This is a genomic window from Arthrobacter sp. AL12, assembly GCF_029960645.1.
Taxonomy (GTDB): domain Bacteria; phylum Actinomycetota; class Actinomycetes; order Actinomycetales; family Micrococcaceae; genus Arthrobacter.
In genome coordinates this window covers 47,067-162,409 of the sequence record NZ_JASBQY010000007.1, presented here as the reverse complement: position 1 = coordinate 162,409, position 115,343 = coordinate 47,067, and the positions used below count along the sequence as shown (strand labels likewise).

At 68.4% G+C, this 115,343-nt stretch carries 91 protein-coding genes, 2 tRNA genes and 1 pseudogene; 27 read left to right on the top strand and 67 right to left on the bottom strand.

Annotated features, from left to right (window positions below; genetic code table 11):
* Window positions 1-9 precede the first annotated feature (9 nt).
* The 10 genes from QK291_RS10350 to QK291_RS10305 form a co-directional block, all read right to left on the bottom strand.
* Window positions 10-1,323 (bottom strand): SufS family cysteine desulfurase, encoded by a 1,314-nt coding sequence (locus tag QK291_RS10350; RefSeq protein ID WP_282381424.1) that lies wholly within the window; start codon window positions 1,321-1,323, stop codon window positions 10-12.
* Window positions 1,324-1,496: 173 nt separating this feature from the next.
* Window positions 1,497-4,295, bottom strand: coding sequence for a LuxR C-terminal-related transcriptional regulator (locus tag QK291_RS10345; RefSeq protein ID WP_282381422.1), 2,799 nt, complete (start codon window positions 4,293-4,295; stop codon window positions 1,497-1,499).
* 99 nt (window positions 4,296-4,394) lie between these two features.
* Window positions 4,395-7,130, bottom strand: a complete 2,736-nt coding sequence (locus QK291_RS10340; protein ID WP_282381420.1) for a LuxR C-terminal-related transcriptional regulator — start codon at window positions 7,128-7,130, stop codon at window positions 4,395-4,397.
* A gap of 894 nt (window positions 7,131-8,024) precedes the next feature.
* Window positions 8,025-10,739, bottom strand: a complete 2,715-nt coding sequence (locus tag QK291_RS10335; RefSeq protein WP_282381418.1) for a LuxR family transcriptional regulator — start codon at window positions 10,737-10,739, stop codon at window positions 8,025-8,027.
* Entirely contained in the window at window positions 10,726-13,470 is a 2,745-nt protein-coding gene (locus QK291_RS10330) for a LuxR C-terminal-related transcriptional regulator (RefSeq protein ID WP_282381416.1), read from the bottom strand. The genes QK291_RS10335 and QK291_RS10330 overlap by 14 nt, the downstream gene beginning before the upstream one ends.
* Before the next feature lie 177 nt (window positions 13,471-13,647).
* Window positions 13,648-14,241 (bottom strand): aminoacyl-tRNA hydrolase, encoded by a 594-nt coding sequence (gene pth, locus QK291_RS10325; RefSeq protein WP_282381414.1) that lies wholly within the window; start codon window positions 14,239-14,241, stop codon window positions 13,648-13,650.
* 107 nt (window positions 14,242-14,348) lie between these two features.
* Window positions 14,349-14,954 (bottom strand): 50S ribosomal protein L25/general stress protein Ctc, encoded by a 606-nt coding sequence (locus QK291_RS10320; RefSeq protein WP_282381412.1) that lies wholly within the window; start codon window positions 14,952-14,954, stop codon window positions 14,349-14,351.
* Window positions 14,955-15,215: 261 nt separating this feature from the next.
* Entirely contained in the window at window positions 15,216-16,196 is a 981-nt protein-coding gene (locus tag QK291_RS10315; RefSeq protein WP_282381411.1) for a ribose-phosphate diphosphokinase, read from the bottom strand.
* A gap of 5 nt (window positions 16,197-16,201) precedes the next feature.
* On the bottom strand, window positions 16,202-17,692 hold the full coding sequence (gene glmU, locus QK291_RS10310; RefSeq protein WP_282381409.1) for a bifunctional UDP-N-acetylglucosamine diphosphorylase/glucosamine-1-phosphate N-acetyltransferase GlmU: 1,491 nt from the start codon (window positions 17,690-17,692) through the stop codon (window positions 16,202-16,204).
* Between the two features lie 208 nt (window positions 17,693-17,900).
* A tRNA-Gln gene (locus QK291_RS10305) sits at window positions 17,901-17,972 on the bottom strand.
* 282 nt (window positions 17,973-18,254) lie between these two features.
* On the opposite strand from QK291_RS10305, the gene QK291_RS10300 reads away from it, so the two are divergent.
* Window positions 18,255-18,854, top strand: a complete 600-nt coding sequence (locus QK291_RS10300) for a TetR/AcrR family transcriptional regulator (RefSeq protein WP_282381508.1) — start codon at window positions 18,255-18,257, stop codon at window positions 18,852-18,854.
* A gap of 559 nt (window positions 18,855-19,413) precedes the next feature.
* On the opposite strand, the gene QK291_RS10295 is transcribed toward QK291_RS10300, so the two are convergent.
* The 5 genes from QK291_RS10295 to QK291_RS10275 all read right to left on the bottom strand — a co-directional run bounded on the left by QK291_RS10295 (window position 19,414) and on the right by QK291_RS10275 (window position 25,841).
* Window positions 19,414-21,243, bottom strand: coding sequence for an ABC-F family ATP-binding cassette domain-containing protein (locus tag QK291_RS10295; RefSeq protein ID WP_282381407.1), 1,830 nt, complete (start codon window positions 21,241-21,243; stop codon window positions 19,414-19,416).
* Window positions 21,244-21,341: 98 nt separating this feature from the next.
* A complete protein-coding gene (locus QK291_RS10290) occupies window positions 21,342-22,304 on the bottom strand; it encodes a 4-(cytidine 5'-diphospho)-2-C-methyl-D-erythritol kinase (RefSeq protein WP_282381405.1) in 963 nt (320 codons plus the stop codon).
* A gap of 81 nt (window positions 22,305-22,385) precedes the next feature.
* Window positions 22,386-23,297, bottom strand: a complete 912-nt coding sequence (rsmA, locus tag QK291_RS10285) for a 16S rRNA (adenine(1518)-N(6)/adenine(1519)-N(6))-dimethyltransferase RsmA (protein ID WP_282381404.1) — start codon at window positions 23,295-23,297, stop codon at window positions 22,386-22,388.
* Window positions 23,298-23,466: 169 nt separating this feature from the next.
* Window positions 23,467-24,672: a resuscitation-promoting factor gene (locus QK291_RS10280; RefSeq protein ID WP_282381403.1), complete on the bottom strand. Its 1,206-nt coding sequence runs from the start codon at window positions 24,670-24,672 to the stop codon at window positions 23,467-23,469.
* 281 nt (window positions 24,673-24,953) lie between these two features.
* Window positions 24,954-25,841, bottom strand: coding sequence for a TatD family hydrolase (locus QK291_RS10275; RefSeq protein ID WP_282381402.1), 888 nt, complete (start codon window positions 25,839-25,841; stop codon window positions 24,954-24,956).
* Window positions 25,842-26,141: 300 nt separating this feature from the next.
* Between QK291_RS10275 and QK291_RS10270 the strand changes: the two genes are divergently transcribed.
* The 3 genes from QK291_RS10270 to QK291_RS10260 are packed head-to-tail and all read left to right on the top strand — an operon-like array spanning window position 26,142 to window position 31,349.
* Window positions 26,142-27,239: an AAA family ATPase gene (locus tag QK291_RS10270; protein WP_282381401.1), complete on the top strand. Its 1,098-nt coding sequence runs from the start codon at window positions 26,142-26,144 to the stop codon at window positions 27,237-27,239.
* Window positions 27,240-27,252: 13 nt separating this feature from the next.
* Window positions 27,253-28,764, top strand: coding sequence for a DUF58 domain-containing protein (locus tag QK291_RS10265; RefSeq protein ID WP_282381400.1), 1,512 nt, complete (start codon window positions 27,253-27,255; stop codon window positions 28,762-28,764).
* Complete coding sequence (locus tag QK291_RS10260) at window positions 28,761-31,349, top strand: DUF3488 and transglutaminase-like domain-containing protein (RefSeq protein WP_282381399.1); 2,589 nt, start codon at window positions 28,761-28,763, stop codon at window positions 31,347-31,349. Before QK291_RS10265 ends, QK291_RS10260 begins: the two co-directional genes overlap by 4 nt.
* A 27-nt stretch (window positions 31,350-31,376) precedes the next feature.
* On the opposite strand, the gene QK291_RS10255 is transcribed toward QK291_RS10260, so the two are convergent.
* Complete coding sequence (locus QK291_RS10255) at window positions 31,377-32,876, bottom strand: NAD-dependent succinate-semialdehyde dehydrogenase (protein WP_282381398.1); 1,500 nt, start codon at window positions 32,874-32,876, stop codon at window positions 31,377-31,379.
* A 202-nt stretch (window positions 32,877-33,078) separates the two neighbouring features.
* Window positions 33,079-33,900 (bottom strand): 16S rRNA (cytidine(1402)-2'-O)-methyltransferase, encoded by an 822-nt coding sequence (gene rsmI / locus QK291_RS10250; RefSeq protein WP_282381506.1) that lies wholly within the window; start codon window positions 33,898-33,900, stop codon window positions 33,079-33,081.
* Between the two features lie 265 nt (window positions 33,901-34,165).
* On the opposite strand from rsmI, the gene QK291_RS10245 reads away from it, so the two are divergent.
* Together QK291_RS10245 and QK291_RS10240 are read left to right on the top strand one after the other, a co-directional pair.
* The gene (locus QK291_RS10245) at window positions 34,166-35,878 is read left to right on the top strand and encodes a phospholipid carrier-dependent glycosyltransferase (protein ID WP_282381397.1); all 1,713 of its coding nucleotides are present in this window, start codon (window positions 34,166-34,168) and stop codon (window positions 35,876-35,878) included.
* 58 nt (window positions 35,879-35,936) lie between these two features.
* The gene (locus tag QK291_RS10240; RefSeq protein WP_282381395.1) at window positions 35,937-37,766 is read left to right on the top strand and encodes an AMP-dependent synthetase/ligase; all 1,830 of its coding nucleotides are present in this window, start codon (window positions 35,937-35,939) and stop codon (window positions 37,764-37,766) included.
* Window positions 37,767-38,246: 480 nt separating this feature from the next.
* Here the strand turns inward: QK291_RS10240 and QK291_RS10235 are convergent.
* The 5 genes and pseudogenes from QK291_RS10235 to QK291_RS10215 all read right to left on the bottom strand — a co-directional run.
* A pseudogene (locus QK291_RS10235) lies at window positions 38,247-39,320 on the bottom strand (TIGR01906 family membrane protein); the annotation flags it as partial.
* A 207-nt stretch (window positions 39,321-39,527) separates the two neighbouring features.
* Window positions 39,528-40,790, bottom strand: a complete 1,263-nt coding sequence (locus QK291_RS10230) for an Ig-like domain-containing protein (RefSeq protein WP_282381393.1) — start codon at window positions 40,788-40,790, stop codon at window positions 39,528-39,530.
* 227 nt (window positions 40,791-41,017) lie between these two features.
* Window positions 41,018-42,505, bottom strand: a complete 1,488-nt coding sequence (ahcY, locus tag QK291_RS10225) for an adenosylhomocysteinase (RefSeq protein ID WP_282381391.1) — start codon at window positions 42,503-42,505, stop codon at window positions 41,018-41,020.
* 120 nt (window positions 42,506-42,625) lie between these two features.
* Entirely contained in the window at window positions 42,626-42,898 is a 273-nt protein-coding gene (locus QK291_RS10220) for a Trm112 family protein (RefSeq protein WP_282381389.1), read from the bottom strand.
* A gap of 82 nt (window positions 42,899-42,980) precedes the next feature.
* Window positions 42,981-43,370, bottom strand: coding sequence for a DUF3499 domain-containing protein (locus QK291_RS10215; RefSeq protein WP_282381505.1), 390 nt, complete (start codon window positions 43,368-43,370; stop codon window positions 42,981-42,983).
* 106 nt (window positions 43,371-43,476) lie between these two features.
* Between QK291_RS10215 and QK291_RS10210 the strand changes: the two genes are divergently transcribed.
* Entirely contained in the window at window positions 43,477-44,013 is a 537-nt protein-coding gene (locus QK291_RS10210; protein WP_282381387.1) for a metallopeptidase family protein, read from the top strand.
* A gap of 117 nt (window positions 44,014-44,130) precedes the next feature.
* Here the strand turns inward: QK291_RS10210 and QK291_RS10205 are convergent, their stop codons facing one another.
* Genes QK291_RS10205 through QK291_RS10195 form a run of 3 tightly spaced genes read right to left on the bottom strand, consistent with a single transcriptional unit; the run spans window position 44,131 to window position 49,728 of the window.
* The gene (locus tag QK291_RS10205) at window positions 44,131-45,813 is read right to left on the bottom strand and encodes a DUF5719 family protein (protein ID WP_282381385.1); all 1,683 of its coding nucleotides are present in this window, start codon (window positions 45,811-45,813) and stop codon (window positions 44,131-44,133) included.
* Window positions 45,806-49,186 (bottom strand): glycosyltransferase, encoded by a 3,381-nt coding sequence (locus tag QK291_RS10200; protein ID WP_348994568.1) that lies wholly within the window; start codon window positions 49,184-49,186, stop codon window positions 45,806-45,808. The genes QK291_RS10205 and QK291_RS10200 overlap by 8 nt, the downstream gene beginning before the upstream one ends.
* Window positions 49,186-49,728: a WhiB family transcriptional regulator gene (locus QK291_RS10195; protein WP_282381381.1), complete on the bottom strand. Its 543-nt coding sequence runs from the start codon at window positions 49,726-49,728 to the stop codon at window positions 49,186-49,188. Before QK291_RS10195 ends, QK291_RS10200 begins: the two co-directional genes overlap by 1 nt.
* Before the next feature lie 346 nt (window positions 49,729-50,074).
* Between QK291_RS10195 and QK291_RS10190 the strand changes: the two genes are divergently transcribed.
* Complete coding sequence (locus QK291_RS10190; RefSeq protein WP_282381379.1) at window positions 50,075-50,779, top strand: TIGR03089 family protein; 705 nt, start codon at window positions 50,075-50,077, stop codon at window positions 50,777-50,779.
* A 42-nt stretch (window positions 50,780-50,821) separates the two neighbouring features.
* Here the strand turns inward: QK291_RS10190 and QK291_RS10185 are convergent, their stop codons facing one another.
* Window positions 50,822-51,412, bottom strand: a complete 591-nt coding sequence (locus QK291_RS10185; RefSeq protein WP_282381377.1) for a GtrA family protein — start codon at window positions 51,410-51,412, stop codon at window positions 50,822-50,824.
* Window positions 51,413-51,723: 311 nt separating this feature from the next.
* Here QK291_RS10185 and QK291_RS10180 point away from each other — a divergent pair, with 311 nt between their 5' ends.
* The 5 genes from QK291_RS10180 (at window position 51,724) to QK291_RS10160 (ending at window position 57,511) form a co-directional block, all read left to right on the top strand.
* Window positions 51,724-52,872: a 5-(carboxyamino)imidazole ribonucleotide synthase gene (locus QK291_RS10180; RefSeq protein WP_282381503.1), complete on the top strand. Its 1,149-nt coding sequence runs from the start codon at window positions 51,724-51,726 to the stop codon at window positions 52,870-52,872.
* A 92-nt stretch (window positions 52,873-52,964) separates the two neighbouring features.
* Window positions 52,965-53,489, top strand: a complete 525-nt coding sequence (gene purE / locus QK291_RS10175; RefSeq protein WP_282381501.1) for a 5-(carboxyamino)imidazole ribonucleotide mutase — start codon at window positions 52,965-52,967, stop codon at window positions 53,487-53,489.
* A 10-nt stretch (window positions 53,490-53,499) separates the two neighbouring features.
* On the top strand, window positions 53,500-55,155 hold the full coding sequence (locus QK291_RS10170; RefSeq protein ID WP_282381374.1) for an LCP family protein: 1,656 nt from the start codon (window positions 53,500-53,502) through the stop codon (window positions 55,153-55,155).
* Window positions 55,156-55,221: 66 nt separating this feature from the next.
* Window positions 55,222-56,514, top strand: coding sequence for a mannose-6-phosphate isomerase, class I (manA, locus tag QK291_RS10165; RefSeq protein ID WP_282381372.1), 1,293 nt, complete (start codon window positions 55,222-55,224; stop codon window positions 56,512-56,514).
* Window positions 56,515-56,518: 4 nt separating this feature from the next.
* Complete coding sequence (locus QK291_RS10160) at window positions 56,519-57,511, top strand: peptidoglycan bridge formation glycyltransferase FemA/FemB family protein (RefSeq protein WP_282381369.1); 993 nt, start codon at window positions 56,519-56,521, stop codon at window positions 57,509-57,511.
* 411 nt (window positions 57,512-57,922) lie between these two features.
* Here the strand turns inward: QK291_RS10160 and galE are convergent, their stop codons facing one another.
* On the bottom strand, window positions 57,923-58,897 hold the full coding sequence (galE, locus tag QK291_RS10155; RefSeq protein WP_282381368.1) for a UDP-glucose 4-epimerase GalE: 975 nt from the start codon (window positions 58,895-58,897) through the stop codon (window positions 57,923-57,925).
* A gap of 105 nt (window positions 58,898-59,002) precedes the next feature.
* Entirely contained in the window at window positions 59,003-60,025 is a 1,023-nt protein-coding gene (gene glpX, locus QK291_RS10150; RefSeq protein ID WP_282381499.1) for a class II fructose-bisphosphatase, read from the bottom strand.
* Window positions 60,026-60,231: 206 nt separating this feature from the next.
* Here glpX and QK291_RS10145 point away from each other — a divergent pair, with 206 nt between their 5' ends.
* From QK291_RS10145 to QK291_RS10135, 3 genes are all read left to right on the top strand, one after another.
* Window positions 60,232-60,978, top strand: coding sequence for a DUF4245 domain-containing protein (locus tag QK291_RS10145; protein ID WP_282381366.1), 747 nt, complete (start codon window positions 60,232-60,234; stop codon window positions 60,976-60,978).
* Between the two features lie 9 nt (window positions 60,979-60,987).
* Complete coding sequence (locus QK291_RS10140) at window positions 60,988-61,602, top strand: carbonic anhydrase (RefSeq protein WP_282381364.1); 615 nt, start codon at window positions 60,988-60,990, stop codon at window positions 61,600-61,602.
* Window positions 61,603-61,674: 72 nt separating this feature from the next.
* Window positions 61,675-63,111, top strand: coding sequence for a class II fumarate hydratase (locus QK291_RS10135; RefSeq protein WP_282381362.1), 1,437 nt, complete (start codon window positions 61,675-61,677; stop codon window positions 63,109-63,111).
* Between the two features lie 108 nt (window positions 63,112-63,219).
* Here QK291_RS10135 and QK291_RS10130 read toward each other — a convergent pair whose 3' ends face one another.
* On the bottom strand, window positions 63,220-63,888 hold the full coding sequence (locus QK291_RS10130) for a vWA domain-containing protein (RefSeq protein ID WP_282381360.1): 669 nt from the start codon (window positions 63,886-63,888) through the stop codon (window positions 63,220-63,222).
* Between the two features lie 149 nt (window positions 63,889-64,037).
* Window positions 64,038-64,598 carry an A24 family peptidase gene (locus QK291_RS10125; protein ID WP_282381358.1) on the bottom strand — a complete coding sequence of 187 codons (561 nt, stop codon included), beginning with the start codon at window positions 64,596-64,598 and terminating at the stop codon, window positions 64,038-64,040.
* Window positions 64,599-64,657: 59 nt separating this feature from the next.
* Between QK291_RS10125 and QK291_RS10120 the strand changes: the two genes are divergently transcribed.
* Both QK291_RS10120 and QK291_RS10115 read left to right on the top strand, forming a co-directional pair.
* On the top strand, window positions 64,658-65,569 hold the full coding sequence (locus QK291_RS10120; RefSeq protein WP_282381357.1) for a hypothetical protein: 912 nt from the start codon (window positions 64,658-64,660) through the stop codon (window positions 65,567-65,569).
* Window positions 65,570-65,617: 48 nt separating this feature from the next.
* Window positions 65,618-66,295, top strand: coding sequence for a GNAT family protein (locus tag QK291_RS10115; RefSeq protein ID WP_282381355.1), 678 nt, complete (start codon window positions 65,618-65,620; stop codon window positions 66,293-66,295).
* A gap of 270 nt (window positions 66,296-66,565) precedes the next feature.
* Here QK291_RS10115 and QK291_RS10110 read toward each other — a convergent pair whose 3' ends face one another.
* Together QK291_RS10110 and QK291_RS10105 are read right to left on the bottom strand one after the other, a co-directional pair.
* Window positions 66,566-68,008 carry a PhoH family protein gene (locus QK291_RS10110; protein ID WP_282381353.1) on the bottom strand — a complete coding sequence of 481 codons (1,443 nt, stop codon included), beginning with the start codon at window positions 68,006-68,008 and terminating at the stop codon, window positions 66,566-66,568.
* Between the two features lie 233 nt (window positions 68,009-68,241).
* Window positions 68,242-69,003 (bottom strand): isoprenyl transferase, encoded by a 762-nt coding sequence (locus QK291_RS10105; RefSeq protein ID WP_282381497.1) that lies wholly within the window; start codon window positions 69,001-69,003, stop codon window positions 68,242-68,244.
* Between the two features lie 210 nt (window positions 69,004-69,213).
* On the opposite strand from QK291_RS10105, the gene QK291_RS10100 reads away from it, so the two are divergent.
* Complete coding sequence (locus QK291_RS10100; RefSeq protein ID WP_282381495.1) at window positions 69,214-69,876, top strand: hemolysin III family protein; 663 nt, start codon at window positions 69,214-69,216, stop codon at window positions 69,874-69,876.
* A gap of 22 nt (window positions 69,877-69,898) precedes the next feature.
* On the opposite strand, the gene QK291_RS10095 is transcribed toward QK291_RS10100, so the two are convergent.
* From QK291_RS10095 to mca, 4 genes are all read right to left on the bottom strand, one after another.
* Complete coding sequence (locus QK291_RS10095) at window positions 69,899-70,558, bottom strand: HAD family hydrolase (protein ID WP_282381351.1); 660 nt, start codon at window positions 70,556-70,558, stop codon at window positions 69,899-69,901.
* A complete protein-coding gene (locus QK291_RS10090) occupies window positions 70,555-72,972 on the bottom strand; it encodes a DUF255 domain-containing protein (RefSeq protein ID WP_282381349.1) in 2,418 nt (805 codons plus the stop codon). Before QK291_RS10090 ends, QK291_RS10095 begins: the two co-directional genes overlap by 4 nt.
* Window positions 72,950-73,297 (bottom strand): hypothetical protein, encoded by a 348-nt coding sequence (locus tag QK291_RS10085; RefSeq protein ID WP_282381348.1) that lies wholly within the window; start codon window positions 73,295-73,297, stop codon window positions 72,950-72,952. The genes QK291_RS10090 and QK291_RS10085 overlap by 23 nt, the downstream gene beginning before the upstream one ends.
* A 112-nt stretch (window positions 73,298-73,409) precedes the next feature.
* Window positions 73,410-74,315, bottom strand: coding sequence for a mycothiol conjugate amidase Mca (gene mca / locus QK291_RS10080; RefSeq protein ID WP_282381346.1), 906 nt, complete (start codon window positions 74,313-74,315; stop codon window positions 73,410-73,412).
* 126 nt (window positions 74,316-74,441) lie between these two features.
* Between mca and QK291_RS10075 the strand changes: the two genes are divergently transcribed.
* Window positions 74,442-74,900: a DUF4307 domain-containing protein gene (locus QK291_RS10075; RefSeq protein ID WP_282381344.1), complete on the top strand. Its 459-nt coding sequence runs from the start codon at window positions 74,442-74,444 to the stop codon at window positions 74,898-74,900.
* Window positions 74,901-75,118: 218 nt separating this feature from the next.
* Window positions 75,119-75,613 (top strand): transcription elongation factor GreA, encoded by a 495-nt coding sequence (gene greA, locus QK291_RS10070; RefSeq protein ID WP_282381342.1) that lies wholly within the window; start codon window positions 75,119-75,121, stop codon window positions 75,611-75,613.
* 92 nt (window positions 75,614-75,705) lie between these two features.
* On the opposite strand, the gene QK291_RS10065 is transcribed toward greA, so the two are convergent.
* From QK291_RS10065 to QK291_RS10050, 4 genes are read right to left on the bottom strand one after another with little or no spacing between them, the layout of a single operon-like run.
* A complete protein-coding gene (locus QK291_RS10065) occupies window positions 75,706-76,329 on the bottom strand; it encodes a rhomboid family intramembrane serine protease (RefSeq protein WP_282381339.1) in 624 nt (207 codons plus the stop codon).
* A 9-nt stretch (window positions 76,330-76,338) separates the two neighbouring features.
* Window positions 76,339-77,577, bottom strand: coding sequence for a threonine ammonia-lyase (gene ilvA / locus QK291_RS10060; RefSeq protein ID WP_282381337.1), 1,239 nt, complete (start codon window positions 77,575-77,577; stop codon window positions 76,339-76,341).
* A 4-nt stretch (window positions 77,578-77,581) separates the two neighbouring features.
* Window positions 77,582-78,817 (bottom strand): AI-2E family transporter, encoded by a 1,236-nt coding sequence (locus QK291_RS10055; RefSeq protein WP_282381335.1) that lies wholly within the window; start codon window positions 78,815-78,817, stop codon window positions 77,582-77,584.
* Window positions 78,818-78,865: 48 nt separating this feature from the next.
* Complete coding sequence (locus QK291_RS10050; protein ID WP_282381333.1) at window positions 78,866-79,855, bottom strand: aldose 1-epimerase family protein; 990 nt, start codon at window positions 79,853-79,855, stop codon at window positions 78,866-78,868.
* 88 nt (window positions 79,856-79,943) lie between these two features.
* Here QK291_RS10050 and galK point away from each other — a divergent pair, with 88 nt between their 5' ends.
* Window positions 79,944-81,104 carry a galactokinase gene (gene galK / locus QK291_RS10045; RefSeq protein ID WP_282381332.1) on the top strand — a complete coding sequence of 387 codons (1,161 nt, stop codon included), beginning with the start codon at window positions 79,944-79,946 and terminating at the stop codon, window positions 81,102-81,104.
* Between the two features lie 20 nt (window positions 81,105-81,124).
* Entirely contained in the window at window positions 81,125-82,363 is a 1,239-nt protein-coding gene (locus QK291_RS10040; RefSeq protein WP_282381330.1) for an acetyl-CoA C-acetyltransferase, read from the top strand.
* 127 nt (window positions 82,364-82,490) lie between these two features.
* Here the strand turns inward: QK291_RS10040 and QK291_RS10035 are convergent, their stop codons facing one another.
* Window positions 82,491-83,414: a Bax inhibitor-1/YccA family protein gene (locus QK291_RS10035; RefSeq protein ID WP_282381328.1), complete on the bottom strand. Its 924-nt coding sequence runs from the start codon at window positions 83,412-83,414 to the stop codon at window positions 82,491-82,493.
* 519 nt (window positions 83,415-83,933) lie between these two features.
* Between QK291_RS10035 and QK291_RS10030 the strand changes: the two genes are divergently transcribed.
* The 4 genes from QK291_RS10030 to QK291_RS10015 all read left to right on the top strand — a co-directional run bounded on the left by QK291_RS10030 (window position 83,934) and on the right by QK291_RS10015 (window position 88,092).
* Window positions 83,934-85,217: a branched-chain amino acid ABC transporter permease gene (locus tag QK291_RS10030; protein ID WP_282381327.1), complete on the top strand. Its 1,284-nt coding sequence runs from the start codon at window positions 83,934-83,936 to the stop codon at window positions 85,215-85,217.
* A 9-nt stretch (window positions 85,218-85,226) separates the two neighbouring features.
* A complete protein-coding gene (locus QK291_RS10025; protein WP_282381326.1) occupies window positions 85,227-86,195 on the top strand; it encodes a branched-chain amino acid ABC transporter permease in 969 nt (322 codons plus the stop codon).
* A gap of 80 nt (window positions 86,196-86,275) precedes the next feature.
* A complete protein-coding gene (locus tag QK291_RS10020; RefSeq protein ID WP_282381493.1) occupies window positions 86,276-87,322 on the top strand; it encodes an ABC transporter ATP-binding protein in 1,047 nt (348 codons plus the stop codon).
* A complete protein-coding gene (locus tag QK291_RS10015; protein ID WP_282381324.1) occupies window positions 87,319-88,092 on the top strand; it encodes an ABC transporter ATP-binding protein in 774 nt (257 codons plus the stop codon). Before QK291_RS10020 ends, QK291_RS10015 begins: the two co-directional genes overlap by 4 nt.
* Before the next feature lie 102 nt (window positions 88,093-88,194).
* Here the strand turns inward: QK291_RS10015 and QK291_RS10010 are convergent, their stop codons facing one another.
* From QK291_RS10010 to QK291_RS09885, 26 genes are all read right to left on the bottom strand, one after another.
* Window positions 88,195-89,211, bottom strand: coding sequence for a HAMP domain-containing sensor histidine kinase (locus QK291_RS10010; protein WP_282381322.1), 1,017 nt, complete (start codon window positions 89,209-89,211; stop codon window positions 88,195-88,197).
* Complete coding sequence (locus QK291_RS10005) at window positions 89,208-89,882, bottom strand: response regulator transcription factor (RefSeq protein WP_282381320.1); 675 nt, start codon at window positions 89,880-89,882, stop codon at window positions 89,208-89,210. The genes QK291_RS10010 and QK291_RS10005 overlap by 4 nt, the downstream gene beginning before the upstream one ends.
* A gap of 1 nt (window position 89,883) precedes the next feature.
* A complete protein-coding gene (locus QK291_RS10000) occupies window positions 89,884-90,612 on the bottom strand; it encodes a VTT domain-containing protein (protein WP_282381318.1) in 729 nt (242 codons plus the stop codon).
* A 10-nt stretch (window positions 90,613-90,622) separates the two neighbouring features.
* Window positions 90,623-91,423 (bottom strand): phosphatase PAP2 family protein, encoded by an 801-nt coding sequence (locus tag QK291_RS09995; RefSeq protein ID WP_282381316.1) that lies wholly within the window; start codon window positions 91,421-91,423, stop codon window positions 90,623-90,625.
* 170 nt (window positions 91,424-91,593) lie between these two features.
* The gene (locus QK291_RS09990; protein WP_282381314.1) at window positions 91,594-92,952 is read right to left on the bottom strand and encodes an ABC transporter substrate-binding protein; all 1,359 of its coding nucleotides are present in this window, start codon (window positions 92,950-92,952) and stop codon (window positions 91,594-91,596) included.
* 176 nt (window positions 92,953-93,128) lie between these two features.
* Window positions 93,129-93,202: transfer RNA gene (locus tag QK291_RS09985), tRNA-Leu, on the bottom strand.
* Window positions 93,203-93,235: 33 nt separating this feature from the next.
* Window positions 93,236-94,183, bottom strand: coding sequence for an N-acetyltransferase (locus QK291_RS09980; RefSeq protein ID WP_282381312.1), 948 nt, complete (start codon window positions 94,181-94,183; stop codon window positions 93,236-93,238).
* A 121-nt stretch (window positions 94,184-94,304) separates the two neighbouring features.
* Entirely contained in the window at window positions 94,305-95,774 is a 1,470-nt protein-coding gene (locus QK291_RS09975; RefSeq protein WP_282381311.1) for an FAD-dependent oxidoreductase, read from the bottom strand.
* A 38-nt stretch (window positions 95,775-95,812) separates the two neighbouring features.
* Window positions 95,813-97,228 carry a S8 family serine peptidase gene (locus tag QK291_RS09970; protein WP_282381309.1) on the bottom strand — a complete coding sequence of 472 codons (1,416 nt, stop codon included), beginning with the start codon at window positions 97,226-97,228 and terminating at the stop codon, window positions 95,813-95,815.
* Between the two features lie 144 nt (window positions 97,229-97,372).
* Window positions 97,373-98,320, bottom strand: coding sequence for a Ppx/GppA phosphatase family protein (locus QK291_RS09965; protein WP_282381307.1), 948 nt, complete (start codon window positions 98,318-98,320; stop codon window positions 97,373-97,375).
* Window positions 98,317-99,030 (bottom strand): DUF501 domain-containing protein, encoded by a 714-nt coding sequence (locus QK291_RS09960; RefSeq protein ID WP_282381491.1) that lies wholly within the window; start codon window positions 99,028-99,030, stop codon window positions 98,317-98,319. Before QK291_RS09960 ends, QK291_RS09965 begins: the two co-directional genes overlap by 4 nt.
* 148 nt (window positions 99,031-99,178) lie before the next feature.
* Window positions 99,179-99,928 (bottom strand): septum formation initiator family protein, encoded by a 750-nt coding sequence (locus QK291_RS09955; RefSeq protein ID WP_282381306.1) that lies wholly within the window; start codon window positions 99,926-99,928, stop codon window positions 99,179-99,181.
* 191 nt (window positions 99,929-100,119) lie between these two features.
* Window positions 100,120-101,400, bottom strand: coding sequence for a phosphopyruvate hydratase (gene eno / locus QK291_RS09950; RefSeq protein WP_282381304.1), 1,281 nt, complete (start codon window positions 101,398-101,400; stop codon window positions 100,120-100,122).
* 169 nt (window positions 101,401-101,569) lie between these two features.
* Window positions 101,570-102,205: a MazG nucleotide pyrophosphohydrolase domain-containing protein gene (locus tag QK291_RS09945; protein WP_282381489.1), complete on the bottom strand. Its 636-nt coding sequence runs from the start codon at window positions 102,203-102,205 to the stop codon at window positions 101,570-101,572.
* Between the two features lie 79 nt (window positions 102,206-102,284).
* Window positions 102,285-103,436 carry an adenosine deaminase gene (locus QK291_RS09940; RefSeq protein WP_282381303.1) on the bottom strand — a complete coding sequence of 384 codons (1,152 nt, stop codon included), beginning with the start codon at window positions 103,434-103,436 and terminating at the stop codon, window positions 102,285-102,287.
* Between the two features lie 117 nt (window positions 103,437-103,553).
* Window positions 103,554-104,372: a DedA family protein gene (locus QK291_RS09935; protein WP_282381302.1), complete on the bottom strand. Its 819-nt coding sequence runs from the start codon at window positions 104,370-104,372 to the stop codon at window positions 103,554-103,556.
* Between the two features lie 111 nt (window positions 104,373-104,483).
* Window positions 104,484-105,122, bottom strand: a complete 639-nt coding sequence (locus QK291_RS09930) for a VTT domain-containing protein (protein WP_282381301.1) — start codon at window positions 105,120-105,122, stop codon at window positions 104,484-104,486.
* A gap of 128 nt (window positions 105,123-105,250) precedes the next feature.
* Entirely contained in the window at window positions 105,251-106,582 is a 1,332-nt protein-coding gene (locus QK291_RS09925; RefSeq protein WP_282381300.1) for a thymidine phosphorylase, read from the bottom strand.
* Complete coding sequence (locus tag QK291_RS09920) at window positions 106,579-106,983, bottom strand: cytidine deaminase (RefSeq protein WP_282381299.1); 405 nt, start codon at window positions 106,981-106,983, stop codon at window positions 106,579-106,581. The genes QK291_RS09925 and QK291_RS09920 overlap by 4 nt, the downstream gene beginning before the upstream one ends.
* Window positions 106,984-106,985: 2 nt before the next feature.
* A complete protein-coding gene (locus QK291_RS09915) occupies window positions 106,986-108,323 on the bottom strand; it encodes an ABC transporter permease (protein ID WP_282381298.1) in 1,338 nt (445 codons plus the stop codon).
* Window positions 108,320-109,780, bottom strand: coding sequence for an ABC transporter permease (locus QK291_RS09910; RefSeq protein WP_282381296.1), 1,461 nt, complete (start codon window positions 109,778-109,780; stop codon window positions 108,320-108,322). The genes QK291_RS09915 and QK291_RS09910 overlap by 4 nt, the downstream gene beginning before the upstream one ends.
* Window positions 109,773-111,440 carry an ABC transporter ATP-binding protein gene (locus QK291_RS09905; RefSeq protein ID WP_282381294.1) on the bottom strand — a complete coding sequence of 556 codons (1,668 nt, stop codon included), beginning with the start codon at window positions 111,438-111,440 and terminating at the stop codon, window positions 109,773-109,775. The genes QK291_RS09910 and QK291_RS09905 overlap by 8 nt, the downstream gene beginning before the upstream one ends.
* Before the next feature lie 167 nt (window positions 111,441-111,607).
* Window positions 111,608-112,678: a BMP family ABC transporter substrate-binding protein gene (locus QK291_RS09900; protein ID WP_282381487.1), complete on the bottom strand. Its 1,071-nt coding sequence runs from the start codon at window positions 112,676-112,678 to the stop codon at window positions 111,608-111,610.
* Window positions 112,679-113,094: 416 nt separating this feature from the next.
* Window positions 113,095-114,126, bottom strand: coding sequence for an NADP-dependent oxidoreductase (locus tag QK291_RS09895; RefSeq protein WP_282381290.1), 1,032 nt, complete (start codon window positions 114,124-114,126; stop codon window positions 113,095-113,097).
* Entirely contained in the window at window positions 114,123-114,554 is a 432-nt protein-coding gene (locus QK291_RS09890) for an organic hydroperoxide resistance protein (RefSeq protein ID WP_282381288.1), read from the bottom strand. The genes QK291_RS09895 and QK291_RS09890 overlap by 4 nt, the downstream gene beginning before the upstream one ends.
* 152 nt (window positions 114,555-114,706) lie before the next feature.
* A complete protein-coding gene (locus QK291_RS09885) occupies window positions 114,707-115,153 on the bottom strand; it encodes a MarR family transcriptional regulator (RefSeq protein ID WP_282381287.1) in 447 nt (148 codons plus the stop codon).
* Between the last annotated feature and the right edge of the window lie 190 nt (window positions 115,154-115,343).

Here is a 115,343-nt window from a genome sequence, read left to right as displayed (position 1 = left end):
GAAAAGTCCTTAGGCTCCAAAGTAGGCTCGGACCCCGGCGACAGCCGCGAGGAACGTGTCGACGTCGGACGTTGTGTTGTACAGGTAGGTGCTGGCCCTGGTGCTTGCCGTCAGGCCGAGGCGCCGGTGGAGCGGCTGCGCGCAGTGGTGGCCCACGCGGACGGCGATTCCCTTGCTATCGAGGAACTGTCCGACGTCGTGGGCGTGCACGCCGGCGACATCGAAGGAGGCGAGGCCGATCCGCTCCTCGCCGGGGGCCGGCCCGAGGACGCGGATGCCGGGAATCGATGAGAGGCCTTCGACGAGGCGCTGCCCGAGCAGGGATTCCCAGGCGTGGACGCGGCCCATGCCCGTCTCGGTGAGGTAGTTCGCCGCTGCGGCGAGTGCGATGGCCTGGGAGACCTTCTGGGTCCCTGCTTCGAAGCGCTGCGGGGCAGGCAGGAAGGCGGCACGCTCCATCGTCACCGTGGTGATCATCGATCCCCCGGTCAGGAACGGCGGCAACGCGTTCAACAGCTCGGACCGGCCGTACAGCACGCCGATGCCGGTGGGTCCCAGCATCTTGTGGCCCGAGAGGACCGCGAAGTCGACATCCAGGTCCTTCACGTCCAGGGGAAGGTGGGGCGCGGACTGGCAGGCGTCCAGCACGGTCAGGGCACCCACCCGGCGGGCCATCGCCACCAGGGTCTTGACCGGGTTGATGGTCCCCAGGACATTCGAGGCGTGGCTGAAGGCGAGGACCCGGGTGGCCGGGCTGATAATCCCGGCAGCAGCGTCGAGGTCCAGCGCACCGGCATCATCGACGGGGACGAACCGAAGGGTCGCACCGGTACGCTCCGCGAGCTGCTGCCACGGGATAAGGTTCGCGTGGTGTTCCATCTCGGTGACGACAATCTCGTCGCCGGCTCCCAGGGCGAAGCGTGCCGCCGGCCCGGCGGCCCCCGGCAGGGACGAGTTCAGGAACGCGTAGCTGAGGAGGTTCAGTCCCTCGGTGGCGTTGGAGGTCCAGATGATCTCGTCGGCGTCTGCGCCCACAAAGGCGGCCAGGGTCTCGCGGGCGTCCTCGAACGACTCCGTGGCTTCCACGGCCAGCAGGTGCGCGCCGCGGTGAACGGCGGCGTTCCGCTGCTCATAGAACTCCTGCTCGGCCTCGATGACGCTGATCGGGTTCTGCGAGGTCGCCCCGGAATCGAGATAGATCAGGGGGTGACCGCCCATGGGCCGGGCGAGGATGGGGAAATCATTGCGGATCCGCAACACCTCATCGTCGGTCAGGGCTGGCGAGAGCAGGGCCCGGGACTCTGACGTCGGCACAAAAGCCACGCTGGCCTCCTCGGATCGGGTGAAATGGACTACTTTCCATCATCCCACGGAACGGCGCACCCGATTCTGCAGGTAATACCGGGGTCCTCAGTTGTCCCCCCGGGCTGTCCCCCCGGGCTGTCCCCCCGGGTTGTCCCTCCGGGTTGTCCCTCCGGGTTGTCCCTCTGGGGGCCTCAGGGCCTGTGTGAATGGCCGCCGGTGTCGATCAGGTCAACCCGCCGGCTGACGCCGAGTTTGGCGAACACCCGGTAGAGGTGTCCTTCCACGGTCCGCTGGGACACGCAGAGCCGCTTGGCTATCTCGGAGTTGGTGGCCCCGGCGGACACCAGGTCCAGGATTTCGGTTTCCCGGGCGGTAAGTTCGGCATCCTGTTCCGGACGGACCAGGTCAATATGGGCAGCCATGCCGGCAGCAGTCATCCTGTTCTGGATCTTGCGCTGGACAGCCAGCAGTTTCCGTTTGTCCGTGGTTTCGGCGAGGCAGCGTTCCGCTTGCTGCGCCGCTTCGAGCGCCAGCAACACATAGCCGGCGCGCAGCGCCTTGTCACTGATCCTGACGAGTTCGGCGTCGTCCGCATGAAGCACCGCGAGCGCGTAGTCGTGGAGCATGCCGGCCTCCCGCCCCTCCACCGCGAGGCTGCTCCGGGCAAGACCGTCAGCTGCCGCCGTGTCCCCGCGGCGCACGGCCAATCGCCTGATGTCCGTCTCAACCCCCCGCAGACCCTGCCGCCGGGCCTCCTCCGCCAGGCCGCCGAGCCTCTTGCTGACGTCGGCAGCGCCCCCGGGCGCTCCGCCAGCGGCGGTCGAGTACGCTTCGGCGAGAAGCGGGAGTGCCCCCGGACCGCGGTACCGGGACAGCCGGAAAGCTGTCGCGTGCTCCTCGGCCTCCCGTGGGTGACCCACCACGGAGGCGGCGTATGCTGCGACCGCATGGGCGAACGGCAGCAATTCCCAGGGATCGGCAATCGTGAGATCCTCGACGCCAAGAACCAGCTCGGCAATCCCCTCGGGCATGCGCCCCTGACGGACACGGGCGAGGCCCCTCATCAAGTGCAGGATGCCGCCGCTGAGCAGCAGCCGCGACGGAAAGTCGGCCTCGTATTCATCGAGGGCTGCGGCGAGCGCTTCCCATTCCCCCGCCCAATTAAGGCTCAGGCTGTAGCGCACCAGGAGGTCCTCATACATGAGGGGCAATGCCAGGCTGGCGCTCCGGGCCCCTTGCCAGGCCTCGCGGGCCAGCCCCAGGCCGTCCACCACCCGGCCTTTGGCACAGAGCAATTCGGCGAGCAGCGACTCGGCCGGGATCTTAATCTCCGGCCGCTCCCCGGCGGCCACGATCAGCCGGCTCAGCCCGCCCTCACGGTCCTCCTGGCCGCCGTTCAACTGGTTCCTGTTCGGCCGGCTGCCGGCGGACCGCGCCGCCTGTGCCACCGCGGCCAAATCCAGCCATGACGGCCCCGACCCGGCGTCGCTGGGGAAGGCCCCTTGGCCGGTGGGGGGAAGCCCGACGTCGGCCGGCACGGCGGGGATAGCGGCGGCGGGAGTTCCGGCACTTCCACCCCCCTGGGCGCCCGTTCCTGCTGTGCCGGCTCCGGCGGTGTCTGGTCCTGCGGCGGTGGCACGGCTGCGGTCGATTGCTACCCGGTTCCCCGGCGTCGTTGTTCGTGCCGTCAGCCTGGCGGACAGCAGAGCCGCCAGATAGCGGGCGTTTTCGTTTGGCATGGGCTCAGCGAGCCGCAGGAAGTTCGCGGACTGCTGGCGGTCGCCCAGCAGGTACCGCGCGTAGGCCATCTGCAACCGGGCCTCGGGCAGCTTCGCATCATCGGAAATTGCCTCGGCGGTCCGCAACGCGGACCGGGCGTCGAGGGCGGCGTTGGCAGTGCACGCCGCCTTGAGAAGCTCCTCCGGCGGCACCGCGGCTCCACAGTCCAGCGCCCATCGAACCCGGTTCAGGAATGCGTCCGGGGGTACTGGCCCTCCCGGATGAAGTGAGACAAAGCTGGCACGCAAACCGGCGCTTTTTCCCGCCGGAACCCACCGGCGCATGATCTCCCCGATGAGGGGACTCGCGGGGCGGACCGTCCGGTCAGCGCCTCGTGAGACGGTGATGATGCCGGCCCGTTCCAGGGCGTCGACAGCCTTCGGGCCGCCAAACCCCAACAGCTGGCCCAGTGGCAGCGGTCCCGCCAGGGCAACTATCGCTGCGGCTGTCCTTTCTTCGGGTGACATCGACCGCAGTTCGTGGCCGATCAGGTCGGCGACGGGAATGTCGGCCAGGCCGGGAGTTGAGATGAGGAACCAGGTGCCGTGGCGCAGTGCCAGGGCACCTGTGGTCCGGGCGTGTTCGATCAGGGACAGCAGCATGTACGGGTTTCCGGCAGAAGCCTCGGCGAACAGCGCACTGGCCCACGGCGAGACATCGGCGCGGAGAACCTGCTCGCAAAGCTGGTGCACCTCGGTCCGGGTGAGCGGCTCGAGGTCAAACTTGGCAACGAGTCCGTCATCCCAGAGGGCCAGGAATTCCTCGGGGATCAGCAATCCCGGGCGGCTGAAGGCGAGGATGCTGGCAGCACCGGTCGCTACCGCCTGCGCAACGAGCTGCGTCGTCCCGTGGTCCAGGCACTGGGCGTCATCGATCACGAAGAGCGGCTTGCTGGGCTGGGACTTGATGCTGTCTGTCATGGCCTTGACGACGGCGGAAAAGGAATCCAGGTCGTGGGCGGGCAGCTCGCCGAGGTAGGGCGATAGCGCGCCGAACGGCACGGCAGACAGTGCTGGTGTTGCCGAGAGCCGGATCACGGCCGTGTGGGGACGCAGTTCCCGGATGACAGCCCGGGAGACTGCGGTTTTCCCCGTGCCCGGGTTGCCGACGATGAGGGCACCGGCAGTCCCGCCGTCGCGCAGGCATTTGACGATGTCCTTGACGACGCCGGACCGGCCCACCAGGGTTGCGGACTCAGTCAGGCTTTCCACCTGCGGCCCTCCCCGCGGCAACACGTCGGCGCCCGGACCGCCCGGGAACGTGGGCGCCGGCTCCGCCCCGACCGACTGGAGGCCCGGGCCCCGGGTCGGTCAGCCCAGGCGGGCGTGTTCCACCGGTCCGGAGATGACATCTTTAAGTTCCGACCTGCTCGCGACGTGGAGTTTGGCATATACCTGGTAGAGATGCCCCTCAACGGTGCGGACAGAAACGTGCATCTCATCCGCGATCTTCCGGTTGGACGTACCCGCCGCCGCTCTGACCGCCACCTCCGATTCCCGGGCTGTCAACGTGGAGGTCAGCAGCGAGAGCACTCCGTTCCTGGGGTTGCCGAACCGGTCCTCCAGGGACTGCTGCGTGCGCTGGGCCATCCGGAGGGAGATCCGGTTCCCGGCGTCGTTCGCGCAGCTGACCGCCTTTCTGGTCACATCCCTGGCGAAGACCGCATGGCCTGCCGCGTCGGCGTCCTTGGATGTAGCCAGCAGTTCCTCGCTGTCTGCATCCGCCAGCCCATCCGCGAGACGCGAGCACAGGGCGGCGAAGTGCCCGCTGACCTGGTCCGCAAGGTCACTGAGTTTCTGGCTGGCCTGGCGGTCTCCCAGCCGGGCTACCGCCGAGAGGAACTGCAGGCCGGTGGCAAGGGCAGAGGCGTCCGTATCAATGTCGGCTTCCAGCTTCAGTGCGCGCAGAGCCTCGGTCTTCTGCCCAATTTCCGCTTTGGCGGACAGCTCAAAGTACCGGGTGAGGCGGTTCACGAGCCACGTTGCCCGGGGCTGCTGCTCCTCGATTTCCACCAGCAGGGCGCATGCTTTGTCCTCATCGCCCTGGAGCGCGTAAGCGTACGCACAGGCTGCGGCAGCGAGGCCGGCAACAGCGTCCGGATCGTGCACGCTGAGCTGCCAGACCCCGGACTGCAGCCGCTGGATTGCCCCCGTGAGATGACCGCGATGGAGGTCAACGATCCCTTGGCCGATCTCGAACATGCCGCCCAGCCTGGCTTGCTGGTCGCAGGATTCCGAGGTGTCGGCGATGAAGTCTGCCGCCTCCCGGAATCTGGCCGACAACAGCAGGAGCAACAGGAACCGCCCGCGGATTTCGCGGATCGATGCATCGGAAAGGTCGAGGGTGCCAGCGGAAAGGATGACCTGCCTGCTGAGCCCTACGGCGCCCAGGACGTCGCCGGTGACAGCTTTCGCCTCGCACAGCAGGCTCGCGGCGATGACCTTTGCTTCGTTGCCGAGGTCGGCAGTATCCGCGTCCTCGAACATTTGCAGGACGTCACCGTACCGGCCTTCGAAGGCGGCCAGCTCGGCATAGGCCAGGCGCAACCGCTCAGCGACCGAATCCGGCTCCGCACCGGCTTCCCCGGAGACCGTGAGCCGCAGTTCAATCTCCTGCAGCCTGGCCAGTGCGCTGGCCGATGCTGCAGGGCCGCGCCGGTCCAGTTCGGCCCACAGGAGCTGCAGTGAGGCCCACTCACCCAGCGCAAGTCCGTCACCTGCCCGCTGTTCAACGTCGCTCAGGATTCGGCGGGCGGCGTCGTCGTTGTGCAGGGCGATATGCGCCCGGGCAGATTCGACGGCCACTTCCGCCAGTTTCTCGCCGCCCGCGATTTCCCGGGCAAACCTCAGGGCGGACTGCGGGTCGGATGCCTTGTTCGCGAGGCGCGCCGCCGCCAAGGCCATTCGGGGGCCCACCTCTTCCCCGCAGTCCAGAGCCCACGCTACCGCCGTGGACCCCGTGAATTCGTCGACGTCCTGGTCCTGGAGAACAGCCCCCAGCCGGCGCCGAAGCTCCGCACTGCGGCCCGGCGGCACCACGCTGGCAACGATTCCGGCAGTGACCGGGTTGGCGATACTCACCATGGGCGGGTGGTCATGGCTGACGACGATCAGTGCCCGTTCCTGCAGCGTGTCTATGTCCTGCGCCCGGGACACGCTCATCAGGGTCTGCAGGGGCAGGGCTCCGGCGAGCGCCAAGAGCTCGAACACGTCGCGCTGGCCGGGGCTTAGCCGGTTCAGGCGGGCTTTAAGAACATCCCGTATCTCTCCGGCCAGAGCGACCGTTTTGTCCCCCAAAACCCAGAAGTCCTCGTGGCGGACAATGGTTCCGAGCTTGATCTGCTCCCGTGCCAGGGAGTGCAGGAAGAGAGCGTTGCCGCCGCTTGCGTTCCAGAGGGCGCGAGCCGCGCTGTGGGAGAAGTGTCCGCCGTACTCCTGGGCAAGGCTGTCGGCCGTTTCACGGAAATCGAAGGGGCCAAGGTCGATCCGGCGCAACAGATCGTCCTTCCAGAGTCCCATGATGTCGCTGCCCAGATTCGGCAGGTCAACGCACGCTGCGAGCAGCAGTACGTGTCCGCCTGCACAGAGCTGTGCAACCATCATGGTGGAGAGCTCATCAAGGTCATGGGCGTTGTCGACAAAGAGCACGACGCCGCGGCCCTGGGCCCGGGCATGAAGGAGCTGGGTCAAGCCCCGGAGCACCATCAGCGGGTGCTCAAGGTGGGAAGCATCGAGTTCATTGAGCAGCACGCTCAGGGCACCGTACGGGAGTTTGGACGAGATGGAACTGCCCCGGACCTGGACGACCAGGTAGTCGTCCCCCAAGTGTTCCAGGGCCCGCTGGGCAATGAATGATTTTCCAGCCCCGTGCTCCCCGACGAGGACTGCCCCGCAGCCGGATCCCGATGTCAGCGCCGCTACCACGTCCTCAACGGTTTTGTGCCGGGTGTAGTGCTTCTCGGGCCGCCCCTTCCCCGAATGTTGGATAGTAGAGATCAAATCTGTTCTGCCGCTGCCCGCAGGCAGGCCGACTTCCTGCTGAAACATGAGAGAGACCTTCGCAATCAAAGTATGACTACCGATGAGTCCAAACTATTGACAGCAGGGATTTTTCGGATGCGTAAGCGCTACTCGATTACCAGCGCGGGGGAGGTCCCTGGACTACGTGGATGTACTCAGGGTCGCCAGGCCGGAATGTCATCCAAACCAAGTAGTCGGTCCCGATCCGAAAGCCGGGTGGTGCGGGCTTCGCCACGCGGGTGTCCGTGGTGCCTGGATTTGGGAGGGCTGCCGCGCCCCGGCGTGGTACGGCTTTGCGCCGTCACAGTTCTGGCACGGCCGCCCGGCGTGCGGGCGGCCGAGCCAGGACTGGGGCCACTGAAAACTTAGGGAGCCGACGGCGGCTGGGGGGAGGAACCTCGGTCTCAGAAGGTTCCGACGCCGTCGGCTCCGTCAAAGGGGTTCACGCACGTGGCGGGAACCATTCGAGAGACCATTTCGGAGCGGTTTAACATCTGTTGCACCAGTGTGGACCATCGTCCCCACGCCGGCGGTCCTGGCAACTTCCTCGTTCTGCCCGGGCCGCTTCTGCGTTGATGGCTCCACGTTCAAAGTCCTTCGTCGGGTGGATTTGTCGGGTGGTTCCTGGTGCTTGAATACAATCTAGCGAATCGGACACCAACGGCGCACCGGTAGTGCGTACTCGAATTCGTGGCGGGTTCCGATCGAAGCTGTGGTCCAGGGTACTTGCCATGGCGGCCGGCTCGCATGGCTTGCGCGGTTCGGCTACGCGGTCCCCGTACCCGGGCCGCCGGGTGCCTACTTGCCGGCCCCCCGGGGTTACGCGCGGCGATCGGGAAATCAGTGACGACTGTTGCCCGGCCGCCGGTAACGGGGTTGGGGAAACCGCAAACGGCCGGGCCGGAGAATGCCCGGAGCCAGTCAGGACGGAGATACTCCCGGCAACTGGTCCCGGCCTTTGACGTTGAGCTTGGCATAGCTGCGGTAAAGGTGGCCTTCGACGGTTCGGATGGACACCTGCAGCTCGGCGGCTATCTGGCGGTCGCTCAGGCCGCGCACCGCCAGCGCCACGATGTCGCGCTCCCGGCGCGTCAGCACGCCAAGGGGGTCGGCTGCGGCGTCCATTTCCTGGCCGGCGATTCGGTCTGCCCTGTCCAGGCAGTGCTTCCGCCGGGACATCGCCATGCGTTCCCGCAGGGTGTCACCGGCTGCCCGGTACCCGGCCGCGGCGGCATCGTAGGCGAGCGTCGCGAAGCCCCACAGCCCGGCCTCTTCGCAAATGGTCCCCGCTTCCAGATAATCAGCGGCCAGACCTGTGCTGACCGCCGCCGCATAGCGGCAGATCGCGGCGGGCCGGGGGCCTTCCAGCTCGGGTTGCAGGTCGAGCAGCCGCGCGGCCGCGGCCCGGTCTCCGAGGGCCAGGCAGAAGACCAGCGATTCGAACTCCAGCCCTGCCGTGGAATCGTCGCCGTGGGGGCGTCCCAGCGCCCTCAACTCGTCGACGGCGCCCGGGTAGTTGCCCAGGTGGGCCTTTCCGTAGGTGACTGCCATCTGCGAGAGGATGCGCAGGTAGCGTGACACCGTCCGCGGGGCTGCGTCGTAGTCGGCGAGGAATGCTGCTGCTTTGTCTTTGGCGCCCGCGTCGGCGGCGGCGGCGGCGGCCATCGCGGCGGTCAGGGCGAAGAGTTGCTGGGGATCCGCGACCCGCAGTGATTCCAGCGCCGCGCTGAGCGTGTTCACGGCCTCGGCGGCCTTGCCCTGGTACAGCAGGATGATGCCGTGTGCGGCGTGGACTCCGCCGCCGAACGAGGCGAGGTTGGGGCCCTGTCCGGCGGCCACACCGGCCAGGAGGTTTCCGGCGGCTTCCCAGTCGCCACCGTGGATCACGGCTGCCGCTGCCCGTGCCACGAGGAATTCGGCGAGGAAATGCAGTTCGCCGTCTCCGGAACCCGCGCTCTCCAGGGCCTGTGACACCGCAGCGAACGACTGCACCGCTTTGCCCTGCACAAGGAGCCGTTCCGACGTCAGCGCCAGACTAAACGCAGCCTCCAGGGCGTTTGTGGGAGGAGGCTCTGCGCCGGCCTCCGCTTCGGCTTCCATGCCGGCACCGTCCGGGTACTCCCCCGCCAGCGCAAACACCATGGCGTGAATGGTCGCATACCGTTCCCGGGTGGCCGCGAGGATTCCCTCGGCATCTTCCGGGTTGTCCCGGGCCAGCTTCTCCCCTGCCTCCAGGAGGGCTGCGGCGCGGTCCATGATGTCCGCCGGCGCGTGGCCCAGCGCTGCCTGCACCGCAGCCCACATCAGCGTTCCCGTGAGGAGGACAGCCACGCTCTGGCCCTTGGCGAAGTCGGCTTCCAGGATGTCCCGGGCAGAGGAGTAGTCCGAGGTGTTGAAGTAGGTCCTGGCCGTCACGGCCCGTGCAGCCACCTGCAATTCGGGGTCTTTGACCAGAGCGGCGGCGTTACGTGCCAGTTCGTCCTCGTGGAGCCGGCTGGCCAGGACGGCTGCCCGCAGAAGCTGCCGGTCCTCGACCTCCGCTCCGCATTCAATCGACCAGCTGACCTGGCGCAGCAGGCCTTCTGCCGACGTTGGTTCGTTGTCCATGAGCCGCAGGAGGCTCTGCCGGAGCTGGAGGCTGCGGGCCGGCGAAATCAGGTTGCGCAGTGTGTCGCCGTAGATGGAGTGCCAGAGCCTCAATTGCGGGTGCGGTGCCGGCGTCACGCGGATCATCTCATGTTCGATGAGGGCGGCCACCGCGTCTTCGCCCACCGTGGCCTCAATCAGATCCCGGGAGACCGGCTCGGCCAGGGCAATCAGGTTCAGGGCGTGGCGTTCCTGCGGGGAACGCCGGAGCAGCTGCCGGCGCACGACGTCCGTGAGGCGGTCCCCGTGGCTGCTAAGCGGCCTGGCGAGCAGCCACACCCCGTTGCGTTGCAGCAGCGTGCCGTCGGTCTTCGCGTCGTCAATGAGACCGCTGAGCAGCAACGGGTTGCCCTCGGAGGCTTCCCAGAGGACTTCGGCGACGCTTGGCAGGATCTGGGAACCCAGTGTGCCCTCGAGGATGTCATAGGTCTGCTGCTGGGTCAGTGGTCGCAGGTCGAGGCGTTCGGCTATCCCCTCAAACCACAGCTGCAGCAGCGGTTCCGGCAGGCCCGGCCGGGCGGCCGAGGCTACGAGCAGTTTCACCCAGCCGGCGGCGGCGAGTTCCACCAGGATTCCGGCCGTCGACTCGTCAAGGTCATGTGCGTCGTCCACGACCAGCAGCAGGGGCTTCTGGGAAGCGCGGCGCTCTTCCTCCAGCCGCGCCCAGAAGGTCCTGAGCACCGCCAGTTGCGAGGTGGCCTCCTCCACGGGCAGCCCGACAATAAAAGGGCCCAGTACGCCGTAGGGCACATTCGCCAGCGAAGGGCTGCCGTGGATGCGGACAGGTGTCACGGCTGTCTGCAGTTCGGCCACCACGGCGTCCAGGAGAGTGGATTTTCCGATCCCGCTGTCACCCAGCAGCAGGACCGCAACGTGGGTGCTCCCCTGGATGGCCTCCACCGCCGACCGCAGATCCTCCGCCCGCCCGGTCAGGGCCTTCGTTGCTTCCGCCGAATCGGGAACGGTCGCGCGGTTCCTAGATGAGTCCAAGCAGATCACTTCGCGAAGAAACTCCCAGCTTGGTGAACACCTGGTAGAGGTGTCCTTCCACTGTCCGAACGGAAATACCGATGGCCAGGGCAATGTCCTTGTTGGAGACCCCGTTGCCGGCGAGGGTGGCAATCTGCCGTTCCCGGTCTGTGAGCAGCGGCCCCTTGTTCCTGGGGACAACCGGCAGCGCGGGCAAGGAATCCGCGAGACCTTCGAGGATGGCGTGGGCCGCGCTGGCCTTCACGCTCAGCCCCGCGGCCTTGGCGAAGTCGAAAGCGAGGGCAGCGCATCTGGCCTGGACGGCGTCGAGTTCCAGGGCCGCGGCCTGGCTGGCGGCCTCCAACATCACGGCGGGGTCCTTCGTGCGGCTGCCCACGGCGATCGTTCGGGACAGCTCTGCGAGGGGCCCCTGCCGCAACGCCGCGATGTCCTCCAGGAACTGGAAATCCCTGGTGGTGCCGTTGACCGTCGCACCGAGCATGAAGATGCCGGCCAGGGTAAACCGTCCCGCATGGTAATGTTCCTCAGCCGCGCGCACCAGCCGGTCCTTCGCCTCGGGATCTCCCAGCCAGCGCGAGGCCATGTCCATGCAAAAGTCCGCGGAGGTTCGGACCGCGAAACGGGCAGGGCCGTCCGCTGAACGGGCCCGGTCCAGGTAGACCGTGGCCTGCACGGAATTCCCGGTCTGGGCGTAGGCGAAAGCGGTGGCCGCGTAGGCCTGCCGCAGCGAGTGCAGGCTGGCCCTGACTTCAAGCTGGGCGATCGCCGCAAGGAGCGGGTCCAGGGCCATGTAGCCGCGGCCCGCATAGACATAGGCAAGACCTACAGCCAGATCAGTGGGCGCGCTGCCGGAATGCAGCCCGTGGCCGGCCCGGCCGCTGGCGTCCTTGAGCATGTCGATGCTCTGGCGCCAGAATCCGGACAGGAGCAGCACGTTGAAGGATCGCCAGGCAAAGTTTTCCCGGATCCGCGGAACATTGGACCATTCCCCCAGCTGGCCGCCGATTTCCCGCAGCAGATTGCGGGCCTCGACCTCCCTGCCCGTCATGCAGAGGGCTTCGATCAGAATGATGCCGCACCTGAGCCGATGCACCGGATCAACGTCGTCCACCTCCGATGACGCCGCCGCGCGGAGCCGGTCCATCATTGGCGCGTAGTCGCCGACAAAGGAGAAGTAGTTGAATTCGCAGAGGTCCAGGCACAATTCGGCACGGGTCAGCTCCTGCGGTGACCCCGCCGGTGGCTGCCCGGCGAGCTCGCGGAGCCGCAGGCGGGCCTGCCCGAGCAGCTCAGGGACCTGACCAGCCCGGTCCGGGAACCAGGACATGCAGTCCGCCTTCGCGGCAATCAGTTCCGCGTACGCTCCGGCGCCGAGGGTGCCGAGCTGGGCTTCGGAGACGTCGTCCAGGGCCGCCATGGCCTGCAGCGGCAGTCCCAGTTGAAGGTAGGCTGCGGATTTCTGCAGCTGGCCCTCGGTCCACTCCGGGTCCTTCGGGCCCAGGCTGCCCGCGCATTTGAGCGCGAACTTCGGGTCAAAGAGTTTGACGGCGGCGCCGGCAGCCGCCACGGCGTGGGCGGGCGCCAGGGGCGCATCGCAGTCGTGGGTCCAGGCCGCGTAGGCGAGCAGGTCATCTACGGTCAGCTCGTTGAGCTCATCCTGCTGGTGCCCCGGCACTTTGTCCCGCAGCTCCAGCCTGCGCTCCACACTGAGCCAGTTGCGGACGATGTCGCCCAGATAGCGGTCCCCGAGCGAAACGAGGTGCCGGCCCGTCCGGTCGACAACAATCTGACCCGCATCTTCCATGTCCGCGATGACGCCGGGGCTGTACATCCTCGCGAGCCGGGCCAGCGGCAGGGTCCGGGCGCAGGACAGGACTTCGATGAGTTCCCGGGCCACCGGTGTTTCGCGGGCGTACCTGGCCCGGACGATGTCTTCCAGTGCGGTGCGCCCGTCAAGGACCACCTCATCCACCAGGGTCCAGACGGCCCCGGAGAGCACGAGGTTGCCCCGTTCAATCTGCTCCGAGACCACGGCCTGCAGCAGGGTCGGGCTGCCACCCACCAAATGGTGCAGCTGGCTGGCCAGGGCACTGGACACCCTGTGCCCCAGCGCCGCCTGGAGCACCTCGAGGGTTTCAACCTCCGTGAGGTTCGCGAGCCGGACCTCGGCCAGCTGCCCGGAGGTAATGAGCCAGTAGAAGTCGGGCGGAAGGTCCGTTGTGCGCTGGGCGGTGGCGACGAGCCGCGCGGTCCGGGTCTGCACCAGGTTGAGCAGCACTCCGGTACTCAGGTCGTCCAGGGCTCCGGCGTTGTCCAGCAGAATGACGCACTGGCGTCCGGCCGCGTCGTCGCGGATCAGGGACGTGATGCCGTGCAGGATGGCCGTCGGCGAGCCGAGGGAGCTTTGCGGCAGGCGGGCGAGCGTGAAGGCCAGGCATCCGTAGGGCGTCGCCGAGCCCGGTCCGGAGCTGCGCAGCTGGAGGGTATAGACGTCGGGTCCCAAGCCCGCGACCGCGGTGCGCCCTACCTGGGTTTTGCCCACGCCGCGGTCACCGGTGATGACCACGCCCATGCGGTCCTCCGCGAGCAGGGCGCTGCGAACCCGGTCGGCGTCCGCGTTGCGCGCGAGGCCTGACCACCTGTGCCGGTCCAGCGGACCGGCTGCAGGAACTTCTTCGGCGGGCACCAATGTAGTGGAAACATTCCCCCAGCCCAGCAAATCCCTCGACATCTTGTTTCCTTCGTACCGCTTTGCGGACAGCAAACCTGAGACCGTCCGCTTAGAAGTAGCGTATCCCTATCCCCCGACATCAGAGTAGAGCGATCCTACCGGCAATTTGGGACGCTTGGAAGAAATTCGAGGGTCTGCCCGGCGCGTTACGTCATGCGGGCGGAAGTTCCAGGCTTATTACGGCTGGGGCGTCTTCGTCGGGTGGAACTGCTGCTGCGCCGCCAGCAGGCCGTCGCGGACCAGGGCTTCCGCGGCGTCCGCCGCGGTGTCGATCAGGAAGGCCAGTTCCTTCTTCTCGGAACCGGAAAAGTCCTTCAGCACATAGTCTGCCGTGTCCATCCTGCCCGGCGGGCGTCCAACGCCGACCCGGACCCGCAGGTAGTCCTTGGTTGCGAGGGCCTTGGAAATGTCGCGCAGCCCGTTGTGGCCCCCTTCGCCGCCGCCCAGCTTCAGCTTCACCGTACTAAAGGGAATGTCGATCTCGTCGTGCACGGCGATGACGTGGCCGGGCTCGATGTCGTAGAACTTGCAAAGCGCCGAGACCGGGCCGCCGGAGACATTCATATAACTCAGCGGCTTGGCCAGCACCACGCGCGGGCCGCCGATGCCGAGGCGGCCTTCCAGGACCTGGGCCCGGGATTTGTGGGACTTGAAGCCGCTCCCGATCCGGGAAGCGACTTCGTCGAGGACCATCTGTCCGACGTTGTGCCGGTTGTGGGCGTACTCGGCTCCGGGGTTCCCGAGGCCAACGATCAGCCAGGTGTCAGTCATGGATCAGTCCTTTGGTGGGGCAGTCCGGGTCGGGGGCAGATGGGTCAGGCGGTGCAGACGACGGCGGCCGGGCCCCAATGGGACCCGGCCACCGACAATCGCCGGATCTACTCGGCTGGTGCTTCTGCGACGGAGGAACCCTCGGTCGTGTCGGCGGATGCTTCTTCCTCGGAGACCTCGGTGGCCTCGGAGATGTGCACAACGAGGGCCTCGGCGTCGGCCAGCAGGACGGAGCCCTTCGGCAGGACCAGGTCGGAAGCGTGGATGTGCTCGCCGGCCGTGCGGCCCTCGATGCTGACCTCGACGGCGGTCGGCAGGTGGGTTGCCTCGGCTTCGAGGGAGACGGTGGTCATTTCCTGGTTGAACACGTTGCCCGGAGCCAGCTCCCCGGTGACGTGCACGGGAACGTCAACGGTGACCTTTTCGCCGGTGCGGACGGTCAGGAGGTCGAGGTGCTCGATGATCTGCTTGATCGGGTCGCGCTGGATGTCCTTGACCAGGGCCAGGTGCTTTTCACCGTTGATGTCCAGGGTCAGCAGGGCGTTGGCGCGGCGGACAGCCAGGGTGGTGGACTTCGACGGCAGGGTGATGTGGATGGGCTCTGCGCCGTGGCCGTAGATGACGGCCGGGATCAGGCCCTCCATGCGGGCGCGGCGGGCGAAGCCCTTGCCGAATTCGGTGCGTACTTCTGCTGCGAGCTTCTGCTCAGCCATGGGTATCTCCTAGTGGACTAGCGGTGGTCAGCAAGGGCGGAGGTCTGTTTGCGACCTTCAACGCCGGGTGGCCGTGAGGCCGCCCTTCCGAAGGGAGATTCAGACCCAGTCGATAACGGAGACCAGCAGTCCGGTTAGCCGTGAACACGGCTGACCGGCGCTCTCCCTCGCCAAGGTTTCGGTACAAGGCTACCAGCGCGGGCACGGTTTCATGAAAACGTGCCCGCCCGGGGGGACGGCCGGGCGTGGCCCAGCCGGGGGTCAGGCGTTGCCGTCGAACAGGCTGGTGACGGAGCCGTCGTCGAACACTTCCCGGATGGCGCGGGCGATCAGCGGCGCGATGGACAGCACGGTGAGCTGCGGGAATCGCTTGCTGGCGTCAATCGGAAGGGTGTTGGTGACGACCACCTCGCGGGCGCCGGACTCGGACAGCCGCTGGGCCGCGGGATCGGAGAACACGGCGTGCGTCGCCGCGATGATGACATCCTTGGCCCCGGCGTTCTTGAGCACCTGGACCGCACCGGAAATGGTGCCTCCGGTGTCTATCATGTCGTCGATCAGCACGCAGGTGCGGCCTTCGACCTGGCCGACGACCGTCTTGGACACCGCCTGGTTCGGAACGGTCAGGTCGCGGCTCTTGTGCACGAACGCCAGCGGCGCGCCGCCGAGGCGCTCGGCCCACTGCTCGGCAACGCGGACGCGGCCGGTGTCCGGGGAGACCACTGTGATGTCGTCCGCGCCAACGCGGGTGCGGATGTAGTCCGCCAGCAGCGGGATTGCCATGAGGTGGTCGACGGGACCGTCGAAGAAGCCCTGGATCTGCGAGGTGTGCAGGTCCACGCTCATGATGCGGTCTGCTCCGGCGGTCTTGTAGAGGTCGGCGATGAGGCGCGCGGAAATGGGCTCGCGGCCCCGGCCCTTCTTGTCCTGCCGGGCGTACGGGTAGAAGGGCGACACCACGGTGATGCGCTTGGCGGAGGCCCGCTTGAGCGAATCAATCATGATGAGCTGTTCCATCAGCCAGTTGTTCAGCGGGGCGGGGTGCGCCTGGATAACGAAGGCGTCGGTGCCGCGGACGCTCTCTCCGGCCCGGACGTAGATCTCGCCGTTGGCGAAGTCGTAGGCATCCAGGGGCAGCAGCTCGGTGCCGAGCTCCTTGGCGATTTCCCTCGCCAGCTCGGGATGCGCGCGCCCAGCGGCAAGCACCAGCTTCTTCTCGCCGCGTGCCGTAATTTCGCTCATTGTTGCTAGCCCTCTTCTGTAGATGCCGGAGTACTGGAGGAAGTTGTGGTGGCGCCGGCGGCCGCGGCCAGGGACGCGGAAACCGAGTCCGGGCGGTTCGCCAGGACCCAGCCCTCGGTGTTCTGCTGCTGGGCCAGGGAAAGGACCAGGGCGCCGGGCGGCACGTCGCGGCGGATCACTGCGCCGGCACCGCTGTAGGCACCGTCACCGACCTGCACGGGAGCGACAAAGACGGTGTTGGAGCCGGTGCGGACACCGGAACCGATGACCGTGCGGTGCTTCTTCTCGCCGTCGTAGTTCGCGGTGATGTTTCCGCAGCCGATGTTCGTGTCTTCACCGATCTCGGCGTCGCCGGCGTAGCCGAGATGGGAGAGTTTGGAGCCGCGGCCGATGGTGACGTTCTTGGTCTCGTAGAAGGCACCGATCTTGCCGGTCTCGCCGAGGACGGTGCCCGGACGCAGGTAGGTGAACGGGCCAACGCTCGCCTTGGCGCCGATCGTGGAGCCGGAACCGTGGGTGCGGATCACTTTGGCGCCCTCCCCCACGTGGACGTCGGTGAGGGTGGTGTCGGGGCCGACGACGGCGTCCCGCGCCACCGTGGTGGTGCCGTGGAGCTGGGTGTTGGGCAGCAGCCGGACGTCCTCGTCGAGGGTGACGGTGGCGTCGATCCAGGTGGTGGCCGGGTCGACGACGGTGACACCGGCCCGCATCCAGGCTTCGACGGCGCGGCGGTTGAGTTCCGCGCCCAGGGCGGAGAGCTGGACCCGGTCGTTGGCGCCCTCGACCTGCCAGCGGTCTTCGGTCACGACGGCGGCGACGCGGCCCCCGGCAGCACGGGCCAGGGCCAGCACATCGGTGAGGTATTTCTCGCCCTGGGCGTTATCGGCGGTGACTTGGCCCAGGCAATCGCGGAGCACTGCGGCGTCGAAGGCGTAGATGCCGGAGTTGACCTCCCTGATGTCGCGTTCGGCGTCGGTGGCGTCCTTGTGCTCCCGGATGCCGGTGACCGTTCCGTTCGCAGCCCGGAGGATGCGGCCGTAGCCGGTGGCGTCGGACAGGACGGCGGTCAGGACAGTGACGGCGTTGTGCCCGGCCTCGTGGCTGGCGACGAGCTCGGCGAGCAGCCCGCCGGTGAGGAGCGGGACGTCGCCGTAGGTCACGACGACCGTTCCGCTGAGCTGCCCCTGGGGATGAAGCACGTCCAGGGCCTCGAGCGCGGCCTCCACGGCGCGGCCGGTGCCGGGGACCTCGTCCTGGTCGACGATCAGGGCGGCCGGGTCGACGGCGCCGATGTGGGCGGCCACGAGGTCCCGCTCATGCCGGACGACGAGGGCCAGCTCCTGCGGCCGGATGGTGCGGGCGGCGTGCAGCGCATGGCCGACGAGGGACCGGCCGCCGATCTCGTGGAGGATTTTGGGGGTACGGGACTTCATCCGGGTACCGGCACCTGCAGCTAGGACGATGACGGCGGCTGGGCCGGTCTTCTCGGGGCTCACGTGCGGGCTCTCCTTGCTCAGTGGCTTAGCGCATGCCGCTGCTTGGTGGATCTGGGTGGCCGGCGAGGCCAGCTGGTGCACCCCCGTTGCCGGATCCGCACAACTTGGGCGGGCCAGACTTCGGTCACGGCACCGGATTCATCTTACTGGACTCACCCGGAGCCGCGCCCGGCGGGTGCCGTTTCCCGGCCCCCGCGACGCACGGCAGTTCCGCCCATAGGACTCGAACCTATACTCCACGGCTCCAAAGGCCGGGGTGCTGCCATTACACCAGGGCGGACCATGCCAAGGCACTGAGCCTGTGGCACGAGAGTCAATTCTGCCACACTGCGTTGCCGCCACGTGCTGGCGTCGCGGACGGGCCCCGGCCGCGCCCCTCCCGGGGGATGATGTGGGGCATGATGGTGCTGTGAGCAACAGCACAGGGGTGCCCGGAGGGGCGGCGGGCAGCAGCAACGGGGTGCCCGGAGGTGCGGCGGTCAGCAGCGGCAGGGTGCCCGGAGGCGCGGCGGGCAGCAGCGGCAGGCCGGCACGGTCCGCCCGCGACATACGCCGGGTCCGCATGACGGGGCCCCAGCGCCGCAGCCAGCTCATCGGCATCGGGCGGGGACTCTTCGCCCTCCGCGGTCTGGACGGGACCACGATCGAGGAGATCGCCGCCGCCGCGGGCGTTTCCAAGCCGGTGATCTACGAGCACTTCGGTTCCAAGGAGGGCCTGTACACGCAGGTCGTCGACTGCGAGTTCCGGATCCTGCTGGGCTCCATCAGCGATGCGCTGTCCGAAGAAGCGAAGCCGCGCGTCCTGGTTGAGCGGGCCGCCCTGGCCCTGCTGAGCTACATCGAGGACCGCTCCGAGGGCTTCCGCATCCTCATGCGCGACGCCCCGCCGACGCAGCCCGAAGGCGCCTTCTCGACCCTGATCTCCCACGTTACGGCCCGCGTGGAGTACATCCTGGCCGACGAGTTCGCCCGCCGCGGCTTCACCTCGGCCGACGGCGCCATGTACGCACAGATGCTGGTCGGAATGGTGGCGATGACGGGCCAGTGGTGGCAGGACAGCCGTACCCCGGACAAACGCGAAGTCGCCGCACATCTGGTCAACCTCGCCTGGAATGGCCTCACCGGGCTCCAAAAAGACCCCGAGCTCCGCAGCGACGACTAGCGCCCGGGGCTGTAGTCCCCTCACTGCAGCGGGACGCGCCCGGGGCCCAGCGGGACATGCCCTCCCCTGGTCACGGAGACTGGACATATCACCAACATGTCCAACCGTCGTCTGCCCCAGGGGGCATGTCCCGCGGGGCACAAGCCGACCGAGGGACATGTCCAGCCGCGGCGAGGACCCAGGGAGATGACGAACCCGGTCCGGGGACAAAAAACCGAGCACCCCGCGGGACATGCCCTCCCCTGGGCACGGAGACTGGACATAACACCAACATGTCCAACCGTCGTCTGCCCCAGGGGGCATGTCCCGCGGGGCACAAGCCGACCGAGGGACATGTCCAGCCGCGGCGAGGACCCAGGGAGATGACGAACCCGGTCCGGGGACAAAAAACCGAGCACCCCGCGGGACATGCCCTCCCCTGGGCACGGAGACTGGACATAACACCAACATGTCCAACCGTCGTCTGCCCCAGGGGGCATGTCCTGCGGGGCACAAGCCGACCGGGGGACATGTCCAGCCATGCCGCAACACAGGGGGCATGTCCCCCGGGGGCAGGCGGTTACTCGCCGAGGACTTCGAGGGCTCCCAGCCATTCGAGTTCGAGGGCTTCGCGTTCCACGGCGAGGTCCTTGAGCTTCTTGTTCAGCCCGGCGAGGCCGCCGACCGCGGAGGGGTCGGCGGCCGCCGCGGTCATCTGGGCGTGGATCTTGTCCTCCTGCTGCTTGAGCTTGCCCAGCTGGCGGTCGATCCGGTTTTTGGCCTTGCGGGCGTCCCGCTTTTCGGCTTCGGAAGCGCCGGCCGCGGCGGGCGCGGAAGGGCCGCTGGCGGCCGTGACAGGATTGCCGCCGCCGGTGATGGTGGAGCCGGCCAGCGCCGCTTCGCGCAGTTCCAGGTACTGGTCCACACCGCGCGGCAGGGCACGGATTTTGCCATCGCCCAGAAGCGCCATCTGGTGGTCCGTGACGCGTTCCAGCAGGTAGCGGTCGTGGCTGACGACGACGAGCGTGCCCGGCCAGCCGTCCAGCACGTCCTCGACGGCGGCCAGGGTGTCGGTGTCGAGGTCGTTGGTGGGCTCATCGAGCATCAGCACGTTCGGCTCCCCCACCAGCAGGCGCAGGAGCTGAAGGCGCCGGCGTTCACCACCGGAGAGATCCTTGACCGGGGTCCACTGCTTCTCGTTGGTGAAACCAAGCTGCTCCACGAGCTGGCCCGCGGTGAATTCCTTGCCGCCGACGTTGAAGGATCGCTTTTCGCGCTCGATCACCTCGATCACGCGCAGGTCCGAGACGTCGTCAAGTTCCTTGACCTCCTGGGTGAGGACCGCGGTAACAACCGTCTTGCCGCGCTTGACCTTCCCGGAGCTGGGCTGGATCTCGCCGTTGAGGAGCTTCAGCAGGGTGGTCTTGCCGGCACCGTTGACGCCGACCAGGCCCAGGCGTTCACCGGGGGCGAGCCTCAGGGTGATGTTGTCGAAGAGTTTCTGCCCGGGCTCACCACCGAGGAAGTCGAGGGAGACGTTCTCCAGGTCCAGGACGTCCTTGCCGAGCCGGGCGGTGGCCATCTTGCTCAAGGCCGTCGAGTCGCGCGGCTCAGGGACGTCCGCGATCAGGGCATTGGCCGCCTCGATCCGGAATTTGGGCTTGGCGGTGCGGGCCGGGGCGCCGCGCCGGAGCCAGGCGAGCTCCTTCTTCACGAGCATCTGGCGCTTGCTTTCCACCACGGAAGCGGAGCGGTCACGTTCGGCGCGGGCCAGCACATAGGCGGCGTAACCGCCGTCGAACGGGTCCATGATGCCGTCGTGGATTTCCCAGGTCTTGGTACAGACTTCGTCCAGGAACCAGCGGTCGTGGGTGACGACGAGGAAGGCGCCCTGGTTGGCCCGCCAGCGGGTCTTCAGGTGCCGGGACAGCCACGCGACACCCTCGACGTCGAGGTGGTTGGTGGGCTCGTCAAGCATGATCACGTCGTGGTCCTCGATCAGCAGCTTGGCCAGCGCCACGCGCCGTTTTTGCCCGCCGGAGAGGGCGTGGACGTTGGCGTGCCAGTCGACGTCGGACACGAGTCCGCCCATCACTTCGCGGATCTGGGGATTGCGGGCCCATTCGTAGTCGGCCTGGTCACCGACGATCGCGGCGCCGACGGTGAGGTCGCCGTCGAGGACGTCGCTTTGGTCCAGGTAGCCGATGTTGACCTCGCTGCGCTTGGTCACCCGGCCGGAGTCCGGGGTGGCGCGCATTGCCAGTAGGCGCATCAGTGTCGACTTGCCGTCGCCGTTCCGGCCGACCATGCCGATCCGGTCGCCCTCTTCGAGCCCAAGGGTGACGCCGTTAAGTACGGTACGGGTTGCATACGAGACCGTGAGGTTCTCGCCGCCGAGCAGGTGTGCCACTGGGAACTGCTTTCCTAGAGAAAAAATTATGCCGTGCAAATGTGCGCAGGCCTGATCGAATCAAGCCCGCTGACGTCGTGCTGATCACGACAATCCTGTTAAAGGAGCGTATCGGAGATGATGCGCGCCCCGTGAACCGGGCCGTGCACCGCCATGGCATCCAGGCCGTGGTGCCGGAGGTCGTCGGCGAGTCCTGCGGCGGCCGCCGGGCTGTGTGCCAGCAGCGCGACCGTGGGTCCGGAACCGGACACGATCCCGGCGATCGCCCCCAGGGACTCGCCGAGCCCGAGGGTGTCCCGGAGGCTGGGCGCCAGTTCAATCGAGGCGCGCTGGAGGTCGTTGACCAGCACCCGGCTCAGGGCGTCGGCGTCGCCCGCACGCAGGGCCTGCAGGATCATCGGGTCCACGGTCCTGGGTTCCTCGATCAGTCCTTCTTCGGCCGCGCGGAGCCGGTCCAGGGTCCGGTAGACGTCCGGGGTGGGCAGGCCGAAGTCAGCAGCCACCAGGACCCAGTCGGTCTGGGCCTTGACGAGGGCCGGGGAGAGTTCGTCGCCGAGGCCGAGGCCGACGGCGGTGCCGCCCAGCAGCGAGAAGGGCACGTCGGCGCCAAGTTCGGCGGCCAGGTGCGCGAGTTCCTCGCGTGACAGCCCGCTGTTCCACAGCGCGTCACAGGCCAGCAGGGTGGCTGCCGCGTCCGCGGAGCCACCGCCCATGCCTCCGGCCACGGGCACCCGCTTCGTGATTTCGAGGTGGACGCCGGTGGAGTGTTCGGAGACATCGGCCATGATCGCGGCGGCTTTGTAGGCCAGGTTGCGCTCATCGAGGGGAATGTCGACGCCGTCGAAATCGAGGGTGCTCGCCGGGCTGATGCTGACGGTGATCCCCCCGGTGTCCGTACTGGTGGCGGCGACCTCTTCATAGAGGGACACCGCGAGGTAGACGCTGGCGACCGAATGGTAGCCGTCCGCGCGCAGTGGCCCGACGTCCAGTGAGACGTTTACTTTGCCGGGAGCCTTGACCCGGACAGTCCTCGCGGCAAAGCGACCTCTCACTGCGTTCATGGCTCCACGCTATGGCATGGCGGGGTCAGGCTCCAAGCACGGCGCCGGACCGGCGTCGCCTCCCCGGGGCTGCCGCCGGGGTCAGGGAGCCGGCCGCGCGTGCGCTTCGGCGATCCGTGAAAACGCCGCGATGTCGATAACCTCGCCGCGGGCGGTGGGATCGATGCCGGCGGCCCGCAGGCTCCGTTCGGCCTCCGCAGCGCTGCCGGCCCATCCGGCCAGCGCGGCGCGAAGGGTCTTGCGGCGCTGGGCGAAAGCGGCATCGATGACGGCGAAAACCTGTTCGCGGGTGGCCGTGGTGACGGGCGGTTCCCGGCGGGTGAACGCCACGAGGCCGGAGTGGATCTTGGGCGCGGGCCAGAAGACGTTCATGCCGATGACGCCGGCTTTGCGCATGCTGCTGTACCAGGCCGCCTTGACCGAGGGAACGCCATAGGTCTTGGACCCGGGCCCTGCGGCAAGCCGGTCCGCGACCTCATCCTGGACCATGACCAGGCCGTGGCGGAGGCTCGGGAAGTGCTGCAGCAGGTGCAGGACCACCGGCACGGCGACGTTGTACGGAAGATTCGCCACGAGCGCAGTGGGCTCGACGGGGAGTTCGGTGACCCGCATGGCGTCGGCGAGGACCAGGTGGAAGTTCCCGACCGCGGCCGGGCGCCATTCTGCGACGGTGGCGGGAAGTTTGCCGGCGAGAACCGGATCGATCTCGACGGCGACGACCGAGCGGGCGGCGTCGAGCAGGCCCAGGGTCAGGGACCCCAGCCCGGGTCCGACCTCCAGGACCGTCTCGTCCGGGTGGATGTCCGCGGCGGCCACAATCCTGCGGATGGTGTTGCCGTCGATGACGAAGTTCTGGCCGAGGGTCTTCGTGGGACGGACCCCGATCTCCTCGGCCAGCCTGCGGATGTCGGAGGCCCCCATCAGGGGTGGGGGCGCGCTGGCCGGCGTACTGCTTGGCGCACTGCCTGGCGCGGAGGGGGTCGGTTCAGTCACCTAGGTATCCTATCCCGCGGGCCAGCCCGGGCATGGCGAAGGCCGGGTCCGAAAAACCGGACCCGGCCTGGGCGGGGCATCCGCTGCCGTGGTCAGCCGCTGCAGAAATCCTGCGATGTCATTTGCTCGTCGCGTCACCCACAGCCGGACTGGGGTGCCGGGGGCTTCCCTAGCTGGAGGCTGCCCAGCCGCAGCCCCAGGGCTGCAGGCCGCGCTGCGCGTAGACGCGGTTGGCGATGTCGATCTGCTGGGCCTTGGTGGCCAGGCTGGCGTTCGGAGCGTACGCGCCGCCGCCGGATCCGAGCCAGGTCCGGATGTCGAACTGCAGTCCGCCGTAGTAGCCGTTGCCGTTGTTGATGGACCAGTTGCCGGTGGACTCGCACTGCGCGATCTTGTCCCACATGGCTTCGTTCATCATGGCGGGGGCTCCGGCGCCGGTGTTGGCGCCGGTGTTGGCTCCGGGGCTGGCAGCGGCCTGGGCTGCCGGCTTCGGTTTCGGCTTGGTGCCGACGGTGATCTTTTCGGTGACCGGCTGTGCGCTGACAGACTGGGACACCAGGGTGCGGGAGGCTTCGCGGCCGTCGACGAGGACGAGCTTGAAGCTCTTGTTGATGGTGCCGGCCACACCTGCCTGGGTGACCTTCTTTTCACCCGTGGCCAGGTCTGCGTCCTCCGTGGTGAGGGTTTCGAACGGCACGGTTTCGGCAGCTTCAGCCGTCTGGCTGGCGTCCACGCGGGACACCTTGATCACCATGTCGTTGACGACCGGCGCGTTGCCCGGCTGCGACGTGCGGTCGCTGGCCCCCAGCGTGATGCCGGCGTCGGCGAGGAGCTGGCCGACATTGGCTGCGGTCGTGGTGGTCTTGCCGGCCTTGCCGTCAGCGACAATGCTCACGGACTTCGGCGTCGAAATAGCCACGAAGGAACCTGAGACGGCAAGCTGCGCGTCTTTCGGAACGGACAGTTCGGAGGCGCCGGCGACGCCGAGTTCGGTCACCAGCCCCTCCACCGTGGGCGAGGTGGTGCTGATGGTCCGCTCCGCTCCGTCCAGGCTGACCTTGACGGCCTTGGCGAGATTGACGTTGATGACGGACCCGTCCCGGACGTGGGATTCAGCAGCCGGGGTGATCCGGTCCGAGGGCTGGAGGTCAAGACTGGCGCCCTTCACGACCTGGCCGACAGTGCCGCCGAAGGTCTGGACTGAACTTACTTTGCCGTCGACGTTGAGGGTGACCGTCTTGTTGTTGCCGACGAACGCGACGAGTCCCAGCACCAGGGCCACGAGCACCACGAGTTGCGTGCCGACCTTGACGAAACTGAATTTGCCATCCGATGTAAAGAACTTGACCACGATTGCCCATATCTTTTGGACCATCCGGGCACGGGGAAACGTGCACAGCACAACCCGCCGCGGACAGCCCGAAGGCCGCACCGCAAGGGCGCGTTTTGTCAGCGGAAGCTGTGAGCACTGCCATAGTCACAAACGAGAGCGCGCATATGGTTCGTTCGCCACGATGCGCGCCCTGCGGGAGTGAAATTTTCCGAAGGCCTTCCCCGACCCCGGCTAATAGTTGTCCACTGTAACCGGAGCGTTATAAAGCAGCCAACAAATTGTGCATACCTAGTATCTATCCCAGTGAGGGTATTTTTGGTCCATCAGTCCCAGGATCCGTATGCCTGCAGGGTATTTCCGGCGATCCGGGAACACATTTCCGAGAGTTCCCATCCAGTCAATTCAGCCATGGCCCGGACGGTGTAGGGGACCATATAGCTGGCGTTGGGGCGGCCCCGGTGCGGATGCGGAGTGAGGAACGGGGCGTCGGTTTCAACCAGGATCCGCTCCGGTTCCGCGATGGCCAGGGCGGCCCGCAGGTTGGCGGCGTTCTTGAAGGTCAGCGTCCCGGCGAAGGACATGTACCAGCCCTCGCTGTTGCAGATCCGGGCCAGCTCCTCCCCGCCGGAGAAGCAATGGAAGACCACCCGATCGGGGGCGCCCTCCTCCCGCAGAACCTGGACGACGTCGTCGTGGGCGTCACGGTCGTGGATTTGCAGCGTCAGCCCAAGGCGTTTGGCGATATCGATGTGGCGGCGGAAGGAATAACGCTGGCGGGCCAGCCCCTCGCCCTCGGTGCGGAAGAAATCCAGGCCGGTCTCGCCGATGGCCCGGATCCGCGGGTGCACCGCGAGGGCCTCGATCTCGGCCAGGGCGTCCTCCAGCTCACCACGGGCGGCGTAGCCCGGCGCGTCATTGGGGTGAAGGGCGACGGCGCCCAGCAGCCGCGCGTCCAAGTCGACCGCCTGCACGGTGAACCGGGACGATTCGAGGTCGCACCCCACCTGTACGGCACCCCGCACGCCTACCGCTTCGGCAGCGTCCAGGGCGCCAGCGATGCTGACCTTCAGCTCGTCCCGGGGGAAATCGAGGTGGGTGTGGTTGTCCATTACCGGCACGGGAAGCGGTTCCGGCGCCGGCGGATAGCCCTGCCTGCCGGTGCCATCACTGCCGGGCGCACGGAACGGGACGGGAGTGAGGGGGGTGATCATCTCTCCACCTTATCGGCGCTCCCCGGCCGCATGAAGCGGCACCGCGCCGCGAGTTAACCGGAGCGCGCTATAACCTGGCCCGAAGCCGGCCGGAGATTTCCCCGGAACTCTCTGTCAGGTCCGGCAGTTGTGTTAGTACTCTGTTCTAAAGACTGACTGCCGGACAACAAAGACAATCAACCGTCAGGAACAGATGGCTAGGAATCAACGGTCAGGAACACAGGCGCATACCCGACGAGTGGCCCGGCAGGTTCCATGCCGATCCGCCCCGGGAAACCCACCAGGGCTGAAGGGCTACCGATGGAGTACCACCGCATCTCCCTAGACGAAGCACTCCCCGAGGAGCAGGACCTCAGGGAAGACTCCGCTGTGGATAGAATCCCGGCTGCCCTGCGCCCCGCCCAGCCCACCGCGGCAATGGATGCGGAGGCGTTCCGCGCCGCCAGCGAGCGGATCCTGACCGCCATCAACACTGTGATCGACGGGAAAGCGGAAGCGGCAAGGCTGGCGCTGACCGTGCTCCTGGCCCAGGGCCATCTCCTCCTCGAGGACGTCCCCGGGGTCGGCAAGACCCTCCTCGCGAAGACGCTGGCCCGCACCATCGACTGTTCGGTGAGCCGCATTCAATTCACCCCCGACTTGCTGCCCTCCGACGTCACCGGGGTGTCCATCTACAACCAGGCGTCGAGGTCCTTTGAGTTCCGGCCCGGGGCGGTTTTCGCGAACATCGTCATCGGCGACGAGATCAACCGGGCCTCGGCCAAGACCCAGTCGGCCCTGCTGGAGTGCATGGAGGAACACCAGGTCACTGTGGACGGCCATTCCTACAAACTCGACGAGCCCTTTATGGTCGTGGCCACGCAAAACCCGATCGAAATGGAGGGGACCTACCCGCTCCCGGAAGCGCAGCGGGACCGCTTCATGGCACGGATCTCCATGGGCTACCCGGACAAGGAGGCCGAGATGGAGATGCTGGAAACCCATCAGGCCACGTCCCCGCTGGCCAAGGTCACCGCCGTCGTCACCGCGGGCGAGGTCGCGTCCATGATCGCCACCGTGCGGGAAGTGTACGTCTCCCAATCGATCAAGGAATACACCGTGTCCCTGGGGCGCGCCACGAGGGAAAGCGGGATGCTCCGGCTCGGCGCCAGCCCGCGGTCCATGCTCCAGCTGCTGCGCGCGGCCAAAGCCACTGCGGCCCTGGAGGGCCGGGACTTCCTGCTGCCCGACGACGTCGTCAGCGTGGCTGAATCCGTCCTGGCCCACCGGATTATCCTGGACCGCAAGGCCGCAAGCACGGGTGAGACTGCCCAGGGCGTGATTCGTGCGATCCTGGCGAAGATCCCGGTCAGCCCGGATCTGGCGGCCACCCCGGCAGCCACGTCGACCCGCCGGTAGGGGTGGCCTGGCCATGGCGCTGAAAGACCGGTTCCCGAGGCACATCTTCACGGCCCGGGGCTGGGGACTGCTTTGCGCGGGCTCGGTGTTCCTGCTGGCAGCCCAGGTGATGGGGCGCCGGGACCTGCTGGCTCTGGCCATCCTGCTTTTTATCCTGCCCTTGCTCTCCCTGGCCGGCACCCGCCTGCTCAAACCGAACTTCAGTGTCTACCGGGAATTCAACCCCGCCAGCGTCGAAACGGCCACCGCAGCAACCGTCCGGCTGGCCGTCGCCCGGACCGGAATCGGCTCGGGCCACGCGCTGATGGAGGAGCACATCCCCGCCCGGTTCGGCCAATCCCCCGTTTTCCGGTTCCCGGCCCGTTCGTCCACCGGCGGGACCAGCCGCTACGAGTATCACCTGCGGTCCGCGAAACGCGGCCAGTTCCTGATCGGGCCGGTCACAGCTGAGTTCAGCGACCCGTTCGGGCTGTCCCTGCACCGCCACGCCATCGACGACGGCGACATCCTCACGGTGACGCCCGCCGCCGTCGAACTTCCCGTCACCAGTCTGGCCGGCGCCAGGGGGCACGACGGCGTCACCGCCACGCGCAGCCGGGCCAACCCCAGCGACGACGACGTCATGACCCGGGAATACCGTCACGGTGATCCGATGCGCCGTGTTCACTGGGCGGCAACGGCCCGGCACGGGGAGCTGATGGTCCGCCAGGAGGAGTCCGTCACCACTCCGGAAGCGACGATCATCCTGGACCACCGGCTGTCCGCCTTCACCCGCGGTGCCTTTTCCGGCGGCTCGACGCCGCACGCCAGCCACACCTCCGGCAGCCCAGGCGGGCCGGCCCGGAGGCCGGCGCTTCACCGTGGCGCCCTCGCCGCGGTCGGCCCCGGACTCCTGACCAGCGATACCTTCGAATGGGCCGTGACCGCTGCGGTGTCCATCGGCGCGCATCTTGCCGAGCGCAACTACGCACTGCGGTTCCTCGACGTCGCCGGCGAGCCCGCGTTCCAGCATTCGCCGTCCGCCCCCGAACCGGAGTCCGAGGACTACGCCGGCGCATCGGGGCTGCAGTCCGTCGCCGAAAGCCTGGCCGCGATCCAGCTCACCAGCACCCACCACAACCGCCGGGGCGGGAGGGAGGCTGCCGCGCCCGGGACTGCAGGCCGCCGGCATCCCGCGGGCGCGGAGGCCGATCTGCAGCCTTTCGATGACCGGCTGATGGACAAGCTGGCCGCCCACCGGATGCGGGGGCCAGTGCTTGCGATCCTTGGAAATCCCACGCCGGCCGAGGCGCGGGCGCTGGCCCCGGCTGCCGGCTTTGCGGCAAACGCGTTTGCCATGGTGATCACGGAGCGGGCCGGGCAACCCGAGGAAGTGCTCGAAACGCTCCGGCACGGCGGCTGGCGCGCCGTGGCCGTCTCCCCCTCGACGCCGTTGCCGGCAGCGTGGGCGGCATTCGACGACGGCGGCGCGGCGCCGATGGCAGCCGCAGCCGATGTGCGGCGCGGAACAGGACTCCGGCGATGACACTGACACCACAGCGAAGCGCGGGCACGCATGCCGGCCGGGCCGGGGCGGCCGGGGATCCGGAAGCCGCGGGCTCACCCGGGCTGGAATCCCCTGGGACGCCGAAAGCCCGGAGGGCGGTGGGCGCACAGCCGTGGCTGATGGCCCTCGCGGTGGCAACCGCCGTCGCCGGTGCGGCACTGAGCCTCAACGGAGTGCTGCGGGGATGGGCGTGGTACTCCCCCGTCCTCTCGACGGTCCTCACGGTGGCCTTCACCATGGCCGGGCTCCGCGCCCTCCGGTGGCGCAGCGTCTTCGTGACAGCCGGTGCGTTGGCGGCGCTGGTGCTGATCCTGACATTTACCTTCTTCCGGCCGCACAGCATCATTGGCTTCATCCCCTCAGGCGCCACCATGACGCAGCTGGGCCGGTACCTGCGCCGGGCCAGTGAGACGGTCCTTGCGGAAAGCTCCCCCGTGGCTCCGAACGCCGGCATCGTCCTGCTGGTCTGCGCCGCCCTGGGGCTGACGGTGATCGTGGTCGATGCCCTTGCCTACCCCTTGGCCTTGCCGGCGACGAGCGGCCTCGGGATCCTCGCCCTCCTCATCGTTCCGGCAATGATCAAGCCGCAAAGCGTCGGCGCGCTGGGTTTCTCGGCGGCCGCCGCCGGCTACCTCATGATCCTCGGCTGCAGCCACTGGTTCTCACCCGATGCACGGACCGGGGCCGCCTCCGTGCGCAACCCGGGCCAGTTCCGGCGCGGCTCCCTGACGGGTGCCGTTGCGCTGACCGCCACGCTCCTGCTCCAGCTCGTGATCCCGGGCTTCGACCAGGGAGCCTTCCCGCAGGGCTCGCGGCTGAATCCGTTCGGCCCGGCCTCGGGGCTGAACCCGATGATCAGCCTGGGCAACAGTCTGCGCAGCCCTGGCGGCGACGGCCGGATCACCTTTGCCACCAACGCACCCAGCACGCCGTACCTGCGCTCCGTGACCGTGGACAGTTTCAACGGCGACAACTGGGCGCCGGACGACCGCGATGGCACCCGCCGGCTGGGCACGGGGCGGATCGAGTCAGGCGTCGAGTCCGCCGCGACCGAAGTCCGCGTGGTCACCGCGGTCGACACCGGCCAGTTCATCAGCCCCTACCTGCCGGTTCCCTTCGCCCCGGAGGCAGTCAACGGCCTCACCGGCCGCTGGAGCTGGGATCCGGCCACGCTGAGCATCAAGGGAGTCGACACCGACTCCCGTAACCAGCGGTACGTGGCGCTCTCCGTGGCCCCCCAGCTCACCCCGGACCTGCTGACACAAGCCACAGGGCCGGTGCAGGGTGTCCCGGAACAGTTCATCCGGCCACCGGACAACGTGCCGGAGATCGTGCGCACCACCGCCGAGGCCGTGACCGCGGGAAGCGCCACACCCTACGCCCGGGCCATGGCCATCCAGCGGTACCTGCGCTCCGTCAATTTCACCTACTCGCTGCAGTCCCCGGTGCAGGGGGGCTATGACGGCAACGGGCTGTCCGTGCTGGCGGACTTCCTGAACCAGAAGAGCGGCTACTGCATCCACTTCGCCTCCGCGATGGCCGTGATGGCGCGGCTGGAAGGCATCCCCAGCCGCATCGCCGTCGGTTATGCCCCGGGCCGGCCCACCGGCGCTACGGTCTCGATCGGCGGCCACGGGGCCCTTCCGGAGTTCGAGGTCGATGCCCGTGACGCCCATGCGTGGCCGGAACTGTATTTCCAGGGGCTGGGCTGGGTCCCGTTCGAGCCGACCCCATCGCGCGGTGTGGTTCCCTCCTACGCCGAGGAAGCCGCGGCCCCCAGCGGTGCCAGCACCAACGAAAACAACGATGGGCTCATTCCCAGCAACAGCCCCCTCCCCACGCCGCCGCCCAGTGTGGCGCCGCTGCCGCCCTCGGGAGCGGCCCCCCGCCCGGACGCGGCAAGCGTGCTGCTTCCCGTGTTGTACGGCGCCGGCGCAGTGCTGGTCCTTGGGCTGCTGCTGGCGTCCCCGCACCTGGCCCGCACTGCGTTGCGCCACCGCAGGGTCGGCGGTTCCGGGGTCGACAGCGCGGCAGCCTCGCAGGCCTGGATGGAACTGCGCGACCTCGCAACGGATTACCGCGTCCCGCCGCGGACCAGCGAAACACCGCGCCATTTCTCCGCACGGCTGCGCCACGCGGGCGCCCTCGGTGAGCCACAGGGCCCGGACGCGGAGGCCCACCGGGCCGTCCGGTCCCTGACCGCGGACTTCGAACGCCGGCAGTACGGCCGGCCGCCGTCCGTACCCGGGGTCGACGGCGCCCGGCCCGGCGCCGGCACGCCCGCCGGGAGTGCCGCCGGTGCCGGCAGCACCGGAGCATCCGCCGCGCCGCTGATCTCGGCGGTCCGCAGTTCGCTGCGCGACCACGCCAGACCGCTCGTGCGGTTCCGCGCGGAGTGGCTGCCGCCGTCGACCCTGGCCGCCGGCCGGCGTGCGGCCACGGCGCCGTTCCGCGCCGCCCGCCGGGCAGCACAGCGAACCCGGCGCGGCCTCGCCGGTGCCCGCTCAAGGGTCCGCGGGGCGCTGCGGCGCGTGCGCCGGGAGCGGTGGCTGCGCCGGAGCTGAGTCAGCTCCGGCGCAGCCGGGGTGGTCCTAGCCGGCGTACGGGTCGGCGATGCCGATGTACTGGGTGTAGAGGTATTCCTCGATGCCTTCGAGGCCGCCTTCACGGCCCAGGCCGGACTGCTTGACCCCGCCGAAGGGGGCGGCGGCGTTGGAGACCACGCCGGCGTTCAGGCCCAGCATGCCGGTCTCCAGGCGTTCGCCCATCCGGATGCCCCGGTTGAGGTCGCGGGTGAAGACGTAGGCGACCAGCCCGTACTCGGTGTTGTTCGCGAGCCGGACGGCCTCGTCTTCGGTGTCGAAGGTGATGATCGGCGCGACGGGCCCGAAGATTTCCTCGGACAGGATCCGGGTGCCCTCGGTGACGCCCTTGAGGATGGTGGGCTGGTAGAAGTAGCCCGGGCCCTCGACTGCGGCGCCGCCGATGACCGCGACCGCACCGGCGGACACGGCATCGGAGACCAGCTCGTGGACCTTGTCCCGGCTCTTCGCATCGATCAGCGGGCCGACCTTGGAGTCCGCCTCGGTGCCGCGGGCCGTGGTCATCCCCGCCATTTTCGCGGCGAACTTCTCCGCGAACTCGTCCGCGACGGATTCGTGCACGATGAACCGGTTCGCGGCCGTGCAGGCCTCGCCCATGTTCCGCAACTTCGCCAGCATCGCCCCGGCGACGGCGGCGTCGACGTCGGCATCCTCAAAGACGACGAACGGGGCGTTCCCGCCGAGTTCCATCGAGGTCCGCAGCACGTTTTCGGAGGCATCCGCGAGCAGCCGGCGGCCGACCTCGGTGGACCCGGTGAAGGAGAGTTTGCGCAGCCTCGAGTCCTTGATCAGCGGCCCGGTTGTGGCCCCGGCCGTGGACGTCGGGATAACGTTCAGCACCCCGGCCGGCAGCCCGGCCTCCATCATCACGGCGGCGAACAGCTGGGAGGTCAGCGGCGTCAGGTTCGCGGACTTCAGCACCATGGTGCAGCCCGCGGCGACGGCGGGGGCGACCTTGCGGGTCGCCATGGCCAGCGGGAAGTTCCACGGCGTGATCAGCAGGCACGGGCCCACAGGCTTCTTCGTCACCAGCAGCCGGGACTTCCCGTCCGGGGAGACCGAGTAGCGGCCGAAGGCCCGGACGGCTTCCTCGGAGAACCAGCGCAGGAACTCGGCGCCGTAGGTGACCTCGCCGCGGGCCTCGGCCAGCGGCTTGCCCATCTCCAGCGTCATCAGCAGCGCGAAGTCCTCCGCGCGTGCCGTGACCAGCTCGAAGGCCCGGCGCAGGATCTCCCCGCGCTCCCGGGCCGGGACCTTCGCCCAGGACTCCTGGGCGGCAGCTGCCGCGTCCAGCGCCGCGGCCCCGTCCTCCGGGCCGGCGTCGGCGATGCTCAGCAGGACCTTGCCGGTCGAGGGGTCCTCCACGTTGAAGGTTTTCCCGGACGCGGCCTGGCGCCACTGGCCATTGATCAGCAGACCGGTGGGAACAGAGGCCAGCAGGGCGCTTTCGCGCTCCGCGGTAACAATGGGCTGGGCAGTTACAGTCACGGTTGACTCCCTCGTCAGCGATTCGGGGTGGATTGGATCGGGTTCAGCGGTTCCGCAGACCGTGGATACGTGGGTTGGGAACGCGCTGGATTTACTGCCACGGTACTGCCGCGCTCTCCGGACTGTCTACGCATGTCCGCACTACGTCAAGCGGGGTTCGCTGTGCACCTGCACAGCGGCCTCCGGCCCGGAGGCCGCGCGGTCAACGGGCAGCGAGCACCGCGGAGTAGAGTTCGCGCTTGCTGACCCTGGCGTCCTCCGCCACGGCCGCAACGGCCTCCTTGAGCCGGATTCCCTGTGCAATGAGCGCGTTGACGTCGGCCACATGGTCCTCCGGTGTGCCCGGCTCCCGCTCCGGGGCGCCGCCCACGACGACGGCGATCTCGCCGCGGACCTCGTTGGACTCGGCCCATTCCAGCAGTTCACGCAGGGTGCCACGGATGACTTCCTCATACGTCTTCGTCAGTTCCCGGCAGACGGCGGCCCGGCGGTCCGCGCCGAACCGCTCACGCAGCGCCCGGAGCATCGGTTCCAGCCGGTGCGGGGCCTCGAAGAAGATCATGGTGCGCCGCTCGGCGTCGAGGTCCGCGAGGCGGGAGGAGCGTTCCCCGGCCTTGCGGGGCAGGAACCCCTCGAAACAGAAGCGGTCGGTGGGCAGGCCGGAGAGAGCCAGTGCGGTCAGCACCGCGGACGGTCCGGGGGCGGCCGTGACGGTCAGTCCGGCGGCCACGGCCCCTTCGACCAGGCGGAACCCGGGGTCCGAGACGGAGGGCATGCCGGCGTCGGTCACCATCACGAGGGTCTTCCCGGACCGGACCTGATCCAGGAGTTCCCCGGTCTTGGCGGCCTCGTTGTGCTCGTGGTAGCTGATGATCCGGCCGGCGACGGTGATGCCCAGGTTCTGGACCAGCCGGTGCAGCCGCCGGGTGTCCTCGGCGGCGACGATGTCCGCCGTCGTCAGCAGCTCGACGAGCCGGTAGGTGGCGTCTCCGGCGTTGCCGATCGGGGTGGCCGCCAGCACAATCCGGCCGGGTCCGCCGTTTTGGGGAACCGGCTCCGGGTCCGTTCCGGGGGTACCGCCCGGTCCGGGACGTGCGCCACCCTCAAGGTCGTCCGCCAGGCCCAGGTCGTCGCCGGGAAGATTCGGGGAGGTGCTGAGTTTAGGGTCCACCTGACCAGCCTACTGCTGGCGGTGAGCGCGGGCCGACTCGGCGGGCACGGCGCGCAAAGGAGGGACCGCCGGGAGGGACCGGCGCGCAAGGCCGGGGACCACAGCCGCGAAAGGTAGCATGGGCATCGTGACGCAGACCCCCACGCGGCCCGCCGAAGCCGGTTCCACCGGATCGACGCCCCCAGCCCCCCGCCGCGGACGCAACCTGGAGGGGCACCGGTGGGTCAGCCACCCGGCGGAGGCGTTCACCCCGGACGCGCTTGCGGGACGCCTGTTCGGCAGCATCCGGAGCTGGCGGGACTACCCGCCCTCGCTCCGGCTCTGGTTCTGGCTCATTCCGGTCATCACAGCGGCCCTGGGCGGGATCCTGCGCTTCGTCCGGCTGGATACGCCCCGGAACCTGGTTTTTGACGAGACCTACTACGTCAAGGACGGCTACTCGTTCCTGGTCAGCGGCTACGAACGCGCATGGCCGGACAAGGCCAATGACGCTTTCAACGCCGGCAACCCCGGGGTGCTGCTGGACACCCCCGAGTACGTCGTCCACCCGCCGGTCGGCAAATGGATGATCGCCGGCGGCATGTGGCTCTTCGGCCCGGACAATGCCTTCGGATGGCGGTTCGGGGCGGCCCTGACGGGCACGCTGTCTATTTTCCTGCTGGCCCTTATCGCCCAGAAGCTCTTCCGGTCGCTGACCCTCGGGGCCGTGGCCGGTGTGCTGCTGGCCGTGGACGGCCACCACCTGGTGATGTCCCGGACCGCGCTGCTGGATATCTTCCTGATGTTCTGGATCCTCGCCGCGTTCGGGGCCCTGCTGATGGACCGCGACGACGGCCGCCGCCGGCTTGCCCGGCGGCTCGGCCGGCAAGCTGCCAACTCCCCGGACGGGTGTCCCAGCCTGCTCCAGCTGGCGTCCGGTCCCTGGCTGGGAATCCGCTGGTGGCGGCTCGCGGCGGGGGTGTGCCTGGGACTGGCGGTCGGCACGAAGTGGTCCGCCCTGTTCTTCCTGGCCGGCTTCGGGTTGCTGACGGTCTTCTGGGACCTGAGTGCGCGCCGGATCGCCGGAATCCACGGCTGGATCAGCGGCGGGATCCTCAAGGACGGGATTCCCGCGTTCCTCAGCATCGTCCCCGTGACCGCCCTGGTGTACGCCGCCTCCTGGACCGGCTGGTTCCGGTCCACGGACGCGTACTTCCGGAATTGGGCCGGGACGGTCCCCTCGGCGGAGTGGGGCTGGCTGCCGGACTCCGTCCGGTCCCTGGCGCACTACCATCTGGAGGCCTACAAGTTCCACCAGGGGCTGAGCGCGGAGCACCCGTACGAGGCCAGCGCCTGGAGCTGGCTGGTGCTCGGCCGGCCCACGTCCTTCTTCTACGAATCCCCCAAGCAGGGCAGCCCGGGGTGCGATACCACCAGCTGCACCACGGCGGTTCTCTCCGTGGGCAACCCGCTGATCTGGTGGGGTGCCGCCGTGTGCCTGGGCGTGCTGCTCTTCTGGTGGGCCGGGCGGCGCGACTGGCGTGCCGGGGCCATCCTCGCGGCCGTGGCGGCCGGGTACCTCCCCTGGTTCCTGTACCCCGAACGCACCATGTTCTTCTTCTACGCGGTGTCCTTCGAGCCCTTCCTGGTGCTGGCCCTGGTGTACTGTCTGGGCCTCGTGCTGGGCCAGCGCACGGATCCGCCGTGGCGGCGGCGTTCCGGGCTCTACCTCGTGGCGCTGTTCGTGGTCACCGCCGTCGTCGTCTCGGCCTTCTTCTATCCGGTCTGGACCGCGGAGACCATCACCTACCAGGACTGGCGGTTCCGGATGTGGATGCCGTCCTGGATCTAGGGCAGGATTGCAGGGGACGTCCACCGGCATCAGGCGGACCCGGAACGGAGAAACGGCTGTGAGAGAAGCAAGCACCGGACTGCTCGTCGAGCTCGATCCGGGCAGCAACGTGACGGACCTGCTGCTGGAGCAGCACGGCAAGGATCCCGTGCATGCGCTGTACTCCCGCCGAGGACCCTCCGGCTGGGCCGACGTCTCCGCTCAGCAGTTCCTGGACCAGGTCCGGGCGCTGGCCAAGGGCCTGATCGCCGGCGGCATCACGCCCGGGGAGACGGTGGCGGTGATGTCCGGCACCCGCTACGAGTGGACCGTGGTGGACTTTGCCATCTGGTTCGCCGGCGGCGTCCCCGTTCCCATCTATGAGACGTCCTCCGCCAGCCAGATCGAATGGATCCTGCATGACTCCGGGGCCCGGCGCATCTTCGCGGAAAATGAGGCAAAGGCGGGGCTGGTCCGCCAGGTCCTGGACAGCTCCGGCCAGCTCGGCGGCACCGTGCTCCCGGTGGTGCGGATGGACTACGACGGCGCCGCCCCCAACCTCGCCAGCCTGGCCGCGGCGGGCACCGGGGTCGGCGACGCCGAGCTGGAACGGCACCGGTCCGCTGCCGGGCTCGCGGACGTGGCCTCCCTCGTCTACACCTCCGGCACCACCGGCCGGCCCAAGGGCTGTGAAATCACGCACGGGAACTTCGCCCTGGTAGCGAGGAACATCGTGCTGTTCCTGCCTGAGATCCTGCTGCAGCCCCGGACCAGGACGCTGATGTTCCTCCCGCTGGCCCACGTCCTCGCCCGCGCCGTCCAGCTGATCTGCCTCAGCGCCGGAACCACCGTGGGCCACACCTCCAGCGCCAAGGAACTGCTGGAGGACCTGGCGAGCTTCAAACCCACCTTCCTGCTGGTGGTGCCCCGGATCTTCGAGAAGGTCTACGCCGGCGCCGCCCAGAAGGCGGCCCTCGCCGGGAAGGAACGCCTGTTCGCTTCCGCCACCGCCGTCGCCATCGACTATTCCAGGGCCCTCGACGCCGCAGCCCGGGGCGCCGGTCCCGGCCCCGGATTGGTGGCCCGCGCCCAGCACGCCCTCTTCGACCGCCTGCTGTACCCCAAACTGCGGCAGGCCTTCGGCGGCCAGTTGGGATACACCGTCTCGGGGGCCAGCCCGCTGAGCTCCCACGACGCGCACTTCTTCCGCGGCGCGGGCATCCCCGTCCTCGAAGGCTACGGCCTCACTGAAACCACGGCCCCGTGCACAGCCAACACTCCGACCCGAACCAGGGTGGGGACGGTCGGCATCCCGGTGCCCGGCACCACCATCCGCGTCGCCGAGGACGGCGAGATCCTGGTCAAGGGCATCGGCGTCTTCAAGGGCTACCACAACAACGCGGCGGCCAACGCGGAGGCATTCGTGGACGGGTTCTTCCGCACCGGCGACCTCGGGTCCCTCGACGCGGAGGGCTTCCTGACGATCACCGGCAGGAAGAAGGACCTGCTGGTCACCTCCGGCGGCAAGAACGTCGCCCCCGGACCGCTGGAGGAGAAGATCCGCGAACACGAACTTGTCCTGCAGGCCGTGGTGGTCGGGGACGGCCGGCCGTTCGTGTCAGCCCTGATCAATCTGGACCCGGAGGGCCTGGAAAACTGGTGTGCCGCGCAAAAGTTACCCGCCATGAGCACGGCCGAGGCCCGCGGCAACGACCAGGTCCGCGCAGCCCTGCAGCGCGCGGTGGACGAAGCGAACACCCTGGTGTCCACGGCCGAGTCCATCCGCAGCTTCGTGGTGCTGGACGCCGACTTTACGGTCGAATCCGGGCACCTGACGCCGTCGCTTAAGCTCAAGCGCGCCGCCGTCGTTCGTGACTTCGAGGAGCAGATCAACCGGATCTACGGCTGACGGCGCGGCACTAAAAGGGACACGCAGAAGCGGCCGGCACCATGGTGCCGGCCGCTTCTGCGTGTCTGTCGTCCGCCCGGTTCAACGACCCTAGACGGCGCTGGAGTGTCCCCGCACCGGGGTGTCGGTTGTCCCCGTGTCGCCGGTGTTTGTTTCTCCAGAGCCGGCACCCTCCGGCCCGGCAGCGGAGCGCCCGGCGGCTAAATCCGCTGCGGCAGCGTCGGCCGTTGCGGATGCCGGCGCGGCGGTTGCCTCGCCGGCCTTGCCGGACCTGTCCCGCCGGAAGAAAGACCGCTTCGCGGGGGCACCGTCGGCGGGGGCACCGTCGGCGGAGGCAGCCTCGCGGGAGGCTGCTTCGGCGTAGGCAGCCTCGCGGGAGGCTGCTTCGGCGGTGGCAGCCTGGCTGGGGGCGGCTGGGGCGGGGTCGGTTTCGGTGACCGTTTTCCCGGCCGGGTCCTGGACCGCCGCGCCGCGCTTCGGCAGTCCGCGGCGCTTGCGCGTCGGCCAGGTGAGGACCAGGGTGACGAGCGAGGCAAGCAGCACGAGGCCGGCAATCACAATCCCGCCGTCAACCCAGAACTGGGCCGGGAAAAGCCGGATCAGGGTGTCCTGCAGGGAGAAGGTCCAGGTGCCGCTCGCAAAGAAGACGCTGTGGAACTGGGCAAAGAACTGCTCCCAGCCCAGCACCGCCAGCACCCCGAGGCTGATGATGATTACGAGGGTGATAATCGACCCGGCGAATAGGCCGCGCCGCACTCCCCCGGGGCTACGGCGCCGCAGGTAGGCCACGGCGATCAGGCCCAGCAGGATGAGCAGGACTCCGGCGCCAAAGGCGGAGAGGATCACGAGTTTGACGTCGGCCATGTGGCTGACTTCGCCACCCTCGAACAGCCGGTCACCGCTGCGGTCGACCAGTTCGCCCAGATACCGGGGTCCCGCCCAGTTGCTGAGGTAGTCCACGGCGTAGGAGCCGTAGGTCATGCGGTCGTCGGTGCTGAACCCGTAGCCGTCGCCGGGGAAACCGGGCCGGTTGTACTCCACCCAGAGGAACAGCGGGCTGGCGACGGCCCGGACGGCCAGCACCAGCAGGATGACCGGGAAGCACACGGCGAGCAGGACCTGCATCACGCGCGGGGCCACCGGTTTGGCGTTCAGGGCGTGTTCACGTTCGGCGTTGCGGCGCTGCACTTCCTCCTCCGGGGGCCGGATCTGCAGGGCGGCGGTGGGATGCGGCTCGGTGAAGTGGGTGCCGTTGTGCCGGGGCGGCGGTTCGTCGGCGGCTTCGGCCGCCTTGCGGTCGGCCCGCGACAGGGGCTTGGGAGTGCTGCCGGCCGCCGGTGCGGCAGCGCTGTCCGAGGCAGCGCCGCCAGAGGCTGCGCTGTCCGAGACCGCGCTGCCGGACGAGGTGCTGTCGGACGAGGTGCTGTCGGAGGCGGCGGAAGACTGCTGCGCGGACGTCGGCCTCATCCAGTCGAACGCGGGCTCGTCAGCGTCACCGGCCGGATCCAGCTGCGGATCCTGCCGGTTCGGAGGGGTGGGACTTGAGTCAGTCACTGCAGCTTCGCTTCCGTAGGTGTCCGCGCCGCCGGCCGGGGCCCGGCAACGCTACTTATCTGCTTCCGAGCCTACCGCCAGAGCCTCGGAGTGGGCGAGGTGCCACCCCGCAGGGAAGGGGAATCAGTACGGGGATTCAGCACCGGGAGTCCGGACCGGGATCCAGAATGGGGACTCAGCCGCGGTATGGGCGCGGCCGGCCGCCGGTCAGCGCTTGGCGTACTGCGCCCAGGGGATGTTCCAGTCGCCGAAGCCTTCGAGCGGTTCCACGGCCGGGGCCCCGGTGTTGAGGGTCTGGACGACGTCGCCGGTCGTCATGTTGTTGAAGAACCAGGCGGCGTCCGCCGGGAGCAACCCGACGCAGCCGTGCGAGACGTTGGACCTGCCCACCGCACGCCATGCCGATTCGAGGGCCTGGTGGACGTACACGCCGGAGCTGGTCAGGCGGTTGGCGTACTCCACGGTCAGGGGCGGGTAGTAGCCCTTGTCGCCGGGCTTGAGCCCGATGCTGCCGGCGTTGAAGTCGGAGTGGCGTTCCTGCTCCATGATGACCGCGTAGCCGGTCGGGGAGAGCCAGTCAGCGCCGCCCAGCGTGACCGGAGCGGTCTTGACGAGTTGGCCGTCAAAGTAGACGTTCATGGTCTTGGTGATGTCATCAACCACGGCCAGGCGCTGCGGTCCGACCTTGAAGGAGACCTTGGAGTCGGAATTGCCGACCATCTTGTTGCCGAAGTCGACGCCGAAGAGTTTCAGGTCCACGGTGATCTCACTGTTGGAAGCCCAGAACGCTTCGGGGCGGATCCGGACCCGGCGGTCCGAATACCAGTGCCACGCCACGGCCTGGCCGGAGGACGCCGTGACGGTGACGGCCTTCTCCATGGCCGCCTTGTCCAGAACGGGCTCGCTGAATACGATTTCGATGGGCTGCCCGGCCCCGGCCGTGGTGCCGCTGAGCGGGTAGACGGCGGCGTCCGCCTCGTTGGCTGCGGCCACGGTGGCGAACGTCTGGGCTTTCTTTGTCTCACGTCCGGCCTGGTCGACGACGGTGAAGCTGTACTTGTACTTTGTGTCGAATTCCAGCGGATCCCCGGCGGTCCAGGTGGAGCCGTCCGGGCTTGTGGTTCCCGGCAGGGGCTCGCCGCCGGCGGCCGGGACGAGCACGACGTCCTTCACGACGCCGTTGACTGCCTTGACTGAGGGGGCGGCGGCGGGGTTGACGCCCTTGGCACCGTCGGTCGGGGTCACTCCGAGCTCAACGAGCTTCACGACCGGGGCGGCCAGGCCGGACACGTTCCGCATCGGCGCCGAAGCCTCGGAGGGCATGTCGGCATGGGCCCAGCCCGGGGACGTGGCGACGCCGATGCCGCCCGCCCCGACAACAGCGCAGATGCCAAGGACGGCCAGCATTTTCCCGGTGTTGCGGGGACGGCGTCCCGGCTGCCGGCGTCGACGCCCGCTCTCTTCAGTCATGGCCACTTCCTGTGTTCCCCCACTGCGTTTGCGGTCAGGCCCACCTCTGAGCCCAGGATCTCCTTATGCCAGCATAAGCGAAGCGTCTCGCCGCGCCGGCCACGGCAGCGCCACGATCAGGTCACGAAAGGGGCCCCGGACACCGTGAACTGCTCACGTTGTCCGGGGCCCCTTCCCTGCGGAACGGCGCGAATTTTGGCGGCCCCGGGCCGCTGCCCCGGCGGCTCCTAGTAGCGGTAGTGGTCCGGCTTGTAAGGGCCGGACACCTCCAGGTCCAGGTACTCGGCCTGCTCCTTCGACAGCTCGGTCAGTTCGACGCCGAGGGCGTCAAGGTGCAGCCGGGCAACCTTCTCGTCCAGGATCTTCGGCAGCACGTAGACCTGCTTCCCGTACTCCCGTTCCCCTTCGGGCTGGTCACGCTTGGTGAAGAGCTCAATCTGCGCGATCGTCTGGTTGGCGAAGGAGTTGCTCATCACGAAGGACGGGTGGCCGGTGGCGTTGCCGAGGTTCAGCAGGCGGCCCTCGGACAGCACGATGATGGAGCGGCTGCCCTCTCCCGTGGCGGGATCTTCCGCGAAGACCCACTCGTGCACCTGGGGCTTGATTTCAACCTTCGTGATGCCGGGGATCCGGGCCAGCCCGGCCATGTCGATCTCGTTGTCGAAGTGGCCGATGTTGCCCACGATCGCCTTGTCACGCATCCCGGCCATGTGCTCGGCCATGATGACGTCCTTGTTGCCGGTCGTGGTGATGAAGATGTGGCCCTCGCTGAGGACGGACTCCAGCGTCGCGACCTGATAGCCGTCCATAGCCGCCTGGAGGGCGCAGATCGGATCGATTTCGGTGACAATAACGCGTGAGCCCTGCCCGCGGAAAGCCTCCGCGGCGCCCTTGCCGACGTCGCCGTAACCGCAGACGACGGCGACCTTGCCGCCCATCAGGACGTCGGTGGCGCGGTTGATGCCGTCCGGCAGGGAGTGGCGGATGCCGTACTTGTTGTCGAACTTGCTCTTGGTGACGGAGTCGTTAACGTTGATGGCCGGGAACAGCAGCTTGCCCTGCTCGGCGAGCTGGTAGAGGCGGTGCACGCCGGTGGTGGTTTCCTCCGTGACGCCCAGCAGGCGGGAGCCGATCCGGGTCCACTTCTGCGGATCCGCCTGCAGCGAGGCGCGCAGAACGTCCAGGAAGACCCGTCCTTCCTCGGACTCGTCGTCGGCGGTGGCCGGGACAGCACCGAGCGCCTCGAAGTCGACGCCCTTGTGGACCAGCATCGTGGCGTCGCCGCCGTCGTCGAGGATCATGTTCGGGCCGAGATCCGGATTACTGTCCGCGCCCGGCCAGGTGAGGATCTGCTCGGCGGTCCACCAGTATTCCTCCAGCGTTTCGCCCTTCCAGGCGAACACGGGAACACCCTGGGGGTTGTCGACCGTGCCGCCGCCGACCACAACGGCCGCGGCGGCCTCGTCCTGGGTGGAGAAGATGTTGCACGAGGCCCAGCGGACCTCGGCGCCGAGGGCCGTGAGCGTCTCGATCAGCACGGCGGTCTGCACCGTCATGTGCAGGGACCCGGCGATCCGGGCACCCTTGAGCGGCTGGCTGGCGCCAAACTCCTCGCGCAGGGACATCAGGCCGGGCATTTCATGCTCGGCGAGGCGGATCTGGTGCCGGCCTGCCCCGGCCAGGGCGATGTCCGCAATCTTGTAATCGAGTGTCATATGAATCCTTTGCTGTGGCCGGCAGCCAGGTCCTTGACCTGGCTGCCTGTGACGAAGGGGGGGCTGATCAGTGGCTGGAAAGTACTTCGGAGCCGAACGGCGCAGCGATGGGCCGGCTGCCTAGCCGGCGCTGTGCCGGGGCGCGGCGTCGGGCTGGCCTGAATCCGGCTGGCCGGGCTGGCCGGCGTCGTGCTGGAAGGCGGGGGCAGCTGCGGCGGCAGGGAGCAGTTCCGGCGGAAGCAGCAGCGGGATGCCGTCCTCGATCGCGTAACGCAGTTTCACCCCGGCGGGGCCGGCCGCAGTGGTGACGAGTTCCTCACCGTCCTGCACCAGCGGGGACCCGGTCACGGGGCATCTGAGGACAGACAGGAGTTCGGGACTGATCTTCGGCATGGTGAACGCTCCCTGGTGGACGCCGCAGCAGGCGCCGGTGGCTTAAGGATTTTGCAGTTCCCAGCCTACCGCCAGTTGCAGCCTACGAAGGTTCGCGCAGGACGCGCAGATGCCCCCGGCGGGTGCCCTCGGCGGCGGCCGGTGCTTCGAGGGCGGGGTGGACACTGCGCTGGCCCTGGCCGGCTTCCGGCGCGGCGGGCCGTGAGGCCGCCTCCCGGACGGCATCGGCCAGGGCGAGGAGGTCATCGGGGCCGGGACCTGAGGGGGTAGCCGGCATGGCCAGCCGCAGCACCTCCCAGCCGCGCGGGACGGTCAGGGACCCGGCATGCTGGTCGCATAAGTCGTAGCAGTGCGGCTCGGCGTAGGTTGCCAGCGGCCCCAGCACGGCGGTGGAGTCGGCATAGACGTACGTCAAAGTGGCCACCGCTGAGTTGCGGCAGGCTGACCTTGAACAAAGACGAATGGCACCCACGACATCAGAGACTACTCCCCCGGGCCGCCGGACGCCGGGCGGCACGCTGGCGGCGGGTCGGACGGCCCGTATCGCGTAAACCATCCGCCGGGTTTAGAGTCGAGATATGCAGTCATCGCACCAAGATCCGGGTTTTACGGTCCGCTTGGCTGAAACCGACGCCGGACGTCACGACGCCGCTTCCACCGCGGGCGGCTCCGGCCGGGCCACGTCGCCAAGGGGCTTCCGCCAGCGGCGCAGGAACCGGCACGGCCGCGGGCTCCGCGGTGAACTGATGCTGCCCACGCTGCCCGGTTACCGCACCCGTTCGGACCGCTTCGACGACTTTGTCCTGGACTCGGCAGAGCGGCTCCACGATATTTGGGGCAAGCCGCTGGACGGGGTCCGCTTCGCCGTCGACGAGATTCCGCCGGGGCTCGAACAGCTCGTGGCGGACCGCGCTGTCGCCCCGATGGGCGACTACTCCCCCGCTACAGCGGAACAGGGACCGGTGATCACCCTGTACCGCAGGGTCGTCGAGCAGGCCTGCGGCAGCCGCGAGGAACTTCAGGACCTGGTCCATGACGTCGTGGTGGAGTACACCGCCGAGATGCTGGGCGTGCCGCCCGAGTCGCTCGATCCCGTCTACCGCCGCCGCTACTAGGGCGATCCGCCACTAGGGCGATCCGCCGAATCCCTGGCGACATTCACACCTGCGGCCGGCACCGCAGCGCCTCGGCCGGAACGGCGATGCCTCGGGGCGTCCAGCATCCGGGAACGGTCAGTAGCCGAGGGTGACCGGGACCTGCTCCTGGCCAGCCGCGCCGGGGGCAACGGCGATTGTCGAGATGTCCTGCTTGCCGTCCTGTTGGAGCAGGACGGCGCCATAGGCAGGGTCTCCCGCGGCGGACACGAGGTAGCCGACGAGCTGCGAGCCCGCGACGTCGGCCGGGACCTTGATGGAAGCGGTGGTGCCGCCGGCGATGTCGGCGGCCGCGGCCGCATGGATCTTGCCGTCCGCCGTGACCGGGGTATAGGAGATGGTGGCCCGGCCCTCGGGTGCGCCGAAAATTAGGTAACGGTCTCCTGAGCCGGGAACCGGAACAACGTGCTGGCTTCCCAGCCTCGCCGAGGCCGGTGACCAGGCGAAGTCGGAGGCGTCCGTGGCAGTCAGTCCCCTTGTGACGCGCGCCGCCGCGGTGAAGGAAACGTCTGAACTGACGGACACCGTGTAGGGCCCGGCGGGCACACCGGCGAGGGGGACTTCAGTGACGGATCCGGCCTTCGCCGTGACCACTCCGCCGCCGGGCAGCGCCTTCTGGCCGTCCCGTCCGAAGACCTTGATCGCGATGACGGCGTCGGCGGAACCCGGCACCGTGAGCTGCAGGGCCGGTCCTGCATCCGCGAAGCCTGCCTGGCTGGTGAGCCCGGCCAGACCGGCGGGATCCTGGATGTCGACCCCGGTGATGACCTGGCGGAGTGCCGGCGCTGCGGCCGGAGCGATGAACTCGACGCCGCCGGGGGTCAGCCCACGCAGCACGCTTTGCTGGATGTGCGCGGCCACCGGCCCGCCGGCGCTGCGCACCCGGACGCTGAGCCGCTCCTGCCCCGGGGCGAGCCCGGCAAGGATCACGGAGCGGGTGGTGCCCGGCGCGACGAGGAGTCCCCGGCTGCCCGGGGCCTGGATCAGGCCTTCGGCGCCGAAAAGTTCGAGGCTGACCGTGGCGGGGCTGCCGGAGTCGTTGCTGAGCTTCAGCACGGCGGTCCGGCCCAGCGCGGTGTTGGCCCCGACCAGCCAGAGGTCGTTGCCGGGCTGCTGGCAGGCTGCCGCCGCCGAACCGCGGAGGTCGCCGTCCTCGGCGGTGTAGCGCATGAGCGCTCCCGCGGAGGGCTGGCGGCCGGCCTGGGCGTCCGCGCTCAGGACCGTCACGTCATCGACGCCCCGCTGGGCTACGACACCGGCCAGCGGCGCGGCGGCCGCGGGCCTGGCCGGGGCCGGACCTTCGGACGCCGGTGCGGCCTGGGCAACTTCGACCAGGGTGGTGCCGGTCAGCGAGGCGAGCCTGCTGCCGGGCAGGACACCGGAACCGGAGCCCAGCACCAGCGCGCTGACGTCGCTGCGGGCGCTGGCGGATACCGGGCTGAACTGCGGATCGGCGCCCACGGAGGCACCTTCCAGGAGCCGGGCCGGTCCGGGGCAGACACCCACGCTGCTGCCTGCGGGGACCGCGGCCAGCGGTGCCGCGATGGGCCGGCTGCTGCCGGGACCCTGAGGCGTGAGGGCCGTGGCGGAAACAAGCCCGCCGCCGGCAGCGACGAGGACGACGGCGGCGAGGACGCCGCCCAGCCGCCTGGCGCGCGGACGCGCCGCGGGCTCCGGGGCGTCGTCCGCGCTGCCCCCAGTGTCGGGGGTGTCGGCGGTGTCGGTTTTGTCGGGGATGTCGGGGAAGTCGTCCCTAGGCATGTTGATGTTCCTTACGCAGGGAGCCTTCGTCCCTGGAGAGGCCAGTGTTCGGCCGACGGGCAGGCATGGGGATGGCCAGCAGGACGGTCAGGCCGATGATGACGGCCTGGGCAGCGCCTGTCCAGATGGCCCAGGGCACTTCGTAGCGGAGACTGAATTGGCCGCCCCCGGCGGGCAGGGTGAAGGCTTGGGCCCAGCCGGAGGTGGTCGGGGTGAGGCGGCGGCCGTCGAGCCAGGCGCTCCAGTCCGGATCGGCACGTTCGGCCAGCACCACGAGCCGTCCTTCCGGCCCGGCGGGCACCGCGGCGTCGGCGGACACCGTCTGGGACGGGACCAGCCCGACGGTGGCGCCCGCGCCGTCGACGATCCGCACGCGGTGGGCGATGTCGGCGGCCGCGATGACGGGCTGGTTCAGGGGGCTGATCCGCCAGAGCCAGCCGACGTCGGTCTTGCCCACGGCGACGAGGCCGGGGACCGCGTCCATCCGGCTGGCGGTCAGCTGGGCGGCGGTATCGGCGGCCCGCAGGACCACGAAGCCGACGCCGAGCTGCTCCAGCTCGGCGCGGGGATCGACGCCCTGGCCGGCCACGATGGCGGCCACGACGTTGCGCAGCGAAGCCACAACGGCGTCGTCGTCCCGGACGGTCTCCTGGCCCGGCTCCCCCATGATCGGGCGGGCGGCGGCAATCGTGGACAGCGAGTCGAGGGTAGTGCCGGCGCCGCGCATGAGCGCGGCGTCGAAGGTGCCGTTTTCGCCGGTGGAGATGATGAGGGTGCGGGACTGTTCGGGTCCTTCGCCGCGGTCGATGGCCGTTGCGGGGAGGGTCCTGGTTTCGGCAGGCTGCACCAGCCGCGTGGCGCCTAGGGAACCGGTGCCGGCCGTTCCGGCAGCCGGCGTGGCCGGCGGCAGGACGTTTTGAGCGGCCCACACGGTCAGGCCGGCCACGGGGCCGGCCAGCAGCAGGATCATGGCCGTGACCGCGGTGCCGCGGATCAGGAGCTTGCGGCCCGTGGTGGCGGCGGCGGCCCGGTCGGCCGAGTCCAGCAGGCCGGCCGCGCCGATCAGGGACGCCCCCAGGAGGGCAAAGGCCGCGGCCGACACGGAAGGTCCGGTGAAGGGAGTGACCAGGACGTCGGCGCTGGCCCCGGTGGCGACCTGGCTGCTGAGCCAGCCGCCGGACAGCAGCAGCAGTGCCGCGGCCCAGAGGGCGCGGGCGGTCCGCGGTGACCGGCCCGGCAGGAACAGGGCAGCCACGGCCAGGAGCAGGACGGGCAGTCCGATCAGCACGGCGAGCAGCAGCGCCCACGGTACGGCGGAGTTTGCGCCGAATACCGGAAGGCCGGTGAGGCCGCCGTCGGCTGCGAAGCGCAGCGGCTGGCCCAGGGCCTGCTGCCACAGCGGTGCCGCGTCAAAGCCCAGCGGCAGGCCGGGGTCTGCGAGCAGGGCGCGGGGCCGGTCCATGGTGGAGGCCAGGAACGGCACGAACAACGCCAGGGTGGGCAGCAGCGCCCACCACACGGTGCGGCCGCGACGGCCCAGGAGCGTGCCGCACAGTGCCACGAGCACGACGCCGGGCAGCAGCAGCGAGGGGGCCGCCGCGGTCACGACGGCCAGCGCCAGTCCGGCCGCGGCGGCGGCGGTCCAGGAGGGGGTGCCGTTGACGCCGGGTTTCACCGGGGGCGCCTCGGTGAAGCGCCGGTCGCCGGGGGCCGGAACGGCGTAGCGGCCGCGTCCCGCGGCGGTGCCGGTGGCCCGGAGCAGGGCCAGCACCAGCAGCGGCATCATCACGTGGGCGACCAGGGCGCCGGCGCGGCCCTGGTTGAGCGCCACCTGCAGGGCCGGCGCTGCGGCCCAGAGGAGCGCGGCGGCCAGCCGGAGACGGCGGCGCGTCGTCAGCGCGCCGGCGGCAAACCAGGCGCCGAGGGCGGAGAGCGGCATGGCCAGGATGAGGAACCCGGCGAGGGCGCTGTTGGCATTGCCGCCGCCAAGCGCTCCCAGGATCCACAGCACGTAGCCGAAGGGGTCGCCGTGCCCGGGAAGTCCTGCGCCGAGGGTGATCCACCAGCCGGAGGCGTGGTCCCAGATCTCGCCCAGCCGCAGCGAGAGCGGAATGCTTGCACCGCCGGCGACAGCTTCGGCCCGGAACAGGCTCAGCAGGCCGGCCAGGGAGGCCGCCGCGGTGAGCAGGACCGCCAGCAGCGCGCCGTTGCCCACCCAGCCCCGCTCGGAGGTGGTCAGGGCGGCGAAGTCGTCCGCCGAGTCGCCGGTGGGCTGTTCGGCCAGCGGGTCGTATTCGCCCGGGTTATCCCCGGAGTCATCCGCCCCGAGGGCCTCCATCAGCGAACGGCGGTGCGCCCAGACCTCACGCCGCGGGGTCTGCAGGCCCTTGATGACGGATCGCCGGATGCGGCGCGTCCGGGCAGCGTTGCGCCGCCCCCGGGCCACGGCCGCGGGGCGCGAAAGGGCCCCGAAGGTGGCCAGCAGTTGCGAGAACCCATGTCCGGGATCTTTGACCGCGATGCTCAGGACCAGCTTGAAGATGCTGCCCAGCAGGGCCCCGGCAGCGTGCAGCGGCACTTTCCAGGCGGGGGCATGCTTGAGCCGCAGATGCACCTGGGCCTTGCGTGCCGCCGCCGCGTTGCCCAGGGCGTGCGGGCGGTGCGAGACGTGGAACATCCTTGCGCTGGGGACCACCACCACACGGTGTCCGGCCAGCCGGTTCCGCCAGCAGAAGTCGACGTCGTCGCCGCTGCCCGGCAGTGCCGGGTCGAAGCCGTGAAGGTCTTCCCAGACGTCGCGGCGGACCAGCATGCCGGCGGAGTTGACCGCGAAGGTGTCGCTGCGTCCGTCGTATTGTCCCTGGTCGAGCTCGTCGGCTTCGATGAGGGTCAGCCGCTCGGCCCAGCGGCTGGTGGAGAGCCCGACGTCGATCAGCCGGCGCTCGGAGTGCCAGTCCAGCTGCTTGCAGCCCGCCACCGTGACCGAGGGTGCACGCTCGACGGCGCGGAGCAGTTCGGCCAGGGCCTCGGGCGCGGGGGCTGCGTCGTCGTGCAGCAGCCAGATCCACTCGGCCGCAGGGGTGCCGGCGGCACCCTTGCCGGACGCGCCGGCGCCGCCCCACGGGGCGAGGGCGCTGAGGCCTGCCTGCACCGCCGCGCCCATGCCGCTGCGGGCCTGCTCAAAGACGGTGACATTCGCTGCGCCGAAGGCCTGCTCGAGGAGGGCCGCCGAATCGTCGCGGGAACCGGTATCAACCCCGATGCAGGTGTCCGCGGGCCGGCTCTGAGCCGCCAGCGCCGCGAGGGTCCTGGGGAGAAAGTCACCGCCGTCGTGGGAAACCACGACGGCGGTGACTCGTACTTCTTGAAGAATTAGATCGCTCGCTTCCTAAGCCGGCGCCGCTCGCGCTCGGAGAGGCCACCCCAGATGCCGAAACGCTCATCGTTGGACAGGGCGTATTCCAGGCACTGCGAGCGCACGTTGCACGCCCCGCAGACCTTCTTGGCGTCGCGGGTCGAGCCACCCTTCTCGGGGAAGAATGCCTCCGGGTCGGTCTGCGCGCAGAGCGCGTCCGTCTGCCAGCCCAGCTCGCCTTCGTCATCGAAGTCCTGCTGGGAGGGCAGCCCGATCCATACCGGCTGGGTTGTGGTGCCTGCGTGGAGGGTCTGGAGTTCCATCGGCGGATCGTGAAGATCGTTCTCCAGGTCCGGACCGGACAGAAGCTCGTCGTGCGCCGCGAGGAAGGCGGTCGCCTGATCCTGCAGTTTGTCTTTAGTATGTTCGTTGAAGCGGTCTGCCGCGTCCGGATCGGCCGGATCGACATACCAGTCGCTCGGCACCCCGCGTGAACGGTATTTGGCCGTGGCCTGCCCAGCAACGACGGCCTCTTCATGGATACGCTCTGCTAGCCCCATTGGCGTTTCCTCTCTGATTTTGCAGCCTCCGCCTGACCCGTCGACACTCGGTTGAGTTCCGGTTTCCGCACATCGGCTTTCGATACCTAATTACACGTGTGTAAGTATCTTCCGTCAAGCCGCGGCGGTGATAATAATCAACGCGGAGGCCAAAGCGGGGCACAACACGCCCGGGATTTCTGGGCCACACCCCGGAGAATGCGCGGAATACTCAGGGTGCTGAGCACTTCGGAGAAATTTCGCTGAAATTACGGGGATCTTCCCGGCACGGCGCTGGACGCAGACCGGCGGGGCCGCGGTGGCTATGACGGAGATCACACAGAGGCCGCCGTGGCAGGATGAACCCATGAGTATCCCGGCAATCGACCTGATGACAGCCCTGCGTTCGGGCCACTCCACCTCCCCCCGCCTGACCTGGTACGGGCCCGCGTCCGAGCGGGTTGAGCTCTCCGGGCGGGTCCTGGACAACTGGGTGGCGAAGACCAGCAACCTCCTGCAGGACGAGCTCGATGCCCAACCCGGGACCCGGTTGCGGCTGGATCTGCCGGCCCACTGGAAGTCCGTGATTCTCGCCCTCGCCGCCTGGCAGCTCGGCATGGAGGTCCTGTTCGGCGATGCCGAAGCCGAGCTGCTGGCCACCGGCGATCCGGGCCCCGGGGCGGCGCAGGGGGCATTCGACGCCGTCCTGGCGGTGGCGCTGCCGGCGCTGGCGATGCGGTGGGTGGGCGAGCTGCCGACCGGCGTCGTGGACTACGCTGCCGAGGTGCGCTCCCACGGGGACGTCTTTATGCCGCACGTGGATCCGGAAGCATCGCGGCGGGCCGTGGTGGCCGCTGCAGGGACGGAGCATACCCACGGTGGTCTGCTGGACGGCTTCGCGGCCGCGCACGACGAAGGCGTCCGGCTGCTGGTGGCCGCCGGTGACGGCCTGGAGCCCGCCCTTGCCCAGTGCCTGGGCGCCTGGAAGAGGGACGGTTCGGTGGTGCTGGTGCACCCCGAGGTCGCCGTCACGGAGAAGCTCCTCGCGGACGAGCGCATCAACGCCAGCTGAGCCGGGTCCCGGGGTTGCTGGCGGTGAGCCTGCCGGTTCCGCTTAGGCCGGGGGGCCCGGCAGTTCCGGGTCCTTGACGGGGCTGGTCTTGACAGCGGGGCCGGTCTTGACAGCGGGGCCGGTCTTGTCGGGGCCGGTGTGCGGGTGCCGTTCGATGATCTCGTGGTCGTGCGAGAACTCCGGCTCTTCGTCGAGTTCCTTGTTGAAGACCAGGAAGCGGTAGGCGAAGAAGCGCACCACGGTGGCGACCAGGATGCCAACGATGCCGGCGGCGAAGAGCATGTTCTTATCCGTGACCCCGAAGCCGTACTTGGCGAGGGCGGTGAATCCTGTCGAGATGCCGATGCCGATGCCGTTGATCAGGATGAACATCCCGAACTCGCGGAGCACGTTGTCCTGCCGGCGGTGGCGGAAGGTCCAGAAGCGGTTCGCGATCCAGGAGAAGATCGTGGCGATGCTGGCGCCGACAAAGCGGGCCTTGGCCTCGCTGTCGGTCATCGGGCCGTGCATCAGGTAGTACGTGAGTCCGTTGTCAATAATGAACGCGACTCCGCCCACCGCACCGAATTTGGCCACTTCGCGCCAGAAGAGCGAGGCGAGCCCGCGCAAGCGGTCGCTAAGTGTAGTAATCATGACCCTCCATGGCCTTCTTGAACTGTCGGCCATTGGGCCAAAGGCCCATTTTAGCGTCCATTGCGGGGGCCGCGCCCCGGTGGCCAGCCCCTCGGCCCCAACTGCGAGGCCCGGAAGCCAGCCGAACGCCGGTCAAAATGCCGGTAAAAATGCCAGGGGCTGCCCCCGCCACCCCCGCCGGAAAGCGGACCGTGGCCGCCCGGATCCCGCACCGGAACGTTCAAAAGCCGGGATGTGGCGAGGTTTTCGGTAGGCTGGGACTTGTGACTTTTCCTGTGATCGGTGTGGTTGGCGGCGGCCAGCTCGCCCGAATGATGGCCCCCGCGGCCACCGCCCTGGGCTTTGAGCTCCGCGTTCTTGCCGAAGGTGAGGACGTCTCAGCCGTCGCCGCCGTGGCCAATGCTCCGGTCGGTGATTACACCGATCTGGACCATCTCCTTGAGTTTTCCCGGGGGCTGGACGTGCTGACGTTCGACCACGAGCACGTCCCCACCGAACACCTCCGTTCCCTCCAGCGGGCCGGCGTGAACGTCCATCCCGGACCGGACGCGCTGGTCAACGCCCAGGACAAGCTCGTGATGCGGGCGGCAATCGACAGGCTGGAACTGCCCAATCCGCGCTGGGCCGCGGTCGACGACGTCGCCGCGTTGGTCGCATTCGGCGAGGACATCGGCTGGCCGGTGGTCCTGAAAACCCCGCGCGGCGGCTACGACGGCAAGGGCGTGCGGATCGTGGACTCCGCCGTGGACGCCGCTGACACCGCGGACTGGTTCGGGGCGATGTCGCCGCTGCTCGCGGAGGCGAAGGTGGAATTCAGTCGCGAACTCTCGGCCCTGGTGGCACGGACACCGGACGGTGAGTCCCGGGCCTGGCCCGTGGTGCACACGATCCAGGTCGACGGCGTCTGCGACGAAGTCATCGCCCCGGCCCTGGACATTCCGCTCGAGGTCGCGGCGGCAGCCGAAAACGCTGCTCTCCGGATCGCCAGCGAACTCGGTGTCACCGGTGTGATGGCCGTCGAGCTGTTCGAAACCCCCGGGGTCGGAGCAGGCTTCCTGATCAACGAGCTCGCCATGCGTCCGCACAACACCGGCCACTGGACCCAGGACGGCTCGGTGACCAGCCAGTTCGAACAGCACCTCCGGGCCATCCTCAACCTGCCGCTCGGCGCCACGGACCTGCTGGGCCCGGTTGTTGTGATGAAGAACTTCCTGGGTGGCGAGAACCAGAATCTGTTCTCGGCCTATCCCGCAGCCCTTGCCAGCGAACCCGCCGCAAAGGTCCACTGCTACGGCAAGGCCGTCCGGCCGGGCCGCAAGATTGGCCACGTCAACCTCGTCGGCGGCTCCGTGGCCGACGTCGAGTCCGTGCGCGAACGCGCCACCACGGTCGCCAACATCATCCGTAACGGCAGGGCCCCGTCCCGCACCGCCGCGGGAGCACACGAGGAGAACGCATGAGCAGCAGCAACAGCGGCAGCACAACCCCGGCCACGGACACCCGGTTCCCGGCAGCGGATGCCGGGGCCGATGCCCCGATCGTCGGGCTCGTTATGGGCTCGGACTCCGACTGGCCCGTGATGGAGGCCGCTGCCGAGGCCCTCGCCGAATTCGGCATCCGCTTCGAGGCCGATGTCGTCTCAGCGCACCGGATGCCACTGGAAATGATCCGCTACGGCCAGACGGCCCACGAGCGCGGGCTGCGTGTCCTCATCGCCGGCGCCGGCGGGGCCGCGCACCTGCCGGGAATGCTCGCCTCGGTCACGCCGCTGCCCGTCATCGGTGTTCCGGTGCCGCTGAAGACCCTCGACGGCATGGATTCCCTGCTCTCCATCGTCCAGATGCCCGCCGGGGTTCCGGTCGCGACCGTTTCCATCGGCGGGGCCCGGAACGCCGGGCTGCTGGCCGTGCGCATGCTGGCCTCCGGCACGGACCCGCTGGCCGCCCAGCTCCGCAACGAACTCCTCGACTTCGCCCAGGAACTCAACGATGTCGCCACCCGGAAGGGCGCGAATCTGCGGCACAAGGTGAGCGAAGTCTTCGCGGCCGCGAACGTCGTCACCCGGGGCAGCCGTTAAGGATTACCAGATGACCAACAGTTATGCCACGAACCGCCAGCCGGCGCCGCAGAACCGGACGGCTGCACCCTCCAGCACGGATCCCGTCCGGCATCCGTCGGGGGCAGCTGCGCCGGTGCTGACCAAGCGTGCCTTCCTGCTGGTCCTGATGACCCTGCTGGTACCCGGCAGCGCCCAGGTTGTCGCCGGCAACCGGCGGCTGGGGCGGATGGCGCTGCGTGTCGCCCTCACCGTCTGGGTGCTGGCCGTCCTCTCGGCCGTGCTCCTGCTGGCATCCCGGTCAACACTGATCAACCTGATCACCAATCCGGTCACCGCACTGCTGCTGGTCATCGTCCTGGCGGCGCTGGCCATCGGCTGGGCCGCCCTGTTCATCAACACCCTGCGGCTGATCCGTCCCGTGCTGCTGTCGCCCGGGGTGCGCGCCGGCGTCGTCGCCTCCCTGGTGCTGGCCATGATTCTCAGCAGCGGCTCGCTGGGGTACGCCGCGTACCTGCTCAACGTCAGCCGCGACGCCATCGGCAACATTTTCTCCAACGGACCGACGATGCAGCCCTCGGAGGGCCGGTACAACTTCCTGATGATGGGCGGCGACGCCGGGGCGGACCGGACCGGCCGCCGGCCGGACAGCCTCTCGGTCATCAGCGTCGATGCCAAGACCGGCAAGACCGCCATCATCTCCGTGCCCCGCAACCTGCAGAACGCGCAGTTCAGCGAGGACTCACCGATGCGCAAGATTTACCCCGACGGGTACGACTGCGGCAATGACTGCCTCATCAACGCCATCAACACCGAAGTCACCAACGATCACCAGGACCTGTACCCCGGCGTGGCGGACCCGGGCGCGCAGGCCACGATGGAAGCCGTGTCCGGGACCCTGGGCATCAAGGTCCAGGCCTATGTGCTGGTGGACATGGAGGGCTTCGCCAAACTTATTGATGCCATGGGCGGCATCCGGATCAAGGCCGGCGGGTGGGTCCCGCTCAGCGGCGACATGGTGGACGAGGCCAACGGCATCCACGGCATGCCGCTTGGCTGGATCCCCGCCGGGGAGCAGCACCTCAATGGCTATCACGCGCTCTGGTACGGCCGCTCGCGCGAGTTCGTTGATGACTATGCCCGCATCCAGCGTCAGCAATGTGTCCAGCAGGCCATGTTGAAGCAGCTGGATCCGGCCACCCTGCTGGCCAAGTTCGAGGACATCGCCAGCGCGGGCACCAAGGTGGTGGACTCCAACGTCTCGGCCGGCCAGCTCGGCAGCTTCGTGGACCTGGCGCTAAAGGCCAAGGGCCAGGACATGAGCAGGCTCACCATCGGGCCGCCCGACTTCGACGCGTCCTTCTCGACGGTCCCGGACTTCGACCAGATCCACCAGAAGGTCGACGCCCTGCTCGGCCCCGCCCCCGCGGCGGGCCCCGCCGACGACAGCTTCCGTCCGCTGGACGCGGCACCCGGAGCGCTGTCGGCTGCCGGTGCGCTGCCCCGCGCACAGCCCGGCACCCAGCCCGCGCCGTCGCCGTCGCCGTCGTCGGACTTCACTCCGGTGACAACCACGCCGGACGGCGAGCCGATCACCGAGGAGATGCTCAACCAGTTCAAGCGCAACGGCGACGAGCAGTCGATCCGCAACCTCGTGGCCACGAACGGCCAGTGCGCGCCGCTGTAGCTCCTTCCGACCAGTTATCCCAGCCTTCCGCACCAGACCTTCCGTAACAGATAGGGACACCCGGCAGTGTACAAACTTGATAATGTCCTCCGGCCGTATGCCTGGGGTTCCACAACAGCCATCGCCGGGCTCCTCGGCCGCGCGGCGTCCGGCGGGCCGGAGGCGGAGCTGTGGATCGGCGCGCATCCGGACTCCCCCTCGGTGGCGCTCAGCCCGGCCGGCACCGGATCGACAGGCGCTCACGCCGCGGCAGCGGACGACGGCGGACGACGGGCCCTGGATGCGCTGATCGCGGAGGACCCGGAGCACCATCTGGGCAGCGACAGCGTGGCCGAATTCGGCCCCCGGCTTCCTTTCCTGCTCAAGGTCCTGGCCGCAGACAGCCCCCTGTCCCTCCAGGTGCACCCGACGCTCGAGCAGGCCCGGGAAGGGTTCGCCCGCGAGGAGGCCGCCGGCGTCGACCGCGCGGCTGCGGAACGCAACTACAAGGACGCCTCCCACAAGCCGGAGATGATCCTGGCGCTGACACCGTTCGAGGCGCTGTGCGGCTTCCGGCCGGCGGCTGACTCCCGTGCCGTGATCCAGGTGCTGGTGGCCGATTTTGAGCTGGCGGGTTTGGAGTTGCCGCCGCTCGTTCCTCTGCTGCTGGCGGATCTGGCGCAGCACGATGAGTCCACGGCCCTCCGCACGGCCTTCGAGCGGCTGATCTCCGGCGGTGAGGACGTCGCGGAGGCGACAGCTGCGATTGTGGCGGCGCTGACCTCGGGGGCCCCGACGGCGCCCTACCAGGCAGAGCTTTCCACCGTTGTCACGCTCAATGCGCAGTACCCGGGCGATCCGGGCGTGCTGATTTCACTGCTGCTCAACCGGATCTCGCTGGCGCCGGGCGAGGCTGTCTACCTGCCGGCCGGCAATATCCACGCCTACCTGCACGGCCTCGGCGTCGAGGTCATGGCTTCCTCGGACAACGTGCTGCGCGGCGGGCTGACCCCGAAGTTCGTGGACGTGCCGGAACTGCTCCGCACCGTCTCCTTCGAGGCCGTCGGCGTGCCGATGCTCAGCCCGGAGACGACCATGCTGGGACAGGAGGTCTTCCGGCCGCCGTTCCGGGAATTCCAGCTGCAGCGCGTCGAGCTCGAGCCCGGCGCCGGGCCCGTGCCGCTGGCGCAGTCGGGGCCCGCCGTCATCATCGTGGTCTCCGGTTCCGTGCTGCTGGACTCCCCCAAGGGTGAACTGCGGCTGGAGCGCGGCGCGAGCGCCTTCCTGCCCGCGGCCGAGGCGCCGGTCAATGCCCATGCTGCCGCCGGTGCCACCGGGACGGCCCTGGCCTTTGCGGTCACCACTGCCCTGAAGGCCTGAGACCATGGACCATTTCCTGCAGAGCCCCGCGTGGGCTAAATTCCAGCGCGACCTGGGACGGACCGTGCATGAACGCTCGGGCCCAGGCTGGAGCTTCCTGGCCATCGAGGAAAGCAACCCGGCGGGGAAGCTGCTCTACGCCCCCTACGGCCCGGTGGCCGCTTCCCTGGCCGCGTTCGACGCCGCCCTGGCGGCACTGACGGAGCTGGCCCGCAGCTGCGGCGCCGTGTTCGTCCGCATCGAACCGGTCGACGCCGGCTTCACTGCCGCCGACTCCGGTGCTGTCCTGCGCGCGCGCGGCCTCCGGCCGGCCCCGGCGAACCAGCAGCCGGAACGCACCTGGGTCGTGGACCTGGACCGGGACTTCAAGGACGTCCTGGCGGAGATGAAACCGGTGAACCGCAACCTGTACCGGAACATCCACAAGAAGGCCGTGACCTTCCGTTCCAGCCAGGACCCGGAGGAGATCTCGGTCCTGCTGGGCTTCCTGCACCTGACGGCGGCGCGCAGCGGTTTCAAGCCGCAGAGCGACGACTATCTCACCCAGGTCGCCCGCTCCCTGATGCCGAACGGTGCCGCGACACTCTTCATCGCCGAACTCGAGGGCGAGCCGATTGCCGCCGCCCTCGCGTACGACTCCGCGGACACCCGCACCTACGCCCACGCCGCGCTGGATGACGCACACCGGAAGCTCAGCGCCGGGATTCCGCTGCTGGTCACCCTGATGGCCGATGCCAGGAACAAGGGGCTGAAGCAGGTGGATCTCTGGGGCGTGGCCCCCGCGGACGAGCCCGACCACAAGTGGGCGGGGTTCACTTCCTTCAAGAAGTCCTTCGGCGGGCACGAGGTCGCGTATCCCGGGACCTGGGACCTGCCGGTGCGCACGGTACGCTACAACGGATACCAGCTGGCCAGGAAGGGCGCTCAGGCGCTCCGCCGCGGCCTCGCGGCGGCCCGGACGCTGCCCGTCCGGCTGCGCGGCGCACTCCGCCGTTAGCCCTCCCCCACTGGACATGCCCAGTGTGAGCCGCGGCGGGTGGACATAGACCCGCTATGTCCTTTCCCGGGCCCGAACATTGGACGTGCCCCGCTTTGGCAGCGCAACCCGGGGCACCAACACTGGACATGCCCCGTGGCAGCAGAACAACTCGGGGCATCGCCACTGGACATGCCCCGTGGCAGCAGAACAACTCGGGGCACCACCACTGGACATGCCCCGCGGCAAAACCGGCGCGTGAACATAGACCCGCTATGTCCATTCCCGCGCCCGGACAGTGGACATGCCCCGCTTTGGCAGCGCAACCCGGGGCACCACCACTGGACATGCCCAGTGTGAGCCCCGGCGCGTGAACATAGACCCGCTATGTCCATTCCTCGGCATCAACACTGGGCATGTCCCCGTGGGTGCCTAGTGTCCGGCGGCGGCGGCTTTCTTCTGGGCCTCGTAAGCGCTGGCGACCATGTCCTCGACGGAGTGCCGCATCTTCCAGTCCAGGTCGCGGGCGGCCAGGGAACCGTCGGCCACAATCCTGTCCGGGTCCCCCGCGCGGCGGGGACCGACCTCCGGCTCGAAGCCGATGCCGGTCACCGTGGCCATCGCCGTCATGATCTGACGGACGGAGAGCCCGTCGCCGGACCCGAGGTTGTAGACCCGTTCCAGCGGCGTACCCGCTGCGAGGGCCCGGGCGGCTGCGACGTGCGAGGTTGCCAGGTCGGCCACGTGCACGTAGTCGCGCACGCAGGTGCCGTCGGCGGTGTTGTAATCGGTGCCGTTGATGCGCGGGGTCTTCCCAGCGGTCAGTGCGCGGAGCACGATCGGGAAGAGGTTGTGCGGACTTGTGTCGTAGAGCTCGGGTGAGCCGGACCCGACGACGTTGAAGTACCGCAGAGAGGTGTGCTTCAGCCCCCGCGCCCTGCCCTGGTCGCGGATCAGCCACTCGCCGATCAGTTTGCTCTCGCCGTACGGGGATTCCGGCCGTGTCGGGGTGTCTTCGGTGACGATGTCCCCGGTTGGGGTGCCGTATGTCGCGGCGGAGGAGGAGAAGACCAGCTTGTCGACCTCGGCGAGTTCCATGGCCTTGAGCAGTTCTGCCGTGCCGGTGACATTCTGCTCGTAGGTCAGCAGCGGCTCCTGGACCGAAACGCCGGCGTATTTGAAGCCGGCGAGGTGGATCACGCCCGTCACGCCGTGATCCAGCATGGTGCGGGCCACGAGTTCAGCGTCGAGGATGGTGCCGTGCACGAACGGAACATCGTCCGGGACGAACTCGCGGTGCCCGCTGGAGAGCGAATCAACCACCACCGCCTGCATCCTGGCCCCGCGCAAAGCGGAAACCACATGAGAGCCGATATATCCTGCGCCACCTGTTACGAGCCATGTCATGGCTCCACCCTACCCAATGCCGTACCGGCCCGAGCCGCCCGGAAACGGCGGATCCCGGGGCGCGAGACGCGCCCCGGGATCCGGGTGTCCTGGTTGAGGCAGCTGCTAACCCTTGCGGGCGTAGCCTTCCCACTTGCTGGCCTGGTGCTCGCCATCGACAAAGCGGATGGTCCCGGACTTGGAACGCATCACGATGGACTGGGTGAGGACCTTGTCCTTGGAGTAACGCACGCCCTTGAGCAGGTCACCGTCGGTGATGCCCGTGGCGGCGAAGTAGCAGTTGTCGCTGGAAACGAGGTCGTTGGTCGACAGCACCCGGTCCAGGTCGTGGCCGGCGTCGATGGCCTTCTGCTTCTCGTCGTCGCTGGTGGGCCACAGTCGGCCCTGGATCACACCACCGAGGGACTTGATGGCGCAGGCCGTGACGATGCCTTCCGGCGTTCCGCCGATGCCCATCAGGGCGTCGACGCCGGTGCCCGAACGGGCCGCGGCGATGGCGCCGGCGACGTCGCCGTCCATGATGAACTTGGTCCGCGCACCGGCCTCGCGGATCTCTTCAACGAGCCCACGGTGGCGGTCGCGGTCCAGGATCATCACGTTGAGCTGGTTGACCTTGACGCCCTTGGCCTTGGCGATCAGGTGCAGGTTCTGCTTGACCGGCAGGCGCAGGTCAACCATGTCGGCGGCTTCCGGGCCGGTGACGAGCTTCTCCATGTAGAACACCGCGGAGGGGTCGAACATGGAACCGCGTTCCGCGACGGCGAGGACGGCGAGGGCGTTGTTGATGCCGAGGGCAGCGAGGCGGGTTCCGTCGATCGGGTCGACGGCGACGTCGCACTCGGCGCCGGTGCCGTCACCAACATTCTCGCCGTTGAAGAGCATCGGGGCTTCGTCTTTTTCACCTTCGCCGATCACGACAACACCGTTGAAGTGGACGGTCTGGAGGAAGGAACGCATGGCGTCGACGGCGGCGCCGTCGGCCTTGTTCTTGTCCCCGAACCCCACCCAGTGGCCGCCGGCAATGGCGGCGGCTTCGGTGACGCGGACCAGTTCCAGAGCAAGGTTGCGGTCCGGCTCGTCGATGCCGACGGCGAGAGACGGCGAAAGCGTGGAGTACTTCTGGGTCATTGGCGGTGGTGTCACGTGGACCTCTTCTTCGAGTGGCGATCATTGAAGCCGTGCGGACAGGATCGATCCGTCACGGTGATTCTTAGTTTGTAATCTCGTCTGATACTGATCATAGTCGCGGTGGAAAGCTGCGTCTTGGATTGACCATTCCGTGAACGGCCCGTCCCCGGCCCGCCCTGCACAGCCGAATGTGAGATCAGCCCGGAATGGGCGACTATAGAGGGGTGAGTGAATTGCAGGAAACGCCCCCCGCAGCCCCAGCTTCCCCCGCCGGCACGCCCGGCCGGGAAGTACCCGGCGCCGCCGGCCAGCCGCCCGTCAAGCCCGTACTGAGCGCCGGTGCGGCGAAGCGCGCGAACGCCTCGGTGATGGGCATGATCATTGCGCTGGTCCTGAGCATCGCCGCGTTCCTGCCCATCGTCCTGATGAACCCCTCGCCCAAGACCGACGGCTACCGGCCGAACGTCAACGTCAGCGCCGTGGCGCAGAACGCCGCCGATGTGGCGGGATTCACACCCGTTGCCCCCGACGCCGGCGACACATTCCGCGCGAATTACGCCCGCTGGCAATCCGGTACGGGCAGCGGCGTCCCAACCTGGGAGGTCGGCTACCTCACCCCCAAGGAATCCTTCATTGGACTGGTGCAGACGCGGCAGTCCAATCCCACCTGGCTGCTGCAGCAGGTGAAGAGCGCGCCCGTGACCGGCACCCGCAACGCCGGCGGACGCGACTGGGAACTCCGCGACACAGGCAAAGACGAGAAAAGCATGGTGCTTGCCGACGCCGGCGGCACCACCGTGATCCTGACCGGATCCGCCCAGCTGGATGAATTCACGGCGCTGGCAGCAGCGGTGGTCAAGGACCTTGAGGGCAAGTCCGGCACTGCGGGCCCCGCGTCACCCGGGAGCACCACGGATGCAACAGTTTCACCCTCCGCCGTCCCTTCGCCGTAAGCTAAAGCCGTGGCCACTTATCTCACTCCCGCCCTTGCCTGGCGCCGTCTCCGCGAGGGCAACGAACGTTTCGTTTCCGGCGAATCGTCCCATCCCAACCAGGACGCGTCCCGCCGGTCCTCGCTGGTGGAGAACCAGCATCCCTTCGCGGTGATCTTCGGCTGCTCGGACTCACGCCTTGCCGCCGAAATCATCTTCGATCTGGGCCTCGGCGACGCCTTCGTGGTCCGCACCGCGGGCCATGTGATCGACGACGCCGTGCTCGGCTCGCTCGAATACAGCGTCAGCGTTCTCTCCGTGCCGCTGATCGTCGTCCTGGGGCACGACAGCTGCGGGGCGGTCACGGCCACCAAGAAAGCGATGGAGACCGGAGAGATGCCCGTGGGTTTTATGCGCAGCCTCGTGGAACGCATCACACCCTCGGTGCTGACCTCGCTGCGCAACAACCAGCACGAGGTCAACGAGATGGTCGTCGAAAACGTCAAACAGACCTCGCAGCGGCTCGTGGACAGCTCACGGGTAATTTCCGAGGCTGTCGGGAGCGGACGGGCCGCAGTGATCGGGCTCGCCTACAGCCTGGCCGATGGCCGGGCGGACCTCGTTTCCGGAATCGGCGAGCTCTAGGTTCACGCAGCGGCCAAGTAGCAAGACCTTCACGGTTTTCGATGGGACGCCTCCGCCCAATAAGCTAGCCCCATGACTTCCACAGAAGAGTTGAACACCGAAGAGTTCCGCATTGAACACGACACGATGGGCGAGGTCCGGGTCCCCGTGAACGCCCTCTACCGTGCCCAGACGCAGCGTGCGGTCGAAAACTTCCCGATCTCAGGTAAAACCCTGGAGCGCACCCACATCGAAGCCCTCGCCCGGGTCAAAAAGGCCGCCGCGCAGGCCAACGCAGAACTGGGAGTGCTCGACGGCGAGCTCGCCCAGGCGATCGCGGACGCTGCCGATGAGGTCGCCACCGGAAAGTACGACGGCGACTTCCCGATCGACGTGTTCCAGACCGGTTCGGGCACCTCATCGAACATGAACACCAACGAGGTCCTTGCCGAACTGGCGACCCGCGCGCTTAAGGCCGCCGGCAGCGACAAGGTGGTCCACCCCAATGACCACGTCAACGCCTCGCAGTCCTCCAACGACGTTTTCCCGACCTCGGTCCACGTGGCCGCCACTTCCGCGCTGATCAACGACCTGATTCCGGCGCTGGGCTACCTCGCGGCATCCCTGGAGCGCAAGGCCGTCGAGTTCAAGGACGTCGTGAAGTCCGGCCGCACCCACCTCATGGATGCCACCCCGGTGACACTGGGCCAGGAGTTCGGGGGCTACGCCGCGCAGGTCCGCTACGGCGTCGAGCGCATCAACGCCTCCCTTCCCCGCGTCGCTGAGGTTCCGCTCGGCGGCACCGCCGTCGGCACCGGCATCAACACCCCCGCCGGGTTCCCGGAACGCGTCATCGAACTGCTCGCCGCCGACACCGGACTGCCGCTGACCGAGGCCCGCGACCACTTCGAGGCCCAGGCCAACCGTGACGGCCTGATCGAGGCCTCGAGCCAGCTCCGCAACATCGCGATCTCCTTTATGAAGATCAACAACGACCTGCGCTGGATGGGCTCCGGCCCCAACACCGGCCTGGGCGAAATCGCGATCCCCGACCTGCAGCCGGGCTCCTCGATTATGCCCGGCAAGGTCAACCCGGTGATCTGTGAGGCGTCCATCATGGTCTGCGCACAGGTCATCGGCAACGACACCGCCATCGCCTGGTCCGGTACCAACGGCGCCTTCGAGCTCAACGTCGGCATCCCCGTGATGGCCGCCAACCTGCTCGAATCCGTGCGCCTGCTGGCCAACACCAGCCGCGTCATGGCCGACAAGATGATCGACGGCATCACCGCGAACGTCGAGCGCGCCCGCTACCTGGCCGAGGCCTCGCCGTCGATCGTCACACCGCTGAACAAGTTCATCGGCTACGAGAACGCCGCGAAGATCGCCAAGAAGTCCGTGGCCGAGGGCCTCACGATCCGCGAAACCGTGGTGGCGATGGGCTTCCTGGAACGCGGTGAACTGACCGTGGAGCAGCTGGACACGGCCTTGGACGTTATGTCCATGACCCGTCCGCCGCACAAGGCCTAATACCTGGGCCCAGCCGCCGCGCCCCCGGGCCGCGGCGGCGTCCGACGGCGGCCGGCCCCTTTCCAGCGAAAGGCGCCGGCCGCCGTTGTGTTGGCGGCCGGCCCCTTCTCAGCGCGGCGGAACCCCTCCCCCGGCGGCCCGCCGCTCCTCGGCGGTGTAGGCGGCGGCGGCGGCAGCGTCCGCCATGCTGGCCCCGGACAGGCGGGCCTCCCGCAGCCTGCGGGTCTTGGCCGACTGCCCGGAAAAGGCCGCGTCCACGTTGCCGGCCGCGTACGTGAGCGCGTCTTCGGCCCGGATGCCGAGCCCTTCCGCGGTCAGCACGGCGTCCTGGTTGGCGCCCAGGTACGTGAACTGCCAGCCCCACTGGCTCTGCTGCTGCTCCACCAGGGCTTTCACCATGGGGCCGGTCGCCTCCCTGGAGGCGTTCTCATGCCCATCGGTCAGCACCGCCACCAGCACCGTGCCTGGGCGCTGCTCTTCGGGGAGGGCGGCCAGTTCCTCCCCGGCCTCCCCGATCAGCCGGATCATGGCGTCGTGCAGGGCCGTGGAGCCGCGCGGCTGCAGGTCCAGCGGCGGCACATCCCGGATGTCAACGGCGGCGTAGACCCGGTCGTAGACGTCATCGAACTGCGCCAGGGACAGCCGGCAGCGGCCCGGAACGGACTGCTGCTCCCGGACAAACGCAGCAAATCCGCCCACGGTGTCATCGGCAATGGAACTCATGGATCCGGAGCGGTCCAGAAGGACGTACACGTGCGTCAGAGCTGAATCTGTCATGTTTCCCCATTTCCGGTCCGGGCGCACCCGGACCAACCTTCCCAGCGGCTGGCTGGATAGGAGCAGGCTACGGCGGGGCACCGACAAAAAGCTCGAAAGCCGCGTCGGCGCACGTGTTGGGCTTCCCAGCGCCGGCGCCCATGGCCCCATCAGGCCGGCAGGAGCACCATGGCCGCGGCCGTTCCGGCCAGCATGAACGGCCCGAAGGGGATGCTCGATTTCAGCGTGCCCTGCCGCGAAACCAACAGGGCCAGGCTCCACAATCCGCCAAAGAGGAACGCCGCGAACGTCCCGGCGAACACGTGCGGCCAGCCGAGGAACCCCAGGTACATGCCGAGCACCCCTGCCAGCTTGACGTCGCCAAAGCCCATACCCGGCGGATAGACCGCCCGCAGCAGGAAGTAGAAGAGCCACAGCGCCGCTCCGCCGGCGACCACGCGCAGCCCGGGCACGCCGAAGAGCCCGGCCCCGCCGTCGGGCGCGGCCGCCGCGGCCGGGGCACCCGACACCGCGTGGACCACCACCGCGCCGAGCAGCAGCACACCGGCGACGGCGTAGCCCGGGAGGACGATCCGGTCCGGCAGCAGATGGTGCCGGACGTCGATGACCGTGAGCCGGACGGCCACAACCGCCAGGTAGGCGCACGCCAGAAGCACCAGCCAGTAGGCCAGTGGGGTCACTTCGCCCAGTCCGCCGAGTCGTTGGATCACCCTCGGATGCTACTGGAATTTCCGGCGGCCAGGGCCGGGCCCGCGCGTAAACTGTGGATATGGCCGCATGGGACACCTCGAATCCGCGCTCGAACCCGCGCGGGCCGGGCACGCCCGGGGACCCCGCGGAACAGGCGGCTGCGTTCCGGCACCTGTGCCGTTCCTCGCCGTGGAAGTGGCAGTCACTGCGCTTTGAATACCTGGACCGGCCCCTCGCCGTCGATCCCGGCGGCACCGAAACAGCCCCGCCTCCGGATCTGGTCTGCGCGTGGCTGCGCCGCCCCGGCGCCCTGCGGCTGGAGACGGCGGACGGGCTGGTCCTGCAAAGCACGACCGGCATCAATGATTCCCGTGACGTGTTTTATGTCCGCTCCACCAGGAAAACCTGGCTGCTGCCGCCCCACCTCGTCACCCCGGTCTACGACGACCGCGGCCTCGTCCGGCGCCGTCCCGAAGCAGCCTACGGCGAGCCCGGTTTCGGCAACGGCCGCTTCGCCGCCGCGCTGGACCCGGTGGAGCTGGCCGGCAACGCCCCCGTGCCGCTCGAATTCCCCAACGCCAACGCCGTGGAGCTGGACGGCATCAGCGAGGTGATGCACGAGGGCCGCCCCGCCCTGGAGGCCACCGTCACCCCGAACCCCGGCTACCGCCCCAGCCACCCCGGCGCGCCGCTGTGCCGCCCGGGCGGCACGCTGGTGAGGATCGACGCCGGCACGGGCGTTTGCGTTGCCAGCCGGTGGCTGGAGGGCGGCCAGGCAGTCCCCGCCCTGGACAGGGATGGACGGGAACCGGATGGACGGGCAGGCCCAGGGCAAGGGTCCGGGCCGGCAAAGGATGGGCCGGAAGCGTACGGGCACTGGCTCCGGATTCTGGGCGTGGACGAGTACATGCTCGATGACCTGTTCCTCGCCGAGTCCATGAACCTCACCGACGTCCGCCGGCACATCAGCTGGGAACTCCCGGCGGGCTGACCGCGCGTGTGACTGGCCGACGGCGGCCCCCGCCGCTAGGCTTCCCGGATGACTGAGCTTGCCCGCATCTGGCCGCCCTTTGGCCTAACCCTGACCACGCCCCGCATGGTGCTCCGGCCGATCCGCGACGAGGAGATCCCCGCGGCGGTGCAGGCGGCCCTGAGCGGCATCCACGCACCCGGCCGCAGCCCCTTCAGCAGGCCGTGGGCGGAGGCGCCGGCCGGGGAGCTCGGCCCGAACATGGCGCAGTGGTACTGGCGGTGCCGCGGGACCATGTCGCCGCAGGAATGGACCCTGCTGCTCGGCATCTGGCACGAGGGTGACTTCATCGGCTGCCAGGACATCGAGGCCAGGGACTTCGCCACGCTCAGGACGGTCAGCACGGGGTCATGGCTCAGGCAAAGCATGCAGGGCCGGGGACTCGGCAAGGAAATGCGCGCCGCCGTCGCGCTCTACGCCTTCGATTGGCTCGGCGCGGAGGTCGCGGAATCCGAGGCGGCCGCCTGGAACCGGCAGTCCCTTGGCGTCTCCCGGTCCCTCGGCTACGAGCTCAACGGCACCACCCGCGTCAACTGGGGCGGGACGCTCCACGAAGCCCAAAAAGTCCGGCTCACGCCTGCCGTCTTCAACCGCCCCGACTGGCAGCTAAGAGTCGAAGGCCACGAAGCAACGGCCAAGTACCTGGGGATCGACCTGCCGAGCGCAACACCCTCCCCCGGAAGCTGACCGAGCGCAAAGGGGAAGCACAAACCGGTCCACAGTCCGTCGCGACGGTGACGGGCGCACTGCCGCGCTGCGGGTCCTTCGCTCAGGAGCGCATCGCGGCACATCGGCCCCCAAAGGTCGCCCAGCGACCGTCGGGGGTCGATGGGTCGTGTCTAAGCGACGGCGAAGGGGCCGCGGCCCGGCAAACCCAACCATCGCCCGCACCTTTGGGGGCCGCGGCCCGGCAAACCCAACCATCGCCCCCCGCAACGGGCGAGCTGAAATGCCTGCCTAGATCTCCGCCCCCTCGAGCAGTTCCGTCACCAGCGCAGCGATCGGCGAGCGCTCCGAGCGGGTCAGCGTGATGTGGCCGAAGAGCGGATGCCCCTTGAGGGTCTCGACGACGGCGGCAACGCCGTCGTGCCGGCCGACCCGGAGATTGTCGCGCTGGGCGACGTCGTGGGTCAGGACAATCTTGGAGTTCTGACCGATCCGGCTCATCACGGTGAGCAGCACGTTCTTCTCCAGCGACTGGGCCTCGTCCACGATCACGAAGGCGTCGTGCAGGGAGCGTCCCCGGATGTGCGTCAGCGGCATCACCTCGAGCATGCCCCGGTCCATCACTTCCTCCACAACCTCCTGGCTGACCAGGGCGCCGAGCGTGTCGAAGACGGCCTGCGCCCACGGGTTCATCTTCTCTGCCTCGGAGCCGGGCAGGTAGCCGAGTTCCTGCCCGCCCACCGCGTAGAGCGGCCGGAAGACGATCACCTTGCGGTGCTCCCGCCGCTCCAGCACGGCCTCAAGCCCGGCGCACAGGGCCAGCGCGGACTTGCCCGTGCCGGCCCGCCCGCCGAGGGACACGATCCCCACGGAGGGGTCCATCAGCAGGTCGATCGCCAGCCGCTGTTCGGCCGACCGCCCGTGCAGCCCGAACACGTCGCGGTCACCCTTGACGAGCCGGACCTGCTTGTCCGCGCCCACCCGGCCCAGGGCGGATCCGCGCTGGGAGAGGATCACCAGGCCGGTGTTCGTCGGCATCTCGGCCGCCTCCGGGATGAAGACCGGCTCGTGGCCGTAGAGGGTTGAGACCTCCTCCTCGCTCGCGTCGATCTCCGCGACGCCGGTCCAGCCCGAGTCCTTGACGAGTTCGTTGCGGTACTCGTCGGCCTGCAGCCCCATGGCCGAGGCCTTGACGCGCATCGGCAGGTCCTTGGACACCACCGTGACGTCGCGGCCCGCGTTGGCGAGGTTCTTGGCGACGGCGAGGATGCGGCTGTCGTTGTCCCCGCCACGGAAGCCGGCGGGGAGCACGTCGGCGGAGATGTGGTTCAGCTCCACCATGAGGGTGCCGCCGTCGTGGCCGAGCGGGATGGGGCGGTCGAGCCCGTTGTGCTCCAGCCTCAGGTCATCGAGGAGTCTGAGCGCCTTGCGGGCGAAATAGCCGAGCTCGGGATCGTGGCGCTTGCCTTCGAGTTCGGTGATGACCACGATCGGCAGGATCACCTCGTGCTCGGCGAAGCGCAGCAGGGCCCGCGGGTCCGAGAGCAGCACCGAGGTGTCGATCACGAAGCTCCGGGCCGGTTCCTTCCTTGCTGTCCCTTCCCCGGAAACAGCAAAACCGGCTGCAGCGTCAATCTCCGCTGCACCGGGATGTGAGGTGACTCGCTTGGCGCGAGAGGTAGCTTTCTGTCCCTGGTCGGTCACGACGTCGGGCAGTTGTTCAGAAATAGCCACATCGACTCCAGCCCCGGGGCGCATGCCCGGAATTGTTATTGGTGAGGCGGCTCGGCCTTGAGGCCGGACGCGGCCTCCCATACACCCGGTGCGAACTTCCGCTCCATGTACTGGCCTCCCCGATCAGCCGGCGGTTTGCCTGCTGATGGGATTAACGTACGTCCGGGGTGCGACGTTTCAGCGCCAATTTTTCGGCGATTCTTATAGCCATCGGATGAACACCGGATGTCGTGTCAGGAGCCGTAGCGTCGCTGCCTGCCGGCGTAGTCGCGGAGGGCCCGGAGGAAGTCCACTTTCCGGAAGGCGGGCCACAGGGCCTCGCAGAAGTAGTACTCGCTGTAGGCGCTTTGCCACATCAGGAATCCGGAGAGCCGCTGTTCCCCGGAGGTGCGGATCACGAGGTCCGGATCGGGCTGGCCGCGGGTGTAGAGGAAGCGCGAGATGTCATCGACGCTGAGCTCGTCGGCCAGTTTCCCGATGTCCGTGCCGCGGGCGACGGCGTCGTGCAGCAGTTCGCGGACGGCGTCGACGATTTCGCGGCGGCCGCCATAGCCGACGGCGACGTTGACGTGGAGTTTCTCGCGCGCCGGGGTGCGGGCCGTGAGCCGGTTGAGCCGGGCCGCGAGGTAGTCAGGCAGCAGTTCCGGGGCGCCCATGGCATGGACCGAGATTTCGGCGTCCTCGTCCAACCTGTCCAGCGTGTTGGCGATGATCCCCATGAGCAGGTCGAGTTCCTCGCCCGAACGGTTCATGTTGTCCGTGGAGAGCATGTAGAGGGTGACCACTTTGACGCCGAGTTCCTGGCACCAGCCGAGAAATTCGTGGATCTTGTCGGCCCCGGCCTGGTGCCCCTGGCTGGTCGGCGCGTTGAACTGCCGCGCCCAGCGCCGGTTGCCGTCCACCATCACGCCGATGTGCCGGGGGATGCGTTCCGGGTCCAGTGACCGCTGGAGTCTGCGCTCGTAGAAGCCATAGAGGAACCCGGGCATTTCCATCCGGAGATTCACCTGGCTTCCTTGTACGACTGCAGTGCACATCCTAGGCTACCCGCCGGAGCGCGGGCCGGGTGCAGGGACGTGACGTTTTGGCCCCACCAGTCATATTACTCGCGGGTAACTTACTGGACCGTAGGATATTATGGCGGCATGGAAAGCAACACCCACGAGCCCCGGCCGGAGCAGCCTTCGGACCGTAGGACCGGCCCGATGGACGATGCCGCGGTCCGGTTGGCGGAACTCCTGATGATCAAGCCGAAATGGCGCGGCTGGATCCACACAGTGACGGCCCCGCTGGCGCTGGCCGCCGGGCTGGTACTCGTGATCCTGGCCCCGACGCCGGACCTGAAGATTGCCTGCGCCATTTACGCCTTCACCGGGGTCCTGCTCTTCGGCATCAGCGCCATCTACCACCGGGGCAACTGGTCCCCGGGAGTGAAGATCGTGCTGAAGCGGCTGGACCATACGAATATCATGCTGGTGATCGCCGGAAGCTACACGCCCCTTGCCTGGGCGCTCCTGGACCGGCCCAAGGCCGAACTGCTGTTGTGGGTGATCTGGTCCGGGGCCATCCTGGGCGTGCTGTTCCGGCTGCTGTGGACCGAGGCCCCGCGCTGGCTGTATGTGCCGATCTACATCGCCCTGGGCTGCGGCGCGCTGTTCTATCTGCCGGAATTCTTTGCCGCCAATGTCGCCTCCGCCGTGCTGATCTGCGTGGGGGGTGCCCTCTACATCACCGGCGCCGTCTTCTACGCGTTGAAGAAACCGAACATCAGCTACTCACACTTCGGTTTCCATGAGCTGTTCCACGCGCTCACGGTCCTTGCCTTCGCCGCGCACTACATCGCGATTGCCATCGCCGTCCTGAGCTGATGTCCCCGCCAATCCGGCTCGGTCAGGGCAGGCCTGCCGCGATGAGGGCGGGCAGCTGCCGCATGTCGTGGAAAACGGTGGTGCCCGGACCGGCCAGCCGCTCCGCCGGGGTCACGCCGCCGGCGTAGGCGAAGACGTGCATCCCGGCCGACCGGGCCGCCTGGACGCCGTGGGCGCTGTCTTCGACGACCGCGCAGCGTTCCGGTGCGGCGCCGAGCACCCGGGCAGCGTGCAGGAACAGGTCGGGGGCCGGTTTCCCCCGGGCGACGTCCGTGGCGCTGAAGAGCCGGCCTTCGAAGCGGTGCAGCAGGCCGGTGTGCCCCAGCGTCCGCCGCATCTTGGCGTGGCTTCCGCTGGAGGCCACGCAGTGCGGGAGACGGATCCCGTCCAGCGCCTCCACCACGCCGTCCACCGCCACCAGCTCGCGCTCGAACGCCGATCGGTACCAGGGATCGTACGTCCGGTCCCAGCCCTCGCAGAGTTCGATGCCCAGCTGTTCCTCGATCACGGCGATGAAGTGCGACTCGCTCCTGCCCACGAAGCGCTCCACAATCTCCTCCTGCGCCAGCTCCCACCCGAGGTCGGCGAGCACCAGCTGGTCCACCCGGACGGCGATCACCTCGGAATCGACCAGGACGCCGTCGCAGTCGAAGACCACAAGCTCGAAACCGTGAAATGTCATGCAGACATGGTAGCCAGGCGCTCCCGCAGCTGGCCCGGAGAACGCACCGGAAACCCGCACACCATGCCGCGGCACAGATAGACCAGGGGCGACCCGTCGGCGGCCGCCCCGCGCCCGCGCAGCAGGGGCACCGCGACGTCGTCGTCCTGCCCCGCATCCTCCCCGGCCGGGTTCTCCCCGGCAGCCATTTCCCGTGCTGTTTCTTCCCTTGAAAGGGTTGCCTGCAACGCGATCACCAGTCCGGGGCTCGGCGAGAGCAGCAGCTCGCGGTGCAGCGCCGCCCGCTCCGGGGTGTCCGGCCCGACGACGGCGGCCTCCACCGGGCCGGCCAGCGCCGCATGCGCCGTGGCGAGCAGCCAGCCGGCCGCACGGGGCGCGCGGGCAGCCAGCGGCGGCAGCAGCGAAAGGATGTTCCCGGCAAGGGCGCGGTGTTCCGGGGAACCGGAGAGCGCCGAACAGGACAGCAGCGCGCCGGCGAAGGCGGCCGCCCCGCTCGGCGTGGCGGCGTCGAACAGCTCCAGCGGCGCGCGTCCGCCCTGGGCGTTGGCGACCTGATCCGACTCCACCGCGGTGTCCCGGAGCGCGCCGTCCGCGGTGAACCGTGCACAGGCTGCGGCCAGGATTCCCTCCGCCAGCCGGTACCAGCGGGGCCGGCCGGTGACGGCGTAGAGCGCTATCAGGCCCTCGACGCAGAACGCGTAGTCTTCCAGCAGCCCGCCGATCCCCCGCGCGACGCCGGCATGGGAAACCCGAAGGAGGGTGCCGGGTTCACCGGCGGCACCCGGCCGCCAGTGCACGCGGTCGAGGTACGCTGCGATCCGCCCGGCCGCGGCCACCAGCCGGGGCTGCTCGAGCACCGCGCCGGCTTCGGCCAGGGCCGCGACGGCCAGCCCGTTCCAGCCCGCCACCACCTTGCCGTCCCGGGCCGGCTGGGGCCGCCGGGACCGCTCGGTGAGCAGCACCGGCCTCACCCGCTGCCACAGTGCCGCCTCGCCGGCGCTGGGCGCCCGGCCGGGGTGCAGCGGGGATCCGTCCGCGGAGACGGTGCCGCGGGCCCGGACGTTCATGAGCCGGGCGACGGCGGCGCCGTCGCCGGGTCCCAGGGCGGCTTCCAGCCCTGCGGGGGTCCACAGGTAGCTGGCGCCCTCGGCGTGGACGCCGTCCACGACGGTGTCGGCGTCGAGGGACGAGGCCAGAGCCTCGGGAAGCTGCCCGTGCACCGCTTCGGGAGGCCGCGCGTGGCCGGCTTCGTCCGTGCCGAGCCCCAGCGACGCCAGCAGCCAGCCGGCCGTGCGTCCGGCGACGTCCGCTGCTTCCGCGGCGGGGTACTCGGGCGTGCCGCCGAGCCTGACCCAGTGGACGTAGACGCGCAGCAGCTGGGCGTTGTCGTAGAGCATTTTTTCGAAGTGCGGCACGGACCAGTCCCGCGTCACGGAGTAGCGGGCGAAGCCGCCGTCGAGCTGGTCGAACAGGGCCGAGCGGGACATCGCGGCGAGCGTCCGGCCCGCCAGGCCGCGGGCCTGCGCCGCGGTGTCGGCCCCGGCCCCCTGCGAGGCGGGCTCAGGCGCGGCGGGCTCCGGCGCGGCGGGTTCGGGTGAGGCGTGCTCAGGCGCGGCGGGTTCCGGTGCGGCGGGTTCCGGTGCGGCGGGTTCCGGTGCGGCGTCGGTTGAATCTACGGCATGTGGAGAGACGGCGGCGTGCCGGATCAGGAATTCCAGGACCGCCGACGGCGGGAACTTCGGCGCGGCGCCGAAGCCGCCGCCGGAAGGGTCTTCGTCGGCCGCCAGCGCCTGCACGGCGTGCGCGGGCAGTGCCGGATCGAGGGGCTCCGGCGCACCGCCCAGCCGCACGGCGGCGCTGAGCTGCGAGGCGGCAAGGCCGCGGGCCAGGGCGGCTGCGTTCTGTTCCACGGCATCGCGGCGCTCCCGCCAGGCGTCGGCCACCGCCTCCAGGACCTGGCGGAAGGACGGCCTGCCGGGCAGCGGCCACGGCGGATAGTACGTCCCGGCATGAAAGGCCCGGCCGTCCGGGAGCAGGAAGACGGACATGGGCCAGCCGCCTTCACCGCTGATCGCCTGGGTGGCGGCCATGTAGACCGAGTCGACGTCGGGGCGCTCCTCACGGTCCACCTTCACGGCCACGAAGTTGGCGTTCAGGAAGGCTGCGGTGTCCCGGTCCTCAAAGGATTCCCGGGCCATGACGTGGCACCAGTGGCAGGCCGCATAGCCGATCGAGAGGAAGACCGGCACATCGCGGGCGGCCGCGAAGGCAAAGGCCTCATCGCCGAACGGCCGCCAGTGCACCGGGTTTCCGGCGTGCTGCCGGAGGTAGGCAGAGGGTTCTCCGCCCAGGGCGTTGGCTGCCTCCGGGAAGGTGTGGCGGGCGCCGGAGTCAGCGGCTTCCGGGTCCCGCATCACCGTTGGCTTCCGGGCGGGTGGCAGGCCGGCCGGCGGGGTCCTCGAGCCGGGGTGTCCCCGTCCCGGCGGTCCGGGGACCACCCTCGAGGGCGGCTGCCTCGGCGGCCGCCGCGCGTTCCTCCTCCACCTGGGCACGGTAACGGACGCGTCGGATGCGCCGGACCATGTCCACAATCAGCAGCGCCGTCAGCACCACGATAAAGGCGGTCAGGAGGAAACCCAGCAGGCCGGGCGTCACCTGGTCCTGGGACAGTCCGGGGCGCAGCGACGGCGAGGGCGTGGGCGCCGGGGTGGTTGCCAGGGCGAGGAGCAAGGAATGCACGGTTTGGAACCTTCTGTGGGGCTGACTGGCGGCCCGGCGAGAGCTGGCCGCGGAGCTGCGTTGAACTGAATCCACAACGTCTTCTACGCGTCATAGAAATGGCCTGTTGGGTCTATCTTAGCCCGGCGAAGAAGTCCTTCTCAGGCAGTTCGACCGGGACCCTGGCCTGGATCAGCGAGTAGTCCTCCCAGGGCCAGACGCGGCGCTGCATCGCCGGGGAAACGGCGAAGAAAAAGCCCTCCGGGTCCACCTGGGTGCGGTGCGCCCGCAGTGCGTCGTCACGCGCCTCGAAAAAGTCCCCGCACTCGATCTGCGTGGTGGTCGGGTGGGTCGGCGCGGGCGGGGTGTGGCCCTCGGCGTCGGCTTCCAGCCAGGCGGCAAGCCGTTCGGCGTAAGGCGAACGGAGACCCGATTCCTCCAGCGCGAAGTGCAGGGCACGGAACCGTTCGGGGCTGAAGGCTCGGTCGTAGTAGAGCTTGCCCGGTGCCCAGGCTTCGCCGGTTCCGGGGTAGCGGTCCGGGTCCCCGGCGGCGTCGAAGGCCTCGACGGCGACGCGGTGCGCCATGATGTGGTCCGGGTGCGGGTACCCGCCGTTCTCGTCGTAGCTCAGGATCACCTGGGGCTTGAACTCCCGGACCAGCCGGACCAGCGGGGCGGCGGCCCGCTCCAGCGGCAGCGTGGCGAAGGAACCTGCCGGCAGCGGCGGCAGCGGATCGCCTTCGGGCAGCCCCGAATCGACGAAGCCCAGCCAGCGCTGGCGGACGCCCAGGACCTGGGCGGCGTGCGCCATCTCCAGCCGGCGCGCGCCGGCCATGTCGCGCTTGGGATGCGGTTCGCCCTCCACGGCAGGGTTCTGGATGTCCCCGCGGGATCCGTCGGTGCAGGTGGCCACGAGGACGTCGACGCCGGACGCGGCGTACATGGCCATCGTTGCGGCGCCCTTGCTGGATTCATCGTCGGGATGAGCATGGACAGCCAACAGCCGAAGCGGCGCTGACGGGCTGGTGGACGCTGTCATTGTGGGACGGCTCCTCTTTCATCTACAGATACAGAAAAAATCTTCAGGTACAGAACGCTTGGCGGGAACAGCGGCCGGATCGGCAGCGCGGCAAATACCCGTCCCGATCCACACTAAACTGGACTGGTGACTTCCAAGGATCAGCCTGCCGCGCCAGCGCCTGCATCACCCAGCCTAGCCAATCGTTACGGCGGCCAAAAGCGGACGCTCAGCGGCAAAGCCAAACGCACCATCCTCATTCTTTCCCTTGTCGCCGGGATGGGCTTTATGGCCTGGATCTCAACCTCGAACGCGACGGAGAGCGTCACCTTCAAGGACATCGGCTACAGCACGCCGGACGCCACCCTGGCGGAGATCGACTTCCAGGTCACCAAGGAACCGGCGACCGCCGTCAAATGCTCGGTCAAGGCGCTTGATTCCAAGTTCGCCGTCGTCGGCTGGAAAGTCGTGGACATCCCGTCCAACGCCGCCGATGCCGGCTCGGACGGGGGGCGCACCACTGCCCACCGCGCAACAGTGCGCACCGAGTCCCTGTCCGTATCCGCCGTCGTCGACAGCTGCTGGATTCCCGACGCCGGCCAATAGCGCCGCGGCGTTGCGCCGGCAGGAGCTGAGCGGGAGTTGTCCTGGACTCGGCCGCGGCACGGCACGGCATGGTGTGATCCACACCGCAGCCTTCTTTGGTTTATCCACAGGATTGACTACAATGGATCAATACCTTTCCCCCGCTGAGCTGGTTACTGAGTCCCAAAAGTGGCCACCGTGGCGGGGTCTTTGCTTGTTTGACCACAAAGGAGAAGTCCGTGTCTACCACCAACAGCGCGCCTGCAGCTTGGCTTACCCAGGAAGCTTTTGACCGCCTGAAGGCAGAGCTGGACCATCTCTCCGGCCCCGGCCGGGCGGAAATCGTCCAGAAGATCGAGGCGGCTCGCCAGGAAGGCGACCTCAAGGAGAACGGCGGCTACCACGCGGCCAAAGAGGAGCAGGGCAAGATTGAGGCCCGCATCCGCCAGCTGACCGCCCTGCTCCGGGACGCCCACGTGGGCGAGTCCCCGGCCGACGACGGAATTGTCGAGCCCGGCATGATCGTGGTCGCCAAGATCGCCGGCGATGAGGAAACCTTCCTGCTCGGCTCCCGGGAAATTGCCGGCGACTCGGATCTGGACGTCTTCAGCGAAAAGTCACCGCTGGGTGCTGCCATCGTCGGCCACAAGGCAGGCGACAAGCTCAGCTACACCGCCCCGAACGGCAAGGACATCTCGGTGGAGATCCTGTCCGCCAGGCCGTACGCCGGCTAACACCCGGCCCGCCGCAACCCAGCACAACGACGCCGGCCCTCCCCACTCGGGAGGGCCGGCGTCGTTGTGCTGCCGCCTGCCGGCGTCGTGCGTTACTGCCTGCCGCGGAGCGCTCCGGCCCGCGGCGCGCTCAGCAGCAAGGCTGCGATCACTCCCCCGATGGCCCCGCCGAGGTGCGCCTGCCAGGACACGTAGCCGGCGACCGTGGGCAGGATGCCGAACAGGATTCCCCCGTACGTCAGGAACAGCACCACCGAGAGCAGGATCTGCCACCAGTTGCGGTTGAAGAAACCGCGCACCAGCAGGAACGCGAAGAGGCCGAAGACCAGGCCGGACGCCCCGACCGTGACGTTGAAGCCGCCGATCAGCCACACCACCACCCCCGAGACGAGCCAGCTCAGGGCCAGGGTGGTGAAGAACACGCGGCGCCCGGACAGCACCACCAGGAAGCCGAAGATGATCAGCGGAAGCGTGTTGGAAAACAGGTGCGCCAGGTTGGCGTGCAGCAGCGGAAACGTCAGGATGTCCAGGATCCCGTCGAGGCTCCGCGGGCGCAGGCCGAACGTGCCGTTGAGGGAACGGAGCATGAGGGTGTTGATGATCTCGATGACATACAGCGCCAGCACGAACAACCCCACCACCAGCAGTCCCTTGCGGGCGCGCGCCGCCGCGGTGTCGCCGCCGCGCGGGCTGCCGTTCCGGGTGGAGTCAAGCATCACGGTCCCCTAGTGCACAACTATTGGCTGGAAGCCCTCGGCCCGGAGCGCCGCGAGCACCTGCTCGCAGTGTTCGTGGCCCTTGGTCTCCAGGTTCACGGTGATGGACACATCGCCCATGCTAATGGATCCGCCGACCCGTGTGTGGTCCAGGCCCGTCACGTTGGCGTCGTTCTCGGCGATGATCCGGGCGATCGTGGCCAGCGAGCCGGGACGGTCGTCCAGCATCATCCGCACGGTCATGTACCGGCCCGCGGCGGAAAGGCCGCGCTGGATGACCTTGAGCATGAGCATCGGGTCAATGTTGCCGCCGGAGAGCACCACCGCGACGGTGCCGGGGTTTTCGATCTTGCCTTCCATCAGCGCCGCGACGCCGACAGCGCCGGCGGGCTCGACGACCATCTTGGCGCGTTCCAGCAGGAAGATGAGCGCCCGTGCCAGGGCGTCCTCGCTGACGGTGACGACGTCGTCGACGAGCTCCCGGATGATGCTGAAGGGCAGCTGGCCGGGCCGGCCCACGGCGATGCCGTCGGCCATGGTGGAGACGCGCTTGAGCGGCACGAGGGCATCCGCGGCCAGCGAGGGCGGGTAGGCGGCCGCGTTTTCGGCCTGGACACCGATGATGCGGATCTCCCGGCCCAGTTCCTTCGCCCTGGCCTTCACGGCCACGGCGACGCCGGCGAGAAGTCCGCCGCCGCCAACGCCCATCAGGATGGTGTCGACGTCGGGGACCTGTTCCAGGATTTCCAGGCCGACGGTGCCCTGGCCGGCGACGACGTCGACGTCGTCGAAGGGGTGGACAAAGACTGCTCCGGTCTCGTCGGCGTAGCGCTTGGCCTCGGCGAGGGCTTCGTCAACGTTGTGGCCGTGCAGGACGACTTCGGCTCCGTGGCTGCGGGTGGCGGCCAGTTTGGGCAGGGCGACTCCCAGCGGCATGTAGATCCGGGCCTTGATGCCCAGGCTCTTGGCCGCGACGGCCACACCCTGGGCGTGGTTGCCGGCCGAGGCCGCCACGACGCCGCGTTTCATTTCCTCGGGGGACAGCTTGGCCATCCGGACATAGGCTCCGCGGACCTTGAAGGAACCGGCCCGCTGCAGGTTCTCGCATTTGAGGACGACCTCGCCGCCGACCATGCTGCCCAGGGCACGGGAAGATTCAACCGGCGTCCGCGTAATAATCCCGTCGAGCAGCTTCTGCGCCTCCATGACATTGTCCAGCGTGACGGGCAGGCTCTCAAGGGTGTTCACGAACTTAGTCTCCTTTATTGTCGCCGCCGCGTCCGGCAGGGGCCGTGACATCCGGCCCCGCGGTCTCCAGCGCACTCTCATGTTCCCACGTTCTGCCGGCAATGTAGCGAATCGACGAGTTTGCTACGGCCAGGATGGGCACCGAGAACAGGGCCCCGGGGATTCCGGCGAGGTAGGAACCGGCGGCGACGGCCAGGATGACGGCGACCGGGTGCAGCTTAACCGCCTTGCCCATGATCAGCGGCTGGAGGATGTGGCTTTCCAGTTGCTGGACCAGCAGCACCACCCCCAGCATGATCAGGGCGTTTACCCAGCCGTTGGCGACGAGGGCCAGCAGCACCGCGACAGCGCCGGTCACCAGGGCGCCGACGATCGGGATGAACGATCCGAGGAACACCAGGACCCCCAGCGGAAGTGCCAAGGGCACACCGAGGATCGCCGCACCCACCCCGATGCCGACCGCGTCCACGAAGGCGACAAGCATCTGGACCCGGACGTAGCTCACCATGGAGGTCCAGCCCACCCGGCCGGCTCCGTCCGCTGCGGAGCGGGCCTTCCGGGGCAGCAGCCGCACCAAAAAGGACCAGATGCGGTCGCCTTCCAGCAGGAAGAAGATGAGGATGAACAGCGCCAGGATCATACCGGCGGCGAAGTGCCCGGCGGTGCTGCCGAAGGACAGCGCACCGCTGAGGATACTGCTGGTGTTGTTCTGCAGCGCCGCGGTTCCCTCTTTCAGGTACTGGTCGATCTGGGCCGCGGTGAGGTGCAGGGGGCCGTCCGCGAGCCAGACCTGGATTTTCTGGACTCCGGTCAGCGCCTCGCTCCAGAGCTCGGCGAAGCCGGACACGAGCTGCCGGCCCACCAGGGCCAGGGCCCCGCCAACCAGGCCAATAAAGCCCAGGACGGTCATGGCGACGGCGAGCCCGTTGGGGACGTGCTTCCTCTTGAGCCAGTTCTTCACCGGCGACAGCAGCCCGGCCAGCAGCGCGGCGACCATCACGGGAATCAGCAGGAAGCTGACCCGGCTGAGCAGCCACACGAGCGCGGCGGCCATCAGAATGATGAGTCCCAGCCGCCAGGACCAGGACGCGGCGATCCGCACGCCGTACGGGATGTCCTGGTCGATTTCCCGGTCCGTGACAGTCCGCGCTCGTGCGGGGGCGCCGGCGGAGGCGGAGCTGGCGGCGGGGCGTGTGGCGGCAGTGTGGTCTCGCGGGGCGGCATCGTCAACTGGCGTCATAGCCCAATGATTCACCAGCGCCGACCGGATGGGAAACCGTCGGCTGGCTCAGCGCCCCAGGGAGGCGCTGATGCCCCACGTCATGGCGAACCGCTCCCCCGGATCGAGCCAGCGGAGGCCGTCGCCGGTGTTGAAGGCGTTGGCCGGGCCGGTCATCGGCTCGATCGCCACCGCCTTGGTGCGGCCCGGGAACTTGGTGGTGACAAACACGTGGACGTAGCCGCAGTGTTCGTCCTGCCAGAGGCTCACGCTCCGGCCGTCCGGGGCGCTCAGCGTGTGCCGGGCGATGCCGGCGTCGAACTCCAGGTCCGTGTAGGCCGAATCGAGGTCCAGGTCGCCCACCGTCCGCCCGGCGCGGAGGTCGAAGTCGCCGCCCACCGGTTCGGTGCGGCGCGGGATCAGGCGCTCGTCCGTCACGAGCCTGGTGCCCGCCTGCACGGTGACCGTGAGCTCCTCGCTGGGCACCTCTCCCAGCCGGAGGTACGGGTGCGCGCCGAGGACAAACGGTGCCGGCTCCTGGGAGTCGTTGATCAGCAGTTGCCGGACCGCCAGGCCCAGGTCCTCATCCAGTTCGTAGCGCACGCGGTGGCGGAGCAGGAAGGGATAGCCGTGCTGCGGGAACACCGCCGCTTCCAGGGTGACCGAGAATTCGGATTCGTCGACGAGTTCGTAGGCGGCGTTGCGCAGCAGCCCGTGGCTGGCGTTGTTGCGGGACACCTCGGTGATGTCCAGCTGCTGCTTCTTGCCGTTCAGGTACCAGACACCGTCCTCCACCCGGTTCGCCCACGGCGCCAGCGTGATGCCGGCGGCACCCGGGGAAATCTCCGCGTCCCCGTAGCTTTCCGTCAGCTGCGTGCCGCCGCGGCTGTACAGCCTCAGCCCGGCGGCCAGTTCGGTGACGACGGCCAGGGCGTCGCCGCGCCGCAACTCGTACTGCCGGCCCGTGGCATAGCGCCTCGCGGAAGCGTCCGGGCCCGGGCGGTCGCTGGGTCGCTCGCTGGCAGGGGAATCCGGGGAGGCGTGACGCGGCAGGTTCATGGTCACCACCGTACCTAGCCGCAGGCCACGGCGTATACCGTGGATCCATGACCCGCATTTCCAGGACCGACCCCGCCGAAAGCACCGCATGACCCTCCCCCTTGACGCCCGGCAGCTCGCGGCCCGCTTCGCGTCCGTCTTCGGCGCGGCGCCCGACGGCGTGTGGCAGGCGCCCGGACGCGTTAATCTGATCGGCGAACATACCGACTACAACGAGGGTTACGTGCTGCCGTTCGCGATCGACAGGACAGCCAGGGTGGCGGTCCGCCGGCGTCCGGACTCCGAGATCCGGCTGCTGTCCACCTTCGGCAACCAGGGCCTGACGACGGCGGATGCAGGGTCCCTGGACCGCGGCACGGCGAAGGGGTGGACAAAGTACCCGCTGGGTGTCGTGTGGGCGCTCCAGCAGCACGGGCTTCCCGTGCGCGGCCTGGACCTGCTGCTGGACTCCGATGTTCCCCGCGGCGCCGGCCTGTCCTCTTCCCACGCGATCGAGTGCGCCGTCATCTCCGCCCTCAACGAGCTCACCGCGGCGGGCCTGGACGACCGGGACATGGTCCTGGCCACCCAGCGCGCCGAGAACGACTTTGTCGGCGCGCCCACCGGCATCATGGACCAGTCCGCGTCCCTGCGCGGGGCGGCCGGGCACGCCCTGTTCCTGGACTGCCGCGACCAGAGCTTCCGGCTGGTCCCGTTCGACGCCGACGCCGCCGGACTGGTGCTGCTCGTGATCGACACGAAGGTGTCGCACTCCCATGCCGGCGGCGGCTACGCCTCCCGGCGGGCCTCCTGCGAGCTGGCGGCCGAGGTGCTCGGCGTGAAGGCCCTGCGCGACGTCGGACTCGACGGCCTGGAAGAATCCAGCGGCCTGCTGGATCCGGAGACGTTCCGCCGCGTGCGGCACGTCGTCACCGAGAATGACCGGGTCCTGCAGGTGGTCGAGCTTCTCGCCGGCGCCGGGCCCGCGGCGATCGGGCCGCTGCTGGATGCGTCCCATGCCTCCATGCGCGACGACTTCGAGATCTCCTGCCCCGAACTGGACCTCGCTGTCGGGGCCGCCCGTGCTGCCGGCGCGGTCGGTGCCCGGATGACCGGGGGCGGCTTCGGCGGCTCGGCGATCGCGCTCACACCGGTGGCGGCCGAGCGGCAGGTGCGTGCCGTCGTCGGACGTGCCTTCGCCGGGGCCGGGTACGCGGCGCCGGAGATTTTCAGCGTCCGGCCCGCGGCAGGGGCGGTGCGCCTGGCATAGCCGGAGCGTAGGCTGGGCGCATGCCAGATGCGGTCATAGTCTCCACTGCCAGGAGCCCGATCGGACGCGCCTTCAAAGGCTCACTGAAGGACGAACGGCCCGACGACCTCGCGGCCGCCATGGTGGCCGCCGTCCTGGCCCGGATTCCGTCATTCGACGCGGCGGATACCGCCGGCCGCGGCCTGGACGACCTGTACCTGGGCTGCGCCGAGCCCAGCGGCGAGGCCGGCTCCAATATGGCCAGGGTAGTCACCATCCTCGCCGGGCTGGACGCCGTCCCGGGCGCCACCATCAACCGTTTCTGCGCCTCAAGCCTGCAGACCCTCCGGATGGCCTTCCACGCCATCCGGGCCGGCGAGGGACACGCGTTCATCTCGGCCGGGGTGGAGGCCGTGTCCCGGTACCGCGACTGGGCCGGCGCCGGAGAGACAGACGCCAGCATGCACAACCCGCTCTTTGCCGCCGCCCGGCAGCGGACCGCCGCCCGGGCCGCAGCCAACACCCCGTGGACGGACCCGCGGCTGGGCGGCCGGATGCCGGATACCTATATCGCCATGGGACAGACCGCGGAGAACGTCGCGACCAGCTTCGGCATCGGCCGGGCGGACCAGGACGCCTGGGCGGTGCTCAGCCAGAACCGCTCCGAAGCCGCCATCGCCTCCGGGTTCTATGCCCGCGAGATTACGCCCTACACCCGCAGGGACGGCACCCTGATCGACCGGGACGACTCTCCGCGGGCCGGTGTCACCCTCGAAGCGGTCAGCGCCCTGCAGCCGGTCTTCCGCGCCGAGGACACCGTCACCGCCGGCAATGCCTGCCCGCTGAACGACGGGGCGGCGGCCGTCGTCGTGATGAGCGCTACGCGGGCGCGCGAACTCGGACTCGAGCCGCTGGCACGGATTGTCTCCACCGGCGTCAGCGCGCTCTCCCCCGAGCTCATGGGCATGGGTCCGGTCGAGGCGAGCCGCCGGGCGCTGGCCCTTGCCGGGCTGGTGATGGAGGACATCGACCTCGTGGAACTTAACGAGGCCTTCGCGGTCCAGGTCCTCGCCAGCGCCAGGGAACTCGGGATCGACCAGGACAAACTCAACGTCCACGGCGGCGCCATCGCGCCGGGACACCCCTTCGGGATGACCGGCGCCCGGATGACCACCACCTTGCTCAACGGCCTCCGGGAACGGGACGCGGCCCTTGGGCTCGCGACCTTGTGTGTGGGCGGCGGCCAGGGCATGGCCGTGGTGCTGGAGCGGCTCAGCTGAGCCGCCCGCCCGCCGTCGGGCACGCCGCTGCCTGGCACGTCGCTGCCTGGCACCACAGAAAGGGAGCCCCGCCATCCGGCGGGGCTCCCTTTCTTAGTCTTGCGTTACCGGCGTGACGCCGGCGCTGTTATTCGTCGCCGCGAAGGATCGCGAGCAGCCGGATGATCTCCACGTAGAGCCACACCAGCGTCACCGTGAGGCCGAAGGCCGCGGTCCAGGAGAAGCGCTGCGGGGCGCCGCTGCGGACGCCGGCTTCGATGCTGGTGAAGTCCATGATCAGGGCGAAGGCGGCGAGGCCGATGGCCAGGACGCCGATGAAGACGCCCAGCGGGATGCCGAAGATCTCAACCGAGGTGCGCAGGCCGAAGGGGGAATCGACGGCCCCGGTCCACATCATGACCATGTTGATGAGCGCGAAGACGGCGTAGCCGATGGTCGCGATCATGAAGAAGCGCATGGCCTTCGGGGTCGCCCGGACCTTGCCGTTCTTGAAGAGCACCAGGGTCACGGCGAACACGGAAAGCGTGCCGATCACGGCCTGCAGGCCGACGCCCGGATAGATGTTGTCGAGGATCCGGGTCAGGCCGCCGAGGAACAGACCCTCGAGACCCGCGTAGGCCAGGATCAATGCCGGGGAGGGCTGCTTCTTGAACGTGTTGACGAGTGCCAGGACGAAACCGCCCAGCGCGCCCACGATCATGAGCATGTAGGCGAGGCCCTCGGCCACCACGAGGGTGACGGCCGCGCCGGCGAGGACGGCGCCGAGGCAGGCTGCGGTCTTCATGATGACGTCGTCATAGGTCATGCGGCCGGTGTCGGCGGGGCCGGCGGCCGGCCGGTTGTACATGTCCTGGAGCTGGTCCTGGGTCATGCCCTGCTGGGCAGGGTTCCAGCCGGCCTGGGTCTGGCCGTACTGGGCCTGGCCGGGCTGGCCCTGCCCGAAGCCGTTTTGGCCGTAGGGACTCTGTCCGTAAGCCTGCGGGGCAGGCGGTGCCTGGGTTGCTCCACGGAAGTTCTTTCCGTTGAAGACTGGGTTTCCGCCAAGTGCCATTGCGGGTGTCCTCCAAATAAAGGGGGTTAATGATGATCCGGTATTGAACTTCTTGGTGTCTGGTTACAACACGCTACCAATTCCAACAGCCGGCGGGCACTGTAAGTTCCCGGGAGGCGCTTGCCGCAACCCAACCGTGACCTCTGCACCTCGTTCCGGAACGGCGCTTCCCGCGCCGGGATAAAAACTGTTTAGGCATACTCGGGATCAACAAAAGTTTACTTAAGGACAGGTAAACCGCCTCGCCGCGCCGGCTTCACGGTTGTTACGCGATCGCGACGTTAAGCCTGCTCGCGACGGCATTCATTGCCCCGAACGGGCTGTAACATGGCCCAATAGGGTGACGGATATCACAAGCTCTACCGCTCCACCGCATCGCACCAAGCACCACCCCCGTCACCCCGACTGTTCGCAGCGGTTGCAACGGCGCAACCCACACCACCCCCATGTGGAGGTTTCATTTTGAGAAGCACACCGAGAGGCCTGTCGCAGAGACGGCGCGGCAGACTGCTGAAAGTCGTGGGGGCCGTTTTTGCCGCCGTGGCCGCGCTACTGCTCATTGTCGCGCCAGCATCCCAGGCCACGAGCCCCTCGCCGACACCATCCCCGTCGGCAACAACGTTCCAAAACAGCATCAGCGGCTTCCTGCGCGGCGACGACCGCGCCCCGATCGCTGACGTCACCATCACGGCTAAGAAGGACGACTTCACCGGTACGGCCAAGTCGAGCGCCAACGGCGCCTGGACCATCGGGGTGCCCACCCAGGGGACTTACGTCGTCGAGCTGGATGAATCCACGCTTCCGGAGGGCATCAAACTCGCCGAGGGCCAGGAAAACCCCCGTGAGGTCACCTTTAGCCAGACCTCGAACCTCTCGGTGATTTTCGCCTTCGGTGAGGGCATCGTGGTGCAGCAGCAGGACTTCGGCCAGAACCTGATTAACCGCCTCGTGGCGGGCCTCAGCTTCGGTCTCCTGCTGGCCCTCGCGTCCGTGGGCCTCTCACTGATCTTCGGCACCACCGGGCTGACCAACTTCGCCCACGGTGAGATGGTCACCCTCGGCGCCGTCCTGGTCTTCGCGTTCAACGCCATGAACCTCCCGTTCTGGCTGGCGATCGTGCTCGCCCTGCTCGGCGGCGGTCTATTCGGCTACGTCCAGGATGCTGGCCTCTGGAAGCCGCTCCGGCGCCGCGGCACAGGCCTGGTGCCGATGATGATTGTCAGCATCGGTCTCGCCCTGGCCGTCCGTTACGTCATCCAGTTCTTCTTCGGCGGCGCCACCCAGCAGCTGCCGTTCGCCCAGAGCGCGGAGATCCAGCTCGGCCTGATCTCCATTTCCCCCAACAACCTCTGGTCCCTCGTGATCAGCGCGGTTGTCATCGCCATCCTCGGGATCGTGCTGCTCAAGACCCGGCTTGGCAAAGCCACCCGCGCCGTCGCCGATAACCCGGCGCTGGCCGCGGCCTCGGGCATCGACGTCGACTCCGTCATCCGGATTGTCTGGGTCACCGGCGGCATGCTCGCCTCTCTCGGCGGCATCCTGTGGGCCTACTACCGGCCCGGCGTCACCTTCGACATGGGTTCGCAGATCCTGCTGCTCATCTTCGCCGGTGTCACCCTGGGTGGCCTCGGCACAGTGTGGGGCGCCCTGATCGGATCCATCATCGTCGGTATCTTCGTGGAGCTGACCACCGTGTTCGGCCTCGCCGCAGACCTCAAATACGTGGGAGCACTGTTCATCATGATTATTGTCCTTCTGATCCGGCCCCAAGGTATCTTGGGCCGGCGCGAGCGCGTGGGTTAGGAGACAGACATGGACTTCGGATTCATATTTTCCAGCGCTGCCGGTGAACTGTTCAGCCCCACAACGGCTGCCTACGCACTGGCCACCCTCGGCCTTGCGGTCCACTTCGGCTACGCCGGCCTGCTGAACTTCGGCCAGGCCGGTTTCATGGCGGTGGGGGCCTACGGCTTCGCCATCTCCACCCTGACGTTCGGCGCCCCGTTCTTCGTGGGTCTGCTGATCGCCGTGGTCTGCTCGGCCATCTTTGCGCTGCTGCTGGGTATCCCCACCCTCCGGCTGCGGGCCGACTACCTGGCCATCGTGACGATCGCGGCGGCGGAAATCGTGCGCTACATCGTTACCACCAACCAGCTGACCGCGGTCACCGGTTCGGCCAACGGCCTGGCGGCTTTCGAGGGTGACTTCTACGCCATGAACCCCTTCCCTCCGGGTTCCTACATGGGCATGAACAACCGCGACTTCTTCATCCGGATCGTCGCCTGGGCTGTCGTGGCCCTGTTCTGTACCCTGGTGTGGCTGCTGATGCGCAGCCCCTGGGGCCGTGTCCTCAAGGGCATCCGCGAGGACGAAAACGCCGTCCGCTCGCTCGGTAAAAACGTGTACGCCTACAAGATGCAGGCCCTGATCATCGGTGGTGTGCTCGGCGCCCTGGCGGGCATGATCTTCACCCTCCCCCGCGGCGCGGTCCAGCCGGCGAACTATGGCACCGAGCTGACGTTCTTCCTCTACACCTGCCTGCTGCTCGGCGGCCTGGGCACGGTGCTGGGGCCGGTCGTCGGCGCCATGATCTTCTGGGTCGTGCTGTCCCTCACACAAGGCATCCTTTACGGCCTCATCGAATCCGGCGCCATCACCTGGCTGAACACTGTCCAGGCCGGCCAGCTGCGTTACATCCTGGTGGGTGTCGCGCTGATGCTGCTGATGATCTTCAGGCCTCAGGGTGTCCTCGGCAATAAGAAGGAGCTGGCGTTCGCATGAGCACGCAGAGCGAAGAACCCCGCAGGTCGGGAAACCCGGAAAAGCCCGACAACCCCGACAACCCCGACAATATTGACTACATGACGGACACGCGTCCGATTGCCGCCGGGGAGACTGCCCCCGGCTGCAAGAAGCGCGATCCGATCGTGGTGGCGGAAAACGTCACCCGCAGCTTCGGCGGCATCAACGCCGTCGACGTCGAGTACCTTGAGATCCCGCGGCACAAGATCACCGCGCTGATCGGCCCCAACGGCGCCGGCAAAACCACCCTGTTCAACCTGCTCACGGGCTTTGACACGCCCAACTCGGGCAAGTGGCAGTTCGAAGGCAACAGCCTGGCCGGGGTGTCCTCGTACAAGGTGGCCCGGATGGGCATGGTCCGCACCTTCCAGCTGACCAAGGTCATGGGCAAGCTCACCGTCATGGAGAACATGCGCCTCGGCGCCTCCCACCAGTCCGGCGAACGGCTCTCCAAGGCCCTCTTCAAGGGCATCTGGGGCGGCCAGGAAAAGAAGATCACCGAGGAAGCCAACGTCCTGCTGACGAAGTTCAAGCTGGACGCCAAGAAGGACGACTACGCGGCGTCCCTCTCCGGCGGCCAGCGGAAACTCCTCGAAATGGCCCGCTCGCTCATGGTCCGGCCCAAACTGGTCATGCTCGACGAGCCGATGGCCGGCGTCAACCCGGCCCTGACACAGTCGCTGCTGGACCACATCAAGAACCTCAAGGCCGAGGGCATGACCGTGCTGTTCGTTGAGCACGACATGCACATGGTCCGGCACATCGCCGACTGGGTGGTGGTCATGGCCGAGGGCAAGATCGTGGCCGAGGGCCCGCCCGCCGACGTCATGAAGAACCCTGCCGTGATCGACGCCTACCTGGGCGCCCACCACGACGTGGACCTCGGTGACTCGGAAGGCATCAAGGAGCTGGCCGCGGAACTGGTCGCCGACGAGGAATCGATTGTCGGCACCGAAAACGCCGGGATCATCTCGCTCGACGTCGTCGCCGCGGAAACGGATAGGCCGACGAACCCGGACAGCAACAATCCGGCCCGCGGCCGGCGCAGCGCCGAGGAGCCGACCCGCGGCGAGCAGCCGCCCAGCACAGCGAAGGACACAGAATGAGCGCCACCAGCGCGGCTCCCGCCGCCAACCCCGTTTACGATGAGGATTCCGTCGTCAAGGTCACCGACCTGGTGGCCGGCTATATCCCCGGCGTCAACATCCTCAACGGCTGCAGCATCGAGGCCCGCAAGGGCGAACTGATCGGCATCATCGGTCCCAACGGCGCCGGCAAGTCGACGCTGCTGAAGGCGATGTTCGGCCTGGTCAAGGTCCACTCGGGTTCTGTGGTGGTCCGCGGCCAGGACATCACCGGGCTCAAGGCGAACAAGCTCGTCAGCAAAGGCATCGGCTTTGTGCCGCAGAACAACAATGTGTTTGCGGCGCTGACCATCGAGGAGAACCTCCAGATGGGCATGTTCCAGCGGCCCAAGGACTTCGCCGAACGCTTCGACTTCGTCACGGGCCTGTTCCCGGAACTCGGCAAGCGTCGTGCCCAGCGCGCTGGCTCGCTCTCCGGCGGCGAACGCCAGATGGTGGCGATGGGCCGGGCCCTCATGATGGACCCGGCCGTACTGCTGCTCGACGAGCCCTCCGCGGGCCTTTCCCCGGTCAAGCAGGACGAGACCTTCCTTCGGGTGCACGAGATCAACCGCGCCGGCGTGTCGGTCATCATGGTGGAGCAGAATGCCCGTCGCTGCCTGCAGATCTGTGACCGCGGCTATGTCCTGGACCAGGGCAAGGACGCGTACACCGGCACCGGCCGGGAACTGATGAAGGACCCCAAGGTCATTCAGCTGTACCTGGGTACCCTCGCCGACACCGTCGAATAGTTCCCCGGCAACACCACAGCAGGGCCGTCACCAAGCCGGTGGCGGCCCTGCTGCGCGCCCGGGGTCCGACGTGTCCCCGGAAGGGCGGGCCGTTTCCCCTTCTCAGCGACGGGCCAGCGGAAGCTTCAGCTTCATGGTCGTACCGTCCGGTCCGGTCCGGGCGACCTCGACGGCGCCGCCGGCTGCCGTGGCGATTTCACGGACCAGCGCCAGCCCGATGCCGAAGCCTCGCTGCCCCCGGGCTCCGTCCGGGCTGGGGGTCCTGACGAAGCGGTCAAAGATTCGATTCTGGTCCACGCCCGTGATGCCGGACCCCGTGTCCGCCACGCAGACCACCGCGTGGTTGCCCTCGGTTCCTGTGCTGATGGTGATGCTCCCCCCGGACGGCGTGTGGGCCAGGGCGTTGTCCGCCAGGGCGAGCACGGCCCGGCGCAGGGAGTTCCGGTCGATGCGGGCCAGCGGCCGGCCGCTGCCGCCGCCGCAGTCGCCGTCGGAGAGGGACAGCCGGATGCCCTGCCGCGCCGCGAGTTCCTGCAGGCTCTCGGTGACGGATCCGGCGACGTCGGCAAGCTCCACGGGTTCGGCGGACGGATCCGGTGCGGCCCGGGTGGCTGCCAGCAGGAGTTCGTTGACGATCCCGGTCAGGGTGGCCGCATCGTCCCGGATCCGGCCGAGGGCCAGGGCAGTTTTGGAGTCAGGCACGGCGTCGCGCTGGGCGAGTTGGATGCGCGCGTCCAGGATGGCCAGGGGCGTGCGCAGTTCATGGCTGGCATCCTGGACGAACCGCCGCTGCAGGGCCAGCGCCTCCCCCAGTGGCCGGATTGCGCTGCGCGCGCTGAGCCACCCGATGACACCGGCCAGCACGATTCCCGCCACCCCGGCGATGATCATCGCCTCGATCAGGTCCTTGGAATCGAGATAGGTGTAGGCCTTCCCGGCCGCCGCGGAGCCGGGCAGATCCGGGTGCGCCAGCTTGTTCATCAGGTAAACGGTCGCTGCGGCGAGGAGGCAAAGGACCAGGACCGCGCAGGCGGCACTGATCCGCAGGGCCACCTTGAGCGAGGCCCGGCGGAGGGTGTCCCGGTCCGGTTCTCCCGCCGCGGGAGACATACTGTTCATGCGCCGTCCCCGATCTGGTAGCCGACGCCGTGGACCGTGCGGACCACGGTCCTGGAAATCTTCCGTCGGAGGTGGTGGACATAGGTGTCGATCACGCCAGGCTGGTCGCCGGCCTGGAAGTGTTCGCTGAGCAGTTCCTCCCGGGTGAAAACTCTGCCGGGTTCCGCGGCCAGGGCGGCGAGCAGCTCAGCCTCCTTGGCCGTGAGGGACACCAGGGCCCCGTAGGCCGAGCGCACGGAACGCGACGCAGGATCAAGTTCCCAGTCGCCGATGCTGACGGACGCGGCGGCCGGCGCAAAGGTGCGGGTCAGGGCGCGCAGGCGCGCGGCGAGCTCACCGGCGTCGAACGGTTTGCTCATATAGTCATTGGCGCCCGCGTCCAGGCCCGTGACCTTTTCATCCGTGGCGCCGAGGGCCGTGAGGATCAGGATCGGCGTCGACACCCCTTTGGACCTCAGCGCACTGATCAGGGCGATGCCGTCCATGAGCGGCAGGCCGCGATCGATCACCATGACATCCCATGCCCGGGTCAGCCCCAGATGCAGACCTTCCTGGCCGTTGGCGGCCAGCCGGATCCGGTAGTCGGGCTCCAGCAGTTCGGCGATCAACGGCCCGAGGACGACGTCGTCCTCCACCAGCAGCAGGGACGGCCGGCCGTACGCGATTGTCATGTCAGCTATTCTCCTGCGCCATGCCTTCCACCGGCAGTTCGTCCGCAGTGTCGTCGACTGTGGGTTCGGCAGCGGGTCCGCGGCGCCGGCGGCGTTTCAGGAGCTGGATGCCCCACGGCAGGACGGAGACGAGGACCATAAGGACGGCGATGAGATCGATATTGTTGGCGATGATCTCATAGTGGCCGAGCCAGGACCCCAACAGTGTCACGGATGCACCCCAGGCCAGCGCCCCGGCGAAGTTCCAGAGCGTGAAGGACTTGTACCCGTAGCGGGCGATGCCTGCGCTTAGCGGCGCGAACGTCCGGACCATGGGCACGAAACGGGCCAGCACGACGGCGGCACCGCCGTGGCGGCGGAAGAATTCCTCGGTGCTGGTCAGGTGCGCTGTCTTGAGGATCCGAGCGTCGTCCTTGAACCACCTGCGGCCGTATTTGCGCCCGATCATGTAGCCGACCTGGTCGCCGGCCACGGCGGCGGCGGTCACGACGCCGATTAGCACCGGCAGCGTCAGCTGCAACTGCTGGTGCAGGAGGCCTGCGGTGAAGAGCAGTGAATCTCCCGGCAGGAAGGGGAACAGCACGCCGGACTCAATGAACACCATCAGTGAGATGACGCCGAGTGCCGCCGGGCCGAGGCCCTCAAGCAGGCTCGCAGGATCAAGGAGCGGCGGGAGTCCGGCCGCGGCGGAAATCACCGGGGCAAGCGCTGAGGCGTAGAGGCCGAGCATGGTCAGTTCCTTAGGGTCGGGCGGATCGGGGCGGGGCTGGGGCGGGCAGACGGTCCAGGAGGTGCGGGGCGAACCGGTTCCACAGCCCGGCAAGCAGCAGAACCGCCGCACTTGCCGCGAGGAAGGACGCCGCCACATCGCTGGGGTAGTGCACCCCGATATACAGCCGCGACCAGGCCACCACCAGGGCCAGCCCCACGGCGGCGACGGCGGTGACCCTGGCCCAGCGGGTTCCGCGGGCCAGGAAGTACAGCGCAAATCCCAGCGCGACCGCGAAGGATACGTGCCCGCTGGGGAAGCTGTTGGAGCCCGTTTCGGGCGAGAGCGGGTCGAACAGCAAGGCCGGATTGGGCCGCTGGCGGGCGATGATGAGCTTGAAGAACTCACTGGCCACCCAGCCGGAGCAGGCGACGAGGCCGAACGCGACGGCCTTCACCATGGACCGGCGGACCATCCAGAGATACAGCGCGACGGCGGCGACGATGACGACGCCGACCGCCGGGCCGAACACCACGTTGAACGCCATCGCCACACCGGTCAGGAGCGCGGCATGGTGCTGGCTGAGGTCCTGGTCCACGCCGAGTTCGGCCGCGCTGCTACCGGGCACAAGCTGTGCCGCCAGGCCGAGCGCGAGGACTGCCACGGACAGCAGCGCGCCCCACAGCAGCCAGTGACGGGCCTGCGGGATGGCCCGGAACTGCAGTCTGGCGCCCGGGCGGGTGCCGGGAGCGTCGTGGGGCGCTGAAGCGCGGTCAACGGCGGCTGGGTCGTGGGGCGCTGTTGCGCGGTCAAGGGGGGCGGTTCCTGGCATGGGGTCCTCCGGGTCGGGGCGCGGGCGCTGTCGGGCGCCTCCTTCAACTCTCCCTTGGGGCCCTTAAGAAAGGCTTAAGAAGTGGCTGGCCATCGTGCACTCCCCCGCACGCAAGAAACCCCCGTCCGGAAAATGGACGGGGGTTTCCTTGTGGCTAGGGAAGGGGAAGCTTACAGCTTGCCGAACTCTTCCTTGGATGCCTTGTAGGTGTTGTCATCCTGGAACTCGTAGATGCCGATGTAGGCCTCCGTCGGGTCACCGGCGTCGGAGAACGTTACGGGGCCGGACTGGCCGTCGTAATCGATGTCTTTGCCGTTACGGAGAAGGGTGACGCAGGACGGGAAGTCGCTGCACTTTTCGCCGGTTTCGGAGACTGCCTTGAGCTGAGCGGCGATGTCGACGCCCTTGGTGCTCTTGGCGGCTTCAGAGGCCAGTGCGATGAGGTTCACGGCGTCGTAGGACTCGCCTGCGTAGCTGTAATCCTTCAGCGCGGGATCGATGGCCAGGAGCTTCTTTTTGAAGTCTTCCTTGGCGAAGGTGCCCGGGATGGTGCCCTGGGCGCCCTTCAGGGTGCCGGCCTGGAAATCCTTGCTGTAGTCGGACATGTTGCCGTCGACCATGAAGAGCTGGGTGGGCTTGACGCCCTTGCCCGTCATCAGCGGAACGATGCTCTTGGCCTGGTCGAAGGTGATCAGGGCGATGGCATCCGGCTTCGCGGCGATGACCTTGTCAACCTGGCTGCTGAACTGGGAGTCGCCCTCGTTGAAGAGCTCCTCCGCAACGACCTTCCCGCCTGCTGACTCAAACGCGGCCTTCACGTTTTTCGCAAGTCCGGTTCCATAAGCGTCGTTCAGGACGATCATGCCCACGGTCTGGGCGCCACAAGTGGCCATGTAGTTGCCGAGGACCTTGCCCTGGAGCACGTCCGAGGGGGCGGTGCGCCAGTAGAGGCCCTTGTCGTCCCAGGCAGTGAAGTCCGGCGAGGTGTTGGCCGGGGAGAACTGGATGACCCCAGCGCCGGTGATCTGGTTGATCACGGTCTTGGATACACCGGAGGATGCCGCGCCGATGACGGCGCTGACGCCCTGGCCCAGCAGTGCGGTGGTGGACTGCGTCGCAATGTCGGTCTTGGTGTCACCGGAGTCGCGGTGGATGACCTCTACGGGCTTGCCGAGCACACCGCCGGCGTCATTAACTTCCTTGATGCCGAGGTTGACACCGGCGATTTCGGGCGGGCCGAGGAAGGCCAGCGACCCGGTGGTCGGCAGGAGCGAGCCGATCTTCAGGGCGGTGTCGGTGGTGCCCTTGGAGGCGGGAACGGCGCCGCCATTGGTCGCGGCTGAGGTGCCGGCTCCAGCTCCAGCGCTGGGGGCCGGGCAGGCGATGCCTGCGGCGTTGGCGGAAGCGGATCCGGTTCCGGTCGACGTCGGGGTGGACGCGCCACCACAGGCCGTAGCCAGAAGGGCGACGCCGATGCTAAGCGCTGTGAGCTTAGCGATGCGGGGCGCCACCTGGGGGAGTGAAGTCATTTACAATCTCCTCGATCTAAAGGTGCGAACGGCCTTTGATGCGAATGATCAGGTGTTCCTGATTTACTTCAAGCTAGTGCAATTCCGGCCCGATCCAAAGTGACTACGGTCACATCCTTATAACACTCGTTGCATAGAGGAAATCTGCCGGCCGGATCGGCGGGCGCCACGACGTGTGCCCCAGGTGGGACTCGAACCCACAACACGCGGATTTTAAGTCCGCTGCCTCTGCCAATTGGGCTACTGGGGCGCCCGGTCCATGGTATCCCGTCCGGGGGCCAGGCTAGGCGATGCCGAACGGTTTGGCGTAGCGGAACGTCCCGCTGACGCCGCCGGGCCAGACGGCCAGCGGCAGCAGCTGGAAGTGTCCGCCCCAGGCCGAGTCGGGGGCTTCGACGCCGAGGGAGGTCGATGCCACGAACCCAAAGCGGGAGTAGTACTCCGGGTCGCCCAGCAGCGCGATGCCGCGCTCCCCTGCCGCGTTGGCCCGCAGAATCGTTTCCTTCATGAGCCTGCTGCCGATGCCGTGGCGCTGCAGCCTCGGGACAACCCCGATCGGGCCCAGGCCCAGGAGCTCCAGATCCCCCACCCAGCCGCGGGTGCTGATCACGTGGCCCACGATCCCGCCGTCGAGCTCCGCGACGACGCTGAACTCCGGCAGGTACTCCTCGCAGTCGAAGAGCGCCGCCAGGAGCTGCACCTCCTCCGGCTCGCCCTCGACGGGCAGTCCGGTGACCGGGGAGACGGCGAAGGCCGCGGCGGTGAGGGCCAGGAGGGCGGGCCGGTCCGCGGGCTGTTCGCTGCGCAGCACCAGCTCCGGGGCGGGCTTGTGCTCCCCGCTGGCCTCAGCCAGTTCGTGCAGCACCTCGAGCGCGCGGTCGGCGTCCGCGACCGGGACCAGGAGGTGGTCGTGGTGGAAGCCTGCCAGGACATTGCAGCTGATCTTGGCCTCGGCCAGGGCGCCGCTGACCGCGGCCGTCAGGCCAACGGCCTCGAGCGAGGAGTGCACCTGCAGGGTGATCCAGGCGCCGACGAAGTCGTAGGACAGTCCAAGGCTGTCGGCTTCGGCCCGCGGCAGGACAACCGCCAGGCCTTCCTCCTCACGGACGGCGGCGGCGATCGCCCCGGCAAGGGGACGGCCGTGCGGCCAGAGGACGTAGACGAACTCGCCGTCCCGGACTTCCGAGTGCATGGTGGCCAGCAGGGTGTGGAGGTCCTTTTCAGCGGTCATGGAGCCCAGTCTAGGCGCGACGCCGGCCGGGCCCCGGCAGGCGGCGGGGACGGCGTTTGGGTTAACGACGGCGGCGGCCGCTCCCCGCAAGGGAACGGCCGCCGTCGAACGCTGCTGCAGGCTACTTGGAGTCGGCCGACACAGCTTCCTTGTTCGCAGGCTTTCCGGCTTCTGCCGCCGGCTTCTCCGCAGCGGGGGCGGCGGGGGCCGCGGCCGGCTTGGGAGCCGGCGCCGCCGCGGCAACGAAAGCGCCGCGCGGGTTGTCCAGGTCGATCAGCTGGGTGGTGTCGCGGCCCATGAAGAAGGCCAGGATCCAGCCGAAGATGACCCGGATCTTGCGTTCCACGGTCGGCATGGCCAGGCCGTGGTAGCCGCGGTGTGCCAGCCACGCCAGCGGGCCCTTGAGGCCGATGCGGCCCAGCAGGTTGATGTTGGCCACACCCTTCCACTCGCCGAAGCCGGCCACGGCGCCCAGGTTCTTGTGCTTGTAGTCCTTGAGCGGCTTGTCCCAGCGGGAGGCCCAGAGGTTCTTGGCGAGGAGCTTGGCCTGGCGCAACGCGTGCTGGGCATTGGGGACGCAGGTGCCATCCGGCAGGCCGCTGCCCGTGAGGTCCGGGACCGCGGCGACGTCGCCGGCGGACCAGGCGTTGTCGATGATGCCTTCGTCGCCGGCGATGCGCAGGTCCGCGAGGACACGGACGCGGCCGCGGGGCTCGAGCGGGAAATCGGTGGAGCGGACCATCGGGTTCGCCTGCACACCGGCAGTCCAGACCAGGGTGTCGGCCTGGAATTCCTGGGCCGCGGACTTGTCCGGGAGGTTGATGAGCTTCAGGGAGCCTTCGGCGCTGTCCAGCGAGGTGTTCAGCAGGACCTCGATGCCGCGGCTGCGCAGGTGCTCGACGACCCACTCAGCCTGGCTGGCGGTCACCTCGGGCATGATGCGTCCCATGGCCTCAACCATGACGAAGCGGACTTCCTCCTGCTTGATGCGGGGGTTGTTCTTGACCGCGGCGCGGGCGAGATCTTCCATTTCGGTGATGCACTCGATGCCGGCGAAGCCGCCGCCGACAACAACGAAGGTCAGGGCGCGGGCGCGTTCGGCCGGATCCGTCATGAGCGAGCCGGCTTCGATCCGATCGAGGACCTTGTTGCGCAGGGCCACGGCTTCCTCGATGGTCTTGAGGCCGATGCCCTTGTCCGCGAGGCCCTTGATCGGGAAGGTGCGGGTGATGGCGCCTGCGGCCACGACGACATCGAAGTACGGGACCTCGAAGTTCTCGCCGCCGTCGGCCGGGGCAACCACAGCGGTGCGGTTGGCGTGGTCGATCGAGGTGACGCGGCCCTGGATGAGCTCGGTCTGCTTGAGGTGCTGGCGGTGCGAGACGACGGCGTGGCGTGCCTCGATGTTGCCGCCGGCAACTTCGGGGAGGAAGGGCTGGTAGGTCATGTAGGGCAGAGGATCAACGACGGTGACGATGCCACCGGCATTCGCGATCTTCTTCTGCAGTTTGAGGGCTACGTACAGGCCGACGTACCCGCCGCCGACGACGAGTACCCTGGGACGGTCCTGGAGCTGAGGGGAGGATGCCATTCCCCAAGAATACCGTAGTTTGTGAAAAACTTCACTAACTACGCTTTCCCGCTGGAATCCGCAGAATCCAGTGCTCCGGTGTCCGGCGCTGCCGGGCCGTCGGGGCTTCCCGGTGGGGCGGGCCGTGCGGCGCGCCGGATCTGGAAGACGGCGGCGGCCAGGATGCACAGGAACAGCCCGCCGAAGCCCAGCACCACCAGGGCGGGCACGGCGGCGTCCAGTTCGGACGGCGGGTCCGCGACCGGGACGGTGGCCTCCGGAAGGGTGGGGGCCGCGCTGGAGGGGACCGCTGAGGGCGCCCCCGGCGCGGTGGCCAGGCTGCCCCGCCGGTGCACCCGGATCCAGTCCGAGATCGAGCCCAGCGGATTGACCCGGGTTTCCGGGACGTCGGCCTTCAGCGCCGCCTCGGCGTCGAGGATTCCGAACCCGTACAGCGGGTCCTTCCCCTTGGCACCGGCGTCCTTCGCGGTGCTGACGATCCGGTTGATGACCTGGTGGGCCGACATCTCCGGCCATTTGGAGCGGATCAGGGCCGCTACACCGGCCACGATGGGCGTGGCGCCCGAAGTGCCGGCCCATTCGGCGTAGCCGCCGCCGGGCAGGCCGCCGATCAGATTCTCCGCGGGGGCCGCGACGCCGATGCTGATGCCCTGGGATGAGGAATCGATGCTGGCGGTTCCCTTGCGGTCCAGCCCGGCGACGGTCAGCACGCCGGGGATGGTGGCCGGGGCCCCGACCTGGACGTTGCCTCCCCCGCGGTTACCCGCGGCGGCGACGATCACGACGTCCTTCTGCTCGGCGTACAGAAAGGCGGCGTCCCAGCTTTGCGGCCATTCCGGGGAGGTGCTGCCCAGCGAGATGTTGATGACGCGGGCTCCGTTGTCGACAGCCCAGCGGACGGCCTCGGGTATCTGGTCCTGGTCGCTCTTGCCGCCGGGGTTCGCGGAGCCGAGCCAGGTGGAGACGGACAGCAGTTGCGCTTCGGGGGCCACGCCGACAATTCCGTCCGGCGGGACTCCATCCGGCGCGACGGACGGGCCCGCGCTGGGGCTGGGGCTGGGGCTGGGCGAGGCCGTGGGCTCGGCGGGCTGGTGGCCGCGGCCCGCCAGCATGGTGGCGACCAGGGTGCCGTGCTCGGGCTTCGCGCCGATGCTTTTCTGCCCGTCCGGGCTTCCGGCGCCCGAGACGTCAACGCCGCCGGCCAGCACGCCGGCCAGGTCGGGGTGCTTGCCGTCCACGCCGCTGTCAATCACGGCGACCTTGACGTTGGCGCCCCTGGAGACCTCCCAGGCCTTGGTGATGCCGGATTCGGCGAGCCAGTACTCCTTGTCGCGCCAGGCATCGGCGTGCGCGGCGGGCGCCGCGGCCAGGGCAGCCGCCAGAGTGCTGCCCGCCAGGGCCAAGGCCACCACCGCGGAGGCGGTCCGGCGGCGCCGGGCTGTTGCTCTGGTCATTCGGGTCCTATCGGCGGGACAGCTGGTGGCGCTGTGGCTTCGGTGTCGCGGGGGCTGTGGTGGCGATGGGGAACGCCGGGACGGGACTTCGCGGGGATGTGCGGATCGGGTGCCGGTCGGCGGAGCGTCCCAGCCGGCCTGCGCCTAGTGGATACTCAAGGCAATTCCGTCCAGAATATCGTGTTCGCTGGTGACGGCCGACGCGACCCTGCGGTCGGTCACCTCGGCCAGGCGTTCCAGGACGCGCCGCCAGACGAGGGCCCCCGCTCCGATCACGTCCACCCGGCCCGGGTGCATGTAGGGCAGGGCGGCACGTTCGGCGTGGGTCATCTCCAGCAGTTCCGTGCAGGCGCGGCGCACCGCGTCGAGCGGCAGTTCAGTGCCGTGGATTGCCGCAGCGGAGTACTCCGGCAGCGCGAGTGCGTGGGCCGTGATGGTGGTGATGGAACCGGCGACCCCGACGACGGCGGCGCTGCGGTCCAGCGGGACGGTCCGGGCCGCCACCTCGAGGGCAGCGTCGACGTCGGCCTCCGCGGCGGCGATCTGCTCCGGCGTGGGCGGGTCGCTGCGCAGGTGGCGTTCGGTCATCCGGACACAGCCAATGTCGACGGATTTGGCGGCGATGACGCCGTCAGCGTTGCCGAGCACGAACTCCGTGCTGCCGCCGCCGAGGTCCACCACGAGCACGGGGTCCGCGCCGCGGGAGGGCAGGACGCTGCTGGCGCCGGCGAAGGACAGGGCGGCTTCCTCGTCCCCGGTGATGACCTCGGGTTCGACGCCGAGGAGTTCGCGGATGCCGTCCACGAAGATCTGCCGGTTGTTGGCGTCGCGGGTGGCGGAGGTCGCGACGAAACGCACCTTGGTGGCCCCGAGTCCGCGGATCTCCCGGGCGTAGTCCGCCGTGGCGGCAAAGGTCCGGTCCAGGGCCTCGGGGGCGAGCTCGCCGGTGGCGTCCACGCCCTGGCCGAGCCGGACGACACGCATTTCGCGCACCACGTCCTTCAACCGGGCCGCCGCGCCGTCCGTGTCCAGGTCGGCGATGAGCAGGCGGATCGAGTTGGTGCCGCAGTCCACGGCGGCCACGCGCGTCACTGGCTGGCCCCGGTGGTTCCGGCGGAGCCTGAGACTTCGCCCGTTCCGGTCGTTCTTGCCCCGGGGGTGCTGCCGGGGTCCCAGGTGCGCGGCTTCCGGACCGGCGCCGGTCGACCCACAATCTCCGGCAGTCCCTGCGGCCCGTGCCTGCTGAGGTCCTGCGAGGGGGTCTCGCCGCCGGTGTCCCATGCGCCGTCGCAGTAGCAGCGGTCCGTGGTCCACCATTCGCTGATGGCGGCGAGGGCCTCGTCGCCGAGCGGGTTCACACCCGGCCCGGCGGCCAGTGAATGACCCACCAGGACGTGCAGGCACTTGACCCGGGTGGGCATTCCGCCGGCGGAGATGCCGTCGATTTCGGGCACGGCGCCGATCCCGGATCTGGCCCCGATCTCCGCGCGGGACGCCAAGTAGGCCTCGTGGGCGTCGCGGTAGTCCGCGGCCAGGGCCTCGTCGCTGCCGAGCCGGACGTTCATTTCGTTCATCAGGCCGGCCGCCTCGAGCCGCGACACCGCGGAGGTGATGACGGGGTGCGTGAGGTAAAAGGTGGTAGGGAAGGGTGTGCCGTTGCTCAGCCGCGGGGAGGTGGCCGCCACCAGCGGGTTGCCGCAGACACAGCGGGCCGGGATTTCCACGACGTCACGCACCGGCCGCCCCAGTTGCCGGCTCAGGACATCCAGGTCGTGCGGCGAGGGCCGGCGGGATTCCGCCAGGGAGCGGGCCGGTTCCGGGGACTCCGGGTTTTCTCCACTCGGGTTCACTGCCGTGGGGGTCTCGTCCACTCGGTTCTGGTCCACGGTGGCGGCGCCTTCCTGCCCTGTCTGGCTTGTCCGGCGGACAATCCTGCGGCGGGCGCCGCTTCTAGTCTGTTGCCGAGCGCCGGATGGAGTCCCAGAGGGAGTCAACCCAGGGCAGCTCGGCCGGGTCATGTGCTGATCCTGCACCGGCCGCGCCACTGGTGGAACCGGCAGGAAGATCGCTGCCGAAGACCCAGTAGCCCGTCTCACCGGGCATAACCATGTTAATGCGGTCCCGGGCCTGCTGTTTCACGTAGTTCGGATCCTGCCATCGGGAGACCTGCCGCCTCAGCTCGTCCTGCTGGGCCTGTTTGTCGGAAATGTCCGCCTGGAGCGCGGCGATTTCAGCCCGTTTTTCGAAGAAAATCTTGACCGTGGGCGCCAGCATGATGGTGATGGCAATCATGACGACCAACAGCGCCAGCATGCGGCCGGAGAAGGCCTTGGCGGGGACCGGGTCGAGGTTCTCTGCCGTCGGTGCGGTGCCGTCCTTGGACAGTTTAGCTGCGCCGTGTTGGCCGGTGCCGCGTTGGCCCGTGCCGTGCTTGGCCGTGCCGTGTGTGCCGGTGCCTGATTTTGCGGTCGTCGGAACGGACGCGGCCCCGGCCGGCCGGGCGGAGCCGGCGTTGCCGCTGTGCTGGCCGGCTGTCCTGCCGGGAGTCCGCTGGACGGGGGCGGCGTTGCCGGCAGGATGGGCCTGGGAGCCGCGGGAACCGCTGAAATCAGCCTGGATGACGTCGCCGCCGTCGCCGGTGTCCGGAGACTTCGGGGCCGCAGGCGTGGCCCGGGGAACCTTGGGTCGGCGGGTAGCCATGTCACTCCTGTAATGCCAGGTTCTCCCCCGGCTGGCTTGCTGCGTTCAGTGCTGATCCCGTGGCCTGAACCGGGCACCGACATGGAACCGGCTGCGCGGCGCCACTAACGGTGCCAAAAGAGACGTGCCAAAAAGGAACCGGTGGCCATGGTCTTTCAACCATAGCCACCGGTTCGCAGTTCGTGCGGTTACTAGCCCTTGAAACGCGGGAAGGCGCTCCGGCCGGCGTAGCGTGCGGCGTCGTCGAGTTCCTCTTCGATGCGCAGCAGCTGGTTGTACTTGGCTACGCGCTCTGAACGGGCCGGGGCACCGGTCTTGATCTGGCCGGCGTTGGTGGCAACGGCGATGTCAGCGATCGTGGTGTCCTCGGTTTCGCCCGAGCGGTGCGAGGTGATGGTGGTGTAACCGGCGCGCTGGGCGAGGGAGACGGCATCCAGGGTCTCGGTCAGAGAACCGATCTGGTTGACCTTCACGAGCAGCGAGTTGGCGGTCTGCGAATCGATGCCGGTCTGCAGGCGCTCCGGGTTGGTGACGAAGAGATCGTCACCGACGATCTGGACCTTGTCGCCGATGGCGTCGGTGAGGGTCTTCCAGCCCTCCCAGTCGTTTTCGTCCAGCGGGTCCTCGATGGACACCAGCGGGTAGTCGGCGACGAGCTCGGCGTAGTAGGCGCTCATCTCGGTGGAACTGAGGGCCTTGCCTTCGAACTGGTAGGCGCCGTCCTTGAAGAACTCGGAGGAGGCCACGTCCAGGGCGAGGGCGATGTCCTGGCCCGGGGTGTAGCCGGCGTTCCGGATGGCTTCCTGGATAAGGTCCAGGGCCGCGCGGTTGGACGACAGGTTCGGCGCGAAGCCGCCCTCGTCGCCGAGGCCGGTAGACAGGCCCTTGGCCTGCAGGACCGCCTTGAGCGCGTGGTAGACCTCAACGCCCCAACGCAGTCCTTCGGAGAAGGTCTCGGCACCCAGCGGGACAACCATGAATTCCTGGATGTCGACGTCGGAGTCGGCGTGCGAGCCGCCGTTGAGGATGTTCATCAGCGGAACGGGCAGGACGTGGGCGTTAGGGCCGCCGAGGTACTTGTAGAGCGGGAGGTCGGCGGAAGCCGCGGCCGCGTTGGCGACGGCCAGGGACACGCCCAGGATGGCGTTGGCGCCGAGCTTGCTCTTGTTGGCGGTGCCGTCAAGGTCGATCATCGACTGGTCAATGCTGCGCTGGTCGGTGGCGTCGAAACCGACCAGGGCCGGGGCGATCTGGTCGATGACCGCGTCAACGGCCTTCTGGACGCCCTTGCCGAGGTAACGGCCCTTGTCGCCGTCTCGGAGCTCAACGGCTTCGTGCTCGCCGGTGGAGGCTCCCGAGGGAACTGCTGCGCGGCCGATCTGGCCGTCCGAGAGCAGGACTTCCACTTCTACGGTGGGGTTGCCACGGGAATCGAGGATCTCGCGGGCGTGGATGGCATCGATGAGCGCCATGGATAGGCTCCTTAGGGTGAAGCGATCTGCTGGGAATCTGATGGGAATCAATCTGGGAATCAAGCTGGGAATCAAGCTGAAAAACCGACGTCCTCGTCGCTACCCAGCCTAGTCGAGAGTGGGATAAGTTACAGAAACCTATCCAGTCCCCGGACGTCATTGTGGCGGATCATGGGGACGGCTGCGCGGGCGGGCCCTCCCGGAATCGGCGGTTCGCGGCGCGGAGGGCCCGTTCGGCGTCGAGCCCCCGGTCCCGGGCGGCGGCGGCGATGGCGAAGAGCAGCTCGCCGAGGCCCTCTTCCGCGGAGGGGACGTCAACCGGACCGGTGACGGCCGGAAGGCCGGCCCGTTCCGCGCGGTCGAGGAGCTTTTGGGCCCGGGCCAGCGCCGGAAGGGCGGCGGGGACGCCCCCGAGGGCCCCAGCCCGGGACGGATCAGCGCCGGAGGGTTCAGGGCCGGAGAGCGGGTGCCCGGAATGCAGGACCTGCTCGGAGCGTTTGACGGCATCCCACGTCCGGACGATTTCCTCCACGGTCGCCGGAAAGGACTCCTGCAGTGAGCCGTCGGGTCGGAACACATGCGGGTTGCGCCGGATCATTTTGGCCCTCAGGCCGCGGGCGACGTCATCGAGGTCGAAGGCACCGCGCTCCTGGGCGAGCCGGGCGTGCAGGACCACCTGGAGCAGGACGTCGCCGAGCTCGGCCTTCAGCTCGGCGTCGCCGCCGGCCGTCTCGATGGTCTCCGCCACCTCAAAGGCCTCCTCGAGGAGGTATTCCACGAGGGACTCATGGGTGAGGGCCCCCATCCAGGGGCAGTGGATGCGCAGGGCTGCGATCGTTCCGATCAGCTCTGCAAGCTGCCCCTGGCCGGGTGAATTGTCCGCTTTAGCCAAGCTCGTCGTAGAACTCGTTGATGTACTCGACGAGGGCTTCCTTCTCCTCCAGCGGCAGGAAGGCGGCCTCGGCGGCGTTCAGCGTCAGCTCCAGCAGGTCGTCGAGGTCGTAGTCAAACGTCTCGACCAGCAGTTCGAACTCGTCCGTGAGGGTCACGCCGCTCATCAGCCGGTTGTCGGTGTTGATGGTGACGTTGAAGCCGAGCTGGTAGAGCATGTCCAGCGGGTGGCTTTCGATGCCCTCGCCGAAGCCGGCGACGGCGCCGGTCTGCAGGTTGGAGGAGGGGCAGATTTCCAAGGCGATGCCGCGGTCGCGGACCCAGCTGGCGAGCCCGCCCAGGGTGACCATGCCGATGTTGTCGTCGGCATCCTCGCCGTCGGCATCCTCATCGTCGCCGAATTCAACGGTGATGTCCTCGGCGATCCGGACGCCGTGGCCCAGGCGCAGGGCGCGTCCGTCGACCAGGGCGGACTGGATGCTTTCGAGTCCGGCGGCTTCCCCGGCGTGGACCGTGGCCGGGAAGTTGTGCTGGGCCAGGTACGTGAAGGCGTCCTTGAACCGGGACGGCAGGAAGCCGTCCTCGGCGCCGGCGATGTCGAAGCCGACGGCGCCGTTGTTGCGGTGGCGGACCGCCAGTTCGGCGATTTCCTGGCCACGGTCGGCGTGCCGCATGGCGGTGATCAGCTGGCCGACCTGGATGTCGCGGCCGGTCTCGGCGACGGCGTCGACGCCGGCCTCAAGGCCCGCTTGCACGGCTTCGACGGCGTCGTCCAGGCTCAAGCCCTGCTGGAGGTGCTGCTCGGGAGCCCAGCGCACTTCGCCATAGACCACGCCGTCGTCGGCAAGGTCTTCGACGAATTCCTTGGCGACGCGGAAGAGGCCTTCCTTGGTCTGCATCACGGCGATCGTGTGGTCGAAGGTCTCGAGGTAACGGACCAGTGAGCCGGAGTCGGCGGATTCGCGGAACCACTCCCCCAAGGCGACGGGGTCGGTGGAGGGCAGGGTATGTCCCGCGGCCTCGGCAAGTTCAATGATGGTGGCCGGACGGAGTCCGCCGTCCAGGTGGTCGTGAAGGGAAACCTTGGGGAGGCCCTTCAGGTCGAAGTCGAGGTCAGGGGCAGCGTCAAGAATTATCTCAGTCACGTTCCAACCTTAGGGTTGGGAGCCCGGCAACACCAGCCGGTCTGCCGGCGGCCGCGCCGGCCGGTCACCCGGCGGCCGCGCCGGCCGGTCACCCGGCGGCCGCGCCGGCCGGCGGTATCAGGCCTCGACGTCGGCCGGTGCCGCCAGCTGTGCGGGCACCGGCGCGGTGCCGGAAGCCTGGCGGGGCGCGGTGCTTGAGCCCTGGCGGGGCGCGGACGCGGCGGGCTCGGCCTCCGCGGGCCCGGTGGCGGCCTGGGACTGCGCGGCCGCGGCGTGCCCGGTTTTCGCTTCGGCAGACATGGTTCCGGCCCGGCCGGCTGCCGCTGCGGCGCCCCTGGTGTCGCGCCAGCGGTGCAGCCAGGTCAGCAGGTGGTCGATCACGATGCCGAGCACAATGGCGAACGCGATGGCGATGCCGACCCCGAGCAGCGGGTGTTCGTGGACCCAGTTGCCGGCGATGATGCCGATGCCGGCCGAGTACGCGACCCAGGTGACGGAGGCGAAAATGTCGAGGATGACGAAGCGGCGCCGCGGGTACGCGGTGGTGCCGGCGATCCAGTTCACGGCGACGCGGCCCACCGGGATGTACCGGGCCGTGAAGATCAGCATGGCGCCGCGTTTGTCGAGTTCATAGCGCGCCCAGTTCAGGGCCCGGTGGACCTTGGGTTTGCGCATCCAGCGGAAGCGCTCGACGCCGACGTGGCGGCCCAGCAGGTAGGCCATGTTGTCACCGGCGATGGCCCCGACGGCGGCGGCGGCCATGACGAACCACATGTTCGGCTCGCCGGACGTGACGGACAGTGCACCCAGGGCCACGATCAGGGTTTCACTGGGCAGAATCGGAACGAAACCGTCGATGAAACAGAAGATCGTGAGGATCGGGTAAATCCACCACTGACCCGCGGCATGGAGAATAGCCTCATTGATGAATTCCACGCGGGCTTTGCTCCTAGGAAAGTGACGAAAAGCGCTCTTTAGTGTCCCATGACCGGCAAGGATGCGCTACGTTCCATCCGGATAAATCTGACGCTACCAAAGGCTCCGGTTTCAGGAGTGCTCCGGGGGCGTGGCCGGGCGTTCGGCGTCCTCGGGGAGCCTGCCGCGCAGCCTGCTGATGGCGAGGTCCACCAGGATGCCCAGGCCCATCGCGCAGATGACGGCGACGATGACGCCGAGTAGGTGATTCTCTTCAAACCACTGGCCGAAGAAAAGTCCGATCGAGACGGAATACGCCCCCCACAGCACTGCCGAGAGCACCGTCATCCCCACGAAGCGTTGCTGCGGGAAGTGGGTGGCGCCCGCGGTCAGGTTGACCGCGACCCGGCCGATCGGCACGAAGCGCGCCACGAGAATCAGTGACGCCGGCCGTTTCCGCAGCTCGGTGCCGGCCCAGCGGAACGCCCGCTGCATGCGGTGGCCGCGCATCCAGGCCCAGCGCCGGGTTCCGGTGCCGCGGCCGATCAGGTAGGCGATGTTGTCGCCCAGGAACGCCCCTGCGGCGGCGGTCGCGGCCAGGAGCACCGGGTTGGGAATGTCGGCCGTGGCGGCGACCGCGGCGAGCCCGACGACCACTGACTCGCTCGGGATGGGCGGGAAGAAACCGTCGATCACACAGCAAACGAACACAAGGATCAGGACCCATGGTTGCCCCGCTGCGGCCAGGATGAAGTCGTTGATTGCCTGCACGGTTTCCTAACAAACAACGGGGGACGGCTGTCATGCCAGTGTACTGCGGGCCGCCCCGCGGTTGCCCTATCACCTGTGGCGGCTAACCTTGGCGGTTGGGGACCACAAGTGACAGGGCAACGGGGGAATCAGGCGATGCGGTCGATGATGAGCTGCTGCGCCGGGCGTGAGCCCTCCGGGGCAATCACCATGGCGTGCTCGAGGGCTTCCCTGGCCCGTTCGAACTTCTCCGGGGTGTCCGTCAGGAGCGTCATCAGCGGCTCGCCGGCCTTGACCAGGGCGCCGGGCTTGGCGTGCATCCGCACGCCGGCGCCCGCCTGGACCTGGTCCTCCTTGCGGGCCCGGCCGGCGCCGAGGCGCCAGGCGGCGACGCCGACAGCCATCGCGTCGAGTTCCACCAGCACACCGTCGGCCGGCGCGTAGATGACCTCCGATTCCCTCGCCACGGGAAGCTTGGCGCGGGGGTCCCCGCCCTGCGCCTCGATCATGCGGTTCCAGACGTCCATCGCCCGGCCGTCCCGGAGCGCTGCCCGGGGGTCGGCGTCGTGGACGCCAGCGCAGGCGAGCATTTCCTCCGCGAGCCGGACGGTGAGTTCGACGACGTCTTCCGGACCACCGCCGGCCAGCACCTCCACCGATTCCTCGACCTCGATCGCGTTGCCCGCGGTCAGGCCCAGCGGGGTGTTCATGTTGGTCAGCAGGGCCACAGTGTTGACGCCGGCGTCCTTGCCCAGCGCCACCATGGTCTCGGCGAGTTCGCGGGCGCGTGCCTCGTCCTTCATGAAGGCCCCGCTGCCGACCTTGACGTCCAGCACCAGCGACCCGGTGCCTTCGGCGATCTTCTTGCTCATGATCGAGGACGCGATCAGCGGAATGGCCTCGACCGTGCCGGTAACGTCCCGCAGGGCGTAGAGCTTCTTGTCGGCCGGTGCCAGCCCGGCGCCGGCGGCGCAGATGACCGCGCCGACCTCCTGGAGCTGGGCCAGCATTTCCTCGTTGCTCAGCGCGGCGCGCCAGCCCGGGATGGATTCGAGCTTGTCCAGGGTGCCGCCGGTGTGGCCCAGGCCGCGGCCGGAGAGCTGCGGCACGGCCACGCCGAAGACCGCGACCAGCGGTGCCAGCGGCAGGGTGATCTTGTCCCCGACGCCGCCGGTGGAGTGCTTGTCGGAGGTGGGCTTCACGCTGCCGTCGGGGCGGCGCAGGCTGGAGAAGTCCATCCGCTCGCCGGACGCGATCATGGCCGCCGTCCAGCGAGAGATCTCTGCCCGGTCCATGCCGTTGAGCAGGATCGCCATGTTCAGGGCGGCCATCTGCTCGTCGGCGATCGCGCCGCGGGTGTACGCGTCGATCGTCCAGTCAATCTGGGCGGGGCTGAGCACGCCCTTGTCCCGCTTGATGCGGATGATGTCGACGGCGTCGAACGCTTCGGCCAGCTTGGGGGTTTGTGTCGGTTGGGTCATTGGGCTTGCTCCAGGTGTTGGGGGCCAAAGGCATCGGGAAGGACCTGGTCCATGGTCTTGATTCCCTGCGTGGTCATGAGCTCCATGTCGGGAGCGCGGAATTCGTAGAGCAGCTGACGGCAGCGCCCGCAGGGCATGAGGACGTCGCCGGCGGCATCGACGCAGTAGAAGGCCCGGAGCAGGCCGCCTCCGGTCATGTGCAGATTGCCGACGAGCGCGCACTCGGCGCACAGGGTCAGCCCGTAGCTGGCGTTTTCGACATTGCAGCCGCTCACTATCCGGCCGTCCGCGGTGAGGGCTGCTGCCCCCACCGCGAACTTCGAGTACGGCGCGTAGGCGTTTTTCATGGCGGCGACCGCGGCGGCCTCAAGGGCGGCCCAGTCGACGTCGGTGCTGTCCACTGTCAACCCTTGACGTAGGGTATGCCGTCTGCAGCCGGCGGCCGGGAGCGGCCAACGAGGCCGGCCACGGCAAACACGGTCACAACGTACGGCAGCATGGCCATGAACTGGCTCGGCACGGGCGTGCCGATGATCGTCACGATGCTTTGCAGGTTGTCGGCGAAGCCGAACAGCAGCGCGGCGAAGAAGGCCCCGATCGGGTTCCAGCGGCCCAGGATCATGGCGGCGAGGGCAATGAAGCCGCGCCCGCCCGAGATTTCCTTGGTGAAGCTGTCGATCGCCACGAGGGTGAAGAACGACCCGCCGATTCCGGCGACGGCGCCGCCGAGTGTGACGTTCCAGAATCGGGTCGCGTTGACCTTGATACCCAGGGTGTCGGCCGCCTGCGGGTGCTCGCCCACTGCTCGGACGCGCAGGCCCCACTTCGTCTTGAACAGCGCGACCCAGATCACAGCCACGGCCACATACATCAGGTAGCCCACCACGGACTGCTTGAACAGGATGGACCCGATCACCGGGATGCCGGACAGGACCGGTATCTCGATGATTGGCAGCTCGCCGGGCGAGTTGTATTTCTCCGGGTCCGACTGCATCACGGTGCTGAACAGGAAGCCGGTGAGCCCGGAGACCAGGACGTTGAGTACGACGCCGACGATGATCTGGTTGACCACGTACTTGATGCTGAACAGCGCCAGGACCATCGAGACGAGGGCGCCGGCGACGGCCGCCGCAAGCAGGCCCAGGTAGGGGTTGTGCGTCAGGCTGGCGACGAGGGCGGCCGTGAAGGCACCGCCCAGGAGCTGGCCTTCAATGGCGATGTTCACGACGCCGGCGCGTTCGCACAGCACTCCTGACAGGGAGCCGAAGACGATCGGCACGGCGAGTGTGACCGACCCGGCGATGAGGCCGGCCAGCGAGATGCTGGGTGTCCGGGCGCCGCCCACCACCCAGATCAGGAAAGCGACCACGAAGAGGACGGTGAACAGGGCCGGCACCCAGCGCGGGGGCCGGGCGTTCTTTGTCTTAAGGAACATGGCGTAGCCGGCGAGGCCCAGCATGGCAACGGAGAGCACAATTCCGGACAGGAAGGCGGGCACCTCGATGGCGGGGAGCTGGAAGAAGTCACCGCCGGAGGAAACGCCGAACTTGGCCGTGGACTGCGGGCCCAGCACGCCAAAGAAAATGAAGGCGACGACGGCCAGCACCAGCAGGGTTACCGGCAACTTCCAGGTCACGGGTTTGGCGGACACGGTGTGCTTGCGGTTCTTGTCCGCGAGGGTCGGGACCGGCTGTGGCTGGACGGGTTTTCCCGGGACGGGAGGGGTTGCTGTTGTGCTCATGCTGCACCTCCGGTGGCTGCTGCCTGCTGGGACTTGACGGCGGGTGCGGCTTTCTTCTTGCGCGGGTTGAGTCCGAAGATTGCCCGGACCAGCGGCGGCGCCGCGATGAAGAGCACAATGAGCGACTGGACCACCAGCACGATGTCGATCGGGGTTCCGGTCTGGATCTGCATCTGGACAGCGCCTGCGCGGAAGGCTCCGAACAGCAGTCCGGCGGCAAAGGTGCCCCACGGCGACGATCGTCCCAGCAACGCCACGGTGATCGCATCAAAGCCGTAGGTCGCCGCGACACCATCGGTCAGGACCTTTTCGGTGCCGGCCACCTGCGCCACGCCGGCCAGACCGGCCAGGCCACCGGCAATGGTCATCACCAGGATGGTGGCCCGGGAGACGTTAATGCCGGCAGTGAGGGCTGCCTTGGGGTTGGCCCCGACGGCGCGGAACTCGAAACCGAGCGTGGAGCGGTTCAGCAGCCACGAAACAAACACGGTGGCCGCGACCGCCAGCAGGAACCCGATGTGCAGCCGGTACTGGCTGCCGAAGAGCAGTGGGTACAGGGCGGACGCGTCCAGGATCGGGGAAATCGGAGTGCTCTCCCCCGGACGCTGGAACAAATCCGTATCAAGCAGGTAGCGCAGCAAATACAGCGCGATGTAGTTGAACATGATGGTCACGATGACCTCGTGGGCGCCCGTCCTGGCTTTGAGCACGCCGACGATGCCGCCCCAGACGGCGCCGCCGATGATGCCGGCAAGCAGGACCAGGAGCAGGTGGAGCCCCACCGGCAGGTCCAGCGCGAAGCCCACCCAGGCGGCCAGGATGCCGGCCATGATGATCTGGCCCTGCGCACCAATGTTGAACAGGCCTGCGCGGAAGGCCAGGGCGACGCCGAGGCCGGCGGTAATCAGCGGGGTGGCGATGGTCAGCGTCTCCATGAGGGGGGCGAACTGCCCGGCCGCCCCTGTCCCGCGGGGGTTGAAGACCGCGCCCTGGAAGAGGGCGACATAAGAGCCGGTGGCAGCGGACCAGACGGCGGTGAGGAAATCGGTGGGCCGGGCAAAAAGGTAGCCTGCCGTGGTGCCGACCACCTTGTCCGTCATGGCGATGAGCAGGCCGCCGAGGATCAGTGCCAGCAGCACCGCCAGGATGGTCACGATGCCGTTGCCGGTGAAGATCTTGCGCATCAGCGACTCTTCTTCCGGGGCGCCCGGAAGGGATCCGCTCTGGGCCGAGACGGGAACCGCCGACGGCTGCATCGCCCCGCCAGCGGTGTCCAGCGAGGTGACATAGGCGGCGTCGTCCTCGTCGGGCGTCTCAATGTTCGCGGCCGTGTCCGCGGCCGTGGCGTGGGATTTCGGGGGCTGCGGGGCCGCGGACTGGGATTTCGGGGGCTGCGGGGCCGGAATACGGTCCGGATCCGGTTCGGCCGAGTGTCGCGGCTCGTTGTTTTCACTCATGGTCGTCTCCTACGGCGCCGGAGCCGGGCTCCTGCGCGGGGTGGGCGGCGGTCGCCGGGTTCGTTGCTGGGGGTTCGGCGGGGTTGTCGGGGCGGCTGTTGGCCGGGTCGTCCGCGGGGCGCTGTGCCGGTTGCTTGCCAGCGGTGTCCGCATGGGCGTCCTGCGGGGAAACCCCGGCCATCATCAGGCCCAGGACCTCGCGTCCGGTGCCGGCCGGGACGATCCCAACCAGCCTGCCTTTGTACAGCACGGCGATCCGGTCGGCGAGTTCCATCACCTCGTCCAGTTCGGTGGAGACGATCATGACGGGCGTGCCTTGATCGCGCTCCGCGACGATCCGCTTGTGCAGGAATTCTATGGAGCCCACGTCCACGCCTCGGGTGGGCTGGGAGGCGATGAAGAGCCGCAGCGGCCGGGACAGCTCCCGGGCCATGACAACCTTCTGCTGGTTGCCGCCGGACAGGGTGCCGGCCGCGAGCGAGCCGGACGGGGTTCGGACGTCGAATTCTTCGATCCGGGTCTTGGCGTTCTCCAGGACCTTGGCCGGGCTCATGCTGATGCCCTTGGCGAACGGCGCCTGGTCATAGCGGTCCAGGATCAGGTTTTCGGCGATGGAGAACGTCCCGATCAGCCCGTCGAGCGAGCGGTCTTCCGGCACGAATCCGACACCGGAGTTGAGGACGTCCTTGACGCTGCGGCCGACGAGCTCTTCGCCGTCGAGCAGGATGGAACCGTGGACGCGGTCCTGGAGTCCAAGGATGGCCTCGGTCAGCTCGGTCTGGCCGTTGCCCTGGACACCGGCGACGGCCAGGATTTCGCCGCGGGCGATGTCGAAGCTGATGCCGTCGACCACGTGCTGGCCGCTGGGCGCGATCACGGTGAGGTCCTTGACCTGGAAGGTGATCTCCTGGGGCCTGGCCGGAGCCTTGTCCAGGGTCAGGTTCACGGCCCGGCCCACCATCATGGACGCCAGCTCCGTGGTGGAGGCTCCGGGATCGGCCGAGCCCACCACCTTGCCGCGCCGGATGACGGTGATGGTGTCCGAGACGGCCTTTACCTCGCGGAGCTTGTGGGAGATGAAGACGATGGAGGTGCCGTGACTCTTGAGCTGGCGCATGATGTCCAGCAGTTCGTCGGTGTCCTGCGGGGTCAGCACGGCCGTGGGCTCATCGAGGATGAGCACTTTGGCGTCGCGGACCAGCGCCTTGATGATTTCGACCCTCTGCTGCACGCCCACCGGGAGGTCTTCGATGAGGGCATCGGGGTCGACGTCGAATCCGTACCGGTCGGAGATCTCCCGGATCTTCCGGCGCGTGTCATCGAGGTCCAGGAATCCGCCGGCCTTGGTGGTCTCGGCTCCCAGGGCAACGTTCTCCGCGACAGTAAAGACCGGGACCAGCATGAAGTGCTGGTGCACCATGCCGATGCCGGCCGCCATCGCGTCGCCGGGGCCGCGGAAGGTGACCGGCTTGCCGTCGACCAGGATTTCGCCCTCGGTGGGCTCGTACAGTCCGTACAGGACGTTCATCAGCGTTGACTTGCCAGCGCCGTTCTCGCCGAGCAGACAGTGGATCTGCCCGGGTTCAACAACCACATCGATGTGATCGTTGGCTACCAGGGAGCCGAAGCGCTTGGTGATCCCCTTGAGTTCAAGTTTCAAAACTCTGACCAATCTAGAAGTGTCCGGGAGCCGTGGCCCGGACGGATGATGGGGCTGCAGGATCAGCCTAGTGCCTGCAGCCGGAGGCGGAGCCGGTCCGCCCAACGAAAAGCGCCACAGCCCGTGCGGTGGATGACCGGACGGGCCGTGGCGCTTGGCGGAGGGAGTTAGACCTTCGGGCTGGCTGCGGATTCAACCTTCAGCTTGCCGTCGGCAATGTCCTTCTTGATCTGGTCCAGCTCGGACTTCAGCTCGGCAGACACCGCGGAGTCCATGTCGTGGAACGGAGCCAGCTGCACGCCGTCGTTCGCGAGGGTGCCAACGTACGGCTTGTTGCTGAACTTGCCGTCCTTGTCTTCCTTCACAACGGTCTCGACGGCCTCGCCCATCTGCTTCATGACGGAGGAGAGCATGATGTCCTTGTAGTCCGGTGCCGTGAGGAAGCCGTCGGAGTCAACCCAGATGAGTTTGACGTCCTTGCCGGCGGCTTTGGCTTCCTGCAGGGCCGCGCCCGCACCCTTGCCGACCGGACCGGCGACGGGCATCACGATGTCCGCGCCCTGGTCCAGGAAGTTCTGGGTGAACTGCTTGCCCTTGTCCTGCTTTTCGAAGTCACCGGTGAAGGAACCGTCCTGCTTGGCCTTGTCCCAGCCAAGGACCTTGACGTCGGTGCCCTTCTTCTCGTTGTAGTACTTCACGCCGTCGGCGTAGCCGTCCATGAAGATGGTGACCGTGGGGATCTTGATGCCGCCGAAGGTGGCGACCGTTCCGGTCTTGGTGGTGCCGGCGGCGAGGTAGCCGGCGAGGAACGCCGCCTGGGCCGTGTCGTAGATGATCGGCTTGACGTTGCTGATCGGGGTTTCGTAGCCGAAGTCGATGATGGCGAAGTGCTTGTCCGGGTTCGCCGTGGCCTGGGTCTTCGTGGCGTCGCCGAGCAGGAAGCCGACGGTGACGGTCAGGTTGCAGCCGGCGGAGACCATGGCGCGAAGGTTCGGCTCGAAGTCGTTGTTGGTCTTGGACTCTGCCTGGTTCGTTTTGATGCCCAGATCCTTCTCAGCCTTCTTCAGCCCCTCGTAGGAGGACTGGTTGAATGACTGGTCGTCGAATCCACCCGAGTCGGACACGATGCAGCCCGTGTAGTTGCTGGCCGTGGCGGTGGCCGTGCTGCTGGCCGTCGGGGCTGCCCCGCAGCCGGTCAGCAGGAGTGCAGCCGCACCGGCGGTGGCGACTCCGGCCATTGAACCGCGCTTGAGGGTTGCACGCAGAGAGTTCTTCAATTTTCCTCCAGGAAGAAAGAGATAGGCGCTACGACGGAGCTCAATGAGTGTCTGTTGGCGGGGTTGCCGCTGAAACGCTGTTTTCACTGATGGATTTCGCAGCACTGCGCCGAGGCGCACTGATGCAAGCAACTTTAGTGTCCTGTGACACGTCCAAGTAGCACAGTTCACAGCGATTCCACAGATTGTTGAGAACTTGTTACCAAGCGGTAGGCACAGAACGCCCCGCACCGGGCGATTCCGGTGCGGGGCGTTCAGCGGGGGTCGGGAGGGGCGTTCAGCGGGGGTCGGGAGGGGCGTTCAAAGGGCGTTCGGGTGGAGCGGCCAGCCGGCGCTCGGGTGGAGCGGCCAGCCGGCGCTAGGGTGGAGCGGGAGGGCTAGAGCCGGACCAGCATCTTGCCGGTGTTGGCGCCGTCCAGCAGATCCATAAAGGCCTGCGGAGCGTTCTCCAGTCCGTCCACGATGGTCTCGTCGTAGCGCACGGTTCCGTCAGCGAGCCAGCCGGACATGGCCTGGACGAACTCGGGCATGTGCTGCCAGTAGCTGCCGACGATGAAGCCCTTGAGGGTCAGCTGCTTGCCGATGGCCTGCATCAGGTTCCGCGGAGCCGGCGTGGCCTCGGTTGAGTTGTACTGCGAAATGGCGCCGCACATGGCCACCCGGCCACCTACGTTGAGGACCGAGAGCGCCGCTTCAAGGTGCTCGCCGCCGACGTTGTCGAAATACACGTCGATCCCGCGGTCGCCGGCGGCCGCGGCGAGCTGCTCGCCGACCGGGCCGTCGTGGTAGTTGAAGGCCGCGTCGAAGCCGAGCTCCAGCAGCCGTGCCACCTTCTCCGGCGAGCCCGCGCCGCCGATCACGCGGGAGGCGCCCAGGGCTTTGGCGATCTGCCCCACCAGGGAGCCGACGGCACCGGCCGCGCCGGAGACGAAGACGACCTCTCCGGCCTTGAAGCCGGCCACCTTGAGTAGTCCTGCATAGGCCGTCAGGCCCGTCATGCCCAGCGCGCCGAGGAACGCCGGCGCGGGGGCCAGGTCGGTGTGGGCCGGGGTGGTGGCCCCGGCGTCGAGCACGGCATATTCCCGCCAGCCCAGGGAATGGACGACGGTGTCGCCGACCTTGCGGTCAGCGGACCGGGAGGCGATGACCTCGCCGACGGCGCCGCCGTCGAGCGCTGCATCAAGGGCAAAAGGTGCCGAGTAGGACTTGACGTCGTTCATCCGGCCGCGCATGTACGGGTCCACCGAGATGAAGAGGTTGCGGACCAGGACCTGGCCGTGCTGGAGTTCAGGCAGGGCCGATTCGGCCAGGCGGAAGTTTTCGGGCACGGGGCGGCCGTGCGGGCGCGATGCCAGCTGGATCTCGCGGGTGGTGGCGGGAAGGGTTGCGGTTTCAGTGATGGTGCTCATGCGGCTACCTCCATGATTTTGATGTCGACAGTGATGTTGCCACGGGTGGCGTTGGAGTAGGGGCAGACTTCGTGGGCCTTGGCCACGAGGGCCTCGGCCGTTTTCCGGTCCACGGCGGGCAGGGCGATTTCGAGTTCAGCGGCGATGCCATAGCCGGATCCGTCGCCGAGGGCGCCGAGGTGGATCCTGGCCGCGACGGCGGAATCCGTCAGGTCGGCCTTCTGCTGGCGTCCGACGAGGCGCAGGGCCGAATGGAAGCAGGCCGCGTAGCCGGCGGCGAAGAGCTGTTCCGGATTGGTGCCCTCGCCGCTGCCGCCGAGTTCCACGGGGCTGGCCAGGGCCACGTTGAGCTTGCCGTCCTTCGTGACGGCGGTGCCGTCGCGGCCTTCGCCCGAGGCCAGGGCCTCAGCTGTGTAGAGAGTCTTCATGGGAGTTCCAATCTGTTGGGAAAATCTGGTGGCCGGCGGCGAACTCGCCGGATGCCTGCGCGGGCGCTGTCTTCCGGCGAGCTGGCGCGCCTCCCGCGATTTCGACGTAGGCGGCTGCTGGGTCACAGGCCGGGAGGGGTCGGCGCCGGACCTCAGCGGGGGTGCAGCGCGGCGGTGAGCCGGGTCAGGGTCTCGCGGAGCTGGTCGAGTTCGGCGGCCGGGAGACCGGCAGCGTCGGCGAGACGTTGCGGAATTCCGGTGGCCCGGGCGCTGAGGGCGGTGCCGGCGTCGGTCAGGTAGACCTCCACCCGGCGCTCGTCCGCGTTGGACCGGCGCCGTTCCACGAGGCCCAGGGACTCGAGCCGCTTGAGCAGCGGGGAGAGTGTGCCGGAGTCGAGGCCCAGCTCCTCCCCCAGCCCGCGGACGCTACGCGGTTCGTCCTCCCAGAGCACCAGCATGACGAGGTACTGCGGGTAGGTCAGGCCGAGCTCGTCGAGCATCGGCCGGTACGCCGCCGTGGCGGCCCGGGATGCCGAGTACATGGCGAAGCACAGCTGCCGGTTCAGGCGGGGGGCGTTGTCGCGGGGCGCATCGGTCATACAAATAGGATAGTCCACAATTCAATTGTGCACAACCTAAGCATCCCCGGAGTGCGCCGAGGTCACACTTCGCGCCCATGTTGGGTCCGAGGACGGGCGCCAACTCTCACCTCGGGGACGCCCGCAGCTGTTAAGGCGCCGAGGTCACACTTCGCGCCCATGTTGGGTCCGAGGACGGGCGCCAACTCTC

What these genes read in the sequence shown, in the direction of transcription:
- QK291_RS10340 (WP_282381420.1), bottom strand. Translation starts at nt 7,130, where the DNA reads ATGTTTCAGCAGGAAGTCGGCCTGCCTGCGGGCAGCGGCAGAACAGAT.
- QK291_RS10330 (WP_282381416.1), bottom strand. Translation starts at nt 13,470, where the DNA reads ATGTCGAGGGATTTGCTGGGCTGGGGGAATGTTTCCACTACATTGGTG.
- pth (WP_282381414.1), bottom strand. Translation starts at nt 14,241, where the DNA reads ATGACTGACACCTGGCTGATCGTTGGCCTCGGGAACCCCGGAGCCGAG.
- QK291_RS10320 (WP_282381412.1), bottom strand. Translation starts at nt 14,954, where the DNA reads ATGGCTGAGCAGAAGCTCGCAGCAGAAGTACGCACCGAATTCGGCAAG.
- QK291_RS10315 (WP_282381411.1), bottom strand. Translation starts at nt 16,196, where the DNA reads ATGAGCGAAATTACGGCACGCGGCGAGAAGAAGCTGGTGCTTGCCGCT.
- QK291_RS10300 (WP_282381508.1), top strand. Translation starts at nt 18,255, where the DNA reads ATGACGGGGCCCCAGCGCCGCAGCCAGCTCATCGGCATCGGGCGGGGA.
- QK291_RS10290 (WP_282381405.1), bottom strand. Translation starts at nt 22,304, where the DNA reads ATGAACGCAGTGAGAGGTCGCTTTGCCGCGAGGACTGTCCGGGTCAAG.
- QK291_RS10280 (WP_282381403.1), bottom strand. Translation starts at nt 24,672, where the DNA reads ATGGTCCAAAAGATATGGGCAATCGTGGTCAAGTTCTTTACATCGGAT.
- QK291_RS10275 (WP_282381402.1), bottom strand. Translation starts at nt 25,841, where the DNA reads ATGATCACCCCCCTCACTCCCGTCCCGTTCCGTGCGCCCGGCAGTGAT.
- QK291_RS10270 (WP_282381401.1), top strand. Translation starts at nt 26,142, where the DNA reads ATGGAGTACCACCGCATCTCCCTAGACGAAGCACTCCCCGAGGAGCAG.
- QK291_RS10265 (WP_282381400.1), top strand. Translation starts at nt 27,253, where the DNA reads ATGGCGCTGAAAGACCGGTTCCCGAGGCACATCTTCACGGCCCGGGGC.
- QK291_RS10260 (WP_282381399.1), top strand. Translation starts at nt 28,761, where the DNA reads ATGACACTGACACCACAGCGAAGCGCGGGCACGCATGCCGGCCGGGCC.
- QK291_RS10245 (WP_282381397.1), top strand. Translation starts at nt 34,166, where the DNA reads ATGGGCATCGTGACGCAGACCCCCACGCGGCCCGCCGAAGCCGGTTCC.
- QK291_RS10230 (WP_282381393.1), bottom strand. Translation starts at nt 40,790, where the DNA reads ATGACTGAAGAGAGCGGGCGTCGACGCCGGCAGCCGGGACGCCGTCCC.
- ahcY (WP_282381391.1), bottom strand. Translation starts at nt 42,505, where the DNA reads ATGACACTCGATTACAAGATTGCGGACATCGCCCTGGCCGGGGCAGGC.
- QK291_RS10220 (WP_282381389.1), bottom strand. Translation starts at nt 42,898, where the DNA reads ATGCCGAAGATCAGTCCCGAACTCCTGTCTGTCCTCAGATGCCCCGTG.
- QK291_RS10210 (WP_282381387.1), top strand. Translation starts at nt 43,477, where the DNA reads ATGCAGTCATCGCACCAAGATCCGGGTTTTACGGTCCGCTTGGCTGAA.
- QK291_RS10205 (WP_282381385.1), bottom strand. Translation starts at nt 45,813, where the DNA reads ATGCCTAGGGACGACTTCCCCGACATCCCCGACAAAACCGACACCGCC.
- QK291_RS10195 (WP_282381381.1), bottom strand. Translation starts at nt 49,728, where the DNA reads ATGGGGCTAGCAGAGCGTATCCATGAAGAGGCCGTCGTTGCTGGGCAG.
- QK291_RS10190 (WP_282381379.1), top strand. Translation starts at nt 50,075, where the DNA reads ATGAGTATCCCGGCAATCGACCTGATGACAGCCCTGCGTTCGGGCCAC.
- QK291_RS10185 (WP_282381377.1), bottom strand. Translation starts at nt 51,412, where the DNA reads ATGATTACTACACTTAGCGACCGCTTGCGCGGGCTCGCCTCGCTCTTC.
- QK291_RS10180 (WP_282381503.1), top strand. Translation starts at nt 51,724, where the DNA reads ATGATGGCCCCCGCGGCCACCGCCCTGGGCTTTGAGCTCCGCGTTCTT.
- purE (WP_282381501.1), top strand. Translation starts at nt 52,965, where the DNA reads ATGGGCTCGGACTCCGACTGGCCCGTGATGGAGGCCGCTGCCGAGGCC.
- QK291_RS10170 (WP_282381374.1), top strand. Translation starts at nt 53,500, where the DNA reads ATGACCAACAGTTATGCCACGAACCGCCAGCCGGCGCCGCAGAACCGG.
- QK291_RS10160 (WP_282381369.1), top strand. Translation starts at nt 56,519, where the DNA reads ATGGACCATTTCCTGCAGAGCCCCGCGTGGGCTAAATTCCAGCGCGAC.
- galE (WP_282381368.1), bottom strand. Translation starts at nt 58,897, where the DNA reads ATGACATGGCTCGTAACAGGTGGCGCAGGATATATCGGCTCTCATGTG.
- glpX (WP_282381499.1), bottom strand. Translation starts at nt 60,025, where the DNA reads ATGACCCAGAAGTACTCCACGCTTTCGCCGTCTCTCGCCGTCGGCATC.
- QK291_RS10145 (WP_282381366.1), top strand. Translation starts at nt 60,232, where the DNA reads ATGGGCGACTATAGAGGGGTGAGTGAATTGCAGGAAACGCCCCCCGCA.
- QK291_RS10135 (WP_282381362.1), top strand. Translation starts at nt 61,675, where the DNA reads ATGACTTCCACAGAAGAGTTGAACACCGAAGAGTTCCGCATTGAACAC.
- QK291_RS10130 (WP_282381360.1), bottom strand. Translation starts at nt 63,888, where the DNA reads ATGACAGATTCAGCTCTGACGCACGTGTACGTCCTTCTGGACCGCTCC.
- QK291_RS10120 (WP_282381357.1), top strand. Translation starts at nt 64,658, where the DNA reads ATGGCCGCATGGGACACCTCGAATCCGCGCTCGAACCCGCGCGGGCCG.
- QK291_RS10115 (WP_282381355.1), top strand. Translation starts at nt 65,618, where the DNA reads ATGACTGAGCTTGCCCGCATCTGGCCGCCCTTTGGCCTAACCCTGACC.
- QK291_RS10105 (WP_282381497.1), bottom strand. Translation starts at nt 69,003, where the DNA reads ATGGAAATGCCCGGGTTCCTCTATGGCTTCTACGAGCGCAGACTCCAG.
- QK291_RS10100 (WP_282381495.1), top strand. Translation starts at nt 69,214, where the DNA reads ATGGACGATGCCGCGGTCCGGTTGGCGGAACTCCTGATGATCAAGCCG.
- QK291_RS10095 (WP_282381351.1), bottom strand. Translation starts at nt 70,558, where the DNA reads ATGACATTTCACGGTTTCGAGCTTGTGGTCTTCGACTGCGACGGCGTC.
- QK291_RS10090 (WP_282381349.1), bottom strand. Translation starts at nt 72,972, where the DNA reads ATGCGGGACCCGGAAGCCGCTGACTCCGGCGCCCGCCACACCTTCCCG.
- mca (WP_282381346.1), bottom strand. Translation starts at nt 74,315, where the DNA reads ATGACAGCGTCCACCAGCCCGTCAGCGCCGCTTCGGCTGTTGGCTGTC.
- QK291_RS10065 (WP_282381339.1), bottom strand. Translation starts at nt 76,329, where the DNA reads ATGCTTGACTCCACCCGGAACGGCAGCCCGCGCGGCGGCGACACCGCG.
- QK291_RS10055 (WP_282381335.1), bottom strand. Translation starts at nt 78,817, where the DNA reads ATGACGCCAGTTGACGATGCCGCCCCGCGAGACCACACTGCCGCCACA.
- QK291_RS10050 (WP_282381333.1), bottom strand. Translation starts at nt 79,855, where the DNA reads ATGAACCTGCCGCGTCACGCCTCCCCGGATTCCCCTGCCAGCGAGCGA.
- galK (WP_282381332.1), top strand. Translation starts at nt 79,944, where the DNA reads ATGACCCTCCCCCTTGACGCCCGGCAGCTCGCGGCCCGCTTCGCGTCC.
- QK291_RS10040 (WP_282381330.1), top strand. Translation starts at nt 81,125, where the DNA reads ATGCCAGATGCGGTCATAGTCTCCACTGCCAGGAGCCCGATCGGACGC.
- QK291_RS10035 (WP_282381328.1), bottom strand. Translation starts at nt 83,414, where the DNA reads ATGGCACTTGGCGGAAACCCAGTCTTCAACGGAAAGAACTTCCGTGGA.
- QK291_RS10025 (WP_282381326.1), top strand. Translation starts at nt 85,227, where the DNA reads ATGGACTTCGGATTCATATTTTCCAGCGCTGCCGGTGAACTGTTCAGC.
- QK291_RS10020 (WP_282381493.1), top strand. Translation starts at nt 86,276, where the DNA reads ATGACGGACACGCGTCCGATTGCCGCCGGGGAGACTGCCCCCGGCTGC.
- QK291_RS10015 (WP_282381324.1), top strand. Translation starts at nt 87,319, where the DNA reads ATGAGCGCCACCAGCGCGGCTCCCGCCGCCAACCCCGTTTACGATGAG.
- QK291_RS10010 (WP_282381322.1), bottom strand. Translation starts at nt 89,211, where the DNA reads ATGAACAGTATGTCTCCCGCGGCGGGAGAACCGGACCGGGACACCCTC.
- QK291_RS10005 (WP_282381320.1), bottom strand. Translation starts at nt 89,882, where the DNA reads ATGACAATCGCGTACGGCCGGCCGTCCCTGCTGCTGGTGGAGGACGAC.
- QK291_RS10000 (WP_282381318.1), bottom strand. Translation starts at nt 90,612, where the DNA reads ATGCTCGGCCTCTACGCCTCAGCGCTTGCCCCGGTGATTTCCGCCGCG.
- QK291_RS09995 (WP_282381316.1), bottom strand. Translation starts at nt 91,423, where the DNA reads ATGCCAGGAACCGCCCCCCTTGACCGCGCAACAGCGCCCCACGACCCA.
- QK291_RS09990 (WP_282381314.1), bottom strand. Translation starts at nt 92,952, where the DNA reads ATGACTTCACTCCCCCAGGTGGCGCCCCGCATCGCTAAGCTCACAGCG.
- QK291_RS09980 (WP_282381312.1), bottom strand. Translation starts at nt 94,183, where the DNA reads ATGACCGCTGAAAAGGACCTCCACACCCTGCTGGCCACCATGCACTCG.
- QK291_RS09975 (WP_282381311.1), bottom strand. Translation starts at nt 95,774, where the DNA reads ATGGCATCCTCCCCTCAGCTCCAGGACCGTCCCAGGGTACTCGTCGTC.
- QK291_RS09970 (WP_282381309.1), bottom strand. Translation starts at nt 97,228, where the DNA reads ATGACCAGAGCAACAGCCCGGCGCCGCCGGACCGCCTCCGCGGTGGTG.
- QK291_RS09955 (WP_282381306.1), bottom strand. Translation starts at nt 99,928, where the DNA reads ATGGCTACCCGCCGACCCAAGGTTCCCCGGGCCACGCCTGCGGCCCCG.
- eno (WP_282381304.1), bottom strand. Translation starts at nt 101,400, where the DNA reads ATGGCGCTCATCGATGCCATCCACGCCCGCGAGATCCTCGATTCCCGT.
- QK291_RS09945 (WP_282381489.1), bottom strand. Translation starts at nt 102,205, where the DNA reads ATGGGGGCCCTCACCCATGAGTCCCTCGTGGAATACCTCCTCGAGGAG.
- QK291_RS09925 (WP_282381300.1), bottom strand. Translation starts at nt 106,582, where the DNA reads ATGACCCAACCGACACAAACCCCCAAGCTGGCCGAAGCGTTCGACGCC.
- QK291_RS09915 (WP_282381298.1), bottom strand. Translation starts at nt 108,323, where the DNA reads ATGAGCACAACAGCAACCCCTCCCGTCCCGGGAAAACCCGTCCAGCCA.
- QK291_RS09910 (WP_282381296.1), bottom strand. Translation starts at nt 109,780, where the DNA reads ATGAGTGAAAACAACGAGCCGCGACACTCGGCCGAACCGGATCCGGAC.
- QK291_RS09900 (WP_282381487.1), bottom strand. Translation starts at nt 112,678, where the DNA reads ATGGCCGGAGTCGCCACCGCCGGTGCGGCTGCACTCCTGCTGACCGGC.
- QK291_RS09895 (WP_282381290.1), bottom strand. Translation starts at nt 114,126, where the DNA reads ATGAGCACCATCACTGAAACCGCAACCCTTCCCGCCACCACCCGCGAG.
- QK291_RS09890 (WP_282381288.1), bottom strand. Translation starts at nt 114,554, where the DNA reads ATGAAGACTCTCTACACAGCTGAGGCCCTGGCCTCGGGCGAAGGCCGC.
- QK291_RS09885 (WP_282381287.1), bottom strand. Translation starts at nt 115,153, where the DNA reads ATGACCGATGCGCCCCGCGACAACGCCCCCCGCCTGAACCGGCAGCTG.